Origin of the sequence: Mesorhizobium caraganae, from assembly GCF_016836705.1 — a bacterium.
GTDB classification, from domain to species: Bacteria; Pseudomonadota; Alphaproteobacteria; order Rhizobiales; family Rhizobiaceae; genus Mesorhizobium; species Mesorhizobium caraganae.
In genome coordinates this window covers 1-111550 of record NZ_JAFCGY010000001.1, presented here as the reverse complement: position 1 = coordinate 111550, position 111550 = coordinate 1, and the positions used below count along the sequence as shown (strand labels likewise).

The window sequence follows — 111550 nt, the reverse complement described above, 5'->3', positions numbered from 1 at the left end:
CGCAGCACATTGGGAACGAGGTCGCAGCGCTCGAAACTCTCGGTGTTGCGGCGATAGGTGACCTCGTCGTCCGCCGCGCCGTCAATGTAGTTGAAGATCGGCCCCGGCAGCCGCTGCTGCGCCATGCGCCGGAAATCGGAAAAGTTTTGACAGTCGCGTAGCCGCATCATCGATTTCCAAATGCCATGGCGCAAGAAGCTCGCTGCGTCGAATATCAATCCGATGCCGCCATGCCAACGGGTGAATTGCCAAACTGCCTCTTGGCCACAGCCATGAACGAAAAAGGGACGCCGCTGGCGCCCCTTGCCGTCGAAAACCGACTGTTGGGAATAGCTTACATACCGAGGTCGGAACGCAGCTCGGCCTTGGCCACGTCGTACTCGGCCTTGAAGTCGTCGCGGTTGAGCAGGACGGCGGCGATAACGCTACCGGAAATCTTGCCCATCTCGACATCGGACGGATAGTGGATGCCGCCGACCACACGGTTGTGGGCGTATTCGGCTGCACGCGCCATGATCTCGGCGCGCCTTTCCGGAACCATGTCGGCAAGGATGATGCCCATCATGGTGCCGACCGTGGCATGACCCGAGGGCCAGGAACCGGAGCTCGACAGCTTGACCGCCGGCTTGACGAGGTCGCTGAGTTGATGCGGACGCGGCCGCTTCCAGACATCCTTGGCCGGATCGACGACGGCGCCTTCGGTGGCCACGACGCGATCGAAGAAGGCTGAGAATTTCGGCAGCTTTTCTTTGTTGAAGTTCGGCCCCATGACATTGGTGAAGCGCCAGACGTCTTCCTCGGCGTCGGCAATGGCGCTGGCCTCCATTTCGGGCGTGCGTGTCACCTGCAGCGTCAGCACCGCGCCGAGCTCGGCTTTGGTCTCAGCCGAATCGTTGGCCGGCGGCGGCGGCAGGATCATCGTCAGGTCGACATCCTTGTTGGTGATGAAGGGCTTTGCGTCTTCGGCCTGGGCGGCCGAGCCGACGATGAGCAGCAGCAGTCCTGCCGCGAGCGATGCGTATCTTTTCATTGTGCGATCCTTTGATGAGGGCGGCACAGGATCGCCAGATGTGGTGACGGTCATGTGACATGCCCGCCTCCGGAAAAGCAAAAAGGCGCCTCTCGGCGCCCTTTCTTGATCGCAGGCTGCTTGGCCTTAGTGCGCCACGCCTTCCCACACTTTGCGCTTGGTCAGATAAACCAGGGCGCCGAAGAGCAACAGGAACACCAATACGCGAAAGCCCGTCTTCTTGCGGTCTTCCAAGTGCGGCTCGGCCGCCCACATCAGGAAAGCCGACACGTCGCGGGAATACTGATCGACCGTCTGCGGCGAGCCGTCATCATAGGTGACCTGGCCGTCGGAGAGCGGCTTCGGCATCTTCAGCGACACGCCGGACATGAAGTAGGGATTATAGTGCGTGCCTTCCGGGATCACCATGCCTGCCGGCGGCGTCTGGTCGTAGCCGGTCAGCAGCGAATGAATGTAATCCGGACCGCCCTGGGCGTACTGGGTGAAGATATCGAAGACGAAGCGCGGGAAGCCGCGCTCGACGCCGCGCGCCTTGGCCAGCAGTGACATGTCGGGCGGGGCTGCGCCACCGTTGGAGGCGGCAGCCGCCTCCTCATTGGCGAACGGCGCCGGGAAATGGTCCGACGGCTTACCGGGCCGGTCGAACATGTCGCCGGCATCGTTGGGACCGTCATGGATGGTGTATTCGGCGGCAAAGGATTTCACCTGTGCTTCCGAATAGCCGAGGCCTTCCAGCGTACGGAACGCCACCAGGTTCATCGAATGGCAGGCCGAGCAGACTTCCTTGTAGACCTTCAGGCCGCGCTGCAGCTGCGCCTTGTCATAGGTGCCGAACGGACCGGCGAAGCTCCAGTCCATTTCCTTGGGCTCGTCGATCGGGAAATGCGTCGGTGCTGCCGCGTTATGCGCCTCTTCAGCAGCCATCGCCGCGCTGCCGACCGCTCCGATGCCGCCAGCCAATAGGCCAAGCAGGGCGAGCGAGGTGAGAATCTTTTTCATGCCAAATCCCCTTAGATTCTCGCTCAGCCCTTGGTTTCCGGCGCGGCGTTCGCACCTGCCGGATGTCCCCCACCGGCACCCTTGTTCTTCTCCAGCACCGCTTCGGTGATCGAATTCGGCAGCCTGCGCGGCGTCTCGATCAGGCCGAGCACCGGCAGGACGACGAGGAAGAAGGCAAAGTAGAACAGCGTCGCCATCTGCGCCATGAACACGAAGCTGCCTTCGGCCGGCTGCGAGCCCAGCCAACCGAGCAGGACGGCGTCGGCTGCGAAGAGCCAGAAGAACAGCTTGTACCAGGGCCGGTAGACCGCCGAGCGCACCTTGGAGGTGTCGAGCCACGGCACCAGGAACAGCATGACGATGGCGCCGAACATGCACAGCACGCCGCCGAGCTTGGAGTTGATCGGCCCGATGTTGAAGGTGATGGCGCGCAGGATCGCGTAGAACGGCAGGAAGTACCACTCCGGCACGATGTGGGCCGGCGTCTTCAGCGGGTTGGCGACCGTGTAATTGTCCGGATGGCCGAGGAAATTCGGCAGGTAGAAGACAAAATAGGCGAAGAAGAACAGGAACACGATCATGCCGAACGCGTCCTTGATGGTCGCATAGGGCGTGAAGGCGACGGTGTCGGTCTTCGACTTGACCTCGATGCCGGTCGGGTTCGACTGGCCGACCACATGCAGCGCCCAGACGTGCAGCACGACGACGCCGGCAATCATGAACGGCAGCAAATAGTGCAGCGCAAAGAAGCGGTTGAGCGTCGGGTTGTCGACGGCGAAACCGCCGAGCAGCAGCTGCTGGATCCAGTCGCCGACCAACGGAATGGCGCTGAAGAAACCGGTAATGACGGTGGCGCCCCAGAAGCTCATCTGCCCCCAGGGCAGCACATAGCCCATGAAGCCGGTTGCCATCATCAAGAGGTAGATGATGCAGCCGAGGATCCACAGCAGCTCGCGCGGCGCCTTGTAGGAGCCGTAATAAAGCCCGCGGAAGATGTGGATGTAGACGGCGACGAAGAAGAACGAGGCACCGTTGGAATGCAGATAGCGCAACAGCCAGCCCGAATTCACGTCGCGCATGATCTTCTCGACCGAATTGAAGGCGAGATTGGTATCGGCGGTATAGTGCATGGCCAGAACGATGCCGGTCAGGATCTGCGCCACCAGCATGATTGCCAGGATGCCGCCGAAGGTCCAGGCATAGTTGAGGTTGCGCGGCACCGGATAGGCGATGAAGCTGTCATAGACCATGCGCGGCAGCGGCATGCGGGCGTCGAACCAGCGTTCGATACCGGTCTTGGGCGTATAGGTCGAGTGTCCCTCGCTCATCGAAATATCCCCTGCCTCAACCGATAAGGATTTTGGTATCGGAAATGAACTTGAATACCGGCACAGCCATGTTTTCCGGCGCCGGGCCTTTGCGGATGCGGCCGGCCGTATCGTACACCGAACCGTGGCACGGGCAGAACCAGCCGCCGAAATCGCCTTCCTGGCCGAGCGGAATGCAGCCCAGATGCGTGCAGACCTGCACCATCACCATCCAGGCTTCCTTGCCGGGCGTGGTGCGGTTGGCGTCGGTCGCCGGCGCATCGGCCGGCAGATTGGCGTTGCGGGCGATCGGATCCTTGAGATCGGCAAGGTTGACGGCCTCGCCGTCCTTCATCTCCTGCTCGGTGCGGTTGCGCACCACGACCGGCTTGCCGCGCCATTTCACGATCAGCGACATGCCAGGCGTCAGCGAGGAAACGTCGACCTCGACCGAGGCCAGCGCCAGCGTCGAAGCATCGGGGCGCATCTGGTCGATGAACGGCCAGGCGACAGCGCCTGCGCCGACCACTGCGGCCATGCCGGTGGCGACGTAGAGAAAATCACGACGGTTGGGATCCTGGGTGTCGGTTGCGCTCACGGGTGCCTGATCCTTTCGCCTCTTCCGAGCCGGCGGCCGAGCTTTGTTCCCCGCTCCATCGCGCCGGCCCGACAGCGCATGGCGAACAAGCTAGCGAATTCCTCCGGCAATTTGGATTTCGGTTTATGCGTGAAGCCCGTTTTTGTCCAGCGGGGTGAGGCCACAAGGGCAGATTGTCGCGGGGACAGAAGAGCGCGTCGGTCGGCCAGATGTCCAAAGGCCGGCAAAGGCGGCTAAACAACAGGGAAATATCAGCAAATCCGAGGCTCCCCGCCTGTCTCGACAGGACAGGTTGCCGTGATCTAGTCTCGCTGGCATGGCACACATCATCGACCGCGAGACCTGGACCAGGACGCCCGGCCTTTGGCAAGGCGAACTGCAATTGGGCGCCTACGGCTCCAACTCCTGCCTGATCTTCAATTACCAGGCAGAGATCGGCGGCGGCCCGCGGCTGCACACGCATCCTTATTGCGAGATCTTCATCATCCGCCAGGGCACCGGCCTGTTCACGATCGGCGGCCAGCAGATCAAGGCCACGGCCGGCCAGATCCTCATCGTGCCACCGAACACACCGCACAAATTCACCAATCTCGGCCCAGGCCCGCTCGAATCGACCGACATCCACGAAAGCGGCAGCTTCATCACCGAATGGCTGGAATGATGTTGCCGGCAGCCTTTAGCTGGCGCCGAGCCTGACCAGCACTGCCCTTGGGATGTCGTATTCGCGGATCACCGCGTCGTGCCGGCGTAAGCCGCAAAGTTCGCGCTGGATGAAATAGGCGTGCACTGCCGCGGCGGCTTCCTTCAGCTGCCGGGCGCGATGCTCGTCATCACTGTTCTCGCGCAGCTTCTTCAGCGTTTCCTCGACACGTTGGCCAGCGCGGCCGAGTGCGGCCGCCTTTTCGGCCAGGATCTCGTGGCCGAGCAGGTCCAGCGCGCTCTCCTGCGCGCTGCTTTGTCCAAAATTTGAGGGCATTCTGACCGACATTTCAGCGTTTTACTCCGCCGGCCGCGTCTCTTCCAGCACGCTTTCCTCGTGATAGAGGAAGCCGCCGGACTGCCGTTTCCATAGCCGCGCATAGAGCCCATCCAGCGCCACCAGCTCGTCATGCGTGCCTTGTTCGACGATGCGGCCGCCGTCCAGCACCACGAGACGATCGAGTGCGGCAATGGTCGACAGCCTATGCGCGATGGCAATGACCGTCTTGTTCTCCATCAGCCGGGCCAGATTCTCCTGGATCGCCGCCTCGATGTCGGAATCGAGCGCCGATGTCGCCTCGTCGAGGATCAGGATCGGCGCATCCTTGAGGAAGACGCGGGCGATCGCCACGCGCTGGCGCTGGCCACCGGACAGTTTGACACCGCGTTCGCCGACAAAGGCCTCGTAGCCGGCACGGTCCCGGTTGTCGCGAAGGCCCAATATGAACTCGTGCGCCTCGGCCTTCTTTGCCGCCGCGATCACCTCGGCGTCGGTTGCATCAGGCATGCCGAGCTTGATGTTGTCGCGCAGCGAGCGATGGAAGAGCGCGGTGTCCTGGCTGACGACACCGATATTGGCGCGCAGCGAATTCTGTGTCACCTCTGAAACATCCTGCCCGTCGATGGTGATCTGTCCGCTCTCGAGGTCGTAGAGGCGCAGGACGAGGTTGGCGAGTGTCGTCTTGCCGGCACCGGACGGTCCGACCAGCCCGACCTTTTCGCCCGGCCGCACGACAAGGTCGATGCCGTTGAGCACACCGAACCCTTTGCCGTAATGAAACTCGACATTTTTCACGTCGATGCGGCCGCCGGCCACGACAAGCTCCTTGGCGTCGGGCGCATCGATGAGGCCGAGCGGCTGCGAGATCAGCGCCTTGGAGTTCTCCAGCACGCCGAGGTTTCGCAAAATGCCGTTGAGCTGCATCATCACCCGCCCGAGCAGCATGTTGAGCCGCAAGACCAGGGACAGCGTGAAAGCGACGGCGCCGACGGTGATCGACCCTTCGACCCAGAGATAGACCGCAAAGCAGCCAATCGCTGAGATCATGATGCCCGACAGCGTCGTCAGCGCCATGCGCACGCCGGTCAGCCGGCGGGTGAAAGGCCGTAGCGCGTCAAGATAGATGTCGAAGCCGTTCTTGATGTAGCGGTCGTCGCCATCAGCCGAGAACAGCTTCAGCGTCTGCACGTTGGAATAGGAATCGATGATGCGCCCATTGATCATCGAGCCAGCTTCGGCCGTGGCCTCGGCATGCCTGCGGATCGAGGGCAGATAGAGCTTGGCCAGCCAGGCGAAAGCGAGAATCCAGACCACCACCAGCACGGCCAGACGCAGATCCAGCCCGGCGACCAGCGCCAGCGTCGTCACCGTATAGATGAGCATGAACCAGATGACCTCGATGAAGCTCTCCATCAGGTCGCCGGTCGCCTGCCCCGCCTGCCAGACTTTTGTCGCGATGCGGCCGGCAAAATCGTTCTGGAAGAAAGTGTAGGACTGGCGCGATACATGCCGGTGCGCCTGCCAGCGCACCAGATTGTAGAAGCCCGGCGTAATCGTCTGCTCGTCGACCAGCGCCGACAAGCCGACCACGACGGTGCGGATAACCAGCACCACCGCGACCATGAAGACAAGCTCGGGCCCGGCAGCGGTCCACAGCGCATGCCAGCTGCGTTCACCGGGAAGCTGGTCGAGAATATCGACCAGCCGCCCGACGAAGTAGAACAGCCCGGCCTCGATCAGCGGCGCTATGCCGCCGATGACCAGCATGGCGAAGAAGGCGAACTTCGCCTGGCCGACATAGTACCAGAGGAAGCCGCCGACGCTTGATGGTGGCCGAAGATTCGCAGGCTCCCTGAACGGATAGACCCAGTTCTCGAACCAGCGATAGACGGCTGTCATCATGCTGATGTCATCACTCTGCGGCTTCTCCCTTGGCCACAGCGTCATTGGCGGCGTCGACCGGGCCGTCGTCGAGCAGGAACCCGCCCGACTGACGCTGCCAGAGCTGCGCGTAGAGCCCGCCGCTGGCGACGAGTTCCTCGTGCGACCCCTCCTCGATGACACGGCCCTTGTCGAGGACGACGAGCCTGTCCATCGCCGCAATGGTCGACAGCCGGTGCGCAATGGCGATGACGGTCTTGCCTTGCATGAGCTTGTAGAGGTTCTCCTGGATGGCGGCCTCGGCTTCGGAATCCAGCGCCGAGGTCGCTTCGTCAAGGATAAGTATCGGTGCGTCCTTCAACATAACGCGAGCTATGGCGATGCGTTGCCGCTGGCCGCCGGACAATTTGACGCCGCGGTCGCCGACATGAGCGTCGAGCCCTTTGCGTCCACTGTGGTCCGAAAGCCCGGCGATGAACTCCAGTGCCTCGGCCCGCCCGGCTGCCTCGACAAGCATCTCTTCCGTGGCGTCGGGCCGGCCGTAGAGGATGTTGTCGCGCACCGAACGGTGCAGCAGCGAAGTGTCCTGCGTTACCATGCCGATCTGTGCGCGCAGCGAATCCTGCGTCACCGACGCGATCTCCTGGCCGTCGATCAGGATCCGGCCGCTCTCCAAATCGTAGAAGCGCAGCAGGAGATTGACCAGCGTCGACTTGCCCGCACCCGAGCGGCCGACAATGCCGACCTTCTCGCCGGGCTTCACCGTCAGCGACAGGCTCTCGATGACGCCCTTCTGCTTGCCGTAGTGGAAGCGGATATCGTCGAACTGAATCTCACCCTTGGTGACGGCAATGTCCTTCGCCCCCGGCCGGTCCTCGACCAGGCGCGGCAGCGAGATCGAGGCGATGCCGTCCTGCACCGTGCCGATGTTCTCGAACAGGCCGGACATTTCCCACATGATCCACTGCGACATGCCCCACATCCTGAGCACAAGGCCGATGACCACGGCGACAGCGCCGATCGTCACCGCCTGGCCAAGCCACAGCCACAGCGCCAGCGCCGTAACCGAAAACAAGAGCAGTGCATTCAGGATGTAGAGCAGCCCGTACAGCACCGTCACCAGCCGCATCGACCGGTAGACCGTGTCGAGGAAGCCGGCCATCCCCTCTTTGGCGAACGTAGCTTCGCGGCGCGCATGGGAAAACAGCTTGACCGTCTGGATGTTGGTGTAGCTGTCGACGACGCGGCCGGTCATGGTCGAGCGCGCATTGGCCTGCGCCTCGCCGACCTTGCCAAGCTTCGGAATGAAGTAGCGCAACAGCCCGATATAGCCGAGCAGCCAGACGCCAAGCGGTGCTGCCAGCCGCAAGTCAGCCGAACCGACGATGAAGAGCATGCCGAGGAAATAGACGATGACGTAGTTGAGGACGTCGATCACCTTGATGACGCATTCGCGCACGGCGAGCGCCGTCTGCATCAGCTTGGTGGCAATGCGGCCTGCGAACTCGTCCTGGTAGAAGCTCATCGACTGCTTCAAGAGATAGCGATGCACCTGCCAGCGGATGCGCATGGGGTAGTTGCCCATCAGCGTCTGCTGGTTGAGCAGCGAATGCAGCCACACCGTGCCCGGCAGCGCGAACAGCACGACGAAGGCCATGCCGGCGAGCTTCCAGCTCTCGGTCTGCAGGAAGGTTTCGCGATTCTGCCCGGACAGCCAGTCGACGATGCGGCCCATGAAGCCGAACATCCACACTTCGGCCACCGCGATCGCCGTCACCAGCACCGCATCGACGATGATGTAGGGCCAGGCGCCGCGCGTATAATGCACGCAGAAGGCAACCAGCGTCTTCGGCGGCTCGACCGGTTCCGCTGCGGGGAACGGATCGAGCCTTTTTTCAAACCAGCTAAACATGGTGATGCTCACAAAACTGTTGTCCGCTCACGCGGCACGGGAAAAGTCCCCGGAGCGTACGGCGTCAGGGACCGACGGCCCGGAATCACCCGGGCCATCGGTCCTGCTTCGCGCAATATAGGGACTTGCGGGCTTTTCGCCGACAGGCACGTTCGACTGACCTGACGGCACGCCGCCGCCAGCCCGGTTTTTCGCGCCCGGCCGGATCAGCCGGATGATCCGGCGCACCAGCGACGGCCGGCTGTGGTCAGGAACCGCGCGCGAGAAATCGACGTCCGGCAGCATGCCGCGATGCGGGCGCCGGCGCGTCTCGGCGTGAACCGCCGACGAGTAGGTCTCGCCGATCAGCAACGCCCAGGTTGCCGTCTTGCGCTCGTGCAGGCTTCTTGAACCAGGTATTTTATAGGGATCGAACATCGGTCCGTCCTCCGTGTGCAAATAGAGATAAAAAGGCGAAGCAATGTCGTGCGCCGGCATTCGGCCGGAGGCACGGATTGCATCGGTCGGGACACGAGGGGACACCTCGGTCAGGACACACTCAACTGGGGCGCTTGGCCCCTTCAACAGGTTGAAAAACATCGCAGGATTCCTTCGAAAGCCGAAAACTGGGTTCGGCGGGAATCGGTGCGATCAGATCTAGGAAGTCAGGTAAATCGTCGTACCGAAACCGCCGGCAGGCAGGTAAGCCCACGGGAGGGGCGCTGGATGTGCATGGCCATCATGAAATACCCCTCCATCGGTTCGGGTTGACAATGCTTGCGGTATAATCGACTTCGCAGAAAATGGCCACCCGCAGGTCCAGCAATTTCCAAAACCAGGAGTCCGCTGTGGCCGATCTGCCACTTATTAGAAAGACGCGGAAATGAACCACCGTCTCCGCATCGCCCTCTACCAGCCTGACATTGCCGGCAACACCGGGACAATCCTGCGCTTCGCCGCCTGCCTCGGTCTTGGCGTTGACATTATCGAGCCGGCAGGCTTCCCGCTCTCCGACAAAGCGCTCAAGCGAGCCGGCATGGACTATCTCGAAATGGCCGCTCTGACCCGGCATGTCGACTGGAACGCCTTCGAGGACTGGCGCCAAGAGAGCGAGCGCCGGCTGGTGCTGCTCACCACCAAAGCCGCGACCGCCTACACGGGCTTCAACTTCGCCGCCGGCGACATCCTGCTGTTCGGCCGAGAATCGGCTGGGGTACCAGATCCTGTCCATCAGGCGGCGGATGCGCGGCTGACGATCCCGATGCAGCCGGGAACGCGCAGCATCAACGTCGCGCTGTCGGTCGCCATGGTTGCCGGCGAAGCCATCCGGCAGCTCGGCTAATTCCTCGTCTCCGTCGCGAACGGCCTTTATTTCTTGCGTCATTCTCACCCAGGCGCACATCGCCTTCTCCTCAATTGCCCTATAGACATTTCTTGGCTACAAGCTCAACTTAAGTTGAGGTCAAGCGGAAAAGTCGAAATGGCTCCGGCAAAGGAATTGACGGTTGGCCAGGTGGCCATGCGCAGCGGCGTCGCGGTGTCGGCGCTGCATTTCTACGAGGCGCGCGGGCTGATCCGCAGCCACCGCACGTCAGGCAACCAGCGGCGCTATGGCCGCGACGTGCTGCGGCGGGTGGCGATCATCCGGGTCGCGCAGGAGGTCGGCATCTCGCTGGCCGAGATCGCGGCGGCGCTTCAATCCCTGCCCGAAGGCCGCACGCCGACGCGTGAGGACTGGAACCTCTTGTCGACCGGCTGGCGCGACGAGCTCGACCGCAAGATCAGCCAGTTGAAGAAGCTGCGCGATGGCCTGACCGACTGCATCGGCTGCGGCTGCATGTCGATCGACAAATGCCCGCTAAGGAACAGGGAAGACCGGTTGAGTGCGCAAGGACCGGGCGCAAGGCGACTGCTGGTGGCCGAACCCTAATCCGCCGCTGGCAGCCGCCGTATCGTGAATTCGATCACATCTCCCGGCCGCTCGAACCAGCTTTCGATCTCGGTCCAGTAGGCCTGCTTGGGAAAGCGTTCGAACCATTCCTTGGCTTTGAGCCGCGCATCCGAACGCGGCAGGACGAAGGTTTCACGCAGAAAACCGTCGCGCGGCATGCGCTCGCGCTCGGCGCGCGAACGGTCGAGCCGCTTCTTCAAGCCATCCAGCGGCGGTCTTGCCGGGGTGCGCATGAAAGAACTCCTGGGGCCTTGATCAGATGACACTTGACCCTTGCCCTTAAGAGATTAGGGATCGCGCCCTAAAAAGACGAGTCATTTGTCGGCTGCGACCGGAGACCTGATTTTGGAACGACCTGAAATACCGGCAGGCCTGCCGGCCGACATCGAACAGAAGAAGATGAAGGCCAGGCTCTGGTTCGAGACGCTGCGCGAGCGCATCTGCACCACCTTCGAGCAGATCGAGCAGGAACTGCAGGGGCCGCTGGCCGCCTGGTCTCCCGGCCGCTTCGAAAAGACGCCGTGGGAGCGCGACCAGGGCAAGGGCGGCGGCGGCACCATGTCGATGATGCATGGCCGCGTCTTCGAAAAGGTCGGCGTCCATACCTCCACCGTCTATGGCGAGTTCTCACCCGAATTCAGGAAACAGATGCCCGGCGCGGAGGAAGACCCGAGCTTCTGGGCATCTGGCATTTCGCTGATCGCGCATCCCTGGAGCCCCAACGTGCCGGCCGTGCACATGAACACCCGCATGGTCGTGACGTCGCGCCACTGGTTCGGCGGCGGCGCCGACCTGACCCCGGTGCTCGACCGCAACCGCACCGAGGATCACCCCGACACGATCGCCTTCCACCGCGCCATGCAGTTCGCCTGCGAGAAGAATGCCGCCGTCGCCGACCACCCCAAATTCAAGGCCTGGTGCGACGAGTATTTCTATCTGCCGCACCGCAACGAACCGCGCGGCGTCGGCGGCATCTTTTTCGACTGGCTGCATTCGGGCGAGGACAAAGGCGGCTGGAATGCCGATTTGAATTTCGTCCAGGATGTCGGGCGTTCTTTTCTCGTCGTCTACGGCCACCTGGTTCGAGCCCATTTCAACGAAAACTGGACCGATGACGACCGCGACGAACAGCTCATCCGCCGCGGCCGTTACGTCGAATTCAACCTTCTTCACGATCGCGGCACCATCTTCGGCCTGAAGACCGGCGGCAATGTCGCCTCGATCCTGTCCAGCCTGCCGCCGGAGGTCAGGTGGCCGTAACAAATCGGTGAGCGAAGCGTGAGCCGCAAAAGCGTCCCATTCGCCGAATTTTGGCATTCAATGTGGCGCACGAATTATCTTTTTCGTCTAATAGGCAATTGAAATAAAACGACTATTTGTCGTTTCCGGGCCGGGAAGCGCCGGCGGTTCAGTCCCGAACCGCGACACGACGCTACCGGACGGCCCTGAACAAGGCGGAGCATTCTCAAGAAACGGATGTCCGCATTTTCCAGGAGTACTTACCATGCGAAAGCTCATTGTAACGGCAGCCGCCGCTGCCCTTCTCGCTTCAGGCTCGGTTGCCTTTGCCGCGGTCAAGCACACCACGGGCACGGTCAAAACCTATGATGGAACGGCCATGAGCCTTGTTCTGGACGATGGATCGACCTTTACGCTGCCCAAGACCTTCAAGGATCCTGGCCTGAAGGCCGGCGAAAAGGTCCGCGTTTCCTGGGACATGAGCGGCAAGAACAAAGTCGCCGAGTCCGTCAAGATCGTGAAGTGACGGCCCTGTCGGGACAAGACCAAGCTGGTCTTGCTCTGGGGTAGCGTAGAGAGGCGGAGCAGCGCTGCTCCGCCTTTTCGCCTATGCATGTCAGCCAAAAGTGACCTCGGTTCTGGGAAAATGACATGCATAAAATCAAAGGCCTAAAGCGCGTCGCGTGAATCCGCTTCGACGCGACGCGCTTTAGCGGCAACCAAAACCGCCGAACCGTGTTATGCTTGTTCCCCCATACGTGCCCTCAAAACCGACTGCTACGACAGGGCGCGGAACAAAGGTGGCGGAGCTTCGTGCCCGTGAGAGGCGCAGGCTCCCAGGAGGAAAGGAGAAAACCCAATGAAGGAATTCCATTGCGGCTCGCTGGTTCCCGGCTGTGAGTGGCACACCCGTGCCGACGAGGAAGCCGAGGTGATGCGCCGTGCCGTCGACCACCTGCGCGAGACGCATGGCGAAACGGTCATCCGCGAGACGATGATCGAGGCGATCCGCTCGCGCATCGAAAAGGTTCGCGACGCAGCGTAGGCGGCGTAGCAGAAAAGCGTTGGACCGGTAGCGCCCGTCATTGGCGTTCTTGACACCTTGGCGGGCGATTTTTGACAAATGCGGCCACACCGACGCCGAATGGCTTTGGAACATTGCGGCCCGTGAATTTCAGCGCGACCGTTCTCGGTCAAAAAAACATATTCGCTTCAGCTGAAATAAACCCTGCGGTAACCCAACCCGTGCGACTGTCGTGCGGATAATCCGGCTACAGTGGGCGGATCGAGAAGCCCGTCGCCACCAGGCACTGGTCCGGAATCGGTGGGGCGAGGTGTTTCGCGCATGCGCGAAAAGTCCGGCATTCGAGGCAGTTTCCGCACGACGGCGCTCCTAGTGTCCGCGCTCCTTGGGGCATCTCCGGCGATTGCCCAGGAAATTACGACGTCGCTGGTCGACATACATCAGGGCTCGCCGCTTAGCGACCGCGCGAGAGGTCTGGGCGACGGCGGATACGAGCTACAGAATGGGAGCTGGGTATCGTTCAACCGATGGTACCGCCCGAACTGGGTCGACATGCATGTGGACCTGATCACCCAGATCACGGACGATACCGGCATCCTTTGGGGGTTCGGGACCGGGGAACAGGCAGAGAAGTATCGGATCGAGCCCAGCTTCAAGCTTGGCTTCCTAACTCAATTCCATCCTACTCCGAACAGCATTCTTTCGTTCTCGCTCACCACGACCATCGGCGGAAGCCTCACCGAAAAGTCCTGCCAGGCCGACTATGGCGATCTGGGTACCTACAGCGTCAATTGCCGCCTCGCGGCCAGCGAGATGGCGCCTGAGGAAACCTTGAAATATCTGGTTAACGCTAAACCGGAGAGCCAGCACCTCTGGCTGAATTACCGTGTTACTTTCTGATCGCCAGGAGGCTCATGAGATGTCGAGCCGCCGGCAGAAATTCGCGATCGTCCGTCCTAGCTTTTGTTTGATCCGGGGTAAGAACATGTCAGGTAATCGTTGGAAGTTCGCTCTCGCCACAGCTCTCGCCCTCCTGCCGGCATCGATGGCAGCGGCGCAGGATCTTGGTCCGGATCCGCTGGGGGCGCTCTGCGTCGGCGGTCAATCGAACGCTTCCATATGTTTGAGCGCAACGCTGCCGACCGCCACAACGCAGGCCGTGCAAGGCTGGATGAGTTCCGATGTCGGCGCCGCGTGGGCTGCAGGCTACAAGGGAAAGGGTGCCACGATTACCATCGTCGACGACTTCTCCAGCACATCGCGGTTCAGTGGCAATTTTGGCGTCGGGGTGCAGAACCAGCGGCACGGCGAATGGACGCGCCAGGAAGCCGGCATGATTGCTCCCCTGGCGACCATCAGATCGAAGGACTTCTCCACCAGTTCGGCGGTCACGCTGGTGCCTGGCCTGAACGTGCTCAATTTGAGCTATGGCATGTACGCCAAGGCGGGCTACAGCCCGAACCAGATCGGATGGAGCGCCGAGGAAGCCTCCATCATCTCCTACGCCACCAAGGGAACAGCCGTCGTTTCGAAGGCAGCGGGCAACGACGCGGTTGCGGTCGGCGGTGTCGTCGGCGGCCAGCAGGACTATCTCGACCTCGCTCTGGTCGGAAAGGCGTCAGCGATCTTCGTCGGCGCGCTCGACGGGAATGGCACGACGTCCAACAAGACCAAAATGGCCTGGTATTCCAACACTGCCGGCTCCAACCCGGTTGTGCAGAGCCATTTCCTCGTCGTGGGTGTCGCCGGGAACAAGACGGGCCTTTACGGCACCTCTTTCGCTGCGCCGATCATTTCCGGCTACGCCGCGATCGTGGGCAGCAAGTTCACCAGCGCAACGCCGACCCAGATCACCAACCAACTGCTCAACACGGCCCGTACCGACACGCTGGTCAACTATAGCGCCTCCGTCTATGGCAAGGGCGAGGCAAGCCTTTCACGCGCGCTGGCTCCCTTGGCGATCAGGTGAGCAGCGCGGCGCTGCAGCGACGCTAAGCGCTAGGTTTCAAGGCCTCTGCGGCGCGCTCGAGCAGCGCGCTGCGATCGGGCGCGAAACCGGCCTCGATCCATTCTCTTTCAAGGTTTTTCAGGATTGCGCCGAGTTTCGGGCCCGGCGACGCGCCAAGCGCGGTCAGATCGGCACCCTTGACCGGAAATACCGGCTTTTCCCATTTCAGCGCAAAGGCCAGCAGGCGCGAAAAACCGCCGGCCTGGACAAGCGCGTCATTGTCCTCGACGGCGCGCGCCCGCGCCGAGGCGAGCGACAGCCGAAAGCGATCGACAAAGCCCTGGCGATGGCTTGCATAAAGCAGCTTTGCCAGCTCCGCTTCACTCGTCTTCGGTTCGATGGCACCCGTCAGCGCCCAGTGTCGCAGGCGCTCCGCCTCATTGGTAGACAGTTTCAGCCGCTCGGCCAATACCGTCATCCGCGCCGCATCGGGCGGCACAATGGCCTCCAGCCTGAGCAGCGGATCCGGCGCCCAACCCAGATCTTTCTCGGTCTTTGTCAGCCCGTGAATGGCATCGATGCCCCATTTCTCACTCTCCGGCAGGGCGCCGGTCAGCACGCCGGCCTGGCGCATCCATAACAGCGCGCGCGACGGATCCGGGGCCGACAGAAGCTTCTTCAGCTCGGACCAGATGCGCTCCGCCGAGAGTTTTTCGAGCCCGTCCTTGAGCCGGGCGCAGGCTTTCAGTCCCTCGGCATCGGGCCGGCCATCGCCATACCAGGCGAAGAAGCGGAAGAAGCGCAAGATGCGCAGATAATCTTCGCGGATGCGCTGCTCGGCATCGCCAATGAAGCGCAGCCTGCGCGCCTCGATATCGCCGACACCGCCGACCAGGTCGATGACCGTGCCGTCGGCCTCGGCATACAGTGCGTTGATGGTGAAATCGCGCCGTTCGGCGTCGGCCTTCCAGTCGCGGCCGAACGTCACTTTGGCGCGGCGGCCGTCGGTCTCGATGTCTGCGCGCAGCGTGGTGATTTCATAGGGCGTGCCACCGGCGATCACCGTGATCGTGCCGTGTTCGATGCCGGTCGGCACCGCCTTGAAGCCCGCCGCTTCGGCGCGGCGGATGGTTTCCTCAGGTAGGCAGGTCGTGGCGATATCGATGTCTGCCACCAGCTGACCGATCAGCGCATTACGCACCGCGCCGCCGGCGATACGGGCTTCTTCACCGCCTTGCGCCAGCACGGCAAGCAGCCGCTGCAGATGTTTTTCACCGAGCCAGTCAGCCTTGCCCGCCAACGATATCGGATCACTCAAGCATAGAGCCTTTCATAGAGCGTGCGGATGATGCCAGCGGTGACGCCCCAGATGCGCTGGCCGCCATAGGGCATTTCGTAGAAGAACCATTCGAGCTCGTTCCACATGCGGCTGTCCCTGGTGTGGTTGGCCGGATCCATCAGGAAGGAGAGCGGCACTTCAAAGGCGGCATCGACCTCGTCGGCGTTGAGCGACAGAGTAAAACCGGGCTTCACGATCGCCAGCACAGGGGCGATGCGATAGCCGCTGCCGGCGACATAATCGGGCATGCGGCCGATGATCTCGATGCGGTCCTGGCCAAGCCCGATCTCCTCGAAGGTTTCGCGCAAGGCCGCCGCTTCCGGGGTCGGATCGGTCGGATCGATGGTGCCGCCGGGAAAAGCCACCTGCCCGGAATGGCTGCGCAGCTTTTCCGCCCGCTTGGTCAAGAGCACGGTCGCATCGCGTCCGTGGTCGACGACCGGGATCAGCACAGCGGCATCGCGCGGCGCCTTCAGCTGCTTCAACCGGGGGTGGCCGGGGTTGAAGCGATGGTCGCCATAGTCGTCGCCGGCATGGGCCCCAGCTTGCGCCGCGACACGCGCCCGAAAATCCGCTGTGGAAAACGCTACCGGCGTCACCTGGTCCATCACATGCTCAGCCGTTTCAGTTTTTCCGTCGGCATGATCGGATAGATCTCGCCCTTCGAGCGCACGGCAAACATTGTCTTGCCGCCGATGTCGATCTCCTCGCCATGCTCGACCAGTTCGTACATTACCGGCCGCGTCACCAGCGCTTCCAGCCGCCCACGCACCAGCACATAGGGTTTCAGACCGCCGGTCTCGTCCTCGTCGACGAAGCGCAGCGGATGGCCGGGTCCGGCCTCGACGACATCGCCGACATTGGTGCGAAAGGTGACGATCTGCCCGGCGCCGGCGCCGGAAACGTTCATTTCGACGGCAATGAACGGCGCATCGACGACGCGGATGCCGACCCGTTCCACCGGCGTCACCAGATAGGTCTTGCCGTCCTCGTCCTTGCGCAGCACGGTGGAAAACAGCTGCACCAGCGGCATGCGGCCGATCGGCGTGCCGAGATAAAACCAGGTGCCGTCCTGTTTGATCTCCATGTCGAGATCGCCGCAAAAGGCGGGATTCCAGCGCTCTACCGGCGCCGCGCCCTTGCCGGCGCGGGTGGCGCGCGAGATCAGCGCCTCGAGGCCGCGCGCCTCTGTGGCACCGGTAAGGCTTCGTTCGCGATGTTCGGAGCGTTCCGTCATGGTCACGAAATAGTCACTGTTGTTCCGCTTGTCAGCCTAAGTCTGTGATTTAAATTCATTCGTAGGCGCCAGGCGAGGCCGAATCGCGGCATTCTACGGCACTGCTACAAGTGCAAGCCGGTACTTCCAGCACAAGGATCGATGCGGCATGAGCGTGATGGTCAAGGAAAACCCTATTAGCGAAAAGGACATGGTCGCCCAGGCCGAGACGGCGCTGGCCGATATTTCCAGGGTTCGCGACGGTGTCGGCCGCGTCATCTTCGGCCAGGAAGCGGTGGTCGAACGCACGCTGGTGGCGCTGCTCGCCGGTGGCCATGCGCTGCTGGTCGGCGTTCCAGGCCTTGCCAAGACCAAGCTGGTCGAGACGCTCGGCGTCGTGCTCGGCCTCGATTCGCGCCGCATCCAGTTTACTCCCGACCTGATGCCGTCCGACATTCTCGGCTCCGAAGTGATGGAGCAGGACGAGGCTGGCAAGCGCTCCTTCCGCTTCATCTCCGGCCCGATCTTCGCGCAATTGCTGATGGCCGACGAAATCAACCGCGCCTCACCGCGCACCCAGTCGGCGCTGCTGCAGGCCATGCAGGAATATCACGTCACCATCGCCGGCGTTCGCCACGACCTGCCCGCACCCTTCCATGTGCTGGCGACGCAGAACCCGCTGGAGCAGGAAGGCACCTATCCGCTGCCCGAAGCGCAGCTCGATCGCTTCCTGATGCAGGTCGACATCCTCTATCCCGAGATCGAGGCGGAGCGTCGCATCCTCTTGGAAACCACCGGCATCGAGGATGCAAAGGCGCAGAACGTCCTGCAGCCGGTGCGGCTGAAGGAGATCCAGACGCTGATCCGCCGCATGCCGGTGCCGGAAAGCGTCGTCGACGCCATCCTCAAGCTGGTGCGCTCGGCGCGCCCCGGCCAGGGCAATACCGAGACCGACAAGCACGTCGCCTGGGGTCCGGGCCCGCGCGCCAGTCAGGCGCTGACGCTCTGCGCCCGCGCCCGAGCGCTTTATGACGGACGGCTGGCGCCTTCGGTCGACGACATCCGCGCGCTGGCCGAGCCGGTGCTGCAGCATCGCATGGCGCTGACCTTTGCCGCCCGCGCCGAGGGCACGACCGTGCGTGACGTGGTGGCGAAACTGGCCAAAGGCATCTGATGGCTCGTATCGGCGAAGTCCAGACATCGGCAGCGACGCGCGACGCGCTCGCCAGGGGCCGGTTGCGGGCTTCGCTGGTGCCGGACCTGCTGGTAGAAGCGCGCCGGATCGTCAACACTGTGATTGCCGGCTGGCATGGCCGCCGCAAGCGCGGCATCGGCGAGAATTTCTGGCAGTTCCGCCCCTATGTCGAAGGCGATTCCTCGCGCATCGACTGGCGCCGTTCGGCCCGCGACGATCATACCTATGTGCGCGACCGCGAATGGGAGGCCGCCCATACAGTATGGCTGTGGGCCGACCCTTCGCCTTCCATGCTCTACAAATCGACCGGCGCCAGCGTGTCGAAGGAATCGCGCGCGCTGGTGCTGGCGCTGGCCATGGCCGAACTGTTGTCGCGCAGCGGCGAGCGCATCGCCTGGCCCGGTCTGACCGATCCGTTCACCGCCCGCAACGGCGCCGAGCGCATCGCAGCGCAGTTGATGCACGCCGCCGATCCGCCGGCAAAGCCTGACCTGTCCAGCATCCGCCGCTTCTGCGACATCGTCATCGTCAGCGATTTCCTCGATCCGGTCGAGGAGACCATGGCCTGGCTCGACGTGCTGGCCCGCCATGGCGTGCGTGCGCATCTGATCGAGGTCGCCGATCCGGCCGAGGAGACCTTTCCCTATGCCGGCCGCACTGAATTCACCGATCCCGAGACCGGCGACAAGCTGACCGCTGGTCGCGCGGAAATGCTCGGCGATGAATATCGCCTGCTCTACACCGCCCGCCGCCAGGAGCTGGCCGGCTGGTGCAAGCGCCTCGGCTGGAGCTATACGGTCAACCACACCGATCGCCTCGCCTCCGAGGCACTGGTGCGCATCCATATGGCGATGACCGCCGATGGCGCGTTCGCCGGAAGGGCCAGCGCATGAGCTGGCTGCCGCTCTCCTTTGGTGCTCCCATGGTCTTGTGGGGCTTGCTGGCGCTGCCGGTGATCTGGTGGCTGCTCAGGCTGACGCCGCCCAAGCCGCAGACCGAGGTGTTCCCGCCGCTGAAGATCCTCGCCCGCGTGCTGAAGCGCGAGGAGACGCCGCAGCAGAGCCCGTGGTGGCTGACGCTGCTTCGGCTGCTGATGGCGGCCCTGATCGTTGCGGCATTGGCCGAACCCGTCTTCAACCCGCGCGAAAAACTGCCGGCAGAGGGGGCAGCCCTGGCGCTGGTCATCGACAATGACTGGGCAAGTGCCGCCGACTGGGGCAAACGCGTCGCCACCGCGCAGCGGCTGATCGCCGATGCCGGCTCGAATGGCGTGCCGGTCGTCATCGCCTTCACCGCCGAAAAGCCGAATGCCGAGATCGGCCCCTTCGACGCCGCAACCGCTCTCGACCGGCTGCGCGCGGCAAAACCGCGGCCGATCCCGACTGACCGTCCTGCCGTCTATGCCCGTGTTGCCGGCGTGCTGGAGACCTTGCCCGGCGCCAGCGTTGCCGTTCTCGCCGACGGCCTTGCCGCAAAAGGCGACGAGGCCGCCTTCAACACGCTGCTGTCGAAAAATGCCGCCCGTGTTGTCTGGGCCAGTTCCGACCGGCTGGCGCTGACCGGCCTCACCGGCGCCGAGAACCAGGTCGACGGCTTTGCACTGACCGCCATTCGCGCACCCGGCGATCCAGCGCCGGCGCAGGTCACCGCCGGCGCCTTCGATGACAAGGGCCGCCGCATCGCCGATGCGGCGCTGACTTTCGCGCCCGGCGAAACTACCGCCACCGGCACGATGGCGGTGCCGTTCGAACTGCGCAACGACTTCGCCTCGATCGCCCTTGATGGCGAGCGCCAGGCAGGTGCGGTGCGCGTGCTCGACGAAAGTTCGAAGCGCCGCCGCGTCGGATTGTTGTCGCAGGCCGAGGCCGACCAGGCGCAGCCACTTCTGTCGCCGCTCTACTACATCAGGCGCGCGCTGCAGCCCTTCGCCGACCTGGTCGAACCGTCGAGCGCCGACCTTGCCGATGCCATCCCGCAACTCCTCGACCAGAAGCCGGCGATGATCGTCATGGCCGATATCGGCACCATTCCGCCACAAGTCCGTCAGCGGCTGGTCGACTGGGTCGACAATGGCGGCACGTTGGTGCGCTTCGCCGGGTCGCGGCTGGCCGCCGCAGGCAATGACGACGATCTTCTGCCGGTCAGGCTGCGCACCGGCGAACGCTCGCTCGGCGGCTCCCTGTCATGGACGACGCCGCAGCCGGTGACCGAATTCCCGAAGAACGGCCCCTTTGCCGACCTCGCGCCGCCGGCCGAAGTCACGGTGAGCCGGCAGGTCCTGGCCGAGCCGACGCCCGATATCGTCGAGCGCACCTGGGCAACGCTTGCCGACGGCACGCCGCTGGTGACCGGGCTGAAAAAGGGCAAGGGCACGCTCGTCCTGTTCCATGTCACCCCGGAAGCGACATGGTCGACGCTGCCGATCTCCGGCAGCTTCGTCGAAATGCTGCGGCGTATCGTTCAGCTGTCGCGCAACCAGGGCGCCGCAGTCGCGAACGCCGAAGCCGCCGCCACCTCGCTGGCTCCTTATCGCATGATCGCGGCCGACGGCGCGCTGGTGCCGCCGACGCCGGACGCGCGGCCGCTGGTGCCCGTCGCCGGCCCGCTGCCTGTGACGTTCGAGAACCCGCCCGGTCTCTACGGCTCCGAAACCGGCGTCTTCGCCCATAATCTGCTCGATCCGGCCACCGTCTTCGCGCCGCTGGTCCGTCCGCAATTCACGGTGCCGGTGACCAATATCCAGTATGCTTTCGATGAATCGCGCGACCTCAAGGGTCCGCTGGTGACCGCAGCACTTGTGCTGATGCTGCTCGACACGCTGGCGGTGTTCTGGATGGGCGGGCTGTTGCCACGCCGGCCGCGCCGCGCCCGCACGGCTGCGGCAACGACGGCTGCGCTGCTGCTCGGCCTCGGCATGTTGTTTGGCCATGCCGACCTCGCCCGTGCCGACGATGCCAAACCGGGCGACGCCGCGGCCATCGAGGACATTGCCAAGACCCGCATCGCCTATGTGCTGACTGGCGTGCCAGGCGACGATTCGATCAGCCGCGCCGGGCTCGAAGGCCTGACCCGCTTCCTGATCGAGAAGACCGCGCTTGAGCCGGGCGCGCCGGCGGGCGTCGACATTTCGAAAGACGAGCTATCCTTCTATCCGCTGATCTATTGGCCGATCGACCCTTCCGCGCCGATGCCGAGCGAGGCCGCGATCGCCCGCATCGACGCATATATGCAGCAGGGTGGCACGGTGCTGTTCGACACCCGCGATCAGTTTGCCAACGGCATAGGTGCGGATTCGGCGAGCCCGGCGACGGAACGATTGCGCGACATCCTCGGCAATCTCAACGTGCCGCCGCTGGAGCCGGTGCCTGCCGACCATGTGCTCACCAAATCCTTCTTCATCCTGCCCGAATTTCCCGGCCGCTTCGCCGGCAGCCCGCTCTGGGTGGAAGCCTCGCTCGACGCCAGCAATGCCGAGAACCGGCCGGTGCGCGTCGGCGACGGCGTCTCGCCGATCCTGATCACCGCCAATGATTTTGCCGGCGCCTGGGCCGTCGACGAGAATGGCGACCCGCTTTTGCCGACCGTGCCGTCTGATCCGATGCAGCGCATCTATGCGCTGCGCGCCGGCGTCAACATCATGATGTACATGCTGACCGGCAATTACAAATCCGATCAGGTGCACGTGCCCATCCTGCTCGAACGGCTGGGGCAGTAAGATCATGAACTGGTCGATCTCCTTCGAACCGCTGCTGACCTGGCCGCTGCTGGCCATGGTGCTGGTGCCTTTGCTGCTGCTCGCGGCTGTCGGCCTGTGGTTTCGCCAGCGCGGCGCGATCTTCCGCTTCGCCGCGCTGATTGCGCTGGGCGCCGCCTTGCTCAACCCGGTCTTCCTCGACGAGGAGCGCGAGGCGTTGAAAAGCGTCGTTGCCGTCATCGTCGACCGCAGCCAGAGCCAGGACATCGGCGACCGGACCAAGCAGACCGACGAAGCGCTGGCAGGGTTGCAGCAGCGCCTTGCCCGCTTCAAGCAGTTCGACGTGCGCGTCGTCGAGGCCGGCAAGTCCGAAGCCGCCGAAGAGCGCACCGAGACCAAGCTTTTCGCAGCCCTCGAAGGCGCTTTCCGCGACGTGCCGCCATCGCGCATAGGCGGTGCCATCATGATCACCGATGGCGAGGTGCATGACGCGCCGCCCGCCGCCCCCGACTTCAACGCGCCGCTGCACGCGCTGATCACCGGCAATGAGCACGAAAAGGACCGCCGCATCCGCTTCGAGAACGCGCCGCGCTTCGGTCTCGTCGGCAAGCCGCTCGACATGACCTACCGGGTCATCGCCAGCGATGGCGAAACCGGCCCGGTCGATGTCCGCGTCTCGGTCAATGGCGAGCAGGTCGCGGTCGAAGAGGCCACCATTGGCCAGGCCATGCCGCTGCAGGTGACCATCCCCAGCGCCGGCCGCAACATTGTCGAACTCTCCATCGACCGCGAGCCGGGCGAACTGACCGACGCCAACAACCGCGCCATCGCGCTGATCGACGGCATTCGCGAAAACCTGCGCGTGCTTTTGGTTTCCGGCGAGCCGCATGCCGGCGAGCGCACCTGGCGCAACCTGTTGAAATCCGACGCTTCGGTCGATCTCGTTCACTTCACCATTTTGCGGCCGCCGGAAAAGCAGGACGGCACGCCGATCAACGAATTGTCGCTGATCGCCTTCCCAACGCGCGAATTGTTCGTCGAGAAGATCAAGGATTTCGATCTCATCATCTTCGACCGCTACCAGCACCGCGATGTGCTGCCTATCCTCTATTACGACTACATCTCCGAATATGTCGAAAAGGGCGGTGCGCTTTTGATTGCCGCCGGGCCGGAATATGCCGGCGACGCCTCGATTGCCCGCACCCCGCTGATGTCGTCATTGCCGGCGATGCCGACAGGCGAAGTCATCGACAAGGCCTTCTATCCGCGCCTCACCGATCTCGGCCAGCGCCATCCGGTGACGCGCGGCCTCGACGGTTCGGCGAGCGAGCCGCCGCACTGGAGCCGCTGGTTCCGCACCATCGGCGTGCAGAATCCCGAAGGCGAAGTGGTGATGAAGGGCGCCGACAACCGTCCCCTGCTTTTGCTCGACCACAAGGGCGAAGGCCGCGTCGGCATGCTTCTGTCCGATCAGGGCTGGCTATGGGCGCGCGGCTTCGAGGGCGGCGGCCCGCATGTCCAGCTCTACCGCCGCATCGCCCACTGGCTGATGAAGGAGCCTGAGCTCGAGGAAGAGCGGCTGACCGCCGACGGCCGCGGCATGGTGCTGGAAATCCGCCGCCAGACGATGAGCGACGACCCCGGCCCGGCCCAGGTGATAACCCCCTCAGGCAAGGCGCTGATCGTCAAGCTGGAAAAATCCGAGCCCGGCGTGTTCCTCGGCAGCATCGAGACCAAGGAGATCGGCCTCTACCAGATCGGCAATGGCGACCTGACCGCACTTGCCCATGTCGGCCCGGTCAACGCGCCGGAATTCTCCGACGTCATCTCCACCGAAGACCGGCTGAAGGCGCCGGCCGAAGCCACAGGCGGCAGCGTTCGCCGGCTGGCGGCGTCCTCGACCCTTGGCCAACTCTCCGGTAGTGTCGCCCTGCCCTCCATCGTCCCGGTCCGCGCCTCGGGCGCGGCCTCGGGTGCCGACTGGATCGGCCTGCGCACCACCGACGACAGCGTGCTCAAAGCCGTCTCGCGCGTGCCCCTGTTCGGCGGCTTCCTCGGCCTCGGCCTGCTGCTGCTGGCGATGGGCGCGATGTGGTACAGAGAGGGACGGTAGCTTCCTTCTCCCCGTCCCTATACGGGGAGAAAGAGGCTGTCACGGATGGCTTCGTCAACCGCCCATGAGCCCTATTCTTCGGGCTCCGTCGTAAATAGCAGCGGATAGCCCTTGGCCTTGCCGGCATCGGTGGCTCGGGTCGCCTTGGTCTCGGCCACGTCCCTGGTGAACACGGCGACGACGCAGACGCCTCGCTGGTGGGCGGTGATCATCACCCGGCGCGCCTGGTCTTCGCTGAGCTTAAACTCGCCCTTCAACACCGTCACCACGAATTCGCGCGGCGTGAAATCGTCATTGATGAGGATGACCTTGTAGAGCTTAGGCCGCTCGGTCTGCGGCTTGGTCTTGGTGCGGGGTTTGGAGACAATCTCAGGCATCGGAAACCGGCATTGCGCGAGGGTCGCTCTCACTTTGTCATGGGGGAAAGCAGTCGTCCATTTTGATCGGCGCGCGAAACCGGCTTCCCGGGAGTGCTGCCATTCACAAATTTAGGAACTGTCCGGTACGGTTCAACGGCCCTGGCGGTCGACGGTGCGACGAGCGTGGAATGGCCCTGCTGAGGCGGACCTGGCCGCATCTACCTTGCGCTTCATCCAGGCGACAGCAAGCCAGCCGGCAAAGCAGGCCAGCGCGCCGCCGGTGAGCAGCGTAAGCAGCAGGCTCTGCCATGGCGTTATGTATTGCCAGTTGCTGGAGATGGCCGGCGCGAACAGCGACGGCTCGGTGCGCCCGCTCACCGGATCGGGCACCGGGCTGGCGGTAAACTGGATCAGCACCCTGACCACAGCCGAGGCGACAAGGCCGCCAATGGCCGTCGAGCGCAGAATGGATGAAAGCCGCTTCTTCATGCTGGCTGTCCTATCGGACCGGCATTGCAAACGGGTTAAAGTCCTGGGTGGCCGGCACCCATCAACGGGATAATCATGCTTGTCAGATACGACAAGGCCGCTCCAGCCGGGGGGTGCTGGAGCGGCCTTGTTACAGACAACCCTATTGGGTTGGTCTGGATCAGGCCTTCGGAGCGTCCTTCTTGACGACCTTCTTGGCCTTCTTGTGCTTCTTGACGGGCTTCTTGGCGACGACCTTCTTCACCGGGGGCTTGGCGGTCGTGGTCGCCGGAGCGGTCGTCGAGGCAGCCGGAGCAGCGGTCGTGGTGGCAGCGGCATTGCCCAGAGCCGGCATCGCGAAAGCGAGAGCGACGGCGAGACCGGTGGCGGAGAGGATGGACTTTTTCATGGCTTCATTTCCTTCTTTGTGCGGGTCGGTTTGAGTGTCACTGAACCGGGTCGATCGGTGTCACTCCAAGCAGCTTCAAAGCGTTCGCGAGCATCCGGATACCCTGTGCCTGTTTCTTGTTGGCGCAGAACCGGTTTCCCTTTCTTTGCAGTGCTTTCGCCGCGGTGACCTGCGTTGCCGCGGCATGGGTTTCGAGGGCTTCGTCTACCTGGCGATTGAGATCGATGCAGCGCTCGCTCCTTGTGATCGGCGTCACCTTTGCGCTGGAGGCTGCGACCGCGGCCGTGACGAGCGAAATGCTGAACAGCGCACCCATCAAGCTGATCGTGAACCTGTGCATTGGTAATGTCCGTTACTCCGGAGACTAGCGTCGCAGCCGATGACCTGACCGCCACGGCACCCTTTATGCCTTTGATTTTTTTCGGAAGTTTTTCCGGACTATAGAATTTTGTTTCTGGATTGTTTCTGGCAAATCGGCTCTGCAGGCGATCATCGCCGCTGGCCAACATGTGGCCAGAATTCTATCGTGTGGGTGACGTCGCCAAAGCAGACTCAAGGGCGGCCACCGACTGGCCCGCCAACAATGACAGGATCGCCGTGAAATCCGATGCGCACATACTGATCGTCGACGACGACAAGGGCATTCGCGACCTGCTTCAGGAATTCTTCCAGAAGCGCGGCCTGCGCACCACGGTTGCCGCCGACGGCATCGAGATGGAGGACATACTGCGCCGCACGCAGGTCGACCTGATCGTTCTCGATGTGATGCTGCCGGGAAAGAGCGGGCTGGAGCTCTGCCGCGACCTGCGCGCCAGCTATTCGACACCGATCATCATGCTGACTGCGGTCACCGAGACCACCGACCGCGTCGTCGGCCTCGAAATGGGCGCAGACGATTATGTGCCCAAACCCTTCGATCCGCGCGAGCTTCTGGCCCGTATCCGCGCTGTGCTCAGGCGCAATGGCGCTGCCGAACCGAAGCGCGCCAGCACCAAGCAGATCTACCATTTCGCCGGCTGGACGATGGACTGTTCGCGCCGAAGGCTGATGGCGCCGGGCGACGTCAGGGTCGAGCTGACCATGGCGGAGTTCAACCTGCTGCAGACCTTCGTCAAGAGCGCACAGCGCGTGCTCACCCGAGACCAGCTCATCGAGCTTTCCGGCGGCGACAGCGACTATTCCTTCGACCGCAGCATCGACATTCTGGTCAGCCGTCTCAGGCGCAAGATGGAAGACGATCCCAAGACGCCGAAACTGATTCTGACGGTGCGCAGCGGCGGCTACCAGTTCCTGCCCGAGACCACCTCCGAATGAGACGCCTGTTGCCGCAAACCCTGCCGGTCTGGGTTTTGCTCATCGTCATTGCCGGCCTGCTGATCAGCCAGGTTGCCACCCTCTATATCGTCTCGCGCGACCGCGCCGTCGCCAATGACGAGGTCGATCTCTACCGGCTCAACGACCGCGCGTATTCGCTGGTACAGTTGATGCATGACGACACGCCCGATCAGCGCAAGCTGACGGCGTCCGGCCTGTTCAACGCCACTTATGCATTGACCGTTTCGGACACGCCCGCGGTCACCTCGTCGATCGCCGGCGACGACGAACTGGCCGAGCTCGAGGACATACTGGTCGGACGGCTGTCGAAATTCGGCATCACCGACGCACGCGTCCGGCGCGATCCTGCATCGCAGGCGGCCAACACGCCTGGCGGCGTGGTGCTCACCAAGGATGTCGGTGCGGTGGAGCGCGACCTCCTGGGACTGGCGGCGAGCTTCGCCCAGAGTGACAAGCTGACGGCATCGGTCCGCTTCGCCGACGGCCAATGGCTGAATTTCACCGAGCCCAACACGCCGGTCGGGCCGATATTGAGCTTCGACAGCCTGCCGCTCTATTCGCTGATCGCAGCCCTGGTGGTGATCATGTCGATCTGGTCACTGCGCCGGCTGACGGCGCCCTATCGGATGATGGAAACGGCAGTAAATCGGATCGGTACGGATCTGAAAAGCCCGCCGATCGCCGAGACCGGCAGCCGCGAGATCCGCGCCGCGGCGAAAGCCGTCAACGCCATGCAGGTCCGGCTGCGCGACTATGTCGAGGACCGCGAACACCTTGCCGCTGCGCTCGCACACGACCTGCGCACGCCGCTGACCCGCATGCGGCTGCGCCTCGAACTCCTGCGCAAATCGACGGCGCGCGAGGCGCTGGCCCACGACCTCGCCGACATCGAGAGCATTGCCAGCTCCGTCATCGACTTCGCTACCTTCGAAGTCACCGAGGAGAAGAGCGAGCGGATCGATTTCTGGTCGCTGGTGGAATCGATCGCCGACGGTTTCGAAGACGTCTCGTTCGACCATGACGGCGCCAGGCCGCGTGGCATGGTCTGCATGGCGCGGCCGGTGGCGCTCAAACGCTGCGTCAACAACCTCGTCCAGAATGCCGTGACCTACGGCAAGAAGGCTCATCTCAGCCTGCGCCAGTCGGACGGCACGATCACGCTGGTCATCCGCGACGAGGGACCGGGCATCCCGCAGGCGCAGCTCGACCAGGTGTTTGGTTCCTTCGTGCGGCTGGAGCAGTCGCGCAATCGCCAGACCGGCGGCCTTGGCCTCGGCCTGACCATTGCCCGCAACATTGCGCGTGCCGCCGGCGGCGAGGTCCATCTGTCCAACCATCCCGGCGGCGGCCTGCTGACGGAACTCAGCCTGCCACTGGCGGCATAAGGCAGCAGACTACCGTCTCGATGGGCACCGGGGCTGGATCGGCCAACCCAACCTTGCAATAGTGCGGCCGCTCGAACAGGAGGAGATCGCCGCATGTTTTACGCCATCCTGGCCTATCACGTCGAACAGACCATCCAGTCCCTGACGCCGCAGCAGGATGCGGCGCTGATGCACGACCTGCTCGAGGTCAATGCCAGGCTGACCCGTGAGGGCAAGCTTGGGCCGGCGGCAAGGCTGGGCGCGACCGCCGACGCCGTCACGCTGCGCGGTCCCGGAGAAGGCACCGTCATCGACGGTCCATTCGCCGAGACCAAGGAGCAATTGCTGGGTCTGTATGTGCTCGACTGCGCCACCCAGGATGAAGCCATCGCGGCGGCGCGTGACCTGAGGCGCGTGAACCCTTCGGCAGTCTACGAAATCCGCCCGATCCTGCTCTATCTGCCTGGCGCCCGGCTTGCCGCCGGCGAGGGATGAGAAGAGCCTGCAAGGCAACTGCGCCCGGCGATGCGGCCGCGAGCTGCGACATCGGCGGGAGCTTCATCGGCTGGATAGCCGAAGTCCTTCAGTTCCGATATCGACAGGCCGGCCAAAGCCCTGCGTTGCATGGCGTCCTGATACCGGCGCCGAAGCCCGGCGATGACGGTCGTGACATGGGCGGCGAGCGAGTCGGCAAAACGTGAAGTCGGCTGGAAGGTCCTGAGGCCGATGTAGGTCACTGTCATTCTCCCTGTTTCGAACTCACGAGGGCAATGTCCCATCGGCTCGCTTTGCCAATGTTCATCCAGGCGTGAAACGGCAGAAAAAACTGCGGATGGAAGCGCTAAATCGTCGTTAAGTCGACAGCGGGACGTGATATTCTGCCGGGGGCTGTTTCACGGGGGTCGGGGTGCATATCCGATTGCTTGGGGACATCGAGGTTGTCTCTGGAGGCGGGGAACCTCTGCATTTCGCGACGCGCAAGACGTCGCTGCTCTTTGCTGCGCTCGTTTTGGCTGGGCCCAAGGGCCTTCGCCGCGAGAGGGTGGCGGCGATGCTGTGGGCAGGCAGCGGCGAGCAGCAGGCGCGAAATAGCCTGCGCCAGGCCTTGGTCGACATCAGGCGGCTGTTTCCGTCCGCCGGCGACGAGACCATTCGCATCGAAGGCAATGCCGACACCATCTGGCTGGCGGCGAACGCCGATGAAGCTGACATCTGGATTTTCGACCGGAAGATTCAGGCCGATGACGGTGCGAGCCTCGCCGCAGCGGCCGACCTCTACCGGGGCGACCTGCTCGACGGGCTGTCATTCTCACACGAGATCGACGAGTGGCTTGCGCCGCTTCGGGCGAACTATACCCGCAAGGCGCTGGACCTGGTCGAGCGGCTAAGCCTTTTGCCGGAACTCGGTCCGCGCGAGGAACAGGCCTGTGAAAGACTGGCCGAACGGCTGGTGACTCTCGACCCATGCGCCGAGCAGGCCCACCGCGCCCTGATCCGCATCCTCCACCGCCACGGCAAGACCAACGATGCCTTCCGCCAGTTTCTGGCCTGCAAGGAAGCACTGAAGCGTGAGCTCGGAGTCGAGCCGGAAGAGGCGACGCGGGCGCTGGTCGAACGCATCGAAGCGCCCAGCATGGGGCGTTTGAAGGAACCCATGGCCGATGGCGGCCCGCCTAAGATCGGACTTTCCCGCCTGGAAGCGAAGGTGGAGCCGCTGCGCCCTACCGTTTCGGTGCCGGAAAAGCCGTCGATCGCGGTGCTGCCATTCCAGAACATGAGCGGCGACGCCGAGCAAGACTATTTCACCGACGGCGTGGTCGAGGAGATCACGACGGCGCTATCGCATGTGAGCTGGCTGTTCGTGATCGCGCGGAACTCCGCCTTCGCCTACAAGGGCCAGGCGGTCGACGTCACGCGCGTGGCGAGGGAACTCGGTGTGCGCTACGTGCTGGAGGGCAGCGTCCGCAAGGCCGGCAGCCGGCTGCGCGTGGCGGGCCAACTCATCGAGGCGGCGGCGGGTGTGAGTCTCTGGGCCGACCGCTTCGAAGGCGGCGTCTCGGAGGTGTTCGAACTGCAAGACCTCGTCGCTTCCAGCGTCATCGGCGCGATTTCGCCCAAGCTCGAACAGGCAGAGATGGCGCGCGCCAAGCGCAAACCCACCGAAAGTCTCGACGCCTATGACCACTATTTGCGCGGCATGGCGAGCCTTTACTGCTGGACGAGGGAGGGGCAGGAGGTCGCGCTCCCGCAGTTCTACAAGGCCATCGAGCTCGATCCCGATTTTGCCGCCGCGAAGGGCGCTGCGGCCTGGTGCTATTTCTGGCGAATGGCGAATGGCTGGATGACTGACCCGCAGAAGGAGAGCGCTGAGGTCTCCCGACTGGCCGGCAACGTAGCCATTGCCGACCAAGACGACGCTGTGGCGCTGGCCTTCAGCGGCCTCGCGCTGGGCTATGTCATCGGCGACTACGAGGCCGGCTCGGCACTGGTCGACCGCGCGCTCGTGCTGAACCCTAACTGCGCGGCCGCCTGGAGCGCCAGTGGCTGCCTCAAGGCCTGCTACGACGATCCGGACATCGCCATCGAGCACCTGTCGCGGGCAAGGAGGCTGAGCCCGCTCGATCCGCTGACCTTCTTCATGCAGTGTTTCACCGCCTTCGCCCATTTCGCGGCTGGTCGCTACGCCGCCGCCTGGCCGCTCGCCGAGGCTGCTTCCCGCGCGCAGCCATACTATCTCACCGGACTACGCGTCGCGGCCGCTAGCAATGCCATGGCCGGCAGGTTGGATGCCGCGAGCAAGCATATCGCGCGCTCGCTGCGGCTCGACCCCGAACTGACGCTTTCCAACCTCAAGCACCGCGTGGGGCAAATCAGGCCGGACTATTTCGCCAGATATGTTGAAGCGCTGCGGCTGGCCGGCCTGCCCGAATGACACGGCTTGGCCGCGGTCTCTTCAATCCGGTGCTGCAGCAGCATCGATGTCTTTTCCAATGCGGACCGTTTCGGCAACCAGAAGGTCGAGATCCTCGCGTCGGGTCCGGTGGTTGTTGATCGCCACCCTGAGGCAATGTCGGCCCTGCACCGTCGTATCGGAAATGGCGGCGATGCCTTCTTCCTGCAACCTCAGCATGATCTCGGTGTTGAGCGCCTTCGCGCGCTCGCCATCGAGCCCTTCCGCGCGATAGCGGAAGCAGACGATGTTGATGCTGGTCGGCGCTGTCAGCTCAAGCACCGGTTCGGCCTCGATCAGGTTCGCGAGATAATGCCCTTGCGCAATATTCTGGTCGATCAGGCGGCCGAACTTCTCGACGCCATGTTCCCGCAGCGCCATCCACACTTTGAGCGCCTTGAAGCCGCGTGACGTCTGCAGTCCGTAATCGTGCAGCCATTGCCCGGAAGCGAGGCCGCGCGGCGTCGATTCCAGATATTCCGGCGTCACCGCGAAAGTCTTGCGATGCGCCGAGGCATCCCTGACCAGCGCACAGCCCGCCTCGAACGGTGCATGCAGCCATTTGTGCGGATCAAGCGCGATGGAATCGGCCCATTCGATGCCGGCGACGCGATGTGCATTCTCAGGCGCAATCGCAATCAGCGCGCCGATGCAGCCGTCGACGTGGAACCACATGTCTTCCTCGTGCGCCAGCTTGGCCAGCGCCTGCAGATCGTCGATGGCGCCGGTGTTCACCGTGCCGGCATTGCCGACGATGCAGGCCGGCTTGAACCCGGCCGCGCGATCCTCAGCAATCGCCGCCCGCAAAGCCGCGATATCGATGCGCAGGCTGGCGTCGCTGGCAATCCGGCGCAACGCCCTGTTGCCGAGGCCGAGCGCCTCCATGCCTTTGCGGTGGCAGGAGTGGATCTGGTCCGAACCATAGAAGCGCAACGGCTTCTCGATTGCAGAAACGCCATGCTCGCGCACGTCGATGCCGGCCTTGGTGTTGCGCGCCACGGTGAGCCCGATGATGTTGGCCATCGAGCCGCCGCTGACCAGCGTGCCGCTGGCCGAAGCCGGCATGCCCATCATCTGCTTGCACCAGTCGACCACCTGGCCGTCCATCAGGGCGGCGGCATGGTTGCCGCCGCCGAGATTGGAGCCCTGGATGGCCGCCAGGAAATCGCCGAGGGCGCCCGTAAAATTGCTCGACCCCATATACCAGGACCAGAAGCGCGGATGGATGTTGCCCATCGGATAGGGCATCACCTTGTCCACGACATCGCCATAGATGTCGGCAAGCGGCGTTGGCGATTGCGGCAGGGACGCAGTGAAGAAGTCTCTCACATCTCCAGGCATCTCCTGCCACACCGGCCGTTGCCTGACATCGCGCAAATAGGCGACGGCATCATCAACGATCCGATGCGACAGGACCTGCACATCGGCCCAGTCCGAGGGGTCAAGCGTTTCCTCGGTGCTGGTAGCCGAGTGTCCAGACATCGCGTCCATGCAGATTGCTCCCGCGTCATCATGCCGGGAACTGGCAACCAGGCGTCGAGCGCGAGAGAGCAAGCTCTTCCGCATTCATCTCGGCCTCGATGCCATCGAACAGCGGCGTCGTCATGTAGCGTTCGCCGGTATCGGGAAGCATGCACAGGATCACAGAGCCGGCAGGTGCCGTGCCGGCGATCTGGCGCGCCACGGCGAAAGCCGAGCCGCCGGAAATGCCAGTGAAGATGCCCTCCTGCTGCGCCAGCGCCTTGGCCCATTTCATGCCCTCCGGCCCCGCGATCGGCATCACCTCGTCATAGAAGTTGCCATCGATCGCTTCCTGCAGGACGTTCGGGATGAAGTCCGGCGTCCAGCCCTGGATCGGGTGCGGCTCGAAGGCCGGATGGCTGACGGCCGGCGCGCCGCCTGCGCCGCGCTCCTGCGGCTTGCCGCTGCCGACAAGCTGCGCGTTGGCGGGCTCGGTGAGCACGATCTTGGTCTCGGGCCGCTCACGGCGCAGCACACGCGCCACGCCGGCAACGGTGCCGCCGGTGCCGTAGCCGGTGACGAAATAGTCGAGCCGCGAGCCGGCGAAATCGTTGACGATCTCGCGTCCCGTGGTCGCCTCGTGGATGGCGGCGTTTGCCTTGGTTTCGAACTGGCGGGCCAGGAACCAGCCATTGGCTTCGGCCAGTTCCACCGCCTTCTTGTACATGCCGAAGCCTTTCTCGGCGCGCGGCGTCAGCACCACCTTGGCGCCCAGCATGCGCATCAGCTTGCGGCGCTCGACCGAAAAACTGTCGGCCATCGTCACCACCAGCGGATAGCCCTTCTGCGCGCAGACCATGGCAAGACCGATGCCGGTGTTGCCGCTGGTCGCCTCGATGACGGTCTGCCCCGGCTTGAGCGCGCCGGTGCGCTCGCCTTCCTCGATGATGTTGAGCGCCAGCCGGTCCTTCACCGATGACGCCGGATTGAAGAACTCTGCCTTGACGTAGATGGTGGCGTGCGCCGGGCCGAGATTGTTGACGCGGATGACCGGCGTGTCACCGACCGTGTCGAGAATGCTGTCGAACAGGCGGCCGCGGCCGGCCGTGGTTCTGATTTTCTGCTGATGCAACATGGATGAACTCCTGGTTTGCTCACGGGCCGGTTACACACCGGCGGTTTGGGCGGCGAGGTTTCGACACCTTGCCGCACTACAGGTCTTTGACGTGCCGCAATGTGGTAAATCCCACATTCGGCGCGCAGATTTTGCGAGCCGGGTGCACTTTGTCGTGTTCGGTGATAAAGCAAGGGCTGGAGGCCCAGCGTGGGAGCAGGCGTGGAAACTGGCGTGGAATCGAGCCAGGCGAAAAGCCATCAAGGTCTTAGCGTGCGCCTGTTCGGGTCGCTGGCGCTTGTGCGCGACGGCGTCCCGGTGGCTTTGCCGGCATCGCGCAAACTGCGCGCGCTGCTCGCCTATCTGGCGCTGGCGCCGCATCCAGTCGGACGTGGCAAACTCTGCGAATTGCTGTGGGATGTTCCAAATGATCCCAGGGGCGAGCTTCGCTGGTGCCTCAGCAAATTGCGGGCCGCTCTCGACGAACCGGACCGCCGCAGGATCCAAACCGCTGATGATACGATCGCGCTTGATCTCGACGGCATTTGCGTCGACGCGTTGGATGTCGCGTCAGCGGCTGCTGCGGGAATCGAAAAGCTTGGTACCGAGCGTCTGCAGGCCCTGTCGAAGCTCTTCGTCGGCGATTTCCTCGAGGGGCTGGAGATCGACCGCAGCCCACTCTTCAACAATTGGTTGACCGCGCAGCGTCGCCGATTCGGCTCCTGCCACGCGGCCATCCTGGAACATCTGGTCAAGACGCTCCCGGCCGATTCCGAAGACGTCTCCTCCCATCTCGAAAAATGGTTGGAATTGACCCCGTTCGACAGCTGCGCCCACATCGCGCTCCTGGCAAGGCTGGCGCGGCGCGGCCAGTTCGGCGCCTGCGAGGACCATCTTGCCGCCGCAGCTGCGCTCTTCCAGTCGGAAGAGCTGGATTTCGGTCCTATCCGCCAGGCGTGGCTGGCCATTCGCGCGGAACGGCCCTGCGCGACTATGCCGGCACAGCCGGCGGCCCCACCCACGCCGAACCAGAGCCCGATCATGCTTGGCGGTTCCGAAGCCACGATACCGCACAAGGCTTCGCTTGCCGTGATGCCGTTCGCCGAAGACGGCTGCGGCGTTCGTGGTGGGCTGGCCGACGGCTTGACCCACGACATCATCACCCGCCTCGCCAAGCTCAGGGATTTCTTCGTCATTGCCCGTGGCTCGGTCTTCGCGCTGGCCGAGAAAAACATCGCGCCGGAGGATGCCGGCCGCAGGCTGAATGTCGATTATGTCGCCACCGGCACGGTGCGTAGCGTGACGGGGCGCCTGATCGTCACCATCGAGCTTGTCGAGGTGCGCACCGCCAGGATCGTCTGGGCCGAGACGTTCGAGCGCAAGCCCGATGACATCTTCTCCGTGCTCGACGATATCGGCAACAGCATCGTGGCGTCGATCTCATCCGAGATCGAGACGGTCGAGCGCAACCGCGCCATGCTGAAGGCGCCCAATTCGCTCAATGCCTGGGAGGCCTACCATCGCGGTCTCTGGCATATGTATCGCTTCACCCGCGGCGAAAACGAGCAGGCCAGGCATTTCTTCGACATCGCCCTGAGCCAGGACCCAACCTTCACCCGCGCCTATGCCGGCCTGTCCTTCACCCATTGGCAAAGTGCTTTCCAGCGCTGGGGCGACCGCGACCGGGACAGCGCGCTCGCCTTCGAAGCGGCCGGCCAAAGCCTTTTGATCGACGATCACAATCCGGCCGCGCATTGGGCGATGGGCCGGGCGCTGTGGCTGCGCGGCGAAGGCAACGCATCCCTGCTCGAACTGCAAAGAGCTGTCGACCTCAGCCCCAATTTCGCGCTTGGCCACTATGCGCTTTCCTTCGTCCAGTCGCAGTCGGGCGACCCGCAAGCGGCCATCGGGTCGTCGGATCATTCGCGCCATCTGTCGCCGTTCGATCCGTTGCTGTTCGGCATGATGGGGGCACGCGCCATGGCCCATGTCCGGCTGGGCCAGTTCGATGATGCGGCGCATTGGGCGCTCAAGGCCGCGGCCCGCCCCAATGCCCATGTCATTATCCTGTCGATCGCCGCCCATTGCCTGGCGCTGGCCGGACGGCTCGACGAGGCCAAAACCTTCGCCGCCGCCATCCGCAAGACGCTTCCTGGCTACCGCGCCGACGACTTCATCGACACCTTCCGCTTCGACCCGGATGCCACAGCCCTGTTCAAGCTCGGCGCTAAGCGCATCGGGCTGAACTAACGCCGCAGCACCGCGCTCAGCACATCGCGTATGCCGATGGCGCCGACAAAGCGTGACTGGTCGTCGAACAGAGCCACGGGCGCTGTCTGCGAGCGGTGCATGGCCAGCATCACCGTCTTCAGCGAGGTGCCCGGAGTGGCCCAGAATACCTGCGCCGTCTCCTCCGGCTGGGCCTCGACATCGACGCACGACACCCACACTGCCGGCTTGCCGTCGCGTTCAGCCGCCGCCACCAGCCCGTGATCGTCGATCTTGAAGCGCGTCGTCTTGCGCCGGTCGAGCCACACCCAGCCGTTATCGCCGTGCTCCAGGTCGCGGCGGTCGCGCATGACGTTCCAGGCGGTCAGCACCGAGAGTGGGTTCACGTTGGCGATGAAGTCGCGGACATAGTCGTTGGCGGGCCGCAGCACGATGTCTTCCGGCGCGCCGGTCTGCACGATGCGGCCCCCTTCCATGATGGTGATGTGGCTGCCGATCTTCAGCGCCTCTTCCAGATCGTGGCTGACGAAAATGATGGTCTTCTTCAGCTCCGCCTGCAGCTGCAGCAATTCGTCCTGCAGCTTGGTGCGGATCAGCGGATCGAGCGCCGAGAACGGCTCGTCCATCAACAGGATCGGCGCCTCGGTGGCGAAGGCGCGCGCGAGGCCGACGCGCTGCTGCATGCCGCCGGACAGTTCATGCGCGTATTTCTTCGACCACTGGTCGAGATTGACCAGCTTGAGCTGCTTGTGCACGCGCTCCTTGCGTTCTGCGTCCGGCACGCCGGCAAGTTCGAGGCCGAGGCCGACATTTTCCTCGACCGTGCGCCATGGCAGCAGGCCGAACTGCTGGAACACCATCGCCACCTGCTTCTGGCGCAGCCGCCGCAGCGTCGCCTGGTCGCAGGTCACGACGTCGACGATGTTGTCGCCGTCCTTGACCAGCACCTGGCCACGCGACACCACGTTGAGTCGGTTGACGGCCCGGAGCAGCGTCGACTTGCCTGAACCGGACAGGCCCATCAGCACCGAGATCTCGCCCTCGTGCACGGTCAGGCTGGCACCTGCGCAACCCAGCACATTGCCGGTCTTTTCGAGGATCTCGGCGCGCGTGGCACCGCCGTCGATCAGCGCAAGTGAACCGGCCTGATCGGACCCGAAGACGATATCGACATTCTTGAAGTCAACGGCGACGGTCATTTCTTGCCTCCAACGCCGATGCGCGTCATTCGGTCGAGCACGATGGCGAGCACGACAATCGCCAAACCGGCTTCAAGGCCGAGGTCGATGCGGCGCGAGCCGAGCGCGCGGTTGATTTCCGTACCGAGGCCGCCCGCGCCGATCAGCGCTGCGAACACCACCATCGACAGCGACAGCATGATCGACTGCGTCAGGCCGGCCATGATGGTCGGCAGCGCCGACGGCAGTTCGACCTTCCACAGCAGCTGCTGCTTGGTGGCGCCAAACGCCTCACCCGCCTCGATGATCGACTTCGGCACCGAGACGACGCCGAGATGGGTGAGCCGCACCGCGGTCGGGATGACGAAGATGATGGTGACGATGAGGCCAGGCGCATTGCCAAGGCCGAACAGGGTCAAGACCGGGATCAGGTAAACGAAGGTCGGCAGCGTCTGCATCAGGTCGAGCACCGGCAGCATGACGCGGTAGACCTTCGGCTTGTGCGCAGCCCAGATGCCGAGCGGCACGCCGATGGCCATCGCCATGGCGGCGGCGGCCACGACCAGCACCAGCGTCTGCACCGTCTGCTTCCAGAGGTTCTGGTTGATGATGAAGATCAGGCCGAGGAACACGCCGATGGCCAGCGGCCGCGAGCGCTGCAGCAGCCAGGCAATGATGGCAATGACCAGCGCCAGCAGCACCGGCGGCACCATCAAAAGGATATCGACCAGCCCGTCGAGCAGGAAATTGAGGCCGTTCGAAAAAGCCCTGAACACAGTGTCGAAATTGTCGGTGAGGAAACCGAAGAAGGCCTTTCCCCAGGCGCCGATCGGTATCTTGTGATCGACCATGAATTTCGAAATCGGATCCATATCGCCCCTCTCATGCGCGAGACCGCCTGCCCCCCGGCCTCTGCTGTCGTCACGTCATCTTCTCACAGGATATGAAAAAGGGCAGCCTTTTCTAGATTGGCTGCCCTTCCTGGTTCGGCTTTGCCGAATTCAGTCGGCTCAGCTTCCGAGCGCGGTCTTGACCGCTGCGGCCGCATCGCCGCCATCGAAGGTGGTGACGCCGGCAATCCACGGCGCAACCGCGTCAGGGTGCTTCTTCAGCCAGTCGGCTGCGACCGTGTTGGCGTCGCCGCCTTTCAGGATCGCGTCCATCATCTCGCCTTCCATGTCGAGATTGAACTTCAGGTTGGCGATGAACTTACCGGCATTCGGGCATTCGGTAGTGTAGCCCTTGCGCACATTGGTGTAGACGGTGGCGGCGCCGAAGCCGCTGTCGCCCATGCCGTCGAGATAGGTGATCTTCATGGCGCCCATCACCGGATGCGGCGTCCAGCCGAGGAAGGCGATCCACTCATTGTTCTTCATCGACTGTTCGGCCTGCGTCAGCATGCCGGCTTCCGAGGATTCGACCAGTTCGAAGCCTTCGAGATTGTCCTTCGGGTTCTTGATCATGTCGAGGATGATGCGGTTGCCGTCATTGCCGGCCTCGATGCCATAGATCTTGCCGTTGAACTTGTCCTTGAACTTGCCGAGGTCGGTCAGCGACTTGACGCCGGCATCGGCGACATAGGTCGGCACGACGATGCCGTAGCCGGCGCCGGTCAGGTTGGTGCTGATCGTCTCGACCGAACCGTCGGCGGTATAGTCCTTGATGTCGTTGGTCATCGACGGCATCCAGTTGCCGAGGAAGACGTCGACATCCTTGTTCTTCAGCGACGCCATGGTCACCGGCACCGAAAGCTGGATCGTCTGCGGCTCATAGCCGAGCGCGGTGAGCAGCACCGAGGCGACGCCGGTCGTCGCCTGGATGTCGGTCCAGCCGACATCGGAAAGGCGCACCACCTTGCAGCTCTCCGGATCGCCGGCAAGGGCTGCGCTCGTGGACAGGAAAGTCGCCAGACCGAGGCCGGCGACGAAGGTGTTCATACGCGACATTGATAGTCTCCCATTGTGATTCTTTGGCGAAGCGTAGTTACGGTTTCTTTGCCCGCCTTGTTTCGTCAGCCAAACACCATTCTGGTGTGGTTTCAAGCGCTAAGGCAATCACGATCAACGGCGCGGGCTGGCCAAACAGCGACACGCCTGCCGCTTTTTCGATGGCAGACGGCTTTTCCAGTGAAATGCTGTAGTGCCCCCTCCCCGCGGCAGGACAACTCGGCTTAAAAGGACGGCATGGCCAAGCTTTACTTCCACTATGCGACGATGAATGCCGGCAAGACGACGATGCTGCTGCAGGCGTCCTATAATTATCGCGAACGCGGCATGACGACGATGCTGTTCGTCGCCGGCCACTATCGCAAGGGCGATACCGGGCTGATCTCGTCGCGCATCGGCCTGGAGACCGAGGCCGAGATGTTCCGCGATGGCGACGATCTCTACGCTCGCGTCGCCGAGCACCATGAGCACACGACCGTGCATTGCATCTTCGTCGACGAGGCGCAGTTCCTCGAGGAAGAGCAGGTCTGGCAGCTTGCCCGTATCGCCGACCGGCTGAACATCCCGGTGATGTGCTACGGCCTGCGCACCGATTTCCAGGGCAATCTGTTTTCCGGCTCGCGTGCCCTTCTCGCCATTGCCGACGACCTGCGCGAAGTGCGCACCATCTGTCGCTGCGGCCGCAAGGCGACGATGGTCGTGCGTCTCGGCCCTGACGGCAAGGTAGCAAGACAGGGCGAACAGGTGGCGATCGGCAAGGACGTCTACGTCTCGCTCTGCCGGCGCCATTGGGAAGAGGAGATGGGCCGCGCAGCACCCGACGACTTCATCGGCTTCACCAGAGGCTGAACGGCCGGGGCAACATGAGAATTCTCCAGTTCACAGTCGATTGCCCGTTTCCGCCGGTATCCGGCGCCGAGATCAGAAACGCCGCGAATGCGCGCGCCTTGGCAACGATGGGCGAGGTTCTGACGGTAAGCCTAACTGGCGCCCCGGCGCCTTCTCCACCGCCGAATATCCGTCACCGGATCATCGAGGCGGCGCGCGGCAGAGGTCTCTGGGGCAGGCGCAGCCCTCACCCGACCGTGCATATGATGCCGGACGACGAACTGGCTGAAGCCGACGCGATCTGGAGAGAATTCTCGCCCGATCTCGTGGTGGTCGAGGAGATCCCGCTGTCGCAGCTGCTGACGCTGGCGCCGAAGCATCGCGCACGCACCGTCCTTGACCAGCACAACATCGAATCCCGGACGGTCGCCGACCGGATCGCCGGCCTGACGCTGTGGCAGCAAATTCGAGGCTGGCGCCAAAATAGGCACAGGAGGGCGCAGGCGCACGACGCCGACAGGCGTGCGGCTGCCATGGCCGATCAGGTCTGGGTCTGCTCGCCGACCGACGGCGCGCTGCTGTCCGCTCTCGGCCCCGTCGGCGACGTCAGGTTCATCGCCAACCCCATTCCGGACGAGAGTGTGCTTTCCCTGCCGATTGGTGCCGAGCGGTACCGTGAACTCAGCCTGTGCTTCATCGGCCATCTCGGCTATTTCCCCAACATCGACGCCGTCAAGCAGATCGGACGCGGGATGGTGCCGCGCCTCACCGCCTCCGGCCGGCCCTGGTCGATCACCGTCGCCGGCAGGAACCCACGCGATGTCGTGCGTGGTTTATGCACCAAGCATGGTCTGCAGCTGATCGAGAACCCACCGCATCTGCCGGACCTGCTTGGCCGTGCCGGTTATGCGCCGATCCCGCTGCGCTTCGGCGGCGGAACCCGCATCAAGGTGCTCGAGGCGATGGCGGCGGGCCTGGTCGTCTGCGCCACCGAAAAAGCCGTCGAAGGGCTCGGCCTGCAGGCGGACAGGCATTTCCTGTCAGGCAGCGATGCCGGCGAACTTGCGTCGAAAATCGTCGATCTCGCGAAACGCCCGCAAGCGGCGGCCGAGATGGCGGAGAGCGGCCGCACCTTCGTGCGTGACAACCATTCATCGGCAGCAATTGAAAAAGCGATCCGGCAGGCAATCGCGGAAATGCCGCTCCACCGAACGGGATAAGACCCGCCTTGCAATCCAGCCACCATGCTGCGTTTGTTAAGGCCCTGCAGCCTATTTTGCCCGCAGCCAGAGCCAGCCGGGGACCGCCATGCGAGCCATTTCGTCAGCACTTGTCTTTTACTTAGCCGGTATCGCGGCCGCGCAAGCCGACGGCGATGCTGCGCTGGGCAAGAAGGTTTTCTTCAGATGCATGGCTTGTCACGAGGCGGCAACCGACCGCGACAAGATCGGCCCGCATCTCCTTGGTATCGTCGGCCGTACAGCCGGCACAGCCGAGAATTTCAGCTATTCGCAGGCCATGAAGGATGCCGGCGCCGCCGGCCTCGTCTGGGACGAAGCCAACCTCAAGGCCTATCTCAGCGCCCCCAAGCTGAAAGTACCCGGCAACAAGATGGCCTTCTCCGGCCTGACCAGCGACGAGGACATTGCCAACGTCATCGCCTATCTGAAGGCCGATCCGAAGCCCTGACGGCTGGACGCGTAGCGTGATAGCGATGGCTTTGGCCAGCTGTCTCGCGCCTGCAACCGATTGAGTTCTCTGTCGAATTTCAGGACGTCCGCACCGGCCGAGATCGGCTGCTTGCCAACATCAAAGTTCAATGACAGTTGAACAATGCCTGGCCGGCTGGTTATTCACGCCATGACCCCGCCTTCATTGACTTTCAAGACGATGATGGATTTTTTTGTTTTCGGGGCGGGTCTTGTCTTGCGTCTTTCAATCCCCGGATGCCCCACATATATTCGCCGCTGTTCGCAGCCAGCGACCGGAAGCCGAAGCGGGAGGCCCCTATGGCGACATTGCAGAATTTCGATGCCGAAATTGCCAAGACCAGGCAGGTCGTGCAGGACATGCGCACCAAGATCGAGCAGTCCGGCACCGTGCTTGATACTTTGGCCACCGCTGACAAGAAGATCGGCGACGCCAATTTCGACATCGAGAACGCCCGCGTCGAGGATGTGCTGAAGCAGCAGAAGGTGATGGAAGGCAACATTGCCGACCTGATCATCGGTCTGGAAGACGCCACCAACGTCTTCGGAACCGAATTCGAGAGCATGAAGAACTACACCGGCTGGGAAAGCTTCGTCGGCGTCTTCTCCGCGCAACGCAAGCAGCGCATGCGCACCGACCGCGTCCGCAACATGTCGCTGGCCGGCAATCTGCAGGAGCTTCTGGTCAAATCCGACACAATCGTCGGCATTCTGAAGGCGCAGAAAGAGGTCCTCGACCAGCGCTACAAGACCTCCGAAGCCAGCTTATCGCAGGTAATTGAGCGCCGCAAGGCCACCATGGCCAACCTCGAAGCGGTGCAAAAACGCATCGAGGAGGTCAACCCGCTGCTGCTCGACATCGAGAACAAGATCGCGGCCTCGACCAGCCAGAAGGAACGCACGCAGCTTGAGGGCGAGCGCTCGAAACTGGCCACCGAATACAATGAAAAGCAAGCCAAGGAGCAGGAATTGCTGGCCGAGAGCCAGACGCTGGAGCGCTACACCTCGATGTTCCAGACCTTCGTCGATTCGCTCAACAACCAGATCGCCGCGCAGTCGACGCTGATCAACAAGCTGACCATCGATACCGAACAGCGCATCGTGCTTTACAAGGCGCTGGAAGATTCGTTGAAGACCGCCGCCCAGCAGGATGTCGCCCACAAGATCAACACGCTGGGCAGCCAGGTCGACAACACCGCCGAAGAGACCATGGCCGGCATTGGTGCCGCCTCGCAAAAGCACATTGGCGATCTCCTAGAAATGCACGAGAAGAACATGGTCGCCAGCGCCGACATCCAGCGCCGCAAGAAGCTTGCCGACGATGCCTTCGCCCGCCGGTTCGACGACGTGATGAAGAAGCACAATTCGGCCAACTACGTGCAGTCGTAAGGAGCGGCTGCACGCGAGCACACCCGGCATGACTCCCGAAAACGAAGCGGCGGCGCGCTATTTTTCCGCCATCACCGCCGCACTCAGCGGCCTTGAAGTGTTCATGCGCGACGACCGCTCGCCGCTTTACCGGCACGGTATCGTCGCCAAGATCGTCGCCGAATACATTGCCCGGCTGGACAAATCGTTCTCCTGCTGGCGCAACCGTCTCGGCTTCATGGACACGTTCCGCATTTCACGCGCCGACAGCGGCTATCCCGTCTTCCAGAACCTGCTCGAATTGGAAAACGATCGCCGCCAGGCCGACGCGCGTTTGGCCAACATCCCGCTCGCCGGCGAATTGCGCGAGGAAATGGCCGACTTCATTCTGCGCCACAAGGAGTTCCCCGAGGCGCTGCAAAAGTCGATGGCCGAGCGGCTCTATCTCGAAGACGTCAAGAGCGAGCAGACCTTCGGCCCGTTCTCGCTGGCGCAGACGGCCAAGGTCTCGGTCAATCCAAAAACCTTCCGGCCCTATTACCTCGTCCACTGGGCGACATTCGACGGCAGCGCCAACCTGCCGCTGGTCTACATGGTGACGGTGGAGGATTCCTCCGAAGCCATGATCCGCCAGCTTGTCGACAGTAATGGCAAGCTCAACGAACAGGTCGACATCCCGCTGCCCGTCGATGGCCTGCTCAACCCCGAGCTTGCCCACCGTTTCGACGACTTCACCGAAAAGAATTCCGCCTATACGCTGTCGCCGGCGACGATTGCGGTCAATCTCGACAAGGATTTCGAGCCGCTGCACCCCAAGCAATTGCGCCGCGTCGTGCTTGGCCCCTTCTATTCCGCAGGGATTACCGACAACAATTCGACGGTGACCGAGGTGCTGGCCAAGGTGCGCAAGCCCGAAAATGCCTGGCTGCTCACCTGGACCATCCAGGAGGTCTACTCCAAAGGAGAGAAACCCGGCCGCAAGGGCCTGTTTTCCAGCGAGAAGACGACCCAAGAATTCTTCATCAACACCGACGATCTCGAAGCCGCGCGCCAGGGCGTGTCGAGCTACCAGAACCACGCGCTGATCCCGCATGAAGCCTACCAGGCGCTCTACGCCGCCGGCGAGGCGCAGAAGATCTTTTCCGGCTACAAGGTTCACATCCTGTCCAACGGGCAGGTCATCTCAGACGTCTGACCGTCACACCACGGAGCATCCTTCATGGACACCGGCCTGACCACCATCCCGGAAGCCGCGATCGAAAAGCACCGCGCCACGGCGCAGAGCTTCATCACCCGCGTCGTCGTGCTGGAAGACCCTTCGCGAGAATCCGGCACCGCGCTTGCGGGCACCAATCGCCGCTTCGTCTCGACCGTCTCCGTCGGCTCGGTGCGGCGCACGCGGGAGGTCGAACTGACCAAAACCGTCGCTGCCATCCACCCCGACGACCAGCTGATGAGCATCCCACAGCACACGCTGTTGTTTCGCGCCCGCCGCGGCCTGGCGATTTCGCTCGCCATTTCCGATGTCTTCGCCGAGGGCTCCGATCTTGAAAGCCTGCAAGCCAAGAACACACGCGCGCCGCTGGAAGGCGACGAAGCCGCCACCTTCAAGAAGCTTCTGTCAGCCTCGGCTTACGTTTCAGCCTTCAGTCTTGCCTCCTATCTGTTCCAGCTGATCGACAGCGACGGCGACGCGCCCAACGATATCCCCGAGCCGGACTTCCTGTTCGACACGCCGCAGGATGCGGTGAAGTCGATTGTCGCCGGTCTCGACAAAGCGATTGCCGGCTCCAAGGACGATGGCGATTTGACCACCCGGGCGCGCGCCTTCGCCCGCGTCGCCATTGACGGGCTCTTGGCCCGCAAAGGCCGCTTCGATGGTATCGGCCCGTTCGAGGACGCTCATATCCGCATCGACGCTGACGATTTCACCTTGGATGGCTTCGACGTCGCGCCGGGCAAGCGCTCCAAGCCGCTGGTGATGACCTTCAAGAAGCCGGAAGAGGTCGTCGGCAACCACATCGCCAAATACCAGTCGGTCAAGCTCGCCAAGATGCTGATGGCCTATGATTTCGAGCGCGAGCTGAATCCGTTCGTCGAACTCGGCGGCTTCCTCTTCACCTTCATCGGCGACGGTGCGCCGGGCACCGGCAAGACGACGCTGATCCAGATGATCGCGGGCCTGGTCAACGGCTACTGCCAGGTCGCCGGCTATCCCTTCGCCTATGAGAATTTCGGCGTCGACCAGATCTCGTCCTACCAGGGCAAGTCCGGCCAGAACTGCCGCCAGTTCATCAACAATGTCTTGAACCCGCGCGTCATCGGTTTCGGCACCGTCGACGATATCGACCAGGTGGCGGCACGCCGCTCCGACGACCGCGCCTCGGCCGGCCAGCAGGAAATCACCGGCGTCTTGATGGATGCCTTTGCCGGTGCCGGCACGGTGGTGCGTGGCAACTGCTCGTTCGGCATGTTTTCCAACTATCCCGAAAATGTCGACGACGCCCTGCGCCAGCGCGCCGGCGCCCGCTGGCTGGTCGACGGCCCGCAGAGCCGCGACGACTATATCGACATCTTCGTTTTGCTTGCCGGCAAGAACCACAAGATCCCGCTCGGCGACCACAAGCTCTATGCCGCGCAGGAAATCCAGCGTGCTGTGACCGAGGCCTATGAGGAGCATGAGAAGCCGCAGGAAGATGGGCTGATGAAGGTCTATGAGCGCTACATGAAGGAGAATGGCGCGCCGAAATCGATGGCCGACATCGGCACCTATCTACACCTGATCAAGGACGCCGAACCGCGCTTCACCGGCCGCGCCATCAAGAACGTCACCGACGCCATCAAGATGCGCGCCATGGATATCGAGTTGCCCGACGACTGGTTCGAGAAGCCGGAAGCCTTCATGCACAAGGGCTATGACGAGAAGAAAGCCATGATCGAGGAACTGCGCGGACCGTTCTCGATGGACATGGTCATGCAGGAGATCAACCGCTACGCCGATTCCGAGTTCCGCTATTCCGACAAGTCGGACGATGCCGCCGTGGAGAAGCTGCTGCGCGATGCGCGGCTGCGCGAACGTGCAGCGCGCGAGATGGAGGAGATGAAGCAGAAGGGGCTGTGGAATGCGTGAGGCTGGCACCTCTTCCTTCTCCCCGTTCACGGGGAGAAGGTGCCCGAAGGGCGGATGAGGGGCAGCGCTGTGCGCGGTGGAAACGAGCCGAAAGTGGCGAGAGCCCGGCAGCTTCGAAAGGTTGAGAACGAAGCCGAGGAAAAACTATGGCACGAACTGCGCGGGCGACGACTAAACGGTTACAAATTTATTCGCCAGCTACCGGTCGGTCCATATTTCGCCGATTTCGCCTGCCGCGAAGCTAACCTGATTGTGGAAGTCGATGGAAGCCAGCACGCAAATCGATCTAGGGATCGATACAGGGATGCAACTATGAATAGGAACGGCTGGTCGGTTTTGAGGGTTTGGCATGCCGATGTCCTGACGGGCCGCAGGAGCGTACTGGATACGATTGTTGCGGCATTGGACGGTCGCCTCAATCAGAAGATGGTTGCTGTCGACGTAAAGTTTTTGCCCGCTTCAACCTTGGGGGACAAATGATGAGCGTCAGCGCCGCCCCCCATCCGCCCTTCGGGCACCTTCTCCCCGTGAACGGGGAGAAGGAAGAATGACCCACCCCGCCAAAAAACCCGACCTGCTGCGCGACAACGAGCTCATCTACGGCCGCCTACTCGCCGTCGATGAGTCGCACCTCATCCAGCGCTACAACAAGGCGCTTGTTGCCTTCGGGTTGAAGCCGACCAAACTAAAGAGTTTCCAGATCGACCGCACCGGCTTCTCGCCCGAAGTGGCCGAGGAATGCGGCGACTACGATTATCTCGATCCCAATGAGGTCAACCGCCGCTTCATCATCCTGACGCCGTCGCAGATCGACCTGCCGGTGGTGCACACCGCCTTCTCCAACACCTCGCAGCTGATGTTCGAGTTCATGTCCAAGAACCAGCGCGCCATCGATGCGCTGACCATCAAGGACGTCATCTACGGCGAGATCGAAGATTCCGTCCCCGTGGTCAACGACATCGAGGATCTGCTGTCGATCAGCCAGGTCGAGTTCAAGGTGCTGTCGGCCGAGGACGTGCTGGGCAAGGCCGCCGAGCTCGGCAAGCTTGTCGACCGGTTGAAGCAGGAGCCGGACGCCTGGCGCGATAGCGCCATGCTCAACCGCATGGTGGAGCTGGCCAAGGTCTGCGGCGATATCCGCGAAAATGCGCTGGTGCCCGACCAGGTGATCTTCCGCCACAACGCCTACTGGACCAGCCATTTCGGCGGCGTCTACGTCTTCGTCGACCCCGATATGACGACGGTCATCGGCGACCCGGCCGCACCCGGGTTCCGCCGGTCGCGACCCTGGCAGGTCAGCTATCTCTCGATCAACGATGCCGACAAGGTGTTCAAGTTCCTGGCCTCGACCGGCCGCATCGAACTGCCGCGGGCGTCATGGGTCGAAAGCTCGGGCTATCTCGAGCATCGCGCCGAGATGGTTGTGCGCTCGCTGATCCGTGACACCGAACCGAACCGCAATTTGACCGATGTCGACAAGGTCTGGCTGCAGACCTGGATCCACGGCCATGCTGATCTCATCACCAGCGACGGCAATTTTCCCTTCCTCAACGCCGCCAAGCGCGAAATCGCCCAGCTCGGCCATCTCAAGATCGAGGACGTCGCGCCGCGCCAGCGCTTCCTGGTCGTGCGCGGCAAGCCCGATCATCCCGATGCCTGGCTGACCAACCAGCTGATCTCGGATTTCGTACCGCAGGACTTCGTCTCGCGCTATGTCTTCAACAAGCCCGGCTTCTACAAGGACTATGACGGCTACAGCGACGCTTGGCGATCGCATGTTGTGGACGTTCTGAAAACCACATATTTGAAAGACAAGGTGGCGTTTCGCACGCGCCTTTACGGCTTGACTGATTAGAACGAAATGAGCCGTCATTTCGTTCTAATTTATTGTTTTGGCGCATGATGTTATCCAAAAAGCCTGCAACTTTTGGCATCATGCTGAGGGGGTGAACGAGAGCCATGCTTGATCCGATCGTGAATTTCTTCACCCGCATCTTCCAATGGATCGGCCGCGGTATCGGCCTTGTCATCGGCGCGATCCTGTGGCCTTTCCTATGGGCCGGGCGCTGGTATACGCAGCGCGGCTGGATCCTGAAGGCGGTGGTCGGCCTGGCTTTGCTGGTGTTGATCGGCCTCTACGCCAACTTCTTCTACGCCACCCAATGGTGGAACAAGTTCGACCCCAACTACGTCGACAAATACACCTTCGAGAACCGCAACATTTCCGCCGGCGAACAGGTCGCGGCCGGTGCCGGCACCGAGACCGCCAAGACCTGTGGCAATTCGGGCATCGCCCAGGTCGCGGCCGACCTCACCGATTTCAACGTCAACCAGAATGCCTGGGTCTCGTCGATGATCCTCTACAAGCTCGGCCTGTTCGGCGTCGACTGGGATCACACGCCGTTTATGGACAACAAGGCCTCGTTCCAGCGCGGCATCAACCAGGCGGTGCGGCGCACCGCCACCGAGCTTGCCGATAATCTCGGCCGCGTGCGTACGACATCGCAGATCGATGCCGATCTGCAGGATGCGCGCGGCAATCTGCAGTTCGACGAATACACTTGGTATTTCGGCCTGAACCCGTTCGGACCGAAGACGCCGACCCCGAGCTATTATCGCGATGCCGTCAACAAGCTGCGCTCCTTCAACGCCCGCCTGGCCACCTGCCAGGCGACGTTCGACGCCCGTGCCGACAATCTGAAGCAGTATATAGACCGCATCTCCTCCGACATCGGTTCGACCTCGGCAATCCTCAAGGAGCGTGCCGAAAACCACAACAATGGCTGGTTCGACTTCCGCGCCGACGACCGCTTCTGGTTCGCCTATGGCCAGCTCTATGCCTATTACGGCCTTATGAAGGGGGCCCAGGCCGACTTCGAGGATGTGATCAAGGAAAAGCATCTCGGCAATCTGTGGGACACGATGGATTCGCAATTCGTCTCGGCGCTGCGCATACAGCCCTTCATCATCGCCAATGGCCGCGAGGATGGCTGGATCATGCCGACGCACCTGACGACGATGGGTTTCTACGTGCTGCGGGTGCGCTCCAACATGGTCGAGATCAGCAACGTTCTGACGCAGTAACGTCTGTTGCTGCCTCAACAGGCGATGGCGAATTTGCGCCGTCGCCTCTGTCGCATTCCGTGCATTGAGCGGCTGTTTTGAGACGGCGGAACGACGCGTCCTCTGGCTTCTATACGGCGCGGCAACGGAGCCAGGAAGAACCGACGGCAGGTCGGCCCGGCCGCGGAGACACTTTCTTCACAGGAAACATAGTTGCATGCAAGTTGACGCCACGGCAGCGACAGGGTTAGAACATGCCCGCGCCCGGGTCCAACATGCCTGCGAGTGAGATCAAACCCGTCCCCTCCACCGTTCAATCCGAAGGAAAGCCGTCATGGCCGAAGTGAAGTCCGACATCGAGATCGCGCGCGGCGCCAACAAAAAGCAGATTCAGGAGATCGGCAAGAAGATCGGCATCCCGACCGAGCACCTTTTGCCCTACGGCCACGACAAGGCGAAAATCTCGGCAGAGTTCATAAAGTCGGTAAAGGGCAACAAGGATGGCAGGCTGATCCTGGTCACCGCCATCAACCCGACGCCGGCCGGCGAAGGCAAGACGACGACCACCGTCGGCCTCGGCGATGGATTGAACCGCATCGGCAAGAAGGCGATCGTCTGCATTCGCGAGGCTTCGCTCGGTCCGAATTTCGGCGTCAAGGGCGGTGCAGCCGGCGGCGGCTATGCGCAGGTCGTGCCGATGGAGGACATGAACCTCCACTTCACCGGCGACTTCCACGCCATCACCACGGCGCACAATCTTTTGTCGGCGCTGATCGACAACCACATCTACTGGGGTAATGAGCTCGGCATCGACACCCGCCGCGTCGTCTGGCGCCGCGTCATGGACATGAACGACCGCGCTCTGCGCGAAATCATCGCCTCGCTTGGCGGCGTCGCCAACGGTTTTCCGCGCGAGGCCGGCTTCGACATCACCGTCGCTTCGGAAGTCATGGCGATCCTGTGCCTCTCCAACGACCTGAAGGATCTTGAAAAGCGCCTCGGCGACATCATCGTCGCCTACCGCCGCGACAAAACGCCGGTCTATGCCCGCGACCTCAAGGCCGATGGCGCCATGGCGGTGCTGCTCAAGGACGCCATGCAGCCCAACCTGGTGCAGACGCTGGAAAACAACCCGGCTTTCGTCCATGGCGGCCCGTTCGCCAACATCGCGCATGGCTGCAACTCGGTCGTCGCCACCACGACGGCGCTGAAGCTCGCCGACTATGTCGTCACTGAAGCCGGCTTCGGCGCGGATCTCGGTGCCGAAAAATTCTTCGACATCAAGTGCCGCAAGGCAGGGCTGAAGCCAGCCGCGGCTGTCATCGTCGCCACCGTGCGCGCCATGAAGATGAATGGCGGCGTCAAGAAGGAAGACCTCGGCAAGGAGAACATCGAGGCGGTGAAGAAGGGCTGCGCCAACCTCGGACGCCACATCGAGAACATCAGGCAGTTCGGCGTGCCGGCGGTGGTTGCCATCAACCACTTCTATTCCGACACCGACGCCGAGATCCAGGCGATGAAGGACTATGTCGCCTCGATGGGCGAAGAGGCGATCCTGTGCAAGCACTGGGCCCATGGCTCCGCCGGCATCGAGGATCTCGCCAACAAGGTGGTGGCGCTGGCCGAATCCGGCGCCTCGCAGTTCGCGCCGCTCTACCCCGATGCCATGCCGCTGTTCGAGAAGATCAACACCATCGTCCAGCGCATCTATCGCGGCTCCGAGGCGATCGCCGACAAGTCGGTGCGCGACCAATTACACGCCTGGGAACAGGCCGGCTACGGCCACCTGCCGGTGTGCATGGCCAAGACGCAGTATTCCTTCTCAACCGACCCGAACCTGCGCGGCGCACCGACCGGCCACACCGTGCCGGTGCGCGAGGTCAGGCTGTCGGCCGGCGCCGGCTTCGTCGTCATCATCTGCGGTGAGGTCATGACCATGCCCGGCCTGCCCAAGGCGCCGTCCTCGGAAAAGATCTTCCTCAACGAAGCCGGCCAGATCGAAGGCCTGTTCTGAGATTTTCTCGACTATCAAAGGCGCCGCAGCGATGCGGCGCCTTTTTTGTTTCCAGGGCGTTACGCCGCGTTGCGCGCCAGTGCCCGCTGGTTGGAGGCATAGATCGTATCGCGCTTGGGCAGTGCGCCCGTCTTGAGGCAATCGATCCATTCGGCTGTATCGAGCACGGCCGCGAAGCGCGACTGCAGAATGACCGTCACCACGCGATGGATCTCCTCCGCCGAGGCATAGCCCGCGCTGTTGGCATAGGGCACCGAGCCGGTGGCGTCGGACAGGAACTCGACCGCAAAGTCGACATGCGCGGCGTGGATGACGGTCGACAGATCGCAATTATGCGTCATGTAGCCGACCACCGTGATCGTATCGATGGCGTTGGCGCGCAGCCACTCCTCAAGGTCGGTGCCGGCAAAGGCCGAGGGCAGCGACTTTTCGACATAGTGGTCACGCTCCCGCCTGGCGATCTCGGGATGCAGTTCTCCGCCATGGCTGCCCTTGGCGAAGATCGGCGACGTCTCGGGCGCCATCTGCTTGACGACCACCACCTTAACTCCGGCGGCAGTGGCGGCATCCATGGCGCGCGCCACGTTGACGACGCTGTCGCGAAAGGGCGGATACTGGATGGCGAGGTTGCCGCCGTCATAGTCGTTCTGGACATCGATGACGATGAGCGCGCGGCGCGGCGTGGTGTTGGTGGACATGGTGTTTTCCTTTCGGGCTTGAATGGGACGGGCCGAAAATAGGCGGATCGCCCGGCTGCCAAAAGTGGCCCAATTGACATCATTCGAAAGAATTGGGACAATCCAAACTCACCTGCTGGAAACGCCCATGACCGCTCCCATCGTCGCCGTCCTTGCTTTCGACGGCATCAGCCCGTTCCATCTCTCCGTGCCGTGCCTGGTGTTCGGCGCCGACCGCACCAAGCTCGGCCTGCCGCGCTTCGACTTCCGTGTCTGCGGGGTCGAGGAAGGCATGATCCAGACCGATGCGGGGCTGAGCATCCTCGTGCCGCATGGGCTGTCCGCGCTCGATGACGCCGATATCGTCATCGTCCCGAGTTGGAAGGATCTCGAAGCTCCTCTCGCCAAGCCATTGAAGGAAGCGCTCGGCCGTGCGCACCGGCGCGGCGCGCTGATCGTGGGGCTCTGTCTCGGCACTTTTGCCCTTGCCGCCGCCGGCCTGCTTTCGGGCCGGAAAGCGACCACGCACTGGGCCTATACGGACCAGTTGCAGGCGCTTCATCCCGATATCGCCGTCGACGCCGATGTGCTCTATCTCGACGAGGGCGACATTGTCACCTCCGCTGGCGTCGCCGCCGGGCTGGACTGCTGCCTGCATATCGTGCGTGCCCGCTATGGTGCCGAGGCCGCACTGCGGCTCGCCCGGCACGTCGTGCTCTCCCCCCATCGGCAAGGCGGACAGGCCCAGTTCATCGAGCGCCCGCTGGCGAAAACCCCGGCTGCCGACCGGTTCACCCAGGCGCTCGACACCGTGCGGGCAACGCTGGGGCAAACGCACAGCCTCGACCGCGTCGCCGAGGCCGCCGGCTTGACCCGGCGCACGTTCACCCGCCGTTTCCAGAAATCGATGGGCACCAGCTTTGGCGAGTGGCTGGCCGGCCAGCGCATCGAACTGGCGCAACGGCTGCTGGAGGCGACCGAGAAATCGATGGACATGGTGGCTTTCGAGGCCGGCTTCGGCAGCGCCACCTCGTTGCGCCAGCATTTTGCCGCACGACTGCGGACCTCGCCGGCGCAGTACCGGCGCGAATTCTCCAGGCGGACCGGCGAGCAGGCGATGTCCGCCCTGTCTCATTGATCTTCGGCGGACGCGTATTCAGCCGCGTTTGACCGCCCGCGCCGGGTTGCCGACCACGGTGGTGTTGTCAGGCACGTCGCGCGTCACCACCGCGCCGGCGCCGACAATGGCGCCATCGCCGATGCTGATGCCGCCGAGGATGATGGCGCTGCCGCCGATCCAGGCACTGTCGCCGATGGTGACCGGCCTGGCGATCTCCAGCCCCGCCTGACGGCCTGCTGCCTCCTTGTGGTGCTCGGCGCAGTAGATCTGCACATTGGGGCCAAGCAGTGTCCGGTTGCCGATACGCACCGGCGCGGTATCGAGGATGGTGCAGCCGGCATTGAGAAACGCGCCTGCGCCGAGATGGATATTGAAACCGTAGGCGCAATGGAACGGCGCCTCGATGCGGGCGCCCTCGCCAGCATTGCCAAGAAGCGCCAACAAGGCTGGACTGATATTGCCGCGCTGCCGAGGCGGCAGTGAATTGTGCTCGAACACCGCATCGCGCGCGATCACCCGCAGCGCTTCCAACTCGTCGTCGATGCAGGTGTACCACTCGCCCGCAATCATCTTCGTGCGTTCGCTTGCGGACATGGCCACGCCTCCAATCTGATCTCCTGCCAAAGCACAATCCTCCGCCGGGGAAAACCCCGCTGTCCAAATGCCCGGCCTATGCTAGCTTGCCCGCGCGGACCGTCCGAGGTTCTGAGGGGATCCATCATGCTCTATCTGCTCGCACTTTTGATCGGTATCATTGCCGGTCTTCGCGCCATGACCGCGCCGGCCGCCGTCGCCTGGGGCGCTTATCTCGGCTGGCTGCCGGTTGCCGGCACCTGGGCGAGCTTCATGGGCCATTGGGCCGCTGTCGGCATCTTCACCATTTTGGCCATTGTCGAACTGGTCACCGACCAGTTGCCGTCGACGCCGAGCCGCAAAGTGCCGCAGCAGTTCGGCGCCCGCATCCTCATGGGCGCCTTTGCAGGTGCTGTGATCGGCGCCACCGCCGGTTCCACCATAGGCGGCCTGATCGCCGGTGCCATCGGCGCCGTTATCGGCACCTATGGTGGCGCCGAAGCGCGTGGCCGGCTGGCCACCACCTTCGGCAAGGACTTGCCTGCCGCTCTCATCGAGGACGCGGTGGCCATCATCGGCGGCCTGCTGATCGTGGCGGCGGTGGCATGACGGCGAAAACCTTCGACGCCATCATCATTGGCGCCGGCCAGGCCGGCACACCGCTCGCCGGCAGGCTGAACGCAGCCGGCATGAACGTGGCGCTGATCGAGCGCAAGCTGGTCGGCGGCACTTGCGTCAACACCGGTTGCATCCCGACCAAGACGATGGTCGCCAGCGCCTATGCCGCCCATCTGGCGCGGCGCGCCGCCGATTATGGCGTGACGCTCAGTGGCCCTGTCGGCGTCGACTATAAGGCGATCAAGGCGCGCAAGGACAAGGTTTCGGGCGCCTCCCGCACCGGGCTGGAAACCTGGATCGCCGGCATGGACAAATGCACGCTCTATCGCGGCCATGCGCGCTTCGAATCCGCCAACACGGTGCGCGTCGGCAACGACCTTTTGACCGCCGAAAAGATCTTCCTCAACACCGGCGGCCGCGCCTCGGTGCCGGACCTGCCCGGCATCCACGACATCGACTACCTCACCAATTCCTCGATGATGGATCTCGAAATTTTGCCGCGTCACCTCGTCGTCGTCGGTGGCAGCTACATCTCGCTGGAATTCGCACAGATGTTCCGCCGCTTCGGTAGCGAAGTCACCGTCATCGAGAAGAGCCCACGCCTGGCCGGCCGCGAGGACGAGGACGTATCGGCGGCGATCCTGTCGATCCTCGAAAACGAGGGCATAGCGGTCCATGTCGGCGCCGACGACATCGGCTTCGCCAAACAGGGCAACGACATCGCCGTGACCTTCTCATCCGGCAAACCGCCGGCAGTCGGCTCGCACGTGCTTCTGGCGCTCGGCCGCACTCCCAACACCGACGACCTCGGTCTCGACAAGGCCGGCGTCGCGGTCGATCTGCGCGGCTTCGTCACCGTCGACGACCAGCTGCGCACCAGCGTGCCCGGCATCTGGGCGATGGGCGATTGCAACGGCAAGGGCGCCTTCACCCACACCTCCTACAACGACTATGAGATCGTTGCCGCCAATCTGCTCGATAACGATCCGCGCAAGGTCAGCGACCGCGTCGAGGCCTATGCGCTCTACATCGATCCGCCGCTCGGCCGCTGCGGCATGACCGAGGCCGCCGTGAAAAAATCCGGCCGCAAGGCGCTGGTCGGCCAGCGGCCGATGACCCGCGTCGGCCGCGCCGTCGAAAAGGGCGAGACGCAAGGTTTTATGAAGATCTTGGTCGATGCCGACACCAGGGAGATCCTCGGCTTTTCCGTGCTTGGCCCTGGCGGCGACGAGGCGGTGCACTGCGTGCTCGACCTGATGTACGCCAAGGCGCCGGCCGACACGCTGGCCCGTGCCATGCACATCCACCCGACGGTTTCGGAACTGCTGCCGACCATCGCCCAGGAACTGAAGCCGCTGGTGTGACGTAACTTTGCGTCAAGCTCCCGGCTTTCTGCATTGGTGCATTGCAGCAATGTGCATTGCGCATGGCACGGCTTCTCGGTCAGTCTGAAATTGAACCGATTCATACTGGACTTTCCATGCCTTTGCCGATCCTTGCGCTTGCCATAGCATCCTTCTGCATCGGCACCACCGAGTTTGTGATTATGGGCCTGTTGCCCGAGGTTGCCGCCGATCTCGGCGTGTCGATCCCCTCGGCCGGCCTGCTGGTCACCGGCTATGCGCTGGGCGTCGTCTTCGGCGCCCCGATCGTCGCCATGGCCACCGCGCATTTGCCGCGCAAACCGGTCCTGGTTGGCCTCGCCGCTCTGTTCGTCGTCGGCAATCTGTTTTGCGCCATTGCGCCCAATTACTGGCTCTTGATGGCAGCTCGCGTCTTCACCGCCTTCGGCCATGGCGCCTTCTTCGGCATCGGCTCGGTCGTGGCCGCAAGCCTGGTGCCGCGCAACAAGCGCGCCAGCGCCATCGCGCTGATGTTCGCCGGCCTGACGCTGTCCAACATTCTGGGCGTTCCCGCCGGCACTGCGCTCGGCGAAGCCTTCGGCTGGCGCTCCACCTTCCTCGCCGTCGTCGGCATCGGCTTGCTCTCTGTTGCGGCCATTGCCTGGCTGGTGCCGTCCGACGTCGCCCAACCGAGCGGCGGCGGCTTGCGCGGCGAGTTGCGCGTGCTGGGCAAATTGCAGGTCTGGCTGGCGATGCTGATCGCCTCGCTGGCCTCGGCCAGCCTGTTTGCCGTCTTCACCTACATCAAGCCCTACCTCACCGAGGTCTCCGGCCTGTCGACCTCCGCGGTCACCTGGGTGCTGCTGCTGTTCGGCGCCGGCATGACCGTCGGCAATGTCATCGGCGGCAAGCTGGCCGACTGGAAGCTGATGCCGACGGTGATCGGCACGCTGCTTTTGATGGCGGTGCTGTTTGTCGGCTTCATGCAGTTCGGCGCCATCGCCAGCGTCGCCATCGGCGTCGTCTTCCTGTGGGGCCTGCTCATCTTCGTCGTCGTGCCGCCGCTGCAGATCCGCGTCGTCGAAGCGGCGTCCGAAGGGCCGAACCTTGCCGCCACGCTCAACCAGGGCGCCTTCAATGTCGGCAATGCAGGTGGCGCCTGGATCGGCGGATTGGCCCTTTCGGCGGGCGTCTCCTACGCTCACCTGCCGCTGGTCGGCGCGGTTCTGGCGCTGCTGGCCGTCACCGTAGCCGTTGTCTCACAGGCGCTTGAACGCTCAGCTCCTGTGGCCGTTCCGGCTGCCGCGGAATGATATTGCGCCCATAGCGCCGCGAACTGGACCAATCGACAGCCCTCCGGCAAAGGTGCATGTGTTCTGCCTCTTTCCTGGAGGCATCCCATGCAGAAATCGATCGAACGCATTTCCGGCGACAGCGAAGGCGTTTCCTACGAATTCCCGGCATTCCGCTTCACCGGCGCCGACAAGGCAGCGCCCTCTGCCTATCTGCAGTCGGCACTCCATGCCGGCGAATTGCCGGGCGTCGTCGCCATCGACGCGCTGATGCCTGCGCTGAACAAGGCCGAGGCCGAAGGCCGCATCAAGGGCAACATCACGGTCGTGCCCTGGGCCAACCCGATCGGCCGCGCGCAATATCATTTCGGCGAACATCAGGGCCGCTTTCATCTCGGCACCCGCACCAACTTCAACCGTGCCTTTCCGCTGCTTGCCGCGCCTGACACCGCACTGTTGCCGGACACCACATTCGGAACTGCCGATCAGCAGTTGAAGACGCGGCTGCTGCAACTTTCCATAGGCCACGACATCGTGCTTGATCTGCATTGTGACGATGAAGGGCTGGCCTATCTCTACGTCCACTCCAGCCTGTGGCCGGCAATGGCCGATTGCGCCGCCGCCATGGGCATCGACGCGGTGGTGCTGTGGAGCGAAGACAGCGACGGGACCTTCGAGGGCGCCACGATCATGCCCTACCAGAACGTCCCCGCCGGCGTGGCAAAGTTCGAGCGGCGCGTCGTCACCACGGTCGAATATCGCGGCATGCTCGATGTCGACGGCAGGTTGGCCGCATCCGATGCCGAAGGTCTCTACTGGCTGCTGGTGGCGCGCGGCGTGATCGCCGACCCGGCCCTACCCGCACCAGGTCCTTTCACTGGTTTCGTCGCGCCGTTGGAAAACATCGACATGATGCCAGCACCCCGGGCGGGTGCCGTGCTCTACGACGTGAAGCCCGGCGACCGCGTCGCCAAGGGCGCACGCCTCGCCACCATTGTCCATACACCCGGGGAGGTCGGCGGCCGCACCGAAGTATTTGCCCCGCAGGACGGCGTCATCCTGACCCGCCGCGCACGCCGCATCATCCGCGCCGGCGAGGATCTCTTGAAACTGGTCGGCGACAAGAAGAGCGCCGACGCAAGGTCAGGGACGCTGGAGGACTGACCTAGCCCGAGATCGCCAGCCGCGCTTTCGCCTCCAGCCATTCGGCCATCTGCCGGTAGGGCACCGGGCCGTGGCTGACACGGGAGACGCCGAGCTCGGCCAGCCGCTGGCGTGGCGGCACATGCGCCAGCGCGATAATGTTGACCGGCAACGCCGTGGCTTTGCAGAGCGCCTCGATCAACCCTTCGTCGCCGAGCCCCGGCGCAAAGAAGCCGCTCGCGCCGGCCTTTTCATAGGCCTTCGCCCGCTCGATCGCCTGGTCGAGAAGACCCTTGTCATGCGCATCCGGCTTCGCCTTGAGGAAGATGTCGGTGCGGGCATTGATATAGGCCGGAATGCCAGACGCTTTGACCGCTGCCGCCGCCGCCTCGATCCGCTTCACCTGTACGGCGATGTCGTGCAGGCCGGTGCCGCCGACGATTTGGTCTTCGAAATTGAAGCCGATGGCGCCCGCCTGCAGGGCACGTGTCACGGTCTGGGCGACGGCCTCCGGCTCGACGCCGTATCCGCCCTCGAGGTCCATGGTCACCGGCAGGTCGACCGCAGCCACGATGCGCTTGATGTTGTCCAGCGCCAGCTCCAGCGGGATTTTCTCGCCATCGGCATAGCCGAAGGCGGCCGCCACCGGCCAGCTGCCCGTGGCGATCGCCTTGGCTCCGGCTTTCTCGACGATCTTTGCCGAGCCCGGATCCCAGGCATTGTAGAGAACGATCGGGTTTCCCTTGACGTGGAGGGAATGGAACGTGCGTGCGCGCTCGATCTGGTCGGTCATTGCTGTCTTTCCCGCCTATCTCGATATTGGACGGGTAGTCTAGGCAGGACCGCCAGCGTTGGCGATGTGCCATGAGCCCCGGAAGCGGCGGCCACAAACAGGCCTTTCAAACCTGTTGCGCATCCGGCTTTTCGCCGCTATGGATTTCGCCCATGAACATGCGTTCGATCAAGACCATTTGGTGGTGGGCTCGCTGACTGCGGCCTGTTCGAACGCGTGCGCGTGAAAATAGAAGGTGGCCGCAACGGAATGTCCGGGCGGCCATTTGTTTTTTCAAAGCCAGTCCCGGGTCCGTTGCCCAACAAGCCAGATGGAGACGGCAATGACGACGATGAAGGTTCTGGAAAACGGCGCGGAACGCTTCGTGACCGCGGGTGGCGTCACCATTACCCGCGAGCGCCACGACAAGCCCTATGCCGGCGCGATCGACTCCTATGTCGACGGGCTGAATTCGCGTCGCGGGGCCGTGTTTTCCTCGAACTACGAATATCCCGGCCGCTATACGCGCTGGGATACGGCCATCATCGATCCGCCGCTGGTGATTTCCGCGCGTGGCCGCGCCATGCGCATCGAGGCACTGAACGGTCGTGGCGAGGTGCTGTTGCCGGTAATCGGCAAGGCGCTTGCCGGCTTGAGCGAAGTCACAATCGCCGAAACCTCGAAAAAGCTGATCCGCCTCGATGTCGCCAAGCCTGGCCGGGTCTTCACTGAGGAAGAGCGCAGCCGCGTCCCTTCCGTCTTTACCGTGCTGCGCGCCATCACCGCGCTGTTCAAGACCGACGAAGACGCCAATCTCGGCCTCTACGGCGCCTTCGGCTACGACCTCGCCTTCCAGTTCGATCCGGTCGACTACAAGCTCGAGCGCAAGCAGAGCCAGCGCGACCTGGTCCTGTTCCTGCCCGACGAAATCCTGGTCGTCGACCATTACTCGACCAAGGCCTGGACCGACCGCTACGACTATTCCGGCGACGGTTTTTCGACTGAAGGCCTGCCGCGCGACGAAATCGCCGAGCCGTTCAAAACCGCTGACCGCATCCCGCCGCGCGGCGATCATGAACCCGGCGAATATGCCAATCTGGTGCGCAAGGCGATGGATAGCTTCAAGCGCGGCGATTTGTTCGAGGTCGTGCCCGGGCAGATGTTCTACGAGCGTTGCGAGACGCAGCCTTCCGAAATCTCGCGCAAGCTGAAGTCGATCAACCCCTCGCCCTATTCCTTCTTCATCAATCTCGGCGAAAACGAGTATCTGATCGGCGCTTCGCCGGAGATGTTCGTGCGCGTCAACGGCCGCCGCGTCGAGACCTGCCCGATCTCCGGCACCATCAAGCGCGGCGACGACGCCATTTCCGACTCTGAGCAGATCCTGAAGCTGCTCAACTCCAAGAAGGATGAATCCGAGCTGACCATGTGCTCGGACGTCGACCGCAACGACAAGTCCAGGGTCTGCGATCCGGGCTCCGTGCGCGTCATCGGCCGCCGCCAGATCGAGATGTATTCGCGCCTGATCCACACAGTGGATCACATTGAAGGGCGCTTGCGCGAAGGCATGGATGCCTTCGACGCCTTCCTGTCGCACGCCTGGGCGGTCACCGTCACCGGCGCGCCGAAACTCTGGGCCATGCGCTTCATCGAACAGAACGAGAAGAGCCCGCGCGCCTGGTATGGCGGCGCCGTCGGCATGGTCAATTTCAACGGCGACATGAACACTGGCCTGACCTTGCGCACCATCCGCATCAAGGACGGCATCGCCGAGGTGCGCGCCGGCGCCACGCTGCTCTTCGACAGCATCCCCGAGGAAGAAGAAGCCGAAACCGAACTGAAGGCATCCGCCATGCTCTCCGCCATCCGCGACGCCAAATTAGGCAATGCCGCCGGCGCCGAACGCACCACCGCGCGCGTCGGCGACGGCGTCAACATCCTGCTCGTCGACCACGAGGACTCCTTCGTCCACACGCTGGCCAACTATTTCCGCCAGACCGGCGCCAATGTCTCGACCGTGCGCACGCCAGTGCCGGAGGAGGTGTTCGAGCGGCTGAAGCCCGACCTCGTCGTGCTGTCGCCGGGACCCGGCACGCCGAAGGATTTCGACTGCGCCGCGACCATCAAGAAGGCCAGGGCTCGCGACCTGCCGATCTTCGGCGTCTGCCTTGGCCTGCAGGCGCTGGCCGAGGCCTATGGCGGCGAGCTCAGGCAGTTGCATGTGCCGATGCACGGCAAGCCGTCGCGCATCCGTGTCTCCAAGCCCGGCATCATCTTCTCCGGCTTGCCCAAGGAAGTCACCGTCGGTCGCTACCACTCGATCTTTGCCGATCCGGTACGGCTGCCCGACGGCTTCGTTGTCACCGCCGAGACAGAGGACGGTGTCATCATGGCCTTCGAGCATCGCAAGGAGCCCATCGCCGCCGTACAGTTCCATCCGGAATCGATCATGACGCTCGGCCACAATGCCGGCATGCGCATCATCGAGAACATCGTTGCGCATCTGCCGCGCAAGGCCAAGGAAAAGGCGGCCTGACCGGTATGGCCGCAGCGGACAGCGTGACGGCGATCGCGGCAAAGGAGGCGGCCAAGCAAAGGGTTGCCGCCCTCGCCTTCTGGTCGATCGTCGTCGCCTGCGTCGTGCTCGCGCTCAAGCTTGCCGCCTGGTACATCACCGGCTCCGTCGCGCTCTATTCGGATGCGCTGGAATCGATCGTCAACGTCATCGCCTCGGCCGCTGCCTACTGGGCGATCCGGGTCAGCTACAAGCCGGCCGACCAGGACCATCCGTTCGGCCACCACAAGGCCGAGTATTTCTCGGCCGTGCTGGAAGGCGTGCTGATCGTGCTGGCAGCACTTTTGATCCTCAGCGAGGTCTGGCGCTCCTGGCAGGCGCCGACGCCGCTTGAACAGCCTTGGGAAGGTCTCGCGATCAATGGCGTCGCCACCGTCATCAACGCTTTGTGGGCCTGGACGCTGATCCGCGCCGGCCGCAGCGCAAAATCACCGGCGCTGGTTGCCGACGGCCGCCACATCATGACCGATGTGGTGACTTCCGTCGGTGTCTTCGGCGGTCTCGTCGGCGCAATCCTGACCGGCTGGCAAATCCTCGATCCAGCGCTTGCCGTCATCGTGGCGCTCAACATCCTCTGGCAGGGCTGGCATGTCATCGGCTCGTCGATGAACGGGCTGATGGACCGCGCCGTCGACACGCAGGAACACATGCACATCCGCGATATCATCTCGGCCAATTGCAAGGGCGCGCTGGAGGTTCACGACCTCAAGACGCGCATAGCCGGCCGCGCCACCTTCATCGAGTTCCACCTGGTCGTCGACGCCGACATGACCGTCGGCGCCAGCCACGTTATCTGCGACCGCATCGAGGATGCGCTGAAAGCCGAAATCCCCTCGGTGCGCGTCACCATCCATGTCGAACCGGATGATGAAGCGAAGCTGCCGAAAGGCACGACCGCGGTGCCTTTCGCCTGATGGCGTTGGAGATTGGCTGAGCCATCTCAACTTCGTCATCCTAGGGCGAAGCAAGGAGCGAAGCGACGCGGCGCAGACCCTAGGATCCATGCCGTGACGTCAGAGCGCCGCCACGGTCCAGACCTTTGAGTTACGCCAGAGCCGGTCGTCGGCGTAACAACGCAACTGTTCTGCGTCGCCGCATTCTTCGGCCAGTTTCACGGAATGAATCCTAGGGTCTGCGCTCCGCTTCGCGTCGCTCCGCCCTAGGATGACGAAGCGCGGGGTCTCAAGGTGCGCAGGCCGACTGCGGCATAGACTCCAGCCGATAGACCTTGTCATCGGACGCGGTCTTGCCATCCGCCGCCTTCGAGCAGAGGTCGACGATCGCCAAGCTGCTGTTGGGGTTGGCCAGCATCATGGTGCCGTTGGCGCCGCGCTTGAGGTAGATTTCCTTTTGGCTGATGTCGCACGAAGAATTGCTCATCTTCGAACTGGCCGCGCAGCGCCATTGGTCGGCCTCGCCCTGACAGGAATAAGTCTGCGTGACCTTGGCCCCGTTCTTCCTGGTGGTCACCGAAACGGCAATGTCGGCGCCGTCGGGCCAGTTGGCGACATCGCCGCCTGAGGCGAAGGAGGCAAGCTCGACCGGTCCGCGGAAGACCCGGATCGACTGCGTCATCTGGTCGGGATGAGAGTTCAGATGCGCGGCGTCGTAATCGCGTCCGAAGCAGAAAGGCTGGTCCGGCTTCAACCGCTCGCGCAACGGTGCGCCCAGCGCCGGATCGATCGGATCGATCTTGGCGAATTCGGCCTTGCAGGTCGCCGCCGGCATCGGGTCGAGGCGGAAATTATCGTCCTCTGAGCCCAGCGCCTGCCGGTCATATTCAGCCTCGCCCAGTTCGTCTTCCGATCCGGCGTCGAGATAGAGATCGGACGAGACATCGGTGAGCATCAGGCGGCCTTTGTCATCGAGCTTCAGCGAAGCCATGGTGCGGTCGCAGTCCATGCCGCAGCGGATCGGGCCCGACTTGCCGTCCTCGGACTCGTGATTGCACCAGCCGCCGGCCCATTGCGGCGTCTTGGCGCCACGCACCGTGGTGGTGAGAAAGCCATTGTAGGAGGTGTCAGCATTCGCCGTCGGCTCCTCGTTCGGATGGCTCACCGGATCATGGCCATAGAGGAAGAAAATCCGCGCCACCTTCTGCTTCGGATGCGCCTTGAGATGGGCTGCGTCATAGACACGGCCGAAACAGGCATCGGCGCCACTCGCACTGAGTTCGGGCAATTTAAGCGCATCGTCGGCCACGGCCGAACCCGCAAGTGCGCCGAGCAGCATGGCGCCAAATCCGGCGACGGCGAAATTCTTCCACTTCCTGAATGCCACTGGACCCCCTCCTCGCATCGACAGGACGTAACGTCAATTTATGCTAGTATCATGGCCGCATCCACGCAATTTGCTATGAGCACCAGCCGAGGAGGATGCCATGCGCCGACGCGACATGTTCCGTGCCAGCCTTGCCGGCGCCGCCGGCCTGTTCGGCCTGAGCCGGGCGGCCGCCGCCGAGGACAGACCGAAGGTGGCCTATCATCTCAGCGACCTCGACAAGGTCAATTTTGTGCTCGGCAACATCAAGAACCACTATGAAGGCACCGGCGGCAATGTCGACATCGTGCTGGTCGTGCATGGTCCCGCCCTTGCCGGTTTCAAGTCGAAAGGCATATCGGCGGCGATTTCGGGACGCTTTGCCGGCCTCGTCCAGCAGGGTCTTGAGTCGCACGCGTGCGGCAACACCATGAAAGGCATGGAGATCACCCTTGCCGATTTGCTCGAGGGCTTCCACGCCGCCGACAAGGGCGGCGTCGTCAAGCTCGCCGAACTGCAGCGCCAGGGTTACGCTTATCTCAGACCCTAGCCGGGGCTTGAACAGGAGGGCTGCGAGCGCCTACGAAGGACGGGAGGAAATTCCCGGAGAACCGACGTGCCAGCAACCCCCACCCTCGTCATCCCCGATCTTGCCGGCAAGGCGGTGCTGGTCACCGGCGCCTCGACCGGCATAGGCGCTGCCCTTGCGCTGGCCTATGCCGCGCAAAAAAGCCGCGTCGCGCTGCACTACAATTCGAGCCGCGAGGCCGCCGAAACATTGGCCAAGACCATCCGCGATGGCGGCGGCGAGGTGTTTCTCACCCAAGGCGACTTTTCGATTGCCGCCGATGTCGAGCGTGTGGTCGAGGAGAGCGCTGAGCATTTCGGCCGGCTCGACGGGCTGGTCAACAATGCCGGCGGCATGCTTGGCCGTGTGCCTTATGCCGAGCAGACCGAGGCGCATTACGACGCGGTGATGGACCTCAACGCCCGGTCGGTGGTGACCGCCTCGCGCAAGGCGATGCCATGGCTGAAGAAGCAGGGCGGCTTCATCGTCAACACCTCGTCGATCGCCGCGCGCAATGGCGCTGGCGGCGGCGCCGGGCTCTACGGCTCGGCCAAGGCCTTCGTCTCCAACGTCACCCGCGGCATGGCCAAGGAACTGATCGGCTTCGGCATCCGCGTCAATGCGGTGGCGCCGGGCACGATCCTGACGCCATTTCACGAGCGCTATTCCACCGACGAACAGATCAAGGGCATGATCGCCACCATTCCACAGGGGCGCGCCGGCACGGCCGAAGACTGCGTCGGCGCCTATCTGTTCCTGTCCTCCGATCTCCTGAGCGGCTACATCACCGGCCAGGTGATCGAGGTGAACGGTGGCCAGTTGATGCCTTGAGCCGGCAATTGCATACTGCGTCTCGCAACCCAAGCATGTTGTGCGAAAGTTTCAGCGGTTTGAAAGCCAGGGGAGACGTAGGGCGATGTACGGACTGATCGGCAAGATGCGGGCGGCGCGCGGCCAGCGCGACGCGATCATGGGCGTTTTGCGCGAGAGCACCGGCGCCCTCCCCGGCTGCCTGAGCTATATCATCGCCACCGACCCGGCCGATGCCGACGCGATCTGGGTCACCGAAGTGTGGACCGATCAGGCCAGCCACAAGGCATCGCTGCAACTGCCCGAAGTCCAGGCGGCGATCGCCAAGGCGCGGCCTTTCATCTCCGGCTTCGAGTTCCAGATCGAGACCCATCCGGTCGGGGGTTTCGGCCTGCCCGCCGTCAAGAACGAGTGATGTTCGAAAGCAAACGCAGTTTTCGAGTTTTCCTCGGCGGGGTTCGCATCATTCTTCTCCAAGTCTAAGACCTGATATGGATTCCTCGCCAGAACAGCCGGCCATCGAACGCATGACGCGCATGCGTCCGCTTCGGCAGTGGCTGGTGTTGCTGATCTTCTCGCTGCTGTTCGCCGGCACGCTGGAATACGCCGCACTGCCGGCAGCGCTGCTGATCGGCCCGATGCTGGCCGCGATCCTTGCCGGCACCAATGGCGCCACCGTGCGCGTGCCGCGCCCCGTCTTTGCCTCCGCCCAGGCCCTGGTCGGCTGCCTTGTCGCGGCGTCGATCTCGGCCGACATCTTTTCGGTCTTCTACAAGGAGTGGCCTCTGTTCGTCGTCGTGGTGCTGGCGACCCTTGCTGCGTCCAGCCTGCTCGGCTGGCTGATCAGCCGCTGGCGCATTCTGCCCGGCACCACCGCCGTCTGGGGCTCATCGCCGGGTGCGGCCACCGCCATGGTTCTGATGGCCGGCGCCTTTGGCGCCGACCAGCGCCTCGTCGCCTTCATGCAGTATCTGCGCGTGATCTTCGTCTCGATGACGGCGGCACTCGTGGCCAAGATGTGGATCGACACCTCCGGCGTTGAAATCCCAGCCATTGTCTGGTTCCCGCCAGTCGACGCAATGGCCTTTGCCGCCACGCTCGGCGTGGCGCTGGTCGGCGGCCTGCTCGGCCGGCTTTGCCGGCTGCCCTCGCCCTTCTTCCTCGGCACCTTCATCTTCGGCACCATCGTCCATCTCGGCTTAGGCGTGGCGATGCAATTGCCGCCATGGCTGCTGGCGCTCTCCTATGCAATGGTCGGCTGGTCGATCGGTCTGAACTTCACCCGGGCGATCCTGCGCCATGCGACGCGGGCACTGCCGCAGATCGTCGGTTCGATCGTCGTGCTGATCGCCTTTTGCGGCGGTCTCGCCTGGCTGATCAGCCATGTCCTCGGCATCGATCCGCTGACTGCCTATCTCGCAACCAGCCCCGGCGGCATGGACAGCGTCGCCATCATCGCCGCCGCCGCGCAGAACGTCGACATCTCCTTCGTCATGGCGTTGCAATCGGCCCGCTTCCTGGTCGTGCTCATCGCCGGGCCAAGCATCGCGCGGCTGGTGGCGAGAGCCGTCAGGGACTGAGTACGAATTCAAGGATCCGGGAAGAGGAAATTGCCCATGAACCGTCGCGTGAATGCCGTCGATCTCTCAGGCCGTGTCGCCGTCGTGACCGGCGGCGCGCAAGGCATCGGCCTTGCCGTGGCCCGACGCCTGCTGTCGTCGGGCGCCAGCGTTGCCATCTGGGATGTCGACCAGGCTGCGATGAAGAACGCCGTCGCCGAACTCGCCCCGCTCGGTCGGATCGAGGCTTTGCTGTGCGATCAATCGCTGATCGAGGCCGTGGACAGCGCCGCGACGCAAACCGAGCGCTCGCTCGGCCCGGTCGATCTGCTCGTCAACAATGCCGGCATTGCCGGACCGGCGGCTACCGTGGTGGACTATGATCCTGCCGCGTGGCGCCAGATCATCGACATCGACCTCAACGGTGTCTTCTATTGCTGCAAACGCCTGGTGCCCGGCATGATCGCGCGCAGCTACGGCCGCATCGTCAACATTGCCTCTGTCGCCGGCAAGGAAGGCAATCCGAATGCCGCCGCCTATTCGGCCGCCAAGGCGGGTGTGCTCGCGCTGACCAAATCGCTCGGCAAGGAGCTTGCCGGCCACGACATCGCCGTCAACGCGCTGACGCCGTCGCCCGCCCGCACCCGCATCCTCGAACAGCTCACCGAGGCCCAGGTGGCCTACATGCTGGGCAAGGTGCCACGCGGGCGGTTTGTCGAAGTCGAAGAGGCGGCCGCGATGATCGCCTTCATGCTCTCGGACGAAAATTCCTTCACCACTGGCGCAACGTTCGACCTGTCGGGCGGACGGGCCACCTACTGAGAAGTAGCGCTAGTCCCTCGCCGTCATCGGCATCGGCGCCGCGAAGGACTACGAGCCGCTCAGCGTCGCGGCAAGCCGGTCGGGGAGGAAATCGACGAACGCGCGAACCTTCGGCGACAAATGGCGATTTGACGGCCACAGCATCCGGAACTGGCCGCGGCCGTCGACGTGGTCGTCCAGCACAGTGCGCAATTGCCCATCGCGCAGCGCCTCACGGACCAGGAAATCGGGCATCGAGCTGATGCCGAGACCGGCCATAGTCGCGCCCTTCAGCGCCTCGGTGTTGTTGCAGGTCAGCATCGAGCGGACCTGCGGCTCGACACTGCCGCCGATGAACGGCCAACCCTGCAGCTTTCCGCTGTTTGGAAACCGGAAGCGTATGCCGTAATGGTTCACGAGATCGTCCGGTCCGCTCGGGTTGCCGTGCTGCTCGAGGTAGGAAGGTGCCGCGCACAACAGCAGCCGGAAGGGCGCAAGCGGCCGCGCCACCAGGCGCGAATCCGGCAGCTCACCGCTGCGGATTGCGATGTCGACGCCTTCGTCGATAAGGTCGACGATGCGATCGTTGAAATCGATGTCGAGTTCGATTTCGGGATAGCACGCCATGAACTCCGACAGCACCGGCAACAGCAGGTGATAGGTCACGATCGGCGTCGAAATGCGCAACCGCCCATGCGGCGTTTCCCGCGTCCGCGACAGCATCGCCTCGGCATCGTCGATGTCGTCGAGGATGCGCCGCACCCGCTCGTTGAACAGCTTGCCCTCTTCGGTCAGTCCGACACGGCGCGTGCTGCGCTGCAGCAGCCGCACGCCCAGATCCTGCTCGAGCCTGGCGACGCTCTTGCCGACGGCCGACGCCGAGATGCCAAGCGTTCGGCCGGCGGCGATGAAACTGCCGAACTCGGCGGTGCGGGCAAAGGCCAGAAGGCCGTTGAGGCGTTCCTCACATCTCTCCATTCGAGCGTTTCAGTCCGATATATCTGGAGATTTAATACTATTTTTCTGGAAATGTCGCTGACCTATCTTTCCGTCACGACCAGCGCCGCGCTCCCAGCGGCAGGCCCGCGGATCCTGCTTCAGATAGGAAAAACCATGACTTCGAAGACCACAAACGGCGCCGCCGCGCCATGGCTCGTCCTGCTGTCGGTATGTCTTGCCGCCATGACCATGCCCTTGACCTTCACCGGTCCGGCCGTCGCGCTCTCGCGCATCGCAGCCGATCTCGGCGGAAGCCCGATCGCGCTCAACTGGGTGACGAACGCCTTCATGCTGACCTTTGGCGCCACCCTGATGGGGCTGGGCGCGCTCGCCGACAATCATGGCCGCAAGCGGATGTTCATTGTTGGCCTCGGCCTCTATGTCCTGGCCACGCTGGGCGCGATGCTGGCGCCTAACATCGTCTGGTTCGACACACTTCGGGCTGCGCAAGGGCTCGGCAGTGCCGCCGCCTTCGCCGGCGGCGCCTCCGCGCTTGCCCAGGAATTCGAGGGGCAATTGCGGTTGCGCGCCTTTTCCTTCCTCGGCACCAGTTTCGGCATTGGCCTCGCCTTCGGTCCGATCGCCTCCGGCCTCATCATCGAAGCATTCGGCTGGCGGTCGATCTTCGTTCTGGTGGCAGTGCTTGCGATTGCCGCTGCGCTACTGGGTCTGGGCACAATCAAGGAATCGCGCGACCCCGATGCGACTGGTCTCGACTGGGCGGGGGCCGGCACTTTCACGATTGCGCTGGCCGCGCTGACCTACGGCGTGCTTCAGGCCCCGCAGAGCGGCTGGACCGATCCGCTCGTGATCGGGCTGCTTGCCATCGCTGCGCTCTTCTTCGCCGCCTTCGTCATCGTCGAGCGGCGCGTGGGGCGGCCGATGCTCGATCTCTCGCTGTTCCGCTTTCCCCGCTTCGTCGGCGTCCAGTTTCTGGCAGCTGCCCCCGCCTATGGCTTCGTCGTCCTGCTCGTGCTGTTGCCGATCCGCTTCATCGGCATTGAGGGGATGAGCGAGATCGAGGCCGGGCAATTGATGATCTGCCTGTCGGGACCGCTGTTGATCCTGCCTCTGCTTGCCGGCCAGGTGGCGCGCTGGATCGCTCCGGCGACGATCTGCGGCGTCGGCCTGTTGATTGCCGCCGCCGGCCTTGTCTGGCTGAGCCTGACCCCGCCGGTCGCCATTGCCTTGGTGGCGCCGCTGGTGCTGATTGGCATCGGCATCGCTTTGCCCTGGGGGCTGATGGACGGACTTGCCGTCAGCGTCGTGCCGAAGGAGCGCGCAGGCATGGCTGTCGGCATCTTCAACACCACCCGCGTCGCCTGCGAAGGCGTGGCGCTCGCGATCGTCATGGCCGTTCTGTCGGGTTTCACGGCGACGAGACTCACCGCCGAGGGAACGGCGTCTTCCGTTGATGCGGCGGCGGCAGCGCAGCTGCTGGTAACCGGCAATGTCGGCGAAGCGGCAGCCCGCTTGCCGGGAGCCGGAGCCACGGTCCTGGTCCAGGCCTACGAGACGGCGTTCGACAGGCTGCTGATCGTGCTGGCGGCAATCACCATCGTCACCGCGCTTGTCGTCTTGCTCGGCCTGCGCCGCGGATCGACCGTGGAGCACGAAACCGTTCCTCTGCCGGTATGCCAGGAAGGCTAGCCTTGCCCGGCGTCAGCTGATGACCAGGCTCGCTATGCGGTCGCCGTCCAGCGTGAAGACCATATCCCTTCGCCGTTGAAGCCATCGCCTGTGACGGCGATGCGGACGTGGTAGCTGCCATCGGCCTCGGCGATGCGGACAATGCGCAGATTGGACTTCACGCCGATATTGTCCGACTGGTTCCAACGCGCAATCTGCTCGCGGCCATGGAAGGATCGTCCCCAGTCGGTCAGGGATGCGTTGGCGGTAAAGGTGCCAAGAAACGCTTCGGTGTCACCTTCATTGGTGGCCTTGACGAAACGGCGGATGGGCTCGGGTGTGGCCATCAGTCCAATCTATGCATCAAATCGTCATCCAGCCAGCGGCCGAAGAAATAGACCAGCTGCTTGTGCCACCACGGCCAGTCATGGCTGACGTCACCACCCCAATAGTCGACCCAGGCGGGAATGGATTTGTCGCGCAGGATCTGTTCCAGCTTGCGCGTCTCGACCAGCATGCGCTCTTCCCAGGCGCCCTGCCCGCAACAGAAGATCATCCTCAGCGCCTTCAGCCGCGCTAGCAGCTTGGGATCGACGATGCCGGGCAGATAGTCGAGCGGCGAGTTGTAGAAAATGTCGCCGTCGAGCACCTTGCCGAAGAAGTCGCGCGCCGAATAGACGCCCGACAGCGCGATGACGCCGCTGGCGAGTTCTGGAAAGCGGAAGACGAAGTTCGAGGAATGGTAGCCGCCCATAGAGCAGCCGGTGAACAGCGGCTTCAACTTCCGTCCGCCATTGGCTTGCTCGGCGGTCGCCAGAAACTCCGGCAACGCCTCCTCACGGACATAGCGGAAATAAGCCTCGTGGCGGCCGATGCGGTGGGCGGCGTCGGCGTGCTTGTTGAAGAAAGATTCCGAATCGATGCCGTCGACCGCAAACAGCTGGATGCGGCCGGTGTCGATGAATTCGGCCAGCGCCCCCACCCCGCCGGAATCCTCGAACTGATAGAACCGCCCTTGCGAGGTCGGGAACACGACCACCGGCCGGCCGGCATGGCCGTAGCGCTTGTATTCGATGTCGCGGCCGAGATTGCGGGCAAAGCCCTTGTGATAGGAAATGTCCATCGCGTTTAAGCCTTTTCCGCGTGAATATAGGCGACGGCCTCGCGCAGCGCTGCTTCGTCCTTCGAGCGCATCTGGTAGGCGTAATTTCCCATGGCGCGGCTGAAAACCTTTTCTATCGGCTGATGGTGGACGATCTTGTCGCGATGCGCGGCCAGCACGTCCTCATGGCTGTGCAAATAGTGGAGGTGGTGCTTGCGGCTGGCATAGGCGGTGAAATACTTGCCCTCATAGGGTCCATTGGCCGCATCCTTGACCACCATGTCGGCCCACGCCGCATAGACGTCGATGTCGAACGTGTAGTTGATCGCATCGGTCATCCAGGCGCCGGGCGGCCGCATATTGACCTCGAGCGCGATGACACGGTCGTCCTTGGTTTCGAACAGCTCGATGTGGAAGAAGCGCTCGCGCACGTCGAACGCCTTCAGGATTTTCCTGCCTGCCTCCTCGACCGCGGGGCTGATTTTGGGAAAACAGGTATAGCTCATGTGGCGGTCCTTGTTGACCACTTCCATGACGCTCTGGTCGTAGCGGTGGCTGGCGGCAAGCACCACCTCACCGTCGCGGTTGACCAGCCCGTCGAAGGTGACCACCAGGCCCTCGATGAACTGTTCCATGACGAAGGTCACGTCCTCGGGCTTGTCCCGGAAAAACTGGTCGAGTTCTTTGGCGTTGGAAATCTTGAAGGTGTTCGAGGCGCCGGAACCGGAATCGGGCTTCACCACCACGGGATAGCCGACGCGACGGATGAAGGTCATGGCGCCTGCCCGGTCGGAGCATTTGCGCTGCGCAATGGTGTCGACGCCGCTCTTGCGGAAGAAGGCGCGCATGCGGCTCTTGCGCTTCAGATTCTTCACGAAATCGAGCTTGGTGCCGTAGATGTTGAAGTCGGTGCGGATGTTGGCTTCCAGTTCCAGCCAATGCTCGTTGAGCGATTCGAAACGGTCGATGCGGCCCCATTTGTGGATGAAATGACCCATCGCCCGGAACACCGGATCGTAGTCCTCCATGTCGGCGACGCGGTAATATTCCGACAGAGCAGCCTTCAGCTTGCCGTCCAGCGCCTCATAGGGCGCGTCGCCGATGCCGAGCACGGTAGCGCCAGCCTTCTTCAGCCGGTCGCAGAAATCGGCGCCGTTGGTGGGAAAATGCGGCGAGAAGAATACAAAATTCATGGGCGACCTCCCCCGGCATCGCGACCTCGTCCAAGCATGTCGCCGGGACCGCGAAGGACGGCGACACGCACAGAAACAACACCAAGTCTGGCGTATTTGCCGCGCGTGGGGAAGAGGTCTGAAACAGGCAGAAAAGCGCCTACTTGCCTCTCCATGGCCGCTCCTGTATGAAAACCGCCATGAACACGCGCGCCTCCTCCGTCGCTTCCCGTCCGACCGGCTTTGCCGGCGAGACCGTTCGCGCGCTGGCATCGACCCTGCTTCTTCTCGGCCTTATCGGCGATCGCCGGGTTCGCTGAAGGAGCGCCCGGCGGTCGAACCGCCGCTTACGCGCACGCTCCTTGGCCAGTTTCAAAATTGGCAATTCACATCAAGCGAACGAAAATCTGGTAAGGCGCGGCTCGCTCTCAATCCGTCCGAAGACCGATCCGTGAGCCGCCGGGAGAACAAGACGATGAACGCACGAGAAGAGATACGATCCGGCGAAGCAGAAAGCGTAAAAAGCGCCGCCGGCCACATGCCGGGCGCCGCCCGCAAATACCAGCCCTATCCGACAGTCGGCCTCACCGACCGCACCTGGCCCAACAAGGTCATCGACAAGGCGCCGGTCTGGTGCTCGGTTGATTTGCGCGACGGCAACCAGGCGCTGATCGACCCGATGGGCCATGAGCGCAAGGCGCGCATGTTCGGCCTGCTGCTCGACATGGGCTTCAAGGAGATCGAGATCGGTTTCCCCTCGGCCTCGCAGACCGACTTCGATTTCGCCCGCTGGTGCATTGAGCAAGGCAATGTGCCGGCCGATGTCTCGCTGCAGGTGCTGGTACAGTGCCGGCCCGAACTCATCACCCGCACCTTCGAGGCGCTGAAGGGCGCCACCAACCCGATCGTGCATTTCTACAATTCGACCAGCGAGTTGCAGCGCCGCGTCGTCTTCGAGAAAGACGTCGGCGGTATCAAGCGCATCGCCACCGATGCAGCCAAGATGATCACCGACATGGCGGCCAAGGCCGGCGGCGGTTACCGCTTCGAATATTCGCCGGAGAGCTTTACCGGCACCGAACTCGAAGTCGCGCTGGAGATCTGCAACGCCGTCACCGAGATCGTGAGGCCGACGCCCGACAACAAGCTGATCATCAACCTGCCGTCGACGGTCGAAATGTCGACGCCCAACATCTATGCCGATCGCATCGAATGGATGTGCCGCAACCTCGACAACCGCGAAAACCTGTTGATTTCGCTGCACCCGCACAATGATCGCGGCACCGGCATCGCCACCACTGAGCTCGGCCTGATGGCGGGTGCGGACCGCGTCGAAGGCACACTGTTCGGCAATGGCGAACGCACCGGCAATGTCGACATCGTCACCCTGGCGCTCAACATGTACACACAAGGCGTCGATCCTCATCTGGATTGCTCCGACATCAACCGGATGAAGGACGTCTACGAATATTCCAACCAGCTGAAGATCCCCGAGCGCCACCCTTACGTCGGCGAACTCGTCTACACCGCCTTTTCCGGCTCGCACCAGGACGCCATCAACAAGGGCATGAAGGCGCTTAAGAAGGCCAATACGCCGGTATGGGAAGTGCCCTATCTGCCGATCGATCCGGCCGATGTCGGGCGCAGCTACGAGGCTATCATCCGCATCAACTCGCAGTCCGGCAAAGGCGGCATCGCCTATGTGCTGCAGGCCGATTACGGCCTCAACCTGCCGCGCAATCTGCAGATCGAGTTCAGCCAGGAGATCCAGGCGATCACCGACGCGGAAGGCAAGGAAGTGCCGGCAAAGCGCATCCACGACCGCTTCCTCGAGACCTATGTCGACCAGCCCGTCGCGCGGCTCAAATTCCTCGACCATCACACCTACCCTGACACCGAGAAAAAAGGCCGGCGCGTGGTCGAGGCGGTGATCCTCGATAACGGCAAGGAGACGACCATTACCGGATCCGGCACCGGCCCGATCGACGGCTTCGTCGATGCGCTGTCGCGCCATGTCGGCGTCGACATGTCGGTCCTCGACTATTCCGAGCATTCGCTCCAGCGCGGATCAAACGCCTCGGCGATCTCCTATGTCGAGATGGAATATCCCGGCGGCAAGCTGTTCGGCGCCGGCATCAACACCAACATTGTCGCCGCCTCTCTGGAAGCCGTTGTTTCGGCTGCCAACCGTATCATCGGGCGCAAGGCCGGCTGATTTCTCGCCGGGCGCCGTATCCGCGGCGCCCGGAAATCCCCCATTTGCCGGGGGGAAATTCCGGTTTTCTCGTGTTAACCATTGGCAATTATCCGGTGCGGTACGCGATCGCATAACATAAGCATGCTTGTATGGACGTGCAGGCTCTATATGATTGCGCCTCAACCTGTGCCGACTTCGAGAGGATCGACACTTGCAGCATGCCACGCCTGCCGCCCCCGCAGTGCGCGAGACACTGGAACGACTACTCGCCAGCGAAACGTTCGGACGTTCCGAGCGCGCACGCAAGTTGCTGCGCTACCTCGTAGAGCGCGAGCAAGCCGGCGAAGCCGACAGGCTCAAGGGTTTCTCCATCGCCATGGACGTCTTCGGCAAGGACGGCGATTTCGATTCGTCGACCGATGCGGTGGTCCGGGTGCAGGCAGGCAGGCTGCGCGAACTTCTCCAGCATTATTTCGCCAATGAGGGCGTAGCCGAACCGGTCCGCATCGCCATTCCGCGCGGCGGCTATGTGCCGTCCTATGAACTCAACGCCATCCGCCTGCCGGTTGGGCAGGAGCCGGTGGCGCTGGCGCAGGTGGTAGCCGACTTGCCCGGATCGCCCGAGGACCCCGCTCTTGCCGCGCCCCCGGTTGCCTCGATGGCGTCGGCGGTTGCGGGACCTGGACCTTCCCTGGCGCGCCATCTGCACTTCTTCTGGGGCGCAATGGCGCTGGTCATCCTTATGCTGGGCGTGCTCATCCTGCGCCAGGGCAGCGGCGCACTGCTTGCCAGCAGCGATCCGGCGGCGGTGGTCGAGACGGAGGGCGCAACGAGCAGCATCGCATCGCCGACGGCGGAGGCCCTGCCCCTCGTCTACATCGCCGTGAAGGCCACCGGCCCCGAGGCAGGCCGCGTCGCCGCCTCGCTGCGCGCCGGTCTTGCCGGTTTCGACACAATCGACTTCATCGGCCGTGACGCCGACAGCAAGCGCGACCCGAGCACCGACCCGACCAGCTTCGTTTTCGATGTCCTGCCGGGACCAATGGCAGGTGACGTGACGCTCGAGCTGCAGAGTGTGGCGACCGGCCGCGTGCTTTTGTCCCGCAATCTGACGGTCGCCGACAGTGCGCCTGGTACCGTCGAGGATCGTATCGCCGCCATCCTCAGCTCGACCATTCCCGCCGCCGGCCCGCTCTACAGCTACATCGAACAGAACGGCATTCAGACCGGGCTGACGAGGTGCCTGATCCTCAACGACAGATATTATCTCGACCAGAGCACCAAGACTCATGAGGCCGCCTATCGTTGTCTGGAAAACCTTGCCAGCCAAGGCGCAAAATCGTCGCTCGTTTATTCGGAACTGGCATCGCTCCATCTCGAGGCCGCGACCGATCACTACGCCTATCCGCCCGACGCGACGGTCGAACAGGCGATGTCTTTTGCCCATCGCGCCATCCAGATGGGGCCGACCAGCCCCTATGCGCACCGCGCATACGGTTACCTTTACTCGCGCCTCGGCAACCCCGAGGAGGCGGTCCGCTGGATGCGCAAGGCTTATCAGCTCAACCCCTACGACCTCAGCATGGCTGCCGCCTACGGCTATGGCCTGATCTTCGCCGGAAAATATGCCGAGGGAACACCGATCCTGACCCGTGCCGTCGAGACGTTCAGCGGCCACCCGACTTGGTGGGATTATGGGCTTTTCGCCGGGCAGTTCATGCTGGGCGATATGGACAAGGCCGCGATCGCCAGCGAGTCGCTGCGCACGACGGCGATGAAATCGCATTATCTGGCGGCGCGGCTGATCGGCGCCAAGGCTGCCGGCCGCGAGCAGCTGGCGGCCAAGCTTCTGGATGAGCTGACCACCAAATTCCCGAAATTCGCCGCTGACCCGCGTGCGGCCTTCGCCGAGCGGAAATATCCCGCCGATCTGACCGAGCGGCTGGTCGAGGCGTTGCGCGCCGCGGGCCTCGGTAACGCTAGCTAGTATCTTTCCGGATCGCGAAAATTTTACTGGCCATCGGTCTGGACTGGGAGCAATCCAGCCCAATTCGAAATTTCCTGTCCTATCTTGCAATAATCATACATTTTTCATGGTCTCATCCCTCTATGTTGCCGAGCGGGGCGCCGGGCCGAAGACGGTCGTCCTGCTGCATGGCTTCGGCGGTTGCCATGACATCTGGCGCGAGGTGACCGCGACGCTGGCGCCCGGGATCAGAACACTGGCCTACGATCTTCCGGGACACGGACTGTCGCTCGATTTCCCCGGCAGCGGTCCGGCCAGGACAGCGGCGCGAGCAGTTCTCGCGGATCTCGCCGCACGCGGCATAGCACGGGTGCATGTCGCCGGTCATTCGATGGGCGGTGCGGTAGCCACCCTGATGGCATTGGCCGAACCCGAAACAATAGCCTCGCTGACGCTTCTGGCGCCGGGCGGTTTTGGCCCGGAGATCAATGGGCCGCTGTTGCGTCGCTACGCCGCGGCGGCCGACAGACGCGAAATCCGCACCTGCCTTGCCGCCATGTCCGGACCGCAAAGCCCACCGCCGGAGCGCATCGTTGGTGTCCTGGCAGAAGTACGCCGTCGCCCCGGCCAGTTGCGCAAGCTGATCGAGATCGCAACCGTCATGACCAGGGATGAGCGGCAGGGCGTCATCCCCCGCGAACAGCTGGACACGCTCGACATGCCGGTGATGGTGGTTTGGGGAACGGACGATCCGGTCCTGCCCTATACCCAGGCTGATGGCCTGCCGGCGCATTTTCATATCCATCACGTCCTCGATGCCGGCCATATGCTGGTCGAGGAGGCGCCAGGCGTGGTCGCCCAGGCTGTGCGCCGGAACATGGGCCGGCGCGGCAGGCGTGTGCGTCCGACACTCGACGCCGCAGCGAGCTGAACCTCACCGTCTTCCGGCATCTCGCCAGTGCATTTTGCAAATGGCTGTGTTAACTCGCTATTAACCATATATTAGCGAGGGATGATGAAGGACTCAGACGAGCAATTCACCTCTTTAACCCCGTCGCGCAAACTGTCCGATGCCGTTCGCGACGTGAAGAACGCCTTCGCCGATCGCGACGACGTCGTGGTCGACATGCGCGAGGCACACCGGATGCGGCTTGAGCTGCTTGCCGCCGAACTCGCCCCGGTCTTTGCCGACGTGCCCGCCGACATGGACAATTTCGACTTCGTCGTCTCGCTGGGCCTGCAGCCGCGGCTGTGGATCGACGCCGTCAGCCATGTCGCCATGGGACGCGACCGCCGCACCTACCGTTTCCTCAGGGATACCCGCATCGGCCGCGTGGTGCTTGCCGAATCGACCGACATGAAACCGGTTGCCGATCAGGTCACGCGCTATGTGGCGGAGCGCATCGTCGAGCGCCAGCGCATGATGGAGGGTGGCGTCGAGCCCGCCGTCGCCGGCCTGAACCGCGCTACCGTGCGGGAAGCCGAACCACCCTTGCAAGCAACCGCGCCCGGCAAGCGCTGGTCGACCTTCCTGTCCGGCCTCGGCCTGATCGCCGCCGGCGCGCTGGTGGGGCTGGCAGTGGCGGCCGCGCTGTTCTGGGATCGCTTGATGACGATGAAAATCAGCTTCTGACCAGCGGTTTGGATGCCTCGGCATCCACGCCGAGTTCCACCACCTGGAGGTCGGATGGCGGTATGGCCGGTCCGGTCAGGCCGCGACGCGTCAGCCGGATCCGCCAGTTGCCCTTTTCGCCGTCGATGTCGAGCAGATTGTACTGTGCCGCCGGGTTCTTGCCGCCGGGCGACTGCCCGGCAGCGGCGACGCCGACAACCGGAATCCTGGTGCCGCGTCCGCCGATGAAGAACAGCGACGGCAGGTGCGAATGGCCGTGCAGCACAAGCTCGGCGCCGTGCCGGTGAACGGTCTTGTGGAAACGAGATATGCCAAACAGGCGCTTTTGCTGGGTGACGGCGCCGCGCACCGGCGGATGATGGATCATGATCACCCGCAACAGGCCGCGTTTGGCAGTGGCGTCGAGCATCGAGGCCAACCTTTGCGCCTGACCTTCGAGGAAGAAGCCGTTGGCCATGAACGGCGCCGTGGCGCGCGCCGTCGAGACGCCGATCAGCGCGACGTTGCCGCGCACGCGCAGATAGGGAAAAGTGTTGCGGTCGATTGGTGTGGTGACGCCGTCGCCGCTCATCCACGCCGCCCAGGAACGGCAGACCTTGTCGAAGGCGCCCGGCACATAGGCGTCGTGATTGCCCGGCACCACCGAGACATCCTCCGGCGGGCCCAGCGTCTCCAGCCAGTGCTTTGCCATTTCGATCTCGCCATCCAGCGCCAGATTGACCAGATCGCCGGTGACGGCGAGGTGGTCGGGACTGCTCGCCTTCATGTCAGCGACGATGGTGTCGATGACGGCATCGTGCATATGGCGGCGGCGGTTGCGCTGCCAGTTGACATAGCCGACCACGCGCTTGGACGCGAGTTCGCGATAGGTTACACCGGGAAGCGGCCCCAGATGGACATCGGAAATATGCGCGAGCCTGAACATCCTTCCTTCATAGGCGACGCGCCCCCCGCTTTCCACTCACTGTTTCCTGTCTGCTTACGGTTTCGCTAGCGATGGTGATATCGGATCCGGAGCAGGCGTTTCGCCAGACCAGTTGGGCCGGCCTCAGGGCAAGGTTGTTCCATCTCTATTTCCTGCTGCGGCGGCCAATGACGCTTGGTGTGCGCGGCCTGATCCACGATCGCGCGTCGAACTCCGTCTTCCTCATCCGCCACACTTACGTTCCCGGCTGGCAATTGCCGGGCGGTGGCGTCGAGCTGGGCGAAACGCTTGGCGAAGCGCTGACGCGGGAATTGGCCGAGGAAGGCAACATCGCGCTCACCGCCCCGCCGGTGCTGAAATCAATGCATTTCAACCGCCGCTCCAGCCGCCGCGACCATGTCGCCTTCTACCTGATCGAGAGCTTCAGCCAGACGGCGCCGAAACTGCCGGACCACGAGATCGCCGAAGCCAGCTTCTTCCCGCTTGATCGTCTGCCCGAAGGCACGACGCCGGCGACGTTGCGGCGGATCGCTGAGGTTTTTGGTGGGGACCCGGCATCGCCGCACTGGTAGGCCAGAGTTCTCCGACAGCATTAGCTGCTGCGATAACTCTCGCTGCTGAAATCGCAACGTAGTGCGCCATGCGCTCGATTGGATTTGGCGTCACGCCGCCTTCCTGAACCGCGCCCGGTCATGCGGGGCGGCGTAGTCGAGCTCCGGGCCGACCGGCACGATGCGCGTCGGGTTGATGCTCTCGTGGCTGCCGTAATAATGCGTCTTGATGTGGTGCAGGTTCACCGTGCCGGCGACGCCGGGCACCTGGTAGAGATCGCGCAGATAGTTCGACAGGTTCGGATAGTCGGCGATGCGGCGCAGATTGCATTTGAAATGGCCGACATAGACCGGGTCGAAACGCACCAGTGTCGTGAACAGCCGCCAATCCGCCTCGGTGATGCGCTCGCCGGTGAGATAGCGCTGTTTTGACAGCCTCTCCTCCAGCGTGTCGAGTGCCGAGAACAACTCTGCAAAGGCTTCTTCATAGGCTGCTTGCGTGGTGGCAAAGCCGGCCCGGTAGACGCCGTTGTTGATGGCCGGATAGACCAGCGCATTGACCTTGTCGATTTCGCCGCGCAGCGCCGGTGGATAGAAATCGACGCCGGCATCGCCCCATTCGTCGAAGGCGAAATTGAGCATGCGGATGATCTCGGCGGATTCGTTGGAGACGATGGTCTGTTCCTTTTTGTCCCACAGCACCGGCACCGACACCCGGCCCGAATAGGCGGGATCGGCTTTGGTGTAGATCTGATGTAGGAAATCGAGGCCGTAAACCGTGTCGCCGGTGGCCCCGTCCTCGGCCAGAAAAGTCCAGCCGTCGGCGCCGAGGAAATGATGCACGACCGAAACCGAGATGATCCCTTCGAGCTTCTTCAGCGCGCGAAAAATCAGCGTGCGGTGCGCCCACGGACAGGCGAGCGAGACATAAAGATGGTAACGGCCCGGTTCGGCCTTGAAGCCGCGCGTACGGCCTTTAGCCGGCGAGCCATCACGCGTGATCCAGTCACGCCACTGCGTCTCGGCGCGGATGAACCTGCCGCCGCTATCAACCTTGACCGGGCGGTCCTGCCATTTGCCTTCGACCAGCAAACCCATGCGAAATCTCCTTACCTGCCTTGGCCAATGTAGGCGCAAAGCGGCAATGTCGAAGTCGTCATCTGCTGACAGAGCGTCACTCGTCCGAAATGCCTGATAAAAGCGACCGATTGCAGCGGCCGAAAAATGATGCTAGCGGACACTCCGCATGTTCGACTTTGCCTCGATACGGTTTGACCGACGACGAAAGGGCGCCCGCGCTTAGAAAGCGCTGACTGGCGAACGCTGCCGCTTGCAGCAACCTTCCTCGTATATCGGACCGCGAAGACCATGAGCCTTGCCGACGTGAAATACCTGCCGGAAACTCCGGCGCATGACCCCGAAATCGAAGCGATCAACGACGAAGCCTTCGGCCCCGGCCGCTTCGTGCTGGCCGCCTACAAGATCCGCGAGGCCGGCGGCCACGAGCGTTCGCTGTCCTTCGTCGCCGTGGACGGTGACATCGTCGTCGCTTCGGTGCGCATGACCCGCATTGCCGCCGGCGCCGGCCGCGCGCTGATGCTCGGGCCGCTTGCCGTGCGCCCTGCGTTCAAGAATCTCGGCATCGGCCGCCGGCTGGTGGCGATCGCGCTGGAAGCGGCTGCCAAGGCTGGCGCGCCGGCGGTGATCCTTGTCGGCGACGAGCCCTATTACGGCCCGCTCGGCTTCAGGAAGATCCCGCGGGGCCAGATCTCCATGCCACGCCCGGTCGACCTCGACCGGCTGCTGTCGCACGAGATCCTGCCTGGCGCCGTGGCGCGTCTTTCCGGCGAAGTCTGCCATGCCAGCGTCGCCAGGATTGCCGAGCCCGCGCCGGCGATGGCCTGATTGCCCGGCCGATCGAGACGTCTCGATGGACCGGTCAGGTTGCACCATGCCAGCGACCTCCGTAGCATGATCCGCAAAAGCAGGGAGGACGCGGCATGAACCCGAACGGCCAGATTGCGATCGTAACCGGTGGCGGCTCCGGACTCGGCGAGGCAACCGCCCGCGCGCTGGCCGACAAGGGCGCCCGCGTCGCGATTTTCGATATCGGCATCGACCGGGCGGCGAAAGTGGCGGGCGACATTGGCGGCACCGCCATCCAGTGTGACGTCAGCAGCGCCGACAGCGGTGCGGCCGCGGTCGCCGAAGTGGAAAAAAGGCTTGGGCCGGCGCGCATCCTGGTGAACTGCGCCGGCATTGCCATCGGCGTGAAGACCATCGGCAAGGATGGTCCGCACCCGCTCGACCAATATCGCAAGGTGATCGAGATCAACTTGATCGGCACCTTCAACATGATCCGCCTCGTCGCGGATCGCGCCGCCAAGCTCGAGCCGTTGCGGGGCGGCGAGCGCGGCGTCATCGTCAACACGGCGTCGGTCGCCGCCTATGACGGCCAGATCGGCCAGGCCGCCTACGCCGCCTCCAAGGGCGGCGTCGTCGGCATGACGCTGCCGGTCGCCCGCGATCTCGCCCGCTCCGGCATTCGCGTCTGCACCATCGCGCCCGGCATCTTCAAGACGCCGATGATGGCCGGCATGCCGCAGGAGGTGCAGGATTCGCTTGGTGCGGCCGTGCCGTTCCCGTCTCGCCTCGGCGAACCGTCCGAATATGCGGCGCTCGCCCTGCATATCGTCGAAAACCAGATGCTCAACGGCGAGACCATCCGCCTCGACGGGGCGATCCGCATGGCGCCGAAATAGACGGCCATGGCGGCCGGCGCAGCCGCAGTGAAGACCGGCCCCCTGGCCGGCCTGAAAGTCATCGAGATGGCCGGGCTCGGCCCGGTGCCGCTGGCCGGGCTGATGCTGTCGGAGATGGGCGCCGAGGTGCTGCGCATCGAGCGCAGCGGTTCGGACCAACCCCTGCTGCCGCTCTCCGATGAGTACAATCTCGATCGTCACGGCCGTTCCATCCTACGTGTCGATCTCAAGCAATCACAAGGCATCGAGCTGGTGCTGGATCTCGTCGAACGGGCCGATCTGCTGGTCGAGGGCTTTCGTCCCGGCGTCATGGAGCGGCTCGGTCTCGGCCCAGCTGCTGCATTGGCGCGCAACAAGGCGCTGATCTACGGCCGCATGACCGGCTTCGGCCAGGACGGGCCGCTCGCAGGCCGCGCTGGCCACGATATCACCTACCTCGCCTATTCCGGTGTGCTGCATGCCATCGGCCGGGAGGAAAGCCGACCGGTGCCGCCGCTGAATCTGATCGCCGACAATGGCGGCGGCGCCATGATGCTGATCGCCGGCGTGCTTGCAGCGCTGTTTGAGCGTTCGCGCTCCGGCAAGGGCCAGGTGGTCGACGCGACAATGGTCGAGGGCGCCTCGATGCTGACGGCGCCCATACACGCCTTCATGGCGGCAGGCCTATGGAGCGACAGGCGCGGCGCCAACCTGCTCGATTCCGGCGCCCCCTTTTACGACACCTATGAAACGGCGGACGGACGCCACGTCGCGGTCGGCTGCCTTGAGCCGCGCTTCTTCGCCGAATTCGCCAGGTTGCTGCCGCTGGGCGAGCATTTTGTCCGCGGCCAGTACGACAAGGCGTTGTGGCCGGACATGCGCGCCACCTTCGCCGACCGGTTCCGGCTGAAGACGCGCGACGACTGGGCCGGTCTGTTTGAGGGCACCGACGCTTGCGTCGCGCCGGTTTTGTCGCTTGCAGAGGCCAGGAACCATCCGCACAATCGTGCTCGTCACGCATTTGTGAAGACGGGCACGTTCGAACGCCCGGCACCTGCGCCGCGCTTTTCCGCGTCGCAGCCGGCGCTTGCCGCCATGCCGGATGATGACGACCAGCGGCCGCAAAACGTGCTGGCGCGCTTCGGCTTTTCGGCAGATGAGATCACAGCGCTTGTCAAATCCGGTCTGATTGGCCAATAACTGGATGAAGAAAATCAACTTACCCCGGTGAGCATTTTGAACGAGCCGAAGAAGGACGTCATTCGCGCGACGGACGCCGAGGCGGTCAGGCTGGCAACAACCTTGATCCGCAGCGCCCGCTTCGGCGCCCTGGCGGTCATCGAGGCCTCGACCGGTTCGCCGCTGGCCTCCAGGGTCGGTGTCGCCACCGACACCGATGGCACGCCGCTGATCCTTGTCTCGGCGCTCTCCGCCCACACCGGGGCGATGCTTGCCGAGCCGCGTTGCTCGCTGCTTGTCGGTGAGCCCGGCAAGGGCGATCCGCTGGCGCACCCCAGGATAACACTGGTTTGCCAGGCCCAGCCGCTTGAGCGCGGATCGAGCGCGCATGCCCGCGCCGAGCGGCGCTATCTCAATCACAATCCCAGGGCTAAGCTCTATTCCGGGCTCGGCGATTTCTCGATCTTCCGGCTCGAGCCGGAGCGCGCCAGCCTGAATGGCGGTTTCGGCAAGGCCTATCTGCTGGGCCGTGCCGATCTCATCACCGATGGGCCGATCGTCGAGGAGCTGGCCGCCAGCGAACAGTCCGCCCTCGATCACATGAATGCCGACCATCTCGACGCAATCGCTGTCTATGCGCATCATTTTGCCAAGGCCGAAGGTGATGGCTGGACCATGACCGGCTTCGATGCCGAGGGCATGGACCTGGCATCGGGCGACGCCGTTTGCAGGGTCTATTTTCCGCAACCATTGAAGACCGCGCGCGACCTGCGAGCAGTTCTTGTCGACATGGCCAAGACCGGACGTATGCCGGCTACGCAAGGATAATCGTCATGAATCAAAAGCATGTCTTGAGATTTGGGCGAAATGATCTACGATTCATACGACGCTGAATCAGCAGCGCGATCCACAGCTGAATTATAGCACCCAACGCTATTTGCCCCCATAGCGTTCGGATGAGCAGGGAAACATGGGGCATGGTCTCTACCAAATTAATCGCCAATGCCGAATCGGCGGCGACATTTCTGACCCTTATGGGCAACGAAAAGCGGCTTTTGATCATGAGCTATCTGGCCGACGGTGAGATGTCGGTCGGCGCCATCGCCGAGAAGGTGATGCTCAGTCAGTCCGCTTTGTCGCAACATCTGGCCAAGCTCAGGGCGCTCGATCTTGTCGAAACCCGCCGCGACCGGCAGATGATCTACTATTCCTGCAAGTCGGACGCCGTGCGCGAGCTGTTGCGCATGCTGGACGGCATTTTCGGGATCGGCGACTTGTCCCAGATGGCAACGCGTCTGCGCCGCGCCGGGACTTGACCTGCGGCTCCGATCGCTCCTTACCTCGCTGACGATTTTTCGCCGGCCGAGGTATTGATGGGTCCGATCCAGATCGACGACGCGCGCGATCCGCGGGTCGCCGCCTATCTCGACATCCGCGAACGCGATCTCACCGGCCGCCATGGCCGGTTCGTCGCCGAAGGCAAGGTGGTGCTGGACGTCCTGCTGTCAGCCGGACGCTTCGCCGCCGAGTCGGTCCTGGTTCTGGAAAACCGGCTGGCCGGGCTCGAGGACATCCTGCGCAAGGCCCCTGCCGAGCTGCCGGTTTACGTGGCGACAAGCGACATCATGGACAGGATCGCCGGCTTCCACATGCATCGCGGCATATTGGCGATCGGCAGCAAGGGCGCGCCGCAGCCCGCAGAGGCCTTGCTCGACACCTTGCCAGCCGACGCGCTGATCGTCGTGCTCATCGGCATCGCCAACCATGACAATATGGGATCGATCTTCCGCAACGCTGCCGCCTTCGGCGCCGATGCCGTGTTTATCGACGCCACCTGTTGCGATCCGCTGTATCGCAAGGCGATCCGCGTCTCCGTCGGCGCAGCGCTGAAAGTTCCCTTCGCCTCCTTCAGCCACACTGAAACTTTCATCGCGAAGCTCGACGAGTTGAGCTTCGGCCAGGTCGCTCTATCGCCGCGCGGCGAGGCTGACATTCGCAATGCCGCGAGACCGAAACGACTGGCGCTCTATCTCGGCACCGAAGGCGAAGGCCTGCCCGAGAGGCTGCTTGACCGGCTGCGGACGGTGAGGATTGCGATGTCTGAAGGGTTCGACAGCCTGAATGTCGCTGCAGCCTCAGCCATCGCGTTGCATCATTTTTCGACTGGCAAGTCGGTAGCCGCCCAGGATTTTTGAAAGCCAGCGGCCTGAAGCTCAGCCCGCCGAATCTGCCTTTTGCAGCGCCCGCACGCGATCGGCGAGGCTGATGGTTCCCGATCGCGCTTCCTGCGGCGCAGCCAACGCCTTGGTGATCGGCGAATCGGGTCCTTCAAGCTTGGCGGTCAGGCTGACGACCTCTGCCGCGAGCGTGTTCATCTGTTCGCGCAACGCATCACCGGCGCTGCGCCCGTCGTCGTCATTTCTCGTGGTCTCGGAACCACCAAGCTCCGTCTTCAGCCGCTTGTTCTCACGGGCCAGCGTCGTCAGCCTGGCTTCCAGCCGCTCGCGATCGCCTTCGAGCTTGGCTAGCACCTTGTCGACGTCGTTGTTACCAGCGGGGGCGTTGTCCTGCGCGCCAACAAGGCCAGCAGCCACGGCGCCTCCCGCAGCCTCGCCCTTCAACCGTTCGCGAAGCCGGACCAGTTCCTTTTCGCGGCGATCGAGCTTGTCCTCGCGATCGGCAAGCGTGGCGAGCAGGCGCTCGAACTTCTTCTCGAGATCGGCGGTTCTCTTCTTCTCGGCTTTCAGAGAATCGCGCGTGGCCTTGCTCTCGGCGACGACTTCCTGATGGCGCTTCTCGGCTTCCTTGCGCTGGCCGCGCAGCACCGAAATGTCGTTGGCAAACTTTTCCAGCTCCGATTCCCGCGCCACCAGTTCGATCTGACGATTGCTGGAGGAGAAGGAGGCGTCGTCATACATGTGCTCGAGCTTTTCGAGCTCAAGCGCGCGCTTTTCCATCATGCGCTCGGCCTGCACCAGCTTGTCCGTCAGCTGCTGTATCTGCTGCTCGCGATGCAGGAGCAATTCGTTTTTTTCTCCGAGCTCGGTAAGCGCCTGCTTCTTGTCCTTGCGCTCGACCGCCAGGCCTTTCAGCGCCTCGCGCCCGCGACTGATTTCGACGAGTTGCTCATTGGCCTGCTCACGCAGCGTCTTGACGCTGATTTCGAGCCGGCGCGTCGTCATGGCGAACTCGGCCCGCAAGCTGTCCTTGTCGGCCTGGATCTCGGCCAGCGTTCGTGGCACCGACGCCTCGACACGCCTGCGCGTCAGCGCGACCGCCCGCCGCCAGATGGCCGGCGCAACCAGCAGCGCCAGAAAGCCGGCGCACAGAAAGCCGAGGGCGAAGAACAGGATCGATTGAACCAAGGTGACTACCCGTTACAGGCGGGCCGCTAGCCGACAACCGCCAAGTCTGGACTTTGCCATGTTCGCATGACGCAAATCCAGCGCTGCGGCAAGAATATGCCGCAGCTTGATCGGGTCAGAACCTGTTGATCGGGCCGACCTATGGTCGGAATCGCTCAGAAGGGATTCCAGGTCGGCCTCTGCGTCAGCTTCAGATAGCCGAGATTGACGCCAAGCCGGGCGCCGACGCCGGTGCGGATCGGCACCAGCAACACCCTGTTGTTCTGCAGCACGTTGAAGCCGACGCCGGCCACGACATAGGCAGAGCCAGCAACGCCACCGAACCGGTTGTAGAGATTGCTGACGTCGTCGAGATTGTAGACGAGCATCATCACCCGCGATCCCTCGCCGCCGAAATCCCAGCCGAGCGACGGACCTTGCCAGAACACCTTATGGTCGCCGGCATTCTTGGTGTAAAGCGTGCCTTCGCCGTAGGTCAGGCCGCCGATCACCGCGCCAGAACCCTCTTCGCCAAGCAGATAGCCGTTGGGCAGGCCGTAGGAGGCAAAAATCTTCTCGACGACGGTGGCGAGACCGCCCGACGTCGCGCCGAAGAACTTGTGGCCGGAATCCACGATCTCCTGAGCGGTGTATTCCTGCGCCCGCGACGCAGAGGTTGAGAAGGCGAGCGCGCCCATGAGGGCAATCGCCATGAAGAAGACACGGACAAAGGTCCGGTCGTAGAATCGGGAAACCATGCTTCCAATCTCCGTCAGGGAGCACTTTCGCCGACGCCTCGCACCCCGTCCGGCTCTTTAGGCGGCCGTTAAGGATGACTGTTACGGGCAAACTATGCCGTAATCCTTTTTCAACCATTAACCTTCCACATGAACATGGCGGTTCGAAGGCTGTCTGACCGTCTGTGCGGGCTCCCATCCTGTGCAAACACGCCATTTTTGCTGACGAGAATTGTGGATTTGTTGCTGCACGCTCGGGCGCTGTGTATTCAGAAGCGCTGGGGAAAGAGCGTGATTCGGGTGGGTGAGGCGCAGGGGTCGCTCGCGTGGCCACCAGGATGTGAATTTTTTGCAGGGATTTTCGCCGATGGCCGAGCTTTTCTCTCTCTCCGCACCCGATCTCGCAGCCTTGTTGTGCAGCCGCGTCTGCCACGACATCATTTCGCCTGTTGGGGCCATCAACAATGGCCTTGAACTCCTCGACGAGGGCGGCGCCGACGAAGACGCCATGAAGCTGATTCGCCAGAGCGCAAAAAACGCTTCGGCCCGGCTGCAGTTCGCCCGCATCGCCTTCGGCGCCGCAGGTTCGGCCGGCATGATGATCGACACCGGCGATGCCGAGTCCGTCGCCATCGCGTTCCTGAGGAACGAGAAGCCGGAACTGGTCTGGAACGGCGTTCGCGCCCTGCTGCCCAAGAACAAGGTCAAGCTGCTGCTCAATTTGCTGCTCGTCGCCAACGCCGCCATCCCGCGCGGCGGCAAGCTGGTGGTTACACTGGAAAACCTCGACACCGAGCCGCGCTTTGCGCTTGCGGCAAGCGGCCCGATGCTGCGCGTGCCGCCAAAATTCCTCGAACTCCATTCCGGCAACAAGCCCGAGGAGCCGATCGACGCCCATTCGGTCCAGCCTTATTACACGCTGCTTCTTGCGCGTGAGGCCAACATGACGATCTCGATCCACGCGACCGCCGAAGAGATCGTGCTGTCGGCGGTCTGACGAGCCGAAGTCGTTACCGGCTCGGCCGATAGTCAAGAACAAGTCAAGTATCTTTTCCCGCTGATATTTGCGGGCTTGGCCGAAATTCAGAACAACCAAGTTTCTTCGTCGGCGACGCGTCCGCTGACCCGACGCGCAAACGACATTTTTGCAAAAACTTTACCTAACGGCTTTTCGGCTTCTTTACCAGATCGGCCTAAGGTGCATACCGATACCCCGGATGCCGCCGGTTCGCCCCAAGGCAAAGAGGACCCGGAAATGAAGCGCTGCATGTTTGTTGACGATTCGAGTGTGATCAGGAAGGTCGCAAAACGGATTCTTGGCGGCTCCGACATGGTGGTTATCGAAGCGGCCACCGGACACGACGCGGTCGAGATGTGCGCTGCCGAGATGCCCGATGTGATTGTCGTCGACGGCGCGCTGCCGGACATGCAGGCGGTCGATGTCATCCGCCGGGTTCGCGCCATGGAAAGCGCGATCAAGCCGCAGATCCTGATTTCGTTGGTCGAAGTCGATGTCGCTTCGATCATGAAGGCAAAGCGCGCCGGCGCCCAGGGCTATCTCTTGAAGCCGTTCAACCGACCGCAACTGCTCGAACGCTTTCGTACCCTGAAGATCGCCGCCTGATTCGGCTCGTGCTCGAACGGACGGGACAGCAAAAAACCCGGCCTGAGCCGGGTTTTTTGCATTGAATTCAATCAGATGATTCGGTCAGGCGCTGACGCGGATGTCTTCCGGCTCGCGCAGCACATAGCCGCGGCCCCAGACCGTTTCGATGTAGTTCTGACCACCGGACGCAGCGTCGAGCTTCTTGCGCAGCTTGCAGATGAAGACGTCGATGATCTTCAGTTCCGGTTCGTCCATACCGCCATAGAGGTGGTTGAGGAACATTTCCTTGGTCAGCGTGGTGCCCTTGCGCAGCGAGAGCAGCTCCAGCATCTGGTATTCCTTGCCGGTCAGATGCACGCGCTGGCCACCGACTTCGACGGTCTTGGCATCGAGATTGACCACCAGGTCGCCGGTGGTGATGACCGACTGGGCATGGCCCTTGGAGCGGCGCACGATGGCGTGAATGCGGGCGACCAGTTCGTCCTTGTGGAACGGCTTGGTCATATAGTCGTCGGCGCCGAAGCCGAGGCCGCGCACCTTGTCCTCGATGCCGGCCATGCCGGACAGGATCAGGATTGGCGTCTTCACCTTGGAGAGGCGAAGTGTCCGCAAGACTTCGTAGCCTGACATGTCGGGAAGGTTGAGATCGAGAAGAATGATATCGTAATCATAAAGTTTTCCGAGATCGACGCCTTCTTCGCCGAGGTCGGTCGTATAAACATTAAAACTTTCGGATTTGAGCATCAGCTCGATGCTCTGAGCGGTTGCACTGTCGTCTTCTATCAGCAGAACGCGCATTTCATTCCCCTTTTCTGCCGCCGGACCAGTCACGACCCATCCGGGACCGGAGCAGTGATTGCCTGAACAGAAGGCTGCCATCGAATGGTTAACAAAACCTAATTCCGCACCCAGAACGGTACCAGATTTTTTAACCGCTTTCTACACCCTCTTGAATCTAATGATGAATCACAGAACCAAATCGCTAATGCAACACATTAATAAGTTGGACTAAGTGACTCAAGGGACTCGCTGGCCGGCTTCCGTATCGGGAGCCGGAATTTTTACCCGGCCTTAAGTCCTCGCCCGTATGATTAACAATGCCCGTAAACGAATGGTTACCGCCGGCAAAAAACTTTAGGAATTTGTTTCCCATAGTTCGGGGAATGCCGGTGGATACGGGTGTCGCCAGGCCCTGGCGAGCGGATTGGACGATATGTGCAGGTGTGCGTTTGCGGGAGTACCGAATCATGAAGTCACGTGAAAACCTCGTTCGGCTGAAGCAGTTTCAGGTGAATGAGAAGCGGCGGCAGCTGCTGCAGCTCGACACGATGATCGCCGAGTTCGAGCGCATGGCTGTTGAACTGGAGCTTCAAATCACCGCCGAAGAAAAGAAGGCGGGCATCACCGACATCAGCCATTTTGCCTATCCAACCTTCGCCAAAGCGGCGCGTCTGCGCCGCGACAACCTCAGAAACTCGCAAAGTGACCTCGCCCAGCAGCGAAGCGCTGCCGAATCATTACTCGGCGAAGCTGAAGCGGAGCTTTCCAAGGCCGAGATGCTGGAATCGCGCGATACCAAGATCCGCGATGCTGAACTCGGCGGCCGCAGCGCCATGATCGGCTGAAGACGGTGGCTGATCCAGCCAGCGGCGCCTGACGCCGCACTTTGCTTAACTGTGGCCGGACCAAAGTTCCAGCGCTGCTGATCTGGCCGCAAGGTGGCCGCAGCTTCAGGCCTGTGCCTGCAACTCCGCTTTCTGGTTCGCCTCTGCCCTAGCCCGCGCTTGCTTGATGTCGGGCACATGCTCTTCCGACCAGGACCGTATCTGGGTGAGCAGCCCCGCCAGGTTCTGGCCAAGTTCCGTCAATTCATATTCGACCCGCGGCGGAATGACCGGAAAGATTTCGCGCCGCACCAGCCCGTCGCGCTCGAGAATGCGCAGCGTCTGCGTCAGCATTTTGGGCGTGATGCCTTCCAGCCTGCGGGCCAGTTCGCCATTGCGCATCCGGCCGCGGCGCAATGCGCAAACCACCAGATAGACCCATTTGCTGGCCAGCATTTCGAGCACGGCGTGCGAAGGGCACGTCCGCTGGAAGGCATCATAGCCGGTCCCGCAATCATTATCACTATCCATGGGGTACCTATATATAGAAAAGGTACATACTAGACAAGAGAATATTACTATCCAAATGATAGCGGCATATGAACCCAAGCAGGAAAGATATCCCATGCGTGCCGTTGTCCAGAATTCCGTCGGCGGACCCGACGTCCTCGTCATCGCCGATCGTCCCTCCCCCTCGCCCAAATCAGGCGAAGTGTTGGTCCGCGTGCACGCAGCCGGCATCAATCCGGTCGATGGCTCGGTGCGCGCAGGCTATTATCCATTGCTGGGCGAACCGCCCTTCACCCTCGGCTGGGATATTTCAGGCACCGTCGAGGCGCTAGGCCCAGGCGTCAACGGTGGCCTCAAGGTCGGTGACGCTGTGTTCGGCATGCCGCGTTTCCCCAAACAGGCCGCGGCCTATGCGGAACTCGCTGTCACCCCGGCCGATGAAATAGCGCCAAAGCCGCGAACCATCGATCACAATCACGCCGGCGCGCTGCCGCTGGCCGGCCTGACCGCCTGGCAGGGCATTGTCCGCCATGGTGGCCTGAAGCCCGGCCAGCGCGTGTTGATCCATGCCGCGGCCGGTGGCGTCGGACATCTGGCAGTGCAGATTGCCAAGGCGCGCGGCGCCTATGTCATCGCCACCGCCAGCCTGAAGAAACTCGATTTCGTCCGCTCGCTCGGCGCCGACGAGGTCGTCGACTACACCAAGGGCGATTTCACCACTGAGGTCCGTGACATCGATTTGGTTCTGGACCCGATGGGCAGCGACCATGCCGACCAATCGCTGACAGTCCTGAAGGACGGCGGCATCCTGGTGTCGCTGCTCGACGTCCACGACACCACCCGGGCCAAGGCTGCGGCGCGAAACATCCGCGTCGAGCGCATGTCTGTGATGCCTGACCGCGACGGCCTCGTTGAGCTTGGCAAACTGGTCGATGCGGGAAAGCTTGCCGTTCATGTGGCAAAGAGCTTTCCGCTCGAACAGGCGGGCGCGGCGCACGCCTTTCTCGCCACCAGGCCCCCATCGGCAAGGTGGTGCTGACGGTCTGAAGCAGGCCTTACGACAGGCAAAAGGGCGCGGTTACCGCGCCCTTTTCTTGTTGAGATCCTGGCTCTAGTGCCGGTATTGCTGGATGCGCGTCGTGCGCAACCCGGCAAGCCCGTATTCGTCGATCGACGCTTGCCAGGACAGGAATTCCTCGGTGGTCAGCTTGTAGCGCTGGCATGCCTCGTCAAGGCTCAAAAGCCCGCCGCGCACCGCCGCAACCACTTCCGCCTTGCGCCGGATAACCCAGCGACGTGTATTCGTCGGCGGCAGATCGGCAATCGTAAGAGGGCTGCCGTCAGGCCCGATAACATATTTGACTCGCGGTCTAACAAGATCGGTCATCGTACTCTCTACAAAAAACTCAAAGACCCAATCCCCACCACATTACCGCCACAGCTTTAAAAATTGCCTAAGCGAACCCTAATGACTAGGTAAGGATCATGAACGCCGCGTTAGTCTTTTCGTCGGCATTTGAGTGAACGGCCGGCGGGCGCGCAATTTTCCCGCAAAATCGGCGCTGCCGCAAAGCTGGCGCCGCTGATGTGGTTGACCTATATTCGCGCCACTGCCATTGAAGCGCCGCGCAGAACGAAAGAACCATGAACAGCCTCGACCTTCCCGCCAGCCCGCAAAACACCCGCGTCGTCGTCGCCATGTCGGGCGGTGTCGATTCGTCCGTCGTCGCAGGCCTTTTGAAGCGCGAAGGCTATGATGTCGTCGGCGTCACGCTGCAGCTCTACGACCATGGCGCGGCAACGCACCGGGCCGGCTCGTGCTGCGCCGGCCAGGACATTGACGACGCCCGCCGCGTTTCGGAGACGCTGGGCATCCCGCATTACGTGCTCGACTATGAAGAGCGCTTCCGCAAGGCGGTCATCGACCCGTTCGCCGAGAGCTATGTCGCCGGCGAGACGCCGATCCCGTGCGTGTCCTGCAATCAGACGGTGAAGTTCGCCGATCTGCTGGCGACCGCCAAGGACCTCGGCGCCGACGCGCTCGCCACTGGCCACTATATCCGCTCCGGCGCCAATGGCGCCCACCGCGCGCTGTTCCGGCCGGTCGATGCAGACCGCGACCAGAGCTACTTCCTGTTTGCCACCACGCAGGCGCAGATCGACTATCTGCGCTTTCCGCTCGGCGGCCTGTCGAAGCCCGCGGTGCGCGCTATTGCCGAAGAGATGGGGCTGACCGTCGCCGCCAAGCAGGACAGCCAGGACATCTGCTTCGTGCCGCAGGGCAAGTATTCCGATATCATCGCCAGGCTGAAGCCGGCTGCCGCCAACCCGGGCGACATCGTCCATATCGACGGCCGCGTGCTTGGCCGCCATGATGGCATATTGCGCTACACGATCGGCCAGCGCCGCGGCATCGGCATTGCGTCGGGCGAACCGCTCTACGTCGTCCATCTCGACGCCGACCGGGCCCGCGTCATTGTCGGCCCGCGCGAGGCGCTGGAGACTCACAAGATCTACCTGCGCAACATGAACTGGCTGGGCGATCGCGCGCTGTCAGACATTCCGGCCGCCGGCATGGAGCTGTTTGCCAAGGTCCGCTCGACGCGGCCGCCGCGCCCGGCTGTACTGCATCACCGCGCCGGCAGCACCTTTGTGGAACTGGTCGACGGCGAGTCCGGTATCGCGCCCGGACAGGCCTGCGTGCTTTATTCCGATGACGGCAACGAGGCCCGCATCTTCGGTGGCGGCTTCATCGAGCGTTCCGAGCGTGGCGCCGAGGCCGAGGCGATGCTGACGCGGCTTGCCGCCAGGCCGGCGCAGATCCCCGCAGAGTAACGCCGTCCTTTCAGAGACTGTTTCTCTGGCCTTCAGCGCAGCTTCCAACGGTCTCAGGACTTTGTGTGGGTAACCGTGCCCGCGGTCAGGATGCGCAGCACCCTGATGGCTTCCTCGCCGCTGGTGCGGGGCTCGGCCCGCGTCTCGATGCACTGGATGAAATGCTCCAGCTCGCGCGTCAGCGGCATGCCCTGCCCGACCGCGACATAGGACGGCTCGTTGGTGGTGAAGGCCCACTGGCCGCTGTCCTGCCACACTGCGTGGCGGTAGACGGCAAGCTTGCGTTCCCACGGCTCGACATCGTCGAACACCGCCATCGCCTTGGTGCCAACCACGGTCAGCCGCCGCTCGCGATAGGGATTGAGCCGCGAGGCGAAGAGGTGGCTGCGCAGGCCGTTGGGAAAGCGCATATGCAGGTGCGCGAAGTCGCTGAGACTATCGAGCAAGGCGGCACCCTCGCCCCTGACTTCGATGGGCTCCGTGCCGGTAATGGCCAGGATCATCGACAGATCATGCGGCGCAAGATCCCACAGCGCGTCGTTCTCGGTATGAAATTTGCCAAGGCCGAGCCGGTGCGAATGGATGTAGCGGACTTCGCCGAGCTCGCCATTGTCGATCAGCGCTTTGAGCGTCTCGAAGGCGGGATGGAAGCGCAAGACATGGCCGACCATGAAGACGCGGCCATTGTCCTTGGCCGCCTGCACTGCGCGTTCGGCATCGGGCACGGTTAGCGCGATTGGCTTTTCCACCAGCACGTCCTTGCCGGCCTTGACGGCGCGCACGGCAAGGTCGGCATGGAATTGCGGTGGCAGCGCCATGACGATGGCGTCGATATCGTCGCGCACGAACAGCTGATCCGGCTCGATCGCCAGGCAGTCCTGCTCGCTGGCAAAACCTTCGGCCCGCGCCCGATTGGCATCGGAAACCGCATGCAGCGCGCCAAGCGCCTTGAGGGTGCGGATGTGGTTGCTGCCCCAGTATCCGCAACCGAGGACTGCAATGCGCGGCTTCATCAGCTTCAAACTCTAGATTTCTTGGCCGAGACATAGCGACGTGCCCCGCCGAACTCAACCCCGGCGACAAGAGCGTGGTCCCGAAAAGTGGGAACCGGTTTTCGGAAAAAGACCATGCCCAAACAAAGACTAGAGCCCATCCCGACTGCATCGGGATGTCTGCCCGGCAAAGCTTTTCTCGGGCGACAATATGCCGGCGCGCCTGACGCATCGATGCTTGACAGGCTCGCCCTCCCAACCTTATATCCGCGCGACCTTGGCGAACGCCTCGAAATGCCTTTCGATTTAAGGTGGATTCGGGCCTTTCGCCGCCCTGGCGGGGTAGCTCAGTTGGTTAGAGCACGGGAATCATAATCCTGGGGTCGGGGGTTCAAGTCCCTCTCCCGCTACCAAAATTCTCCAAACAAAATCAGCGACTTAGATGCAAGCATAGGCATCCGGTGGTTGATTCATGTCGCGTCATGTTGCAACCGTTGCCGTTGATTTCCAAGGGTTTCCTGCGGCTATCGGCATGTCCGTGCGACATGAGTCGCGACTGGGAGGGTTCAAATGTCGGTAGTCGATGGGAGTTTTTCGGATGGTTTCGAACTCGGTTATCGGCTGATCAAAGGGATTCATGTCGGCATGCCAGGGACGCCGGGCTATCCCGGGACGCCGGGCAACACCACTCCCTTCCTTCAAGGTATCGAGGCCGGGATCAAGGCTGCCGGCAGCATGCTGACAAAGCAGGGATGATCTAGGCATCGAAAAGGCGGAGGATGAGATGGCCGACGACAAGCTTCGAACAATGCTGGAGGAAGCTCAGCAGAAAAAGGCCTCCGCCGACGCCGCCGAGAAGGCTGCCCGTGCCAAGCGGGTCGAAGAAACGAAGCAATCCGGAGAGGCTCTCCGTGAAAGGGTGTTGCCGCGCCTGCAGGCTGCCAAGGACGAATGGCAGGGGCAGCTTGAACTGACTGCCGAAACGGCTGAGGAACACCGAAAGGGATTCCACTGCCTGTCCACCTGGGATGGATCGGGACCAAAATCTGTCTCCGTTTCGTCGTTGAACATGGGTTGTGCAGCCTCAGACGGGTGCTTCGAGCCATCGCTGTTCGGTTGCATCGCCAAGACGGGTCCCTTCAATGTGGGCTCCTTTCCCGCATGAGCATTGCAACCATCGTTCCCGACAGAAACGTCAATGCGGCGATCGATGTGATCGCCGATGAGAGCCCGAAGCGATCGGCGATGAGACCTGCTGAGAGCGCGCCGATCGCGTAGCCGAGATCGCGCCAGAACCGGTAGACGCTGAGCGAGCGGGCGCGCCAGCTGGGGTGCGAAGCGTCGGAAACGGCGGCGATCAGACTTGGATAGACCATTGCCGTTCCAAGGCCGAGAAGAAGACTGCCGACGAGCCACCATTCGAACCGGCTCGTGGCCGCGGTGAGAAACAAGCCACCGGCCTGGATCCACATTCCGGCGACGATCAGACCCTTGCGACCCCACCGATCGCTCAAGGGGCCGGTGACGATCTGCAGGATCCCCCAGGTCGCCGGATAGATCGCCTTCAGAATGCCGATGCGCTCGACGCCGAGGCCGAAGGACGCGAAGAACAGTGGGAAAATACCCCAGCTCATGCCGTCGTTGAGGTTGTTGACGAGGCCGGCTTGCGATGCCGCGAACAGATTGCGATCCCGGAACGAGGTCAGCGCAAAAACTTCCCGGAAGCTGATCGGCGCGGATTGCTGTGCGTGAGCGGATGTTTCCAACCGGAGGTGGCCGCGCGTGTCGCGGATGAGCAGCACCGACAACACAGTGCCGGCGACGGCATAGCCGATCCCGAGATAGATGGGCACCGATCGCAGACCGTATCGCGAAGCAAGATAGCCGGTGAGGAACGCCGTCACGCCGACGGCGAGATAGCCGGCAAATTCATTGAGTCCGACGGCGAGGCCGCGTGACTTCGGGCCAACGAGGTCCACCTTCATGACCACCGTCATTGACCAGGCGAGTCCCTGGTTGACGCCGAGCAGAGCATTGGCCGCAATCACCCATCCCCAGCTTGGGGCCCAGATGATCATGAACGGAACCGGCAAGCCGACAAGCCAGCCGAGGACGAGAACGCGCTTGCGCCCCCAGGTATCGGAGAGCTGGCCCGAGACGAGATTGGCAAGCGCCTTGACCACGCCGAAGCTGACGATGAAGGAGACGACGAGTGTCGTTGACTGGATGCCGAACTCTTCCGACCCGATGAGCGGCACCACCGTTCGCTCGATCCCAACCATGCCGCCGACAAAGGCATTCACCAGCATCAGAAGAGCAAACTGCCGCCAGTTTTCCTTGAGCCCAAGCCTGACGGCCGAGCCTGCTGACTGCGAAACCGATGCGTCGCTCATCGGTCAGGCCGCGGCGGCGGCCAAGCCGGCATTGGCGGCGCGATTGCGCGCCGCATCCGGCGGCGGAGGCGGTATGTCTGCGATCATCGTTGCGACGAAGGCCTCCTCGTCGTCGATGCGGAACGCCTTGTTAAAGCGCTTCTCGAAGCCAATCGTCGATGTCGGCTTGCCGCTGAGCGAGCGCCCGCAGACCGAGCCGGAAAAGGCGCCGGGCAGCACCTCGACATGATCTGGCAGTTGCTTGAGACGCCGCACGCTGGAAAACAGCGTCCGCGCGCCGGCCTCGGCGCTGGTTGCAAGTTCGGTTCGTCCGAGATCGCCAACCATGAGAGTGTGGCCCGTCAGCACGAACCATGGCTCGGCCGCGCGTGTCCTGTCGGTGACCAGGAGCGAAATGTGTTCCAGCGTATGCCCGGGCGTGTGCATGACGGTCATGGTCACGTTGCCGAGTTCGAGCACGTCACCGTCCTTGGCGGGCAGAAACGGGAACCCCGCTTCCACGCCTTCGAAGAGCACATATTGGGCGCCGGAGGCAGCCGCAAGCGCCCGCCCGGCGGAAATGTGGTCGGCATGGATGTGCGTGTCGACCACATAGAGGATGCGCATGCCGGTTGCCTCGGCAACCCTAAGATACGGCGCGATGTCGCCGACCGGGTCGACGACGGCGGCGGCCGACTTGCCACCACAGCCGAACAGATAGGATGCAGCGACCGGATCGGAATGGAGGAATTGACGGAGGATCATGACTTGCGCTCTCTACCTCGCCTGAGGTAACAGTCAATTATTCTGCTGAATGTTTCATCGAGAAGATCGCATGTCAAGCATCGGGCCAAAACAGGCAATTTTCGCCAGCCTTGCCGAAGTGGCTCAAGCTCTCGGGCATGCGCACCGGCTGGAATTGCTGGAGCACCTCGCCCAGGGCGAACGCAGCGTCGAGGGACTTGCGGCACGGGCTGGCCTCAACTTTGCCAACGCCTCGCGCCACCTCCAAATTCTTCGACGCGCGCGACTTGTCGAGGCGCAGCGGCATGGCAAGCATGTGCTTTATCGTCTTGCCGGAGATGCCCAGGTGGTTGAATTGATGAAGGCGCTGGGGCGCGTGGGCGAGCGGAACGTCGCCGAGGTCAATCGCGTCATGACCGACTACTTCCACGCTCGCGACGCGCTGGAGGCAGTGTCGCGCGAAGACCTTGTCTCAAGGCTGCATGATGGCCTCGTCACGGTTCTCGACGTCCGGCCGGAGGACGAATTCGCGCTCGGACATCTTCCGGGGGCGCTCAACATCCCGCTCGCTGAGCTTGATCGCCGGCTGGCGGAGCTGCCCGCGAACCGAGAGGTCGTCGCCTATTGCCGTGGTCCCTATTGCGTTCTGTCCTTTGAAGCTGTCGCGGCGTTGCGGATGCGAGGATATGTCGTTCACCGGCTCGAGGACGGCTATCCCGAATGGAAGGCTGCAGGCCTTCCGGTTGAGGCAGCGGCCTGAAGTGGTTCAGCATCCAAAGATTCTTGGACGAACAATATGACGCCGCTAATTCCGCAGTCGCCGCTGCTTGAGCTGAAGGACTATTCGGCCGAGTCCGTGTTTCAGGTTGAAAACATGCTGCGTGAGGCGCGGCGGCAGAAAGGCCTGCCGCTGGAGCCCGTGCCTTCCGTGTGCGTGCTTGATCCGGACGGCGACATCGTGCGCCGATTGCGGAAAGAAGGCCGCGCCCGTCCCTCGGCTGAGGGGCTGGGCTTCGGCTAGGTTATTTCGACAAACTGGCTCTGTTCGACAGGCACGAGCATTTGGTCCACTCGCGCTGGCGATCAGCGGAATCGATTGAATAGTTGAATCGTCGGATACCGCGATCCGGACCTGAGGCGATGTCTGACACGCCCGGCTGGCCGGAATGGATAGCGATCGGACAGCAAGACCAACCCGTCGATTTATTCATCCGGGGCAGGATGGTGTGTCGGCAAGTCCGCCCACTCGCGTAGCGAGAAATGCGATGTCGGATCAACCGGGGCGGCGTCGCGGGCGCATACCCGGTCGAACCAGTTGACCACCCGGCTCCACACCTGGGAGAAAAGACTGCAGCGTCCAGCTTCGATTGATGCGATCTTCGTATCGTTCGCTCTCATGGTCAGTTCCTCGTGTTGTTCGGCGGATGTCGCCGGCACGCGCAAAACTGTGACCAGACCCCGCTTTGTGTCCCAAGGCCGGGGCCAAAATGATCCAAATTGTGTGAGGCCTATTCCGGCAGCCCAGCCTTGCGCAGGCCTTCGATAAGAACATCGTGCCGTTGGCCGCGGAACGGTTCCGGGAATCGGTTGCCGTTGCGGATCATGCTCGACACCCGCAGATGCGGCGCGCGTTTGAGGATCGCAGCGACTGCGGCTTGCGCCTCCTCTATACGGTCCAGATGGGCGTAGGCCGCGGCGAGTGTCCAGTAGGCAGCAAGCCAGTCCCCGTTGGCTGCGATACTGCGGAGCGACCAGTTTGCGGCCTCTTGATACTCATGCTTGAACAGGTCGGCGAGGCCGACTCCGACCAGCAACTCGTAATTGTCGAGGGCGCCGGGCGATGCCTCGAACGCCCTGAGATAGAGGTCGCGTCCGAAATCCAGATCGCCGAACATCATGTTGCAGAATGCTGTTAGCGACAGCACGGTGGCGTTGTTCGGATTGGCCGTCATCGCTTCGCTCATCATGACGAGGCAACGCTGCCACTGCCCACCAAACGCCATCAGCACCAGTCCGGCAATCGCCCCCACCAATGGATCGCCGGAGCCGACGACCAGTGCCGACTCGGCAAGTTCCAATGCCCGTGCCCGTTCGGCCGGCGTCGCGCCTGGCCCGAATGTTTCCTGCCTTTCATAGGCCCATGCCGCATAAGCGAGTCCGGTTGCAAAGCCGGGGTCGAGCCGCACTGATTCTTCGAGCAGGCGGATCGCCTCGGCCCGCCCCGCTGCAGAGGTGCCCCGGAACAACGGCAAGGCTCTGAGATAATAGTCGTAGGCGTCGAGATTCCCGGGGTGTTTACGGCGTGCTCGCTCGATTTCAGCCTTCCGGATTTCTGGTTCGACAAATCCGACCACGGCCTCGACAATGCCGTCGAGGAACGCAAACAGCTCCGCACCGCCACCGTTGAACTGCTGCGCCCAGAGATGGGTCGCCGTCTCCGCTTCGACCAGCCGCACGCTGACCCGCAACTGCGGCCCGTGCCGCCGGATCGTGCCCTCGAGGAGATACCTCACCCCGGGTTCGAGCCGGCGCTCACGATCGCTGAATGCGGAGCTGCGGGACACCACCGCGAAGGTCTTTGAACCGCGACAGCGCCGTATTCAGGTCCTCGACCACGCCATCGGCGAAATAGGTCTGCTCCGCATCATCGGGTGAAGTGGCAAACGGCAGCACCGCCACGACCGGGCGTTGAACCGCAGGCCTCCGCGGAGGTTCGATGCCCGACAGCCGTAGCAGCCGATAGCCAACCCGGGGCACCGTTGCGATCCACTCTTGTCCGTCCGGCCCTTTACCCATTGCCTTGCGTAGCGCCGCGATCTGCACTGACAGGTTCGCTTCCTCGACGAACAGGTCAGGCCAGGCTCGGTTCATGAGCGTGTTCTTGTCGACTGCCGCTCCATTCGCCTCGACCAACGCCGCCAATAGGTCAAACGCTCTTTGTCCCAACTGCAAAGGCTGCCCGTCGCGGCGCAGCAAGCGGTCCGTGCCGTCGAGCACGAACGGGCCAAAGGAGTTGTGTGCATCTTCCATAGACACAATCATAGCCTGTCTTCCCAGGCTGGTCATCGCACGCTCGCTGGCAGTATCTTGCTCGCCCAACCCGCATCGCGCCAAAAGCCAGAGTGCATCGCGTCCGCTTTCCGGACGCCTAGTCGAACCGCGGTACCTGCTATCCAGGTTCAAGCGCGCCACCTTGGGCTTTGGATGGGGTAGCATCCAAAACGCAATTCACGAGAAGCAAGCAAGCCCTCAGACCATTCTCCATGGCCGCTTCTGCCGTGCGGTCCCACGGGGAAACCGACAACGCATTCCCGCACACGTCTCGCAGTAAATTTGGTATGCATATGCGAGGGAGAGGGGGAAACGGTGAAACACGATCCTGGCTTGCCGTCCGGCGCGACGCCGAATCTCCTGTTTCCGGACCTGATGCAAAAGCAAAGTAAGATCTCATGTCTTCTTCAGATGTGACCGGCTCATCCAGCCCCGCGGGCTGGGGATTGGCTGCAAAGCTGTTTACAACCCTCGTCCTTCTTGGCACGATCGCAGTCATGGTCACCGGGGCGCTGGGTTACTTCCGCGCCCGCGACGCTCTCGAAAAAGCAGTCTTCGACCAACTCACGGCCGCCCGTCAGACCAAGACGCGCCAGGTCGAAACCTACTTCCGCACAATCCAGGCGGAACTGCGCCTGCTTGCCACTTCCAAGATGGTGGTCGATGCGACACGCGAGTTCCGGACCGCGGTCGACCAACTCGACCGGGCAGGCGCTCCGCCTGAACTGCGGCAGAAGGTCGGCGATTGGTACGCTGAGAACTTCATGCCCGGAATGACGCGCACCCTCGGTAGGGAGCCAGCCCTGTCGGACTACCTGCCGGTCGGTGCTGCCCCCTACTATCTGCAGTATCACTACATTGTGGACAATCCCAACCCGGCGGAGCGGCGCAAGCTTCTCGACGACGCCGGCGACGGGAGCGAATACTCCAGGCTGCATGCCATATATCATCCATTGATGCGCGCTGCGGCTACCACGGTCGGCTTTTTCGATTTCATGATTGCCGATCCCAAATCAGGTCGCCTGATCTATACGGTCGAGAAGGAGGTGGATTTCACCACGTCTCTTCAATTGGGTCCGTACCGCCGCACCAACGTCGCGGCCGTCGTCGCCCGCTGCTCGCAGATCGCAGACCCGTCAGCCATCTGCCTCGTAGATTTCGCCTCCTATGCGCCATCAGGCGGCGCGCCGATCGCCTTCATTGCAGCACCGGTGATTGCCCAGGGCGTCGTCATCGGCGCGCTGGTCGCGAAATTGTCGAATGATGAGATCGACAACGTCGTCACCGGTAACCGCCGCTGGCGGCAGGAAGGGTTCGGCAACACGGGTGAGGCCTATCTCGTCGGGCCCGATTATCTGGTGCGCTCTGGCCCGCGGGCGTTCTACGAGAACCGGGATAACTTCTTCGCCGACCTCAAATCCGTGGGCACTTCGGACGAGGAAATCGCCGTCATTCAGCGTTACGGGACACCAGTGCTGCATCAGCGCGTCGACACCGAGGCCTCCCGTGCCGCGCTCGCCGGTGTCGAGGGCACGGGCGAGATCATCGGATACCGTGGCGTCCCGACGCTCGCCTCATGGGGACCGCTCGCGATTTCCGATGTCAAGTGGGCTCTCGTCGCCAAGATCGACAGCGCCGAGGCCTTCGCACCGATCGCCGAACTCCGCCGGGATCTGTTGCTCGTCGGAGGACTGGCGATGCTCGTGGTCGCCGCCACCGCCTCCTGGCTTTCGCGCGCGCTGCTCGGACCGCTCCGCGATCTCACTGCCGGGGTGAAACGCTTCTCCGCTGGCGACTACGCGACCAGCGTGCCGGTCCGCACGCGCGACGAGATTGGCGAACTCTGCTCGGCCTTCAATGGCATGGTTAAGGATCTGCATCAAAAGAATGTCGTGATCGAGAACAAGAACCGCGAGAACGAGCAGCTGCTGCTCAACGTCCTGCCGGCACCGATCGCCAATCGGCTGCGCGCTGGCGAGGAGAGGATCGCCGACGGCTTCGCCGAGGTCACGGTCGCCTTCGCAGACCTGGTCGGGTTCACGGCACTGACATCGGAAATGCCGCCGCACGATGTCGTGACGTTTCTCAACGGACTCTTCACGCGCTTCGACATTGCCGCGAATGATCTCGGCATCGAGAAGATCAAGACGGTGGGCGACGCCTATATGGCGGTGTGCGGCCTACCCGTGCCGGTGGCCAACCACGCCGAGCGTATGGTCCGCATGGCCATCCGCATGGTCCACATTACCCGCGAGCACGCGATGGAACACAACGTCTCGATGAAGCTCAGGGTTGGCGTCAACAGCGGGCCAGTGGTCGCCGGCGTCATTGGGAAGAGTAAGTACATCTATGATTTATGGGGTGACACAGTGAACCTGGCGAGCCGCATGGAGTCTGGCGGAGTTCCCGACTCTGTTCAGGTGACGCGCCCCGTCTACGAACAGCTCAAGGACCAATTCGTCTTCGAGCCGCGCGGCGCTATCGAAGTCAAAGGCAAGGGAAAAGTGGAAGCCTGGGTATTGAGATTCTAGTCGCGGGGACAGCTCCGATGCCGGCTTGCCATCCACCTGTTCGCCGTCAATGGCTTTCGCCGTAGGCGCGACCGGGCGCCCTGAGGGGACCCGCTTCGCGCCTCAGCCCGCAATAACTTCGAGAACCACAATGAACTGCCGGGGCCGCAAGAAGCTGTCGTATTCCGCGCTGGTGCGATCCGATACTTTACATACTATATGACCTTCAATTGGGGGCCATAGCAAATGAAAGAAGAGACCGGCGTTCAGAAGTTGGTGCGCACACTGCGTGCCCGAGCACCCGATGACGCAGCTGAATTGCTCGCCAGAGAGTCTCCCGAGTTCATCCGCGACACACTAAAGCTGTTGCCGGACGGGCACGCCCGAAAGGTGGCCGAGCATTTGCCACTGCACATGCGGCCCATCGGGTCTCATGGCAGTGGCGAGGGTGTCGCGATACCCGAGTCGCTCATCGAACTGATGGACCCGATTTCCGCCAGCGTTCCAGTCGGAACGACCGTTGCTGCCGCGGTTGAAGCTGTCAGACGCGCCCAGGTGCCGACTGAGCTCACTTATCTCTACGTCACGGACGAGGGCGATAAACTGGTTGGCCTGGTGGTCCTGCGCGATCTGATGCTGAGCGAACCGGACGCCATTGTCGATCAGATCATGCTGCCCAGGCCGTTTGCTCTGAATGTCGATCTCTCTTTGAGCAACGCATGCGAGGCAGCGGTACGGCGTCACTACCCTGTCTACCCGGTGGTGGACGCCGAGAACCGGCTGCTCGGGCAGGTTCGCGGTTGGCGCTTGTTCGAGCAGCAAATCATCGAGATTTCTGCCCAGTCTGGCCAGATGGTAGGTGTCCAGAAGGAGGAGCGCTCTTTTACGCCGCTGTTTTCAGCCTTCTTGAAGCGTCATCCGTGGCTGCAGTTGAACCTCCTGACGGCCTTCATGGCCGCATTCGTGGTCAGTTCGTTCACAGGCACGATCGAGAAGATCGTCGCCCTGGCGGCGTTCCTCCCGGTCTTGGCCGGGCAGAGCGGAAACACCGGCTGCCAGGCACTGGCTATGACGCTGCGTGGCCTTGCCCTGGGGGATGTGGACAAACGACCGAAGCTGCACCTGGTGATGAGAGAGGGCGCGCTCGGGATCGCTAACGGCCTGCTCGTCGGCCTTGTTGCGGCTGCGGCGATGTGGTTCTACGCCTCGAGGCAACCGGAGTCGGCGGCCCAAGCGCCCATGCTGGCACTCGTGATCCTGCTTGCCATGTCCGGAGCGTGCCTCATGTCCGGAATCTCCGGCGTGCTGATCCCGTTGGGCCTGCGTCGGGTGGGCGCCGATCCGGCGGTCGCTTCGGCAATCTTTCTCACCACCGTGACCGATATTATTGGCATGGGCCTGATGCTGGGGCTGGCCACCATGCTCGTGCTGTAGCAAGGCGCGGCCAGGGACGCGTCCCTGGGAATTGGGGTAAGCTGACCTCGTCGCGTTCAGCGAAATGCGAGAGCCGGGCCGCATCGCGGACACATCGTGAGAAGCACCTCAGCTCTCCGACCCTTTGCGCAACGCGACGGAAGACCTTGGATAAGCCTTGGGTGACCTTGAAGCCTCGTTCGGTGACCAGATACGCGCAGAATCGTGCAAACAATATAAATCTTGTCCCACTTAGGGATTTGAATTATTTGCCACTAGTGCGGAATACTCCAATTACGTCCAGCAACGCTGAGAAGATGTTTTGGCAACCAGTGCAGCCGAAATAGGAATAAACCCGACGGTTTGTTGCGCAGCTGCAACAGCTGCTGAAGCTCGCATGGTCTGGTGACGGTTTCGTCGCCTTTTTTCTTGTAGTCGTGCTAAATCCTACGCACTAGTCGGGTCGGGTGGGGTTCTCGGCATGCAATCTTCGGCTCGAACGATCTTCGGCTGTGCCGCAGCGCTGCTTTTCAGCGGCGTATTGCCGGCCGGCGCACAAGGTCTTTTTGCGGGCTATGACGATGCGTTTTCGGCCCGAATCGCCAGTCCGGCCGACAATGGAACGCTCGCCCAATTCGTCACGGTTGCGGTCAACGCGGGACAATACGATCAGGCGATCTCCTCAATCGAGCAGTATCTGATCAAATACCCCCGCGATGCGCGCGCCCGGCTTGCGGCCAGCCGGTTGTATTATCATGTCGGGTCCTATGAATTGGCCCGGCGGCAGGTGCAGTACGGCATCGAAGTCGGCGGTCTGACCGAAAGTGAGCAGCAGGAAGCTGTTCGCTTGCTGGCCCGCATCGAGCGCGCGTTGCGTGGCGTTACCTGGGAACTCGCCCTGACTGGAGGCGTATTCAGCGCATTCACCGATTTTGAGCCAGGCGGGGCGCAGGGCGACGACAGCTTCGTCTCGCCCTACGGGCGGGCCGACGGCTTTGTTCGGTGGGACCTCGGCACGCCAAGTGCTGACGCCCTCGTTCTTTCGGGCTCGTTGACGGCGACAGAGCGTTTTTTCACGGAAGACCTGTCGGTTCCGGGTAGCGAGAAGACTTTTGTCCACGGCAACGCAGCGATTACCTGGGACAAGGGGCTGCCCAACAGTGGGATTGATTCGCTTCGCCTGCTGCTTTCCGCGTTTGCCGTTACAGATCGTTTCGACAGCGATATCCACGAAACCGGGGTCGGCCTCAGCGGACGTTTCCTCGTTCGCCCGACGGTCGAGACGACCCTCTTCGCCGGTGGCGGCTACATCGATCTAAGCGCCTCGCAAGGCATTTTCGCCGATAGCAGGGTCTTCTATGAGGCAGGCGGCAGCTACCGCTTCCGTAATGGCCAGGCGCTCGGACTGCGCTTTGTCGGCTCGAATGACTTCGCTTCAGGATCTGGCGAAATCGGCCGCAGCTACACGGGCGAGGTCCGCTATGGCGGCCTGTTGATGACCGTACCGGATTTTTTCGCATGGTCGCACCAGATCGCCTTCTCGGCCGGCCACAGCGACACTCCCGATCTGTCTGTCGGCATCGGCACAAGTATCAAAAGCGACTTCTGGCGCATTGCCTCGGAAAGCGATTTTCAGATGACGGAAGCCCAGAAGATCAGCGTTGATCTCGCCTACAGAGAAACCAACTTCGCCGTCGCTAACAGCGACCGAAGATCGTTCGAAATGCTCATGAGCTATACGTTGACGCTCAATTGAAAGGGCCGCGATGAGGTACCGTCTGATCGCCACTCTTATCGCCTGCCTTGCCTTCGCTGCACCCTCCGCCGCTGAGACGGTCGGATCGATGACAGCCTATCAGACCAACATCGTTCGCAATAACGGTGGGACAATGAACGTTGGTGCCGGCGTCGAACTCGGCGACCAGCTGCGCAGCGATCCCACCGGTCTTGGAATGCTGGTGTTCCGGGATGAATCGAGCGCCAAGATAGGTCCGAACACCAGCCTGACGATCGATGAATTCGTCTATAATCCGGGCTCCGGATCAGGAAAGATCGACATCGGCATGAACAGCGGCCTGGCCCGTTTTTATGGCGGCCAGGTTTCAAAAGGGGGCGTCATGCAGGTTGCGACGCCGCACATGGTGCTCGGGGCGAGGGGCGGCATCATCGAAGTGCTGGTGGCAGCCGGCCAGACTGTCGGCATACTGCGCGCCGGCCGTATGACCTGCACGATCAATGGCAAACGGCTAGTCATCACAAACCCCGGCTACGCCTGCACATCGGAAGATGGCAAGCTGCTGACCGGCTACGGCGGAATCGACACCTTCCCGATATTGGACAGTATCGACCGGATAGCCGGCACCGGCCTGCCAGGCGCACTGGGCCCTGGATTGGACGTAAGCGCAATTTGTGCGTCGGCACTCGGCGGCTCGCTCAAAGTCTGCGACTCCACGGACGGCGCATTGCCAGGAGTGGTCATGGAATTCCCTGACAGCCCAACGCCACCTGTGGGCAGCGGGGGGCGGAGGGGCGATGGCGAGGGCGATGGCTGCTCCCGCTTCTGCAATTAAGCCCGGGCGCCCGGTATGAGCCCCTTTGCTGATTGGCGCTGGGCTGATCGACGTTGGGCTGATTGGCGCTGGACCGCGAGGCGCAAGATATCCGGTCTTGTGCTCATTCTTTTGCTGCTCGCTTGCCATTTGGCTTTTGACGGGCCTCTGTCGCGCCTGCGCGAACGCACGTACGACTTCTACCAGTTTCTCACCCCACGCCAGGCGACGAGCAATCCTGTCGTGATCGTCTCGATAGACGACGCCAGCCTCAACGCACATGGGCGATGGCCCTGGAACCGTGGTCTCTTGGCCGATCTGGTCGATGGCATCACCCAATCCGGCGCGTCGGTGGTCGGGCTTGCGCTGGTACTCCCCGAAGCCGACACCTCGCCTGAGGGCATCGCCGGAGACAAGCGCCTGGCCGCGGCGCTGGCCAAAAATCGGACGGCGCTTGCCGTCAGCCTGGGCAATGAGGCGACGGTTTCAGAAGCAGAACCCAAAGCCGGCTGGTCGATCGTCGGGCAAGTCCCGGATACACTTCCCGGCTTCACCGGCTTGACCGGCTCGCTTGCCGAGTTCTCGAACGCCGCCGTGGGCCTCGGCGTGATCCGCACCTTGCCCGATCCCGACGGCGTACTGCGCCATGTGCCGCTGCTTTGGCTTCGCAACACCGCTCAAGGCGTGCAGCTGTGGCCGTCCTTCTCGCTCGAGCTCCTGCGCCTTTACGCCGGACAGGACGGTTACATAACCCGGATGAATGCAGCCGGGTTCGACGCACTCAGGATGGCCGGGGCCATTGTGCCGCTCGAGCCGGAGGGGGGCATCCGCCTCTGGGAAACCGCCACCGATACGCCCCGCCTGTCTGCCAGCACCATCCTTTCGGGCCATGGCGATCCGCGGCTGCGGGACGCTATCGCCATTGTCGACCTGTCGGCTGTGGGACTGACGCAGTACCTGCCCACGCCGACACATCCAGGGCGACCAGGCGCGGACATCCACGCCGATGCGATCGCCCAGATGATTGCCGGGCGCTACCTGGCAGAGCCAACGCACGCGAGAATGCTCGAGCGGCTCTGGTTTCTCCTGAGCGCCGTCGTTTTCATCGGGCTTTCAGGAGTGCTCGCCGGGCGTGTCGTGGTTGGCGCCCTCGCCCTTGCGCTGCTGGCCGTCACCCCGTTCATGTTCGGCGCTCTCGAGTACAGCCTGCAAGGCGCACTCTATGACCCGCTGCAGCCGGCGCTTGCAACGATCATGGTTGCGGGCTTCGAAGGCTATGTTCTGTACAGGCGCAGCGAGCAGCGCCGGTCCACCCTGACGCGACAGTTCTCCCAATATCTTTCGCCCTCCGTGGTGCAGCGCCTCGCAAGCTCGGACACCGAGGCAATCCTGTCCGGCGAGAAGCGCGAAATCACAATCCTGCTCAGCGACATACGCGGCTTCACGACGATGAGCGAACAGCTCGACACCCAAGAAATCGCCAAGGTGGTCAACCATTTCCTCGGCATTGCGACCGATGAGATCCTCAAGCGCGACGGCACCATCGACAAGTTCATGGGCGATGCGGTGCTGGCCTTCTGGAACGCACCGCTTGATCAACCCGATCATCGCGAGCGTGCGCTCAAGGCGGGCCTTGCCCTGATCGAGCGGGTGAAGCTCGAAGACGCCGCCTTCACGGCCGATGGCCATCGCTCCATCGAAATTGGCGTCGCCATCGAGACCGGCATCTGCTCGGTAGGCAATTTCGGCTCCGAACGGCGCTTCGATTACACCGCGATCGGCTCCCCGGTGAATCGCGCGGCACGGCTCGAATCGACGACCAAGAAGCTGGGCATCCCCCTGGTACTTGGACCGGGCTTTGCGGCAGGAGCATCGATGCCGGTCGTCCAGGCGGGCGCCTTTGAGCTCCAGGGTTTCAAGGGCGAGGTACCGGTTTTCACCGTTCCGGAGATGCAAGCTGCTGAGCCGCGAAGGAGAGAGCCAACGTGGTGACCAATCTGGCGCCCCTGCTGAGCGGTTGGTTCGCCGCCATCTGCCCGGCCCTATGCCGTGTCTCAATTTTGGAGAAGTCGACCCGCTCATAGCAGGACGCTGGTGGGATTTGAGAGAGGCACCCCGCAAATCTGGAGTCATGAGCGTCGCTGTGGAACGTCGGTTTGCCACCCCAGCAGTCGGTCGGAGCAGCCCATGCAATGACCGGAAGGGGTCAGGCCAAGGCTTCAGTCCTTCTGACAGTTGCGTCCGCTATCGTTCTTCCGACGCCAAAAACCGCCATTCCGCTTCCGGCCCCAGAGCGGCCAGTCTGAAATGCGCCTCGAAGTCCGCCATTGAGGGCTACTTCCTCGTGCCCCAAAAGCTGACTCGCCTGAGGCGGCAGGGTGTCCGGGCTTGACCATGGCTGCAGCTCAGGGCTGTTCAGCACCGTTGTTGTCGAGTCGTCGTCGACGCGCAGGTCAGGCGAGACAGGTCTCAAGGATGCTATATGGTGAACGGGTGGGGATGATCTGCGGTTCCCTCAGCCCGCTTTCGCGGAATAGGCGGCTGAACTCTGCAAGAGTCCTCTCCTTGGCACCCGGAAACAACACCATCATATTCATGTCGGAGAGGAAGTTCATCGGCAGGCTGCGTCCTGACAAGGTTTCGAGAACGCGTTCTATCACAAGCAATCGTCCTCCCGGGTTCATCGCTGCACGGCAATTGGCTAGGATCTTGAGGCAGCTCTCGTCGTTCCAATCGTGCAGTATCTGGGCCATGGAGTAGATGTCCCCGCCCTTTGGTACGCGGGCGAAGAAATCGATGGCCATGACTTCGCAGCGGTCGGCCTGCGGCCCAAGTGTCTGAGCTGCTCCAGCCACTATCCCCGCCTGATCGGCGAGAATGCCGCGCACGTCAGTGTGGGCATCCAAGATAGCGCGCAACAAGCCACCACTCCCGCCTCCAATGTCCACTACGATCCCGGCACCAGAGAAGTCGTAGGCTGCTGCCACCGCCGCGTGACGATCATCGGGACTGTGCCGCATGAACTCATCGAAAACGGCGCCCTGCTCGGGATTGGCCTTGAGATACTCGAAGTTCGGCATACCGAAGGTCGCCTCGAATGCAGGCTCCCCCGTCACGATCGTGTGGTGCAGGTTGCTCCAGGCGGCCCAGGTACTCGGCAGGCTCCAGTACAGCGCTGCGTAGTGGAGGGTCGGTGATGCGTCGCTTCTCAGGCATGCCGATTGGTGTGTCTGGGTTACTCTGCCCGCATCATCAACGGCAAAGATGCCGAAGGCAGCGAGAGCCCGGCACAAACGCAGCAACATCTCAGGATGGGCACTGCTGTCCGCCGCAAGCTCGGCGATGGTTCGACCATCCCCAACCCTATCGGCGAGACGTAGCTTTGCCGCGACAAACACCAGCTGAGAAACCTGAAACCCCCGCATGTGCAGCGCAACTTCCGCAAATGGTTCAACGGCCATTGTCACCCCCGAAATCCAACCCGGACGATAGCCCGATTGACGCTCCGCGTCATTATAGGCAGCAAAGGCACGGGTAGGCAGCTATTGGCGAGAAACGATCTGAGGACCGTACCCAAGAACGTCCGCAACTGGCGCCAGCGGCCTTTGCACGTTGACCGCTTCGCGCCTCATGCACGAACCCGCTTCGCGGGAGGGGCGCCTCGTTCTGAGATGGCGCGACAGGTATTGGTCTTGAGCGGGTAGAAGCTGCGATCCGACCATGGAGTTCCTTCAACGAGAGGAACTTGCC

At 62.9% G+C, this 111550-nt stretch carries 109 protein-coding genes and 1 tRNA gene (1 of these 110 cut by a window edge); 66 read left to right on the top strand and 44 right to left on the bottom strand.

Annotated elements, in window-relative coordinates; all coding sequences use genetic code 11:
* From JQK88_RS00550 to petA, 5 genes are all read right to left on the bottom strand, one after another.
* Positions 1-167, bottom strand: the 5' end (the start) of a protein-coding gene (locus tag JQK88_RS00550; protein WP_203277163.1) for an alpha-hydroxy acid oxidase. The gene continues 979 nt to the left of window position 1, outside the view; only the first 167 of its 1146 coding nucleotides appear in the window; its start codon is at positions 165-167; the stop codon falls past the left edge of the window.
* Positions 168-334: 167 nt separating this feature from the next.
* Positions 335-1030 (bottom strand): acid phosphatase, encoded by a 696-nt coding sequence (locus JQK88_RS00545; protein WP_192257707.1) that lies wholly within the window; start codon positions 1028-1030, stop codon positions 335-337.
* 126 nt (positions 1031-1156) lie between these two features.
* Complete coding sequence (locus JQK88_RS00540) at positions 1157-2029, bottom strand: cytochrome c1 (RefSeq protein ID WP_203277162.1); 873 nt, start codon at positions 2027-2029, stop codon at positions 1157-1159.
* Between the two features lie 23 nt (positions 2030-2052).
* Positions 2053-3357, bottom strand: a complete 1305-nt coding sequence (locus JQK88_RS00535; RefSeq protein ID WP_203277161.1) for a cytochrome b — start codon at positions 3355-3357, stop codon at positions 2053-2055.
* 16 nt (positions 3358-3373) lie between these two features.
* Positions 3374-3934, bottom strand: coding sequence for a ubiquinol-cytochrome c reductase iron-sulfur subunit (gene petA / locus JQK88_RS00530; RefSeq protein WP_112561092.1), 561 nt, complete (start codon positions 3932-3934; stop codon positions 3374-3376).
* 316 nt (positions 3935-4250) lie between these two features.
* Between petA and JQK88_RS00525 the strand changes: the two genes are divergently transcribed.
* On the top strand, positions 4251-4595 hold the full coding sequence (locus JQK88_RS00525) for a cupin domain-containing protein (protein ID WP_203277160.1): 345 nt from the start codon (positions 4251-4253) through the stop codon (positions 4593-4595).
* Positions 4596-4610: 15 nt separating this feature from the next.
* On the opposite strand, the gene JQK88_RS00520 is transcribed toward JQK88_RS00525, so the two are convergent.
* Genes JQK88_RS00520 through JQK88_RS00505 form a run of 4 tightly spaced genes read right to left on the bottom strand, consistent with a single transcriptional unit; the run spans position 4611 to position 9123 of the window.
* The gene (locus JQK88_RS00520; protein WP_203277159.1) at positions 4611-4922 is read right to left on the bottom strand and encodes a DUF6665 family protein; all 312 of its coding nucleotides are present in this window, start codon (positions 4920-4922) and stop codon (positions 4611-4613) included.
* Between the two features lie 9 nt (positions 4923-4931).
* Entirely contained in the window at positions 4932-6815 is a 1884-nt protein-coding gene (locus JQK88_RS00515) for an ABC transporter ATP-binding protein (protein ID WP_203277158.1), read from the bottom strand.
* Between the two features lie 10 nt (positions 6816-6825).
* Positions 6826-8706, bottom strand: coding sequence for an ABC transporter ATP-binding protein (locus JQK88_RS00510; protein ID WP_203277157.1), 1881 nt, complete (start codon positions 8704-8706; stop codon positions 6826-6828).
* 27 nt (positions 8707-8733) lie between these two features.
* Positions 8734-9123: a hypothetical protein gene (locus JQK88_RS00505; protein ID WP_246501865.1), complete on the bottom strand. Its 390-nt coding sequence runs from the start codon at positions 9121-9123 to the stop codon at positions 8734-8736.
* A gap of 445 nt (positions 9124-9568) precedes the next feature.
* Between JQK88_RS00505 and JQK88_RS00500 the strand changes: the two genes are divergently transcribed.
* Positions 9569-10027 carry a tRNA (cytidine(34)-2'-O)-methyltransferase gene (locus tag JQK88_RS00500; protein ID WP_192258839.1) on the top strand — a complete coding sequence of 153 codons (459 nt, stop codon included), beginning with the start codon at positions 9569-9571 and terminating at the stop codon, positions 10025-10027.
* 138 nt (positions 10028-10165) lie between these two features.
* Entirely contained in the window at positions 10166-10615 is a 450-nt protein-coding gene (gene soxR, locus JQK88_RS00495; protein WP_192258838.1) for a redox-sensitive transcriptional activator SoxR, read from the top strand.
* Here soxR and JQK88_RS00490 read toward each other — a convergent pair.
* A complete protein-coding gene (locus JQK88_RS00490; RefSeq protein WP_006202578.1) occupies positions 10612-10869 on the bottom strand; it encodes a hypothetical protein in 258 nt (85 codons plus the stop codon). The two genes, soxR and JQK88_RS00490, sit on opposite strands and share 4 nt — an antisense overlap.
* A gap of 112 nt (positions 10870-10981) precedes the next feature.
* Here JQK88_RS00490 and hemF point away from each other — a divergent pair, with 112 nt between their 5' ends.
* The 5 genes from hemF (at position 10982) to JQK88_RS00465 (ending at position 14868) form a co-directional block, all read left to right on the top strand.
* Positions 10982-11896: an oxygen-dependent coproporphyrinogen oxidase gene (gene hemF, locus JQK88_RS00485; RefSeq protein WP_192258837.1), complete on the top strand. Its 915-nt coding sequence runs from the start codon at positions 10982-10984 to the stop codon at positions 11894-11896.
* 244 nt (positions 11897-12140) lie between these two features.
* On the top strand, positions 12141-12401 hold the full coding sequence (locus JQK88_RS00480) for a DUF1344 domain-containing protein (protein WP_192258836.1): 261 nt from the start codon (positions 12141-12143) through the stop codon (positions 12399-12401).
* Positions 12402-12734: 333 nt separating this feature from the next.
* On the top strand, positions 12735-12920 hold the full coding sequence (locus JQK88_RS00475; protein WP_192258835.1) for a DUF1059 domain-containing protein: 186 nt from the start codon (positions 12735-12737) through the stop codon (positions 12918-12920).
* A 300-nt stretch (positions 12921-13220) separates the two neighbouring features.
* Positions 13221-13799, top strand: coding sequence for a hypothetical protein (locus JQK88_RS00470; RefSeq protein WP_192258834.1), 579 nt, complete (start codon positions 13221-13223; stop codon positions 13797-13799).
* Between the two features lie 85 nt (positions 13800-13884).
* Positions 13885-14868: a S8 family serine peptidase gene (locus JQK88_RS00465; RefSeq protein WP_203277156.1), complete on the top strand. Its 984-nt coding sequence runs from the start codon at positions 13885-13887 to the stop codon at positions 14866-14868.
* A 22-nt stretch (positions 14869-14890) separates the two neighbouring features.
* Here the strand turns inward: JQK88_RS00465 and JQK88_RS00460 are convergent, their stop codons facing one another.
* From JQK88_RS00460 to JQK88_RS00450, 3 genes are read right to left on the bottom strand one after another with little or no spacing between them, the layout of a single operon-like run.
* Positions 14891-16165: a CCA tRNA nucleotidyltransferase gene (locus tag JQK88_RS00460; RefSeq protein WP_192258832.1), complete on the bottom strand. Its 1275-nt coding sequence runs from the start codon at positions 16163-16165 to the stop codon at positions 14891-14893.
* Positions 16162-16794 (bottom strand): CoA pyrophosphatase, encoded by a 633-nt coding sequence (locus JQK88_RS00455; protein ID WP_192258831.1) that lies wholly within the window; start codon positions 16792-16794, stop codon positions 16162-16164. Before JQK88_RS00455 ends, JQK88_RS00460 begins: the two co-directional genes overlap by 4 nt.
* Positions 16794-17423: a DUF1285 domain-containing protein gene (locus JQK88_RS00450; protein ID WP_192258848.1), complete on the bottom strand. Its 630-nt coding sequence runs from the start codon at positions 17421-17423 to the stop codon at positions 16794-16796. The genes JQK88_RS00455 and JQK88_RS00450 overlap by 1 nt, the downstream gene beginning before the upstream one ends.
* A gap of 148 nt (positions 17424-17571) precedes the next feature.
* Between JQK88_RS00450 and JQK88_RS00445 the strand changes: the two genes are divergently transcribed.
* The 4 genes from JQK88_RS00445 to JQK88_RS00430 are packed head-to-tail and all read left to right on the top strand — an operon-like array spanning position 17572 to position 24404.
* Positions 17572-18576, top strand: coding sequence for an AAA family ATPase (locus JQK88_RS00445; RefSeq protein ID WP_192258830.1), 1005 nt, complete (start codon positions 17572-17574; stop codon positions 18574-18576).
* The gene (locus JQK88_RS00440) at positions 18576-19490 is read left to right on the top strand and encodes a DUF58 domain-containing protein (RefSeq protein ID WP_192258829.1); all 915 of its coding nucleotides are present in this window, start codon (positions 18576-18578) and stop codon (positions 19488-19490) included. The genes JQK88_RS00445 and JQK88_RS00440 overlap by 1 nt, the downstream gene beginning before the upstream one ends.
* Positions 19487-22312 carry a DUF4159 domain-containing protein gene (locus JQK88_RS00435; RefSeq protein ID WP_203277155.1) on the top strand — a complete coding sequence of 942 codons (2826 nt, stop codon included), beginning with the start codon at positions 19487-19489 and terminating at the stop codon, positions 22310-22312. Before JQK88_RS00440 ends, JQK88_RS00435 begins: the two co-directional genes overlap by 4 nt.
* Positions 22313-22316: 4 nt before the next feature.
* Positions 22317-24404, top strand: a complete 2088-nt coding sequence (locus JQK88_RS00430) for a hypothetical protein (RefSeq protein ID WP_192258827.1) — start codon at positions 22317-22319, stop codon at positions 24402-24404.
* A 71-nt stretch (positions 24405-24475) separates the two neighbouring features.
* Here the strand turns inward: JQK88_RS00430 and clpS are convergent, their stop codons facing one another.
* From clpS to JQK88_RS00410, 4 genes are all read right to left on the bottom strand, one after another.
* Positions 24476-24781, bottom strand: coding sequence for an ATP-dependent Clp protease adapter ClpS (clpS, locus tag JQK88_RS00425; RefSeq protein WP_112561106.1), 306 nt, complete (start codon positions 24779-24781; stop codon positions 24476-24478).
* Positions 24782-24913: 132 nt separating this feature from the next.
* Positions 24914-25252, bottom strand: a complete 339-nt coding sequence (locus JQK88_RS00420; protein WP_203277154.1) for a hypothetical protein — start codon at positions 25250-25252, stop codon at positions 24914-24916.
* Between the two features lie 160 nt (positions 25253-25412).
* Positions 25413-25640 carry a hypothetical protein gene (locus JQK88_RS00415; protein ID WP_112561108.1) on the bottom strand — a complete coding sequence of 76 codons (228 nt, stop codon included), beginning with the start codon at positions 25638-25640 and terminating at the stop codon, positions 25413-25415.
* A gap of 37 nt (positions 25641-25677) precedes the next feature.
* Positions 25678-25980, bottom strand: coding sequence for a hypothetical protein (locus JQK88_RS00410; protein WP_112561109.1), 303 nt, complete (start codon positions 25978-25980; stop codon positions 25678-25680).
* A 257-nt stretch (positions 25981-26237) separates the two neighbouring features.
* Here JQK88_RS00410 and JQK88_RS00405 point away from each other — a divergent pair, with 257 nt between their 5' ends.
* The 3 genes from JQK88_RS00405 to JQK88_RS00395 all read left to right on the top strand — a co-directional run bounded on the left by JQK88_RS00405 (position 26238) and on the right by JQK88_RS00395 (position 28834).
* Positions 26238-26954, top strand: a complete 717-nt coding sequence (locus tag JQK88_RS00405) for a response regulator (RefSeq protein ID WP_112561185.1) — start codon at positions 26238-26240, stop codon at positions 26952-26954.
* Positions 26951-28360, top strand: coding sequence for an ATP-binding protein (locus JQK88_RS00400; protein ID WP_203277153.1), 1410 nt, complete (start codon positions 26951-26953; stop codon positions 28358-28360). The genes JQK88_RS00405 and JQK88_RS00400 overlap by 4 nt, the downstream gene beginning before the upstream one ends.
* A gap of 93 nt (positions 28361-28453) precedes the next feature.
* Positions 28454-28834, top strand: a complete 381-nt coding sequence (locus tag JQK88_RS00395) for a YciI family protein (RefSeq protein WP_192258824.1) — start codon at positions 28454-28456, stop codon at positions 28832-28834.
* On the opposite strand, the gene JQK88_RS00390 is transcribed toward JQK88_RS00395, so the two are convergent.
* The gene (locus JQK88_RS00390; protein WP_192258823.1) at positions 28795-29076 is read right to left on the bottom strand and encodes a hypothetical protein; all 282 of its coding nucleotides are present in this window, start codon (positions 29074-29076) and stop codon (positions 28795-28797) included. The genes JQK88_RS00395 and JQK88_RS00390 overlap by 40 nt on opposite strands.
* Positions 29077-29390: 314 nt before the next feature.
* Between JQK88_RS00390 and JQK88_RS00385 the strand changes: the two genes are divergently transcribed.
* Entirely contained in the window at positions 29391-31271 is a 1881-nt protein-coding gene (locus JQK88_RS00385; RefSeq protein ID WP_246501863.1) for a BTAD domain-containing putative transcriptional regulator, read from the top strand.
* Between the two features lie 21 nt (positions 31272-31292).
* On the opposite strand, the gene JQK88_RS00380 is transcribed toward JQK88_RS00385, so the two are convergent.
* Both JQK88_RS00380 and JQK88_RS00375 read right to left on the bottom strand, forming a co-directional pair.
* Positions 31293-32780 carry a pyridoxal phosphate-dependent decarboxylase family protein gene (locus tag JQK88_RS00380; protein WP_203277152.1) on the bottom strand — a complete coding sequence of 496 codons (1488 nt, stop codon included), beginning with the start codon at positions 32778-32780 and terminating at the stop codon, positions 31293-31295.
* 19 nt (positions 32781-32799) lie between these two features.
* The gene (locus JQK88_RS00375; RefSeq protein ID WP_192258820.1) at positions 32800-33885 is read right to left on the bottom strand and encodes a PLP-dependent cysteine synthase family protein; all 1086 of its coding nucleotides are present in this window, start codon (positions 33883-33885) and stop codon (positions 32800-32802) included.
* A gap of 213 nt (positions 33886-34098) precedes the next feature.
* Between JQK88_RS00375 and JQK88_RS00370 the strand changes: the two genes are divergently transcribed.
* Positions 34099-36114 carry a transcriptional regulator gene (locus tag JQK88_RS00370; protein ID WP_312037215.1) on the top strand — a complete coding sequence of 672 codons (2016 nt, stop codon included), beginning with the start codon at positions 34099-34101 and terminating at the stop codon, positions 36112-36114.
* On the opposite strand, the gene choV is transcribed toward JQK88_RS00370, so the two are convergent.
* From choV to JQK88_RS00355, 3 genes are all read right to left on the bottom strand, one after another.
* Positions 36111-37292 (bottom strand): choline ABC transporter ATP-binding protein, encoded by a 1182-nt coding sequence (choV, locus tag JQK88_RS00365; RefSeq protein ID WP_203277150.1) that lies wholly within the window; start codon positions 37290-37292, stop codon positions 36111-36113. The two genes, JQK88_RS00370 and choV, sit on opposite strands and share 4 nt — an antisense overlap.
* Positions 37289-38143 (bottom strand): choline ABC transporter permease subunit, encoded by an 855-nt coding sequence (gene choW / locus JQK88_RS00360; protein WP_112561116.1) that lies wholly within the window; start codon positions 38141-38143, stop codon positions 37289-37291. The genes choV and choW overlap by 4 nt, the downstream gene beginning before the upstream one ends.
* Before the next feature lie 138 nt (positions 38144-38281).
* Positions 38282-39217, bottom strand: coding sequence for a choline ABC transporter substrate-binding protein (locus tag JQK88_RS00355; RefSeq protein WP_192258817.1), 936 nt, complete (start codon positions 39215-39217; stop codon positions 38282-38284).
* Between the two features lie 237 nt (positions 39218-39454).
* Here JQK88_RS00355 and JQK88_RS00350 point away from each other — a divergent pair, with 237 nt between their 5' ends.
* From JQK88_RS00350 to JQK88_RS00305, 10 genes are all read left to right on the top strand, one after another.
* The gene (locus JQK88_RS00350; RefSeq protein ID WP_112561118.1) at positions 39455-40066 is read left to right on the top strand and encodes a thymidine kinase; all 612 of its coding nucleotides are present in this window, start codon (positions 39455-39457) and stop codon (positions 40064-40066) included.
* Between the two features lie 14 nt (positions 40067-40080).
* Positions 40081-41265, top strand: a complete 1185-nt coding sequence (locus tag JQK88_RS00345; protein ID WP_192258816.1) for a glycosyltransferase — start codon at positions 40081-40083, stop codon at positions 41263-41265.
* A gap of 88 nt (positions 41266-41353) precedes the next feature.
* Entirely contained in the window at positions 41354-41734 is a 381-nt protein-coding gene (locus JQK88_RS00340; RefSeq protein WP_192258815.1) for a c-type cytochrome, read from the top strand.
* Between the two features lie 320 nt (positions 41735-42054).
* Complete coding sequence (locus JQK88_RS00335; RefSeq protein WP_203277149.1) at positions 42055-43143, top strand: hypothetical protein; 1089 nt, start codon at positions 42055-42057, stop codon at positions 43141-43143.
* A gap of 28 nt (positions 43144-43171) precedes the next feature.
* Complete coding sequence (locus JQK88_RS00330; protein WP_203277148.1) at positions 43172-44317, top strand: hypothetical protein; 1146 nt, start codon at positions 43172-43174, stop codon at positions 44315-44317.
* A 24-nt stretch (positions 44318-44341) separates the two neighbouring features.
* The gene (locus JQK88_RS00325; protein WP_203277147.1) at positions 44342-46252 is read left to right on the top strand and encodes an AAA family ATPase; all 1911 of its coding nucleotides are present in this window, start codon (positions 44342-44344) and stop codon (positions 46250-46252) included.
* A 69-nt stretch (positions 46253-46321) separates the two neighbouring features.
* Positions 46322-46732: an endonuclease domain-containing protein gene (locus JQK88_RS00320; RefSeq protein ID WP_376740376.1), complete on the top strand. Its 411-nt coding sequence runs from the start codon at positions 46322-46324 to the stop codon at positions 46730-46732.
* Positions 46733-46799: 67 nt separating this feature from the next.
* On the top strand, positions 46800-48107 hold the full coding sequence (locus tag JQK88_RS00315) for a DUF6638 family protein (protein ID WP_203277145.1): 1308 nt from the start codon (positions 46800-46802) through the stop codon (positions 48105-48107).
* A gap of 104 nt (positions 48108-48211) precedes the next feature.
* On the top strand, positions 48212-49336 hold the full coding sequence (locus JQK88_RS00310) for a DUF2333 family protein (RefSeq protein ID WP_203277144.1): 1125 nt from the start codon (positions 48212-48214) through the stop codon (positions 49334-49336).
* A 313-nt stretch (positions 49337-49649) separates the two neighbouring features.
* Positions 49650-51329 (top strand): formate--tetrahydrofolate ligase, encoded by a 1680-nt coding sequence (locus tag JQK88_RS00305; protein WP_192258808.1) that lies wholly within the window; start codon positions 49650-49652, stop codon positions 51327-51329.
* A gap of 59 nt (positions 51330-51388) precedes the next feature.
* Here the strand turns inward: JQK88_RS00305 and JQK88_RS00300 are convergent, their stop codons facing one another.
* Entirely contained in the window at positions 51389-52027 is a 639-nt protein-coding gene (locus tag JQK88_RS00300) for a cysteine hydrolase family protein (RefSeq protein WP_192258958.1), read from the bottom strand.
* A gap of 127 nt (positions 52028-52154) precedes the next feature.
* Between JQK88_RS00300 and JQK88_RS00295 the strand changes: the two genes are divergently transcribed.
* A complete protein-coding gene (locus JQK88_RS00295; protein WP_192258957.1) occupies positions 52155-53144 on the top strand; it encodes a helix-turn-helix domain-containing protein in 990 nt (329 codons plus the stop codon).
* An 18-nt stretch (positions 53145-53162) separates the two neighbouring features.
* On the opposite strand, the gene JQK88_RS00290 is transcribed toward JQK88_RS00295, so the two are convergent.
* Positions 53163-53720, bottom strand: a complete 558-nt coding sequence (locus tag JQK88_RS00290; protein WP_192258956.1) for a sugar O-acetyltransferase — start codon at positions 53718-53720, stop codon at positions 53163-53165.
* 126 nt (positions 53721-53846) lie between these two features.
* Here JQK88_RS00290 and JQK88_RS00285 point away from each other — a divergent pair, with 126 nt between their 5' ends.
* The 4 genes from JQK88_RS00285 to JQK88_RS00270 all read left to right on the top strand — a co-directional run bounded on the left by JQK88_RS00285 (position 53847) and on the right by JQK88_RS00270 (position 58116).
* Positions 53847-54308 carry a DUF4126 domain-containing protein gene (locus JQK88_RS00285; protein ID WP_192258955.1) on the top strand — a complete coding sequence of 154 codons (462 nt, stop codon included), beginning with the start codon at positions 53847-53849 and terminating at the stop codon, positions 54306-54308.
* Positions 54305-55681, top strand: coding sequence for an FAD-containing oxidoreductase (locus JQK88_RS00280; RefSeq protein WP_192258954.1), 1377 nt, complete (start codon positions 54305-54307; stop codon positions 55679-55681). Before JQK88_RS00285 ends, JQK88_RS00280 begins: the two co-directional genes overlap by 4 nt.
* Before the next feature lie 116 nt (positions 55682-55797).
* Positions 55798-56973 carry an MFS transporter gene (locus JQK88_RS00275; RefSeq protein ID WP_192258953.1) on the top strand — a complete coding sequence of 392 codons (1176 nt, stop codon included), beginning with the start codon at positions 55798-55800 and terminating at the stop codon, positions 56971-56973.
* A gap of 87 nt (positions 56974-57060) precedes the next feature.
* Positions 57061-58116, top strand: a complete 1056-nt coding sequence (locus JQK88_RS00270; protein ID WP_203277143.1) for a M14 family metallopeptidase — start codon at positions 57061-57063, stop codon at positions 58114-58116.
* A 1-nt stretch (position 58117) separates the two neighbouring features.
* On the opposite strand, the gene JQK88_RS00265 is transcribed toward JQK88_RS00270, so the two are convergent.
* A complete protein-coding gene (locus JQK88_RS00265) occupies positions 58118-58888 on the bottom strand; it encodes an isocitrate lyase/PEP mutase family protein (protein WP_192258951.1) in 771 nt (256 codons plus the stop codon).
* A 310-nt stretch (positions 58889-59198) separates the two neighbouring features.
* Here JQK88_RS00265 and JQK88_RS00260 point away from each other — a divergent pair, with 310 nt between their 5' ends.
* Together JQK88_RS00260 and JQK88_RS00255 are read left to right on the top strand one after the other, a co-directional pair.
* The gene (locus JQK88_RS00260) at positions 59199-61403 is read left to right on the top strand and encodes an anthranilate synthase (RefSeq protein WP_376740353.1); all 2205 of its coding nucleotides are present in this window, start codon (positions 59199-59201) and stop codon (positions 61401-61403) included.
* A 5-nt stretch (positions 61404-61408) separates the two neighbouring features.
* Positions 61409-62356, top strand: coding sequence for a cation diffusion facilitator family transporter (locus JQK88_RS00255; RefSeq protein WP_203277141.1), 948 nt, complete (start codon positions 61409-61411; stop codon positions 62354-62356).
* 268 nt (positions 62357-62624) lie between these two features.
* On the opposite strand, the gene JQK88_RS00250 is transcribed toward JQK88_RS00255, so the two are convergent.
* Positions 62625-63674, bottom strand: a complete 1050-nt coding sequence (locus JQK88_RS00250; RefSeq protein WP_246749747.1) for a hypothetical protein — start codon at positions 63672-63674, stop codon at positions 62625-62627.
* A 148-nt stretch (positions 63675-63822) separates the two neighbouring features.
* Between JQK88_RS00250 and JQK88_RS00245 the strand changes: the two genes are divergently transcribed.
* From JQK88_RS00245 to JQK88_RS00225, 5 genes are all read left to right on the top strand, one after another.
* Entirely contained in the window at positions 63823-64251 is a 429-nt protein-coding gene (locus JQK88_RS00245; protein WP_203277139.1) for a DsrE family protein, read from the top strand.
* A 66-nt stretch (positions 64252-64317) separates the two neighbouring features.
* Positions 64318-65100: an SDR family NAD(P)-dependent oxidoreductase gene (locus JQK88_RS00240; RefSeq protein WP_192258946.1), complete on the top strand. Its 783-nt coding sequence runs from the start codon at positions 64318-64320 to the stop codon at positions 65098-65100.
* Positions 65101-65185: 85 nt separating this feature from the next.
* Positions 65186-65494, top strand: coding sequence for a putative quinol monooxygenase (locus tag JQK88_RS00235; protein WP_112561138.1), 309 nt, complete (start codon positions 65186-65188; stop codon positions 65492-65494).
* Positions 65495-65570: 76 nt separating this feature from the next.
* On the top strand, positions 65571-66659 hold the full coding sequence (locus tag JQK88_RS00230; RefSeq protein WP_203277138.1) for an AbrB family protein: 1089 nt from the start codon (positions 65571-65573) through the stop codon (positions 66657-66659).
* 48 nt (positions 66660-66707) lie between these two features.
* On the top strand, positions 66708-67460 hold the full coding sequence (locus tag JQK88_RS00225; protein ID WP_112561190.1) for an SDR family NAD(P)-dependent oxidoreductase: 753 nt from the start codon (positions 66708-66710) through the stop codon (positions 67458-67460).
* Between the two features lie 48 nt (positions 67461-67508).
* On the opposite strand, the gene JQK88_RS00220 is transcribed toward JQK88_RS00225, so the two are convergent.
* Positions 67509-68417: a LysR family transcriptional regulator gene (locus JQK88_RS00220; protein ID WP_203277137.1), complete on the bottom strand. Its 909-nt coding sequence runs from the start codon at positions 68415-68417 to the stop codon at positions 67509-67511.
* Positions 68418-68552: 135 nt separating this feature from the next.
* Between JQK88_RS00220 and JQK88_RS00215 the strand changes: the two genes are divergently transcribed.
* Positions 68553-70088, top strand: coding sequence for an MFS transporter (locus JQK88_RS00215; protein ID WP_203277136.1), 1536 nt, complete (start codon positions 68553-68555; stop codon positions 70086-70088).
* A 32-nt stretch (positions 70089-70120) separates the two neighbouring features.
* Here the strand turns inward: JQK88_RS00215 and JQK88_RS00210 are convergent, their stop codons facing one another.
* From JQK88_RS00210 to JQK88_RS00200, 3 genes are read right to left on the bottom strand one after another with little or no spacing between them, the layout of a single operon-like run.
* Positions 70121-70414, bottom strand: coding sequence for a nuclear transport factor 2 family protein (locus JQK88_RS00210; RefSeq protein WP_246749713.1), 294 nt, complete (start codon positions 70412-70414; stop codon positions 70121-70123).
* The gene (locus JQK88_RS00205) at positions 70414-71190 is read right to left on the bottom strand and encodes an esterase family protein (protein WP_203277135.1); all 777 of its coding nucleotides are present in this window, start codon (positions 71188-71190) and stop codon (positions 70414-70416) included. The genes JQK88_RS00210 and JQK88_RS00205 overlap by 1 nt, the downstream gene beginning before the upstream one ends.
* 5 nt (positions 71191-71195) lie before the next feature.
* Entirely contained in the window at positions 71196-72362 is a 1167-nt protein-coding gene (locus JQK88_RS00200) for an ATP-grasp domain-containing protein (protein WP_203277134.1), read from the bottom strand.
* A gap of 517 nt (positions 72363-72879) precedes the next feature.
* Here JQK88_RS00200 and leuA point away from each other — a divergent pair.
* From leuA to JQK88_RS00180, 4 genes are all read left to right on the top strand, one after another.
* Complete coding sequence (leuA, locus tag JQK88_RS00195) at positions 72880-74556, top strand: 2-isopropylmalate synthase (RefSeq protein ID WP_203277918.1); 1677 nt, start codon at positions 72880-72882, stop codon at positions 74554-74556.
* Positions 74557-74749: 193 nt separating this feature from the next.
* Positions 74750-76525 (top strand): tetratricopeptide repeat protein, encoded by a 1776-nt coding sequence (locus JQK88_RS00190; protein ID WP_192258939.1) that lies wholly within the window; start codon positions 74750-74752, stop codon positions 76523-76525.
* 106 nt (positions 76526-76631) lie between these two features.
* On the top strand, positions 76632-77435 hold the full coding sequence (locus JQK88_RS00185) for an alpha/beta fold hydrolase (RefSeq protein WP_192258938.1): 804 nt from the start codon (positions 76632-76634) through the stop codon (positions 77433-77435).
* A gap of 84 nt (positions 77436-77519) precedes the next feature.
* Positions 77520-78137, top strand: a complete 618-nt coding sequence (locus JQK88_RS00180; protein ID WP_192258937.1) for a hypothetical protein — start codon at positions 77520-77522, stop codon at positions 78135-78137.
* On the opposite strand, the gene JQK88_RS00175 is transcribed toward JQK88_RS00180, so the two are convergent.
* Entirely contained in the window at positions 78127-79062 is a 936-nt protein-coding gene (locus JQK88_RS00175) for a metallophosphoesterase family protein (protein WP_192258960.1), read from the bottom strand. The two genes, JQK88_RS00180 and JQK88_RS00175, sit on opposite strands and share 11 nt — an antisense overlap.
* 71 nt (positions 79063-79133) lie before the next feature.
* Here JQK88_RS00175 and JQK88_RS00170 point away from each other — a divergent pair, with 71 nt between their 5' ends.
* Positions 79134-79634, top strand: coding sequence for an NUDIX domain-containing protein (locus tag JQK88_RS00170; protein ID WP_192258936.1), 501 nt, complete (start codon positions 79134-79136; stop codon positions 79632-79634).
* Positions 79635-79724: 90 nt separating this feature from the next.
* Here JQK88_RS00170 and JQK88_RS00165 read toward each other — a convergent pair whose 3' ends face one another.
* Positions 79725-80711 (bottom strand): glutathione S-transferase family protein, encoded by a 987-nt coding sequence (locus tag JQK88_RS00165; RefSeq protein ID WP_203277133.1) that lies wholly within the window; start codon positions 80709-80711, stop codon positions 79725-79727.
* Between the two features lie 270 nt (positions 80712-80981).
* Here JQK88_RS00165 and JQK88_RS00160 point away from each other — a divergent pair, with 270 nt between their 5' ends.
* The 6 genes from JQK88_RS00160 (at position 80982) to JQK88_RS00135 (ending at position 85728) form a co-directional block, all read left to right on the top strand.
* Entirely contained in the window at positions 80982-81518 is a 537-nt protein-coding gene (locus JQK88_RS00160) for a GNAT family N-acetyltransferase (RefSeq protein ID WP_203277132.1), read from the top strand.
* A gap of 95 nt (positions 81519-81613) precedes the next feature.
* Entirely contained in the window at positions 81614-82375 is a 762-nt protein-coding gene (locus JQK88_RS00155) for a 3-hydroxyacyl-CoA dehydrogenase (protein WP_203277131.1), read from the top strand.
* Positions 82376-82381: 6 nt separating this feature from the next.
* A complete protein-coding gene (locus tag JQK88_RS00150; protein ID WP_203277130.1) occupies positions 82382-83554 on the top strand; it encodes a CaiB/BaiF CoA transferase family protein in 1173 nt (390 codons plus the stop codon).
* A 36-nt stretch (positions 83555-83590) separates the two neighbouring features.
* Entirely contained in the window at positions 83591-84361 is a 771-nt protein-coding gene (locus tag JQK88_RS00145) for a HugZ family pyridoxamine 5'-phosphate oxidase (protein ID WP_203277129.1), read from the top strand.
* A 149-nt stretch (positions 84362-84510) separates the two neighbouring features.
* Positions 84511-84849, top strand: a complete 339-nt coding sequence (locus JQK88_RS00140; RefSeq protein ID WP_112561151.1) for an ArsR/SmtB family transcription factor — start codon at positions 84511-84513, stop codon at positions 84847-84849.
* 57 nt (positions 84850-84906) lie between these two features.
* Positions 84907-85728 (top strand): TrmH family RNA methyltransferase, encoded by an 822-nt coding sequence (locus JQK88_RS00135; RefSeq protein ID WP_203277128.1) that lies wholly within the window; start codon positions 84907-84909, stop codon positions 85726-85728.
* A gap of 18 nt (positions 85729-85746) precedes the next feature.
* On the opposite strand, the gene JQK88_RS00130 is transcribed toward JQK88_RS00135, so the two are convergent.
* Both JQK88_RS00130 and JQK88_RS00125 read right to left on the bottom strand, forming a co-directional pair.
* On the bottom strand, positions 85747-86898 hold the full coding sequence (locus tag JQK88_RS00130) for a coiled-coil domain-containing protein (RefSeq protein WP_192258931.1): 1152 nt from the start codon (positions 86896-86898) through the stop codon (positions 85747-85749).
* 155 nt (positions 86899-87053) lie between these two features.
* The gene (locus JQK88_RS00125; protein ID WP_235984549.1) at positions 87054-87590 is read right to left on the bottom strand and encodes a DUF1134 domain-containing protein; all 537 of its coding nucleotides are present in this window, start codon (positions 87588-87590) and stop codon (positions 87054-87056) included.
* 391 nt (positions 87591-87981) lie between these two features.
* On the opposite strand from JQK88_RS00125, the gene chpT reads away from it, so the two are divergent.
* Both chpT and JQK88_RS00115 read left to right on the top strand, forming a co-directional pair.
* On the top strand, positions 87982-88611 hold the full coding sequence (gene chpT / locus JQK88_RS00120) for a histidine phosphotransferase ChpT (RefSeq protein WP_192258929.1): 630 nt from the start codon (positions 87982-87984) through the stop codon (positions 88609-88611).
* Between the two features lie 258 nt (positions 88612-88869).
* A complete protein-coding gene (locus JQK88_RS00115) occupies positions 88870-89238 on the top strand; it encodes a response regulator transcription factor (protein WP_112561197.1) in 369 nt (122 codons plus the stop codon).
* Positions 89239-89322: 84 nt separating this feature from the next.
* Here JQK88_RS00115 and ctrA read toward each other — a convergent pair whose 3' ends face one another.
* Positions 89323-90018 carry a response regulator transcription factor CtrA gene (gene ctrA / locus JQK88_RS00110; RefSeq protein WP_006203583.1) on the bottom strand — a complete coding sequence of 232 codons (696 nt, stop codon included), beginning with the start codon at positions 90016-90018 and terminating at the stop codon, positions 89323-89325.
* 449 nt (positions 90019-90467) lie between these two features.
* On the opposite strand from ctrA, the gene JQK88_RS00105 reads away from it, so the two are divergent.
* Positions 90468-90845 carry a flagellar export protein FliJ gene (locus JQK88_RS00105; RefSeq protein ID WP_142869582.1) on the top strand — a complete coding sequence of 126 codons (378 nt, stop codon included), beginning with the start codon at positions 90468-90470 and terminating at the stop codon, positions 90843-90845.
* 105 nt (positions 90846-90950) lie between these two features.
* Here JQK88_RS00105 and JQK88_RS00100 read toward each other — a convergent pair whose 3' ends face one another.
* Positions 90951-91355: a winged helix-turn-helix transcriptional regulator gene (locus tag JQK88_RS00100; protein ID WP_192258928.1), complete on the bottom strand. Its 405-nt coding sequence runs from the start codon at positions 91353-91355 to the stop codon at positions 90951-90953.
* Between the two features lie 94 nt (positions 91356-91449).
* Between JQK88_RS00100 and JQK88_RS00095 the strand changes: the two genes are divergently transcribed.
* Complete coding sequence (locus tag JQK88_RS00095; protein WP_246749712.1) at positions 91450-92373, top strand: NADP-dependent oxidoreductase; 924 nt, start codon at positions 91450-91452, stop codon at positions 92371-92373.
* Positions 92374-92445: 72 nt separating this feature from the next.
* Here the strand turns inward: JQK88_RS00095 and sciP are convergent, their stop codons facing one another.
* Positions 92446-92721, bottom strand: coding sequence for a CtrA inhibitor SciP (gene sciP, locus JQK88_RS00090; RefSeq protein ID WP_013529904.1), 276 nt, complete (start codon positions 92719-92721; stop codon positions 92446-92448).
* Between the two features lie 257 nt (positions 92722-92978).
* Here sciP and mnmA point away from each other — a divergent pair, with 257 nt between their 5' ends.
* Entirely contained in the window at positions 92979-94169 is a 1191-nt protein-coding gene (gene mnmA, locus JQK88_RS00085; protein ID WP_192258926.1) for a tRNA 2-thiouridine(34) synthase MnmA, read from the top strand.
* A 53-nt stretch (positions 94170-94222) separates the two neighbouring features.
* On the opposite strand, the gene JQK88_RS00080 is transcribed toward mnmA, so the two are convergent.
* Positions 94223-95182 carry a Gfo/Idh/MocA family protein gene (locus tag JQK88_RS00080; protein WP_192258925.1) on the bottom strand — a complete coding sequence of 320 codons (960 nt, stop codon included), beginning with the start codon at positions 95180-95182 and terminating at the stop codon, positions 94223-94225.
* A gap of 315 nt (positions 95183-95497) precedes the next feature.
* Between JQK88_RS00080 and JQK88_RS00075 the strand changes: the two genes are divergently transcribed.
* The 3 genes from JQK88_RS00075 (at position 95498) to JQK88_RS00065 (ending at position 96326) form a co-directional block, all read left to right on the top strand.
* Positions 95498-95574: transfer RNA gene (locus JQK88_RS00075), tRNA-Met, on the top strand.
* Positions 95575-95731: 157 nt separating this feature from the next.
* Positions 95732-95917: a hypothetical protein gene (locus JQK88_RS00070; RefSeq protein ID WP_203277127.1), complete on the top strand. Its 186-nt coding sequence runs from the start codon at positions 95732-95734 to the stop codon at positions 95915-95917.
* Positions 95918-95945: 28 nt separating this feature from the next.
* On the top strand, positions 95946-96326 hold the full coding sequence (locus JQK88_RS00065) for a hypothetical protein (RefSeq protein WP_203277126.1): 381 nt from the start codon (positions 95946-95948) through the stop codon (positions 96324-96326).
* Here the strand turns inward: JQK88_RS00065 and JQK88_RS00060 are convergent.
* Positions 96301-97554 carry an MFS transporter gene (locus JQK88_RS00060; protein WP_203277125.1) on the bottom strand — a complete coding sequence of 418 codons (1254 nt, stop codon included), beginning with the start codon at positions 97552-97554 and terminating at the stop codon, positions 96301-96303. The genes JQK88_RS00065 and JQK88_RS00060 overlap by 26 nt on opposite strands.
* 3 nt (positions 97555-97557) lie before the next feature.
* Complete coding sequence (locus tag JQK88_RS00055; protein ID WP_203277124.1) at positions 97558-98298, bottom strand: MBL fold metallo-hydrolase; 741 nt, start codon at positions 98296-98298, stop codon at positions 97558-97560.
* Positions 98299-98368: 70 nt separating this feature from the next.
* Here JQK88_RS00055 and JQK88_RS00050 point away from each other — a divergent pair, with 70 nt between their 5' ends.
* Together JQK88_RS00050 and JQK88_RS00045 are read left to right on the top strand one after the other, a co-directional pair.
* On the top strand, positions 98369-99037 hold the full coding sequence (locus JQK88_RS00050) for an ArsR/SmtB family transcription factor (RefSeq protein WP_203277123.1): 669 nt from the start codon (positions 98369-98371) through the stop codon (positions 99035-99037).
* 36 nt (positions 99038-99073) lie between these two features.
* Complete coding sequence (locus JQK88_RS00045; protein WP_203277122.1) at positions 99074-99298, top strand: hypothetical protein; 225 nt, start codon at positions 99074-99076, stop codon at positions 99296-99298.
* A 487-nt stretch (positions 99299-99785) separates the two neighbouring features.
* Here the strand turns inward: JQK88_RS00045 and JQK88_RS00040 are convergent, their stop codons facing one another.
* Together JQK88_RS00040 and JQK88_RS00035 are read right to left on the bottom strand one after the other, a co-directional pair.
* Positions 99786-100733: a hypothetical protein gene (locus JQK88_RS00040; protein WP_210388204.1), complete on the bottom strand. Its 948-nt coding sequence runs from the start codon at positions 100731-100733 to the stop codon at positions 99786-99788.
* 76 nt (positions 100734-100809) lie between these two features.
* Positions 100810-101343: a winged helix-turn-helix domain-containing protein gene (locus JQK88_RS00035; RefSeq protein ID WP_203277120.1), complete on the bottom strand. Its 534-nt coding sequence runs from the start codon at positions 101341-101343 to the stop codon at positions 100810-100812.
* Positions 101344-101726: 383 nt separating this feature from the next.
* Between JQK88_RS00035 and JQK88_RS00030 the strand changes: the two genes are divergently transcribed.
* The 5 genes from JQK88_RS00030 (at position 101727) to JQK88_RS00010 (ending at position 109792) form a co-directional block, all read left to right on the top strand.
* Positions 101727-103859, top strand: coding sequence for an adenylate/guanylate cyclase domain-containing protein (locus tag JQK88_RS00030; protein ID WP_203277119.1), 2133 nt, complete (start codon positions 101727-101729; stop codon positions 103857-103859).
* A 225-nt stretch (positions 103860-104084) separates the two neighbouring features.
* Positions 104085-105272: a magnesium transporter gene (locus tag JQK88_RS00025; protein ID WP_192258919.1), complete on the top strand. Its 1188-nt coding sequence runs from the start codon at positions 104085-104087 to the stop codon at positions 105270-105272.
* Positions 105273-105732: 460 nt separating this feature from the next.
* Entirely contained in the window at positions 105733-107007 is a 1275-nt protein-coding gene (locus tag JQK88_RS00020; protein WP_203277118.1) for a tetratricopeptide repeat protein, read from the top strand.
* A gap of 10 nt (positions 107008-107017) precedes the next feature.
* On the top strand, positions 107018-107821 hold the full coding sequence (locus tag JQK88_RS00015) for a FecR family protein (RefSeq protein WP_192258917.1): 804 nt from the start codon (positions 107018-107020) through the stop codon (positions 107819-107821).
* 15 nt (positions 107822-107836) lie between these two features.
* Positions 107837-109792: a CHASE2 domain-containing protein gene (locus JQK88_RS00010; protein ID WP_203277117.1), complete on the top strand. Its 1956-nt coding sequence runs from the start codon at positions 107837-107839 to the stop codon at positions 109790-109792.
* 461 nt (positions 109793-110253) lie between these two features.
* Here the strand turns inward: JQK88_RS00010 and JQK88_RS00005 are convergent, their stop codons facing one another.
* Positions 110254-111261, bottom strand: a complete 1008-nt coding sequence (locus JQK88_RS00005; protein WP_203277116.1) for a methyltransferase — start codon at positions 111259-111261, stop codon at positions 110254-110256.
* Positions 111262-111550 lie beyond the last annotated feature (289 nt).

What these genes read in the sequence shown, in the direction of transcription:
- JQK88_RS00200 (WP_203277134.1), bottom strand. Translation starts at nt 72,362, where the DNA reads ATGAATTTTGTATTCTTCTCGCCGCATTTTCCCACCAACGGCGCCGAT.
- JQK88_RS00255 (WP_203277141.1), top strand. Translation starts at nt 61,409, where the DNA reads ATGGCCGCAGCGGACAGCGTGACGGCGATCGCGGCAAAGGAGGCGGCC.
- JQK88_RS00310 (WP_203277144.1), top strand. Translation starts at nt 48,212, where the DNA reads ATGCTTGATCCGATCGTGAATTTCTTCACCCGCATCTTCCAATGGATC.
- JQK88_RS00295 (WP_192258957.1), top strand. Translation starts at nt 52,155, where the DNA reads ATGACCGCTCCCATCGTCGCCGTCCTTGCTTTCGACGGCATCAGCCCG.
- JQK88_RS00270 (WP_203277143.1), top strand. Translation starts at nt 57,061, where the DNA reads ATGCAGAAATCGATCGAACGCATTTCCGGCGACAGCGAAGGCGTTTCC.
- sciP (WP_013529904.1), bottom strand. Translation starts at nt 92,721, where the DNA reads ATGACCGATCTTGTTAGACCGCGAGTCAAATATGTTATCGGGCCTGAC.
- JQK88_RS00535 (WP_203277161.1), bottom strand. Translation starts at nt 3,357, where the DNA reads ATGAGCGAGGGACACTCGACCTATACGCCCAAGACCGGTATCGAACGC.
- choW (WP_112561116.1), bottom strand. Translation starts at nt 38,143, where the DNA reads ATGGATCCGATTTCGAAATTCATGGTCGATCACAAGATACCGATCGGC.
- choV (WP_203277150.1), bottom strand. Translation starts at nt 37,292, where the DNA reads ATGACCGTCGCCGTTGACTTCAAGAATGTCGATATCGTCTTCGGGTCC.
- JQK88_RS00280 (WP_192258954.1), top strand. Translation starts at nt 54,305, where the DNA reads ATGACGGCGAAAACCTTCGACGCCATCATCATTGGCGCCGGCCAGGCC.
- JQK88_RS00285 (WP_192258955.1), top strand. Translation starts at nt 53,847, where the DNA reads ATGCTCTATCTGCTCGCACTTTTGATCGGTATCATTGCCGGTCTTCGC.
- JQK88_RS00005 (WP_203277116.1), bottom strand. Translation starts at nt 111,261, where the DNA reads ATGGCCGTTGAACCATTTGCGGAAGTTGCGCTGCACATGCGGGGGTTT.
- JQK88_RS00395 (WP_192258824.1), top strand. Translation starts at nt 28,454, where the DNA reads ATGTTTTACGCCATCCTGGCCTATCACGTCGAACAGACCATCCAGTCC.
- JQK88_RS00245 (WP_203277139.1), top strand. Translation starts at nt 63,823, where the DNA reads ATGCGCCGACGCGACATGTTCCGTGCCAGCCTTGCCGGCGCCGCCGGC.
- JQK88_RS00410 (WP_112561109.1), bottom strand. Translation starts at nt 25,980, where the DNA reads ATGCACAGGTTCACGATCAGCTTGATGGGTGCGCTGTTCAGCATTTCG.
- JQK88_RS00220 (WP_203277137.1), bottom strand. Translation starts at nt 68,417, where the DNA reads ATGGAGAGATGTGAGGAACGCCTCAACGGCCTTCTGGCCTTTGCCCGC.
- JQK88_RS00455 (WP_192258831.1), bottom strand. Translation starts at nt 16,794, where the DNA reads ATGGACCAGGTGACGCCGGTAGCGTTTTCCACAGCGGATTTTCGGGCG.
- JQK88_RS00180 (WP_192258937.1), top strand. Translation starts at nt 77,520, where the DNA reads ATGAAGGACTCAGACGAGCAATTCACCTCTTTAACCCCGTCGCGCAAA.
- JQK88_RS00175 (WP_192258960.1), bottom strand. Translation starts at nt 79,062, where the DNA reads ATGTTCAGGCTCGCGCATATTTCCGATGTCCATCTGGGGCCGCTTCCC.
- JQK88_RS00185 (WP_192258938.1), top strand. Translation starts at nt 76,632, where the DNA reads ATGGTCTCATCCCTCTATGTTGCCGAGCGGGGCGCCGGGCCGAAGACG.
- JQK88_RS00440 (WP_192258829.1), top strand. Translation starts at nt 18,576, where the DNA reads ATGGCTCGTATCGGCGAAGTCCAGACATCGGCAGCGACGCGCGACGCG.
- JQK88_RS00290 (WP_192258956.1), bottom strand. Translation starts at nt 53,720, where the DNA reads ATGTCCGCAAGCGAACGCACGAAGATGATTGCGGGCGAGTGGTACACC.
- JQK88_RS00520 (WP_203277159.1), bottom strand. Translation starts at nt 4,922, where the DNA reads ATGTCGGTCAGAATGCCCTCAAATTTTGGACAAAGCAGCGCGCAGGAG.
- JQK88_RS00055 (WP_203277124.1), bottom strand. Translation starts at nt 98,298, where the DNA reads ATGATCCTCCGTCAATTCCTCCATTCCGATCCGGTCGCTGCATCCTAT.
- JQK88_RS00545 (WP_192257707.1), bottom strand. Translation starts at nt 1,030, where the DNA reads ATGAAAAGATACGCATCGCTCGCGGCAGGACTGCTGCTGCTCATCGTC.
- JQK88_RS00100 (WP_192258928.1), bottom strand. Translation starts at nt 91,355, where the DNA reads ATGGATAGTGATAATGATTGCGGGACCGGCTATGATGCCTTCCAGCGG.
- JQK88_RS00510 (WP_203277157.1), bottom strand. Translation starts at nt 8,706, where the DNA reads ATGTTTAGCTGGTTTGAAAAAAGGCTCGATCCGTTCCCCGCAGCGGAA.
- JQK88_RS00325 (WP_203277147.1), top strand. Translation starts at nt 44,342, where the DNA reads ATGGACACCGGCCTGACCACCATCCCGGAAGCCGCGATCGAAAAGCAC.
- JQK88_RS00355 (WP_192258817.1), bottom strand. Translation starts at nt 39,217, where the DNA reads ATGTCGCGTATGAACACCTTCGTCGCCGGCCTCGGTCTGGCGACTTTC.
- JQK88_RS00230 (WP_203277138.1), top strand. Translation starts at nt 65,571, where the DNA reads ATGGATTCCTCGCCAGAACAGCCGGCCATCGAACGCATGACGCGCATG.
- JQK88_RS00400 (WP_203277153.1), top strand. Translation starts at nt 26,951, where the DNA reads ATGAGACGCCTGTTGCCGCAAACCCTGCCGGTCTGGGTTTTGCTCATC.
- JQK88_RS00050 (WP_203277123.1), top strand. Translation starts at nt 98,369, where the DNA reads ATGTCAAGCATCGGGCCAAAACAGGCAATTTTCGCCAGCCTTGCCGAA.
- JQK88_RS00140 (WP_112561151.1), top strand. Translation starts at nt 84,511, where the DNA reads ATGGTCTCTACCAAATTAATCGCCAATGCCGAATCGGCGGCGACATTT.
- JQK88_RS00070 (WP_203277127.1), top strand. Translation starts at nt 95,732, where the DNA reads ATGTCGGTAGTCGATGGGAGTTTTTCGGATGGTTTCGAACTCGGTTAT.
- JQK88_RS00415 (WP_112561108.1), bottom strand. Translation starts at nt 25,640, where the DNA reads ATGAAAAAGTCCATCCTCTCCGCCACCGGTCTCGCCGTCGCTCTCGCT.
- JQK88_RS00340 (WP_192258815.1), top strand. Translation starts at nt 41,354, where the DNA reads ATGCGAGCCATTTCGTCAGCACTTGTCTTTTACTTAGCCGGTATCGCG.
- JQK88_RS00210 (WP_246749713.1), bottom strand. Translation starts at nt 70,414, where the DNA reads ATGGCCACACCCGAGCCCATCCGCCGTTTCGTCAAGGCCACCAATGAA.
- JQK88_RS00375 (WP_192258820.1), bottom strand. Translation starts at nt 33,885, where the DNA reads ATGTTGCATCAGCAGAAAATCAGAACCACGGCCGGCCGCGGCCGCCTG.
- JQK88_RS00065 (WP_203277126.1), top strand. Translation starts at nt 95,946, where the DNA reads ATGGCCGACGACAAGCTTCGAACAATGCTGGAGGAAGCTCAGCAGAAA.
- JQK88_RS00060 (WP_203277125.1), bottom strand. Translation starts at nt 97,554, where the DNA reads ATGAGCGACGCATCGGTTTCGCAGTCAGCAGGCTCGGCCGTCAGGCTT.
- JQK88_RS00150 (WP_203277130.1), top strand. Translation starts at nt 82,382, where the DNA reads ATGGCGGCCGGCGCAGCCGCAGTGAAGACCGGCCCCCTGGCCGGCCTG.
- JQK88_RS00105 (WP_142869582.1), top strand. Translation starts at nt 90,468, where the DNA reads ATGAAGTCACGTGAAAACCTCGTTCGGCTGAAGCAGTTTCAGGTGAAT.
- JQK88_RS00205 (WP_203277135.1), bottom strand. Translation starts at nt 71,190, where the DNA reads ATGGACATTTCCTATCACAAGGGCTTTGCCCGCAATCTCGGCCGCGAC.
- JQK88_RS00430 (WP_192258827.1), top strand. Translation starts at nt 22,317, where the DNA reads ATGAACTGGTCGATCTCCTTCGAACCGCTGCTGACCTGGCCGCTGCTG.
- JQK88_RS00265 (WP_192258951.1), bottom strand. Translation starts at nt 58,888, where the DNA reads ATGACCGACCAGATCGAGCGCGCACGCACGTTCCATTCCCTCCACGTC.
- JQK88_RS00350 (WP_112561118.1), top strand. Translation starts at nt 39,455, where the DNA reads ATGGCCAAGCTTTACTTCCACTATGCGACGATGAATGCCGGCAAGACG.
- JQK88_RS00525 (WP_203277160.1), top strand. Translation starts at nt 4,251, where the DNA reads ATGGCACACATCATCGACCGCGAGACCTGGACCAGGACGCCCGGCCTT.
- JQK88_RS00515 (WP_203277158.1), bottom strand. Translation starts at nt 6,815, where the DNA reads ATGATGACAGCCGTCTATCGCTGGTTCGAGAACTGGGTCTATCCGTTC.
- JQK88_RS00215 (WP_203277136.1), top strand. Translation starts at nt 68,553, where the DNA reads ATGACTTCGAAGACCACAAACGGCGCCGCCGCGCCATGGCTCGTCCTG.
- chpT (WP_192258929.1), top strand. Translation starts at nt 87,982, where the DNA reads ATGGCCGAGCTTTTCTCTCTCTCCGCACCCGATCTCGCAGCCTTGTTG.
- JQK88_RS00540 (WP_203277162.1), bottom strand. Translation starts at nt 2,029, where the DNA reads ATGAAAAAGATTCTCACCTCGCTCGCCCTGCTTGGCCTATTGGCTGGC.
- JQK88_RS00045 (WP_203277122.1), top strand. Translation starts at nt 99,074, where the DNA reads ATGACGCCGCTAATTCCGCAGTCGCCGCTGCTTGAGCTGAAGGACTAT.
- mnmA (WP_192258926.1), top strand. Translation starts at nt 92,979, where the DNA reads ATGAACAGCCTCGACCTTCCCGCCAGCCCGCAAAACACCCGCGTCGTC.
- clpS (WP_112561106.1), bottom strand. Translation starts at nt 24,781, where the DNA reads ATGCCTGAGATTGTCTCCAAACCCCGCACCAAGACCAAGCCGCAGACC.
- JQK88_RS00335 (WP_203277149.1), top strand. Translation starts at nt 42,055, where the DNA reads ATGGCGACATTGCAGAATTTCGATGCCGAAATTGCCAAGACCAGGCAG.
- JQK88_RS00500 (WP_192258839.1), top strand. Translation starts at nt 9,569, where the DNA reads ATGAACCACCGTCTCCGCATCGCCCTCTACCAGCCTGACATTGCCGGC.
- JQK88_RS00010 (WP_203277117.1), top strand. Translation starts at nt 107,837, where the DNA reads ATGAGCCCCTTTGCTGATTGGCGCTGGGCTGATCGACGTTGGGCTGAT.
- JQK88_RS00135 (WP_203277128.1), top strand. Translation starts at nt 84,907, where the DNA reads ATGGGTCCGATCCAGATCGACGACGCGCGCGATCCGCGGGTCGCCGCC.
- JQK88_RS00475 (WP_192258835.1), top strand. Translation starts at nt 12,735, where the DNA reads ATGAAGGAATTCCATTGCGGCTCGCTGGTTCCCGGCTGTGAGTGGCAC.
- JQK88_RS00490 (WP_006202578.1), bottom strand. Translation starts at nt 10,869, where the DNA reads ATGCGCACCCCGGCAAGACCGCCGCTGGATGGCTTGAAGAAGCGGCTC.
- JQK88_RS00345 (WP_192258816.1), top strand. Translation starts at nt 40,081, where the DNA reads ATGAGAATTCTCCAGTTCACAGTCGATTGCCCGTTTCCGCCGGTATCC.
- JQK88_RS00260 (WP_376740353.1), top strand. Translation starts at nt 59,199, where the DNA reads ATGGAGACGGCAATGACGACGATGAAGGTTCTGGAAAACGGCGCGGAA.
- JQK88_RS00170 (WP_192258936.1), top strand. Translation starts at nt 79,134, where the DNA reads ATGGTGATATCGGATCCGGAGCAGGCGTTTCGCCAGACCAGTTGGGCC.
- leuA (WP_203277918.1), top strand. Translation starts at nt 72,880, where the DNA reads ATGCCGGGCGCCGCCCGCAAATACCAGCCCTATCCGACAGTCGGCCTC.
- JQK88_RS00025 (WP_192258919.1), top strand. Translation starts at nt 104,085, where the DNA reads ATGAAAGAAGAGACCGGCGTTCAGAAGTTGGTGCGCACACTGCGTGCC.
- soxR (WP_192258838.1), top strand. Translation starts at nt 10,166, where the DNA reads ATGGCTCCGGCAAAGGAATTGACGGTTGGCCAGGTGGCCATGCGCAGC.
- JQK88_RS00250 (WP_246749747.1), bottom strand. Translation starts at nt 63,674, where the DNA reads ATGCTGCTCGGCGCACTTGCGGGTTCGGCCGTGGCCGACGATGCGCTT.
- JQK88_RS00450 (WP_192258848.1), bottom strand. Translation starts at nt 17,423, where the DNA reads ATGACGGAACGCTCCGAACATCGCGAACGAAGCCTTACCGGTGCCACA.
- JQK88_RS00315 (WP_203277145.1), top strand. Translation starts at nt 46,800, where the DNA reads ATGACCCACCCCGCCAAAAAACCCGACCTGCTGCGCGACAACGAGCTC.
- ctrA (WP_006203583.1), bottom strand. Translation starts at nt 90,018, where the DNA reads ATGCGCGTTCTGCTGATAGAAGACGACAGTGCAACCGCTCAGAGCATC.
- JQK88_RS00465 (WP_203277156.1), top strand. Translation starts at nt 13,885, where the DNA reads ATGTCAGGTAATCGTTGGAAGTTCGCTCTCGCCACAGCTCTCGCCCTC.
- JQK88_RS00480 (WP_192258836.1), top strand. Translation starts at nt 12,141, where the DNA reads ATGCGAAAGCTCATTGTAACGGCAGCCGCCGCTGCCCTTCTCGCTTCA.
- JQK88_RS00385 (WP_246501863.1), top strand. Translation starts at nt 29,391, where the DNA reads ATGCTGTGGGCAGGCAGCGGCGAGCAGCAGGCGCGAAATAGCCTGCGC.
- JQK88_RS00115 (WP_112561197.1), top strand. Translation starts at nt 88,870, where the DNA reads ATGAAGCGCTGCATGTTTGTTGACGATTCGAGTGTGATCAGGAAGGTC.
- JQK88_RS00435 (WP_203277155.1), top strand. Translation starts at nt 19,487, where the DNA reads ATGAGCTGGCTGCCGCTCTCCTTTGGTGCTCCCATGGTCTTGTGGGGC.
- JQK88_RS00505 (WP_246501865.1), bottom strand. Translation starts at nt 9,123, where the DNA reads ATGTTCGATCCCTATAAAATACCTGGTTCAAGAAGCCTGCACGAGCGC.
- JQK88_RS00030 (WP_203277119.1), top strand. Translation starts at nt 101,727, where the DNA reads ATGTCTTCTTCAGATGTGACCGGCTCATCCAGCCCCGCGGGCTGGGGA.
- JQK88_RS00125 (WP_235984549.1), bottom strand. Translation starts at nt 87,590, where the DNA reads ATGGCGATTGCCCTCATGGGCGCGCTCGCCTTCTCAACCTCTGCGTCG.
- JQK88_RS00445 (WP_192258830.1), top strand. Translation starts at nt 17,572, where the DNA reads ATGAGCGTGATGGTCAAGGAAAACCCTATTAGCGAAAAGGACATGGTC.
- JQK88_RS00420 (WP_203277154.1), bottom strand. Translation starts at nt 25,252, where the DNA reads ATGAAGAAGCGGCTTTCATCCATTCTGCGCTCGACGGCCATTGGCGGC.
- JQK88_RS00160 (WP_203277132.1), top strand. Translation starts at nt 80,982, where the DNA reads ATGAGCCTTGCCGACGTGAAATACCTGCCGGAAACTCCGGCGCATGAC.
- JQK88_RS00330 (WP_203277148.1), top strand. Translation starts at nt 43,172, where the DNA reads ATGACTCCCGAAAACGAAGCGGCGGCGCGCTATTTTTCCGCCATCACC.
- JQK88_RS00095 (WP_246749712.1), top strand. Translation starts at nt 91,450, where the DNA reads ATGCGTGCCGTTGTCCAGAATTCCGTCGGCGGACCCGACGTCCTCGTC.
- JQK88_RS00380 (WP_203277152.1), bottom strand. Translation starts at nt 32,780, where the DNA reads ATGGACGCGATGTCTGGACACTCGGCTACCAGCACCGAGGAAACGCTT.
- JQK88_RS00020 (WP_203277118.1), top strand. Translation starts at nt 105,733, where the DNA reads ATGCAATCTTCGGCTCGAACGATCTTCGGCTGTGCCGCAGCGCTGCTT.
- JQK88_RS00470 (WP_192258834.1), top strand. Translation starts at nt 13,221, where the DNA reads ATGCGCGAAAAGTCCGGCATTCGAGGCAGTTTCCGCACGACGGCGCTC.
- JQK88_RS00305 (WP_192258808.1), top strand. Translation starts at nt 49,650, where the DNA reads ATGGCCGAAGTGAAGTCCGACATCGAGATCGCGCGCGGCGCCAACAAA.
- JQK88_RS00155 (WP_203277131.1), top strand. Translation starts at nt 81,614, where the DNA reads ATGAACCCGAACGGCCAGATTGCGATCGTAACCGGTGGCGGCTCCGGA.
- JQK88_RS00165 (WP_203277133.1), bottom strand. Translation starts at nt 80,711, where the DNA reads ATGGGTTTGCTGGTCGAAGGCAAATGGCAGGACCGCCCGGTCAAGGTT.
- JQK88_RS00300 (WP_192258958.1), bottom strand. Translation starts at nt 52,027, where the DNA reads ATGTCCACCAACACCACGCCGCGCCGCGCGCTCATCGTCATCGATGTC.
- JQK88_RS00015 (WP_192258917.1), top strand. Translation starts at nt 107,018, where the DNA reads ATGAGGTACCGTCTGATCGCCACTCTTATCGCCTGCCTTGCCTTCGCT.
- JQK88_RS00275 (WP_192258953.1), top strand. Translation starts at nt 55,798, where the DNA reads ATGCCTTTGCCGATCCTTGCGCTTGCCATAGCATCCTTCTGCATCGGC.
- JQK88_RS00235 (WP_112561138.1), top strand. Translation starts at nt 65,186, where the DNA reads ATGTACGGACTGATCGGCAAGATGCGGGCGGCGCGCGGCCAGCGCGAC.
- JQK88_RS00080 (WP_192258925.1), bottom strand. Translation starts at nt 95,182, where the DNA reads ATGAAGCCGCGCATTGCAGTCCTCGGTTGCGGATACTGGGGCAGCAAC.
- JQK88_RS00035 (WP_203277120.1), bottom strand. Translation starts at nt 101,343, where the DNA reads ATGACCAGCCTGGGAAGACAGGCTATGATTGTGTCTATGGAAGATGCA.